At 63.1% G+C, this 111,701-nt stretch carries 111 protein-coding genes, 1 tRNA gene, 1 pseudogene and 1 riboswitch; of the genes and pseudogenes, 57 read left to right on the top strand and 56 right to left on the bottom strand.

Annotation, left to right across the window (positions count from 1 at the left end):
* Positions 1-30: 30 nt before the first annotated feature.
* From argH to lysA, 3 genes are all read left to right on the top strand, one after another.
* A complete protein-coding gene (argH, locus tag NKI46_RS15730) occupies positions 31-1,431 on the top strand; it encodes an argininosuccinate lyase (protein ID WP_352746870.1) in 1,401 nt (466 codons plus the stop codon).
* A 68-nt stretch (positions 1,432-1,499) separates the two neighbouring features.
* Positions 1,500-1,706: a hypothetical protein gene (locus NKI46_RS15725; RefSeq protein ID WP_023673325.1), complete on the top strand. Its 207-nt coding sequence runs from the start codon at positions 1,500-1,502 to the stop codon at positions 1,704-1,706.
* A gap of 80 nt (positions 1,707-1,786) precedes the next feature.
* Positions 1,787-3,055 (top strand): diaminopimelate decarboxylase, encoded by a 1,269-nt coding sequence (gene lysA / locus NKI46_RS15720; protein ID WP_352498148.1) that lies wholly within the window; start codon positions 1,787-1,789, stop codon positions 3,053-3,055.
* Positions 3,056-3,075: 20 nt separating this feature from the next.
* Here lysA and NKI46_RS15715 read toward each other — a convergent pair whose 3' ends face one another.
* Positions 3,076-3,378 carry an ArsR/SmtB family transcription factor gene (locus NKI46_RS15715; protein ID WP_023694025.1) on the bottom strand — a complete coding sequence of 101 codons (303 nt, stop codon included), beginning with the start codon at positions 3,376-3,378 and terminating at the stop codon, positions 3,076-3,078.
* Positions 3,379-3,428: 50 nt separating this feature from the next.
* Here NKI46_RS15715 and NKI46_RS15710 point away from each other — a divergent pair, with 50 nt between their 5' ends.
* The 3 genes from NKI46_RS15710 (at position 3,429) to NKI46_RS15700 (ending at position 7,508) form a co-directional block, all read left to right on the top strand.
* A complete protein-coding gene (locus NKI46_RS15710) occupies positions 3,429-4,370 on the top strand; it encodes a threonine/serine dehydratase (RefSeq protein ID WP_352746866.1) in 942 nt (313 codons plus the stop codon).
* Positions 4,371-4,506: 136 nt separating this feature from the next.
* Positions 4,507-7,095 carry a TIGR02302 family protein gene (locus NKI46_RS15705; RefSeq protein WP_023832508.1) on the top strand — a complete coding sequence of 863 codons (2,589 nt, stop codon included), beginning with the start codon at positions 4,507-4,509 and terminating at the stop codon, positions 7,093-7,095.
* Between the two features lie 41 nt (positions 7,096-7,136).
* Complete coding sequence (locus NKI46_RS15700; protein WP_023685340.1) at positions 7,137-7,508, top strand: glyoxalase superfamily protein; 372 nt, start codon at positions 7,137-7,139, stop codon at positions 7,506-7,508.
* Here NKI46_RS15700 and NKI46_RS15695 read toward each other — a convergent pair.
* Complete coding sequence (locus NKI46_RS15695) at positions 7,505-8,368, bottom strand: LysR family transcriptional regulator (RefSeq protein WP_023701399.1); 864 nt, start codon at positions 8,366-8,368, stop codon at positions 7,505-7,507. The genes NKI46_RS15700 and NKI46_RS15695 overlap by 4 nt on opposite strands.
* A 226-nt stretch (positions 8,369-8,594) precedes the next feature.
* Here NKI46_RS15695 and NKI46_RS15690 point away from each other — a divergent pair, with 226 nt between their 5' ends.
* Positions 8,595-9,545 (top strand): DMT family transporter, encoded by a 951-nt coding sequence (locus NKI46_RS15690; protein ID WP_352746863.1) that lies wholly within the window; start codon positions 8,595-8,597, stop codon positions 9,543-9,545.
* A gap of 6 nt (positions 9,546-9,551) precedes the next feature.
* On the opposite strand, the gene NKI46_RS15685 is transcribed toward NKI46_RS15690, so the two are convergent.
* The 3 genes from NKI46_RS15685 to NKI46_RS15675 all read right to left on the bottom strand — a co-directional run bounded on the left by NKI46_RS15685 (position 9,552) and on the right by NKI46_RS15675 (position 11,189).
* Positions 9,552-9,923, bottom strand: a complete 372-nt coding sequence (locus NKI46_RS15685; RefSeq protein WP_023694030.1) for a response regulator — start codon at positions 9,921-9,923, stop codon at positions 9,552-9,554.
* 63 nt (positions 9,924-9,986) lie between these two features.
* Positions 9,987-10,529, bottom strand: a complete 543-nt coding sequence (gene hpt, locus NKI46_RS15680; protein WP_023673315.1) for a hypoxanthine phosphoribosyltransferase — start codon at positions 10,527-10,529, stop codon at positions 9,987-9,989.
* A 24-nt stretch (positions 10,530-10,553) separates the two neighbouring features.
* Positions 10,554-11,189 (bottom strand): hypothetical protein, encoded by a 636-nt coding sequence (locus tag NKI46_RS15675; RefSeq protein ID WP_352746860.1) that lies wholly within the window; start codon positions 11,187-11,189, stop codon positions 10,554-10,556.
* Between the two features lie 180 nt (positions 11,190-11,369).
* Between NKI46_RS15675 and ftsE the strand changes: the two genes are divergently transcribed.
* The 3 genes from ftsE (at position 11,370) to NKI46_RS15660 (ending at position 13,864) form a co-directional block, all read left to right on the top strand.
* Entirely contained in the window at positions 11,370-12,029 is a 660-nt protein-coding gene (gene ftsE, locus NKI46_RS15670; RefSeq protein ID WP_023685344.1) for a cell division ATP-binding protein FtsE, read from the top strand.
* Positions 12,022-13,011, top strand: a complete 990-nt coding sequence (locus NKI46_RS15665) for a cell division protein FtsX (RefSeq protein WP_023701396.1) — start codon at positions 12,022-12,024, stop codon at positions 13,009-13,011. The genes ftsE and NKI46_RS15665 overlap by 8 nt, the downstream gene beginning before the upstream one ends.
* Before the next feature lie 133 nt (positions 13,012-13,144).
* Positions 13,145-13,864 (top strand): YdcF family protein, encoded by a 720-nt coding sequence (locus NKI46_RS15660; RefSeq protein WP_023737444.1) that lies wholly within the window; start codon positions 13,145-13,147, stop codon positions 13,862-13,864.
* A 98-nt stretch (positions 13,865-13,962) separates the two neighbouring features.
* Here the strand turns inward: NKI46_RS15660 and NKI46_RS15655 are convergent, their stop codons facing one another.
* Positions 13,963-14,595, bottom strand: coding sequence for a pyridoxamine 5'-phosphate oxidase family protein (locus tag NKI46_RS15655; RefSeq protein WP_352597619.1), 633 nt, complete (start codon positions 14,593-14,595; stop codon positions 13,963-13,965).
* 114 nt (positions 14,596-14,709) lie between these two features.
* Here NKI46_RS15655 and NKI46_RS15650 point away from each other — a divergent pair, with 114 nt between their 5' ends.
* Entirely contained in the window at positions 14,710-15,615 is a 906-nt protein-coding gene (locus NKI46_RS15650; RefSeq protein WP_352597620.1) for a LysR family transcriptional regulator, read from the top strand.
* Positions 15,616-15,730: 115 nt separating this feature from the next.
* Entirely contained in the window at positions 15,731-16,540 is an 810-nt protein-coding gene (locus NKI46_RS15645; protein WP_023673308.1) for a lysophospholipid acyltransferase family protein, read from the top strand.
* Between the two features lie 69 nt (positions 16,541-16,609).
* On the opposite strand, the gene NKI46_RS15640 is transcribed toward NKI46_RS15645, so the two are convergent.
* The 3 genes from NKI46_RS15640 to NKI46_RS15630 all read right to left on the bottom strand — a co-directional run bounded on the left by NKI46_RS15640 (position 16,610) and on the right by NKI46_RS15630 (position 18,952).
* Positions 16,610-17,224, bottom strand: coding sequence for a LysE family translocator (locus NKI46_RS15640; RefSeq protein ID WP_023685346.1), 615 nt, complete (start codon positions 17,222-17,224; stop codon positions 16,610-16,612).
* A gap of 83 nt (positions 17,225-17,307) precedes the next feature.
* Positions 17,308-18,255: an aldo/keto reductase gene (locus NKI46_RS15635; protein WP_023685347.1), complete on the bottom strand. Its 948-nt coding sequence runs from the start codon at positions 18,253-18,255 to the stop codon at positions 17,308-17,310.
* A 163-nt stretch (positions 18,256-18,418) separates the two neighbouring features.
* The gene (locus tag NKI46_RS15630; protein ID WP_023673305.1) at positions 18,419-18,952 is read right to left on the bottom strand and encodes a gamma-glutamylcyclotransferase; all 534 of its coding nucleotides are present in this window, start codon (positions 18,950-18,952) and stop codon (positions 18,419-18,421) included.
* 123 nt (positions 18,953-19,075) lie between these two features.
* Between NKI46_RS15630 and NKI46_RS15625 the strand changes: the two genes are divergently transcribed.
* Positions 19,076-20,074 (top strand): DUF2125 domain-containing protein, encoded by a 999-nt coding sequence (locus NKI46_RS15625; protein WP_352746856.1) that lies wholly within the window; start codon positions 19,076-19,078, stop codon positions 20,072-20,074.
* A 124-nt stretch (positions 20,075-20,198) separates the two neighbouring features.
* The gene (locus tag NKI46_RS15620; RefSeq protein ID WP_023685349.1) at positions 20,199-21,122 is read left to right on the top strand and encodes a sugar kinase; all 924 of its coding nucleotides are present in this window, start codon (positions 20,199-20,201) and stop codon (positions 21,120-21,122) included.
* Positions 21,123-21,129: 7 nt separating this feature from the next.
* On the opposite strand, the gene NKI46_RS15615 is transcribed toward NKI46_RS15620, so the two are convergent.
* Positions 21,130-22,065, bottom strand: a complete 936-nt coding sequence (locus NKI46_RS15615) for a prephenate/arogenate dehydrogenase family protein (protein WP_023685350.1) — start codon at positions 22,063-22,065, stop codon at positions 21,130-21,132.
* Between the two features lie 4 nt (positions 22,066-22,069).
* Positions 22,070-23,179 carry a histidinol-phosphate transaminase gene (hisC, locus tag NKI46_RS15610; RefSeq protein ID WP_023726966.1) on the bottom strand — a complete coding sequence of 370 codons (1,110 nt, stop codon included), beginning with the start codon at positions 23,177-23,179 and terminating at the stop codon, positions 22,070-22,072.
* A gap of 126 nt (positions 23,180-23,305) precedes the next feature.
* Positions 23,306-23,383: riboswitch (SAM riboswitch) on the top strand.
* A 60-nt stretch (positions 23,384-23,443) separates the two neighbouring features.
* Between hisC and metX the strand changes: the two genes are divergently transcribed.
* Positions 23,444-24,613 (top strand): homoserine O-acetyltransferase MetX, encoded by a 1,170-nt coding sequence (gene metX / locus NKI46_RS15605; RefSeq protein WP_023685352.1) that lies wholly within the window; start codon positions 23,444-23,446, stop codon positions 24,611-24,613.
* Entirely contained in the window at positions 24,610-25,224 is a 615-nt protein-coding gene (gene metW, locus NKI46_RS15600; RefSeq protein ID WP_023685353.1) for a methionine biosynthesis protein MetW, read from the top strand. Before metX ends, metW begins: the two co-directional genes overlap by 4 nt.
* A 7-nt stretch (positions 25,225-25,231) precedes the next feature.
* Here metW and NKI46_RS15595 read toward each other — a convergent pair whose 3' ends face one another.
* Positions 25,232-25,552, bottom strand: a complete 321-nt coding sequence (locus NKI46_RS15595) for a DUF1330 domain-containing protein (RefSeq protein WP_023826245.1) — start codon at positions 25,550-25,552, stop codon at positions 25,232-25,234.
* Between the two features lie 248 nt (positions 25,553-25,800).
* Between NKI46_RS15595 and NKI46_RS15590 the strand changes: the two genes are divergently transcribed.
* A complete protein-coding gene (locus NKI46_RS15590) occupies positions 25,801-26,736 on the top strand; it encodes a glycosyltransferase family 2 protein (RefSeq protein ID WP_023673297.1) in 936 nt (311 codons plus the stop codon).
* Between the two features lie 51 nt (positions 26,737-26,787).
* On the opposite strand, the gene NKI46_RS15585 is transcribed toward NKI46_RS15590, so the two are convergent.
* The 3 genes from NKI46_RS15585 to NKI46_RS15575 form a co-directional block, all read right to left on the bottom strand.
* A complete protein-coding gene (locus tag NKI46_RS15585; RefSeq protein ID WP_023714977.1) occupies positions 26,788-27,576 on the bottom strand; it encodes a DUF1194 domain-containing protein in 789 nt (262 codons plus the stop codon).
* Positions 27,577-27,640: 64 nt separating this feature from the next.
* Positions 27,641-29,461 carry an ABC transporter ATP-binding protein/permease gene (locus NKI46_RS15580; protein ID WP_352459743.1) on the bottom strand — a complete coding sequence of 607 codons (1,821 nt, stop codon included), beginning with the start codon at positions 29,459-29,461 and terminating at the stop codon, positions 27,641-27,643.
* Between the two features lie 136 nt (positions 29,462-29,597).
* Positions 29,598-30,380, bottom strand: coding sequence for a class I SAM-dependent methyltransferase (locus NKI46_RS15575; protein ID WP_023670688.1), 783 nt, complete (start codon positions 30,378-30,380; stop codon positions 29,598-29,600).
* Between the two features lie 117 nt (positions 30,381-30,497).
* Here NKI46_RS15575 and gloB point away from each other — a divergent pair, with 117 nt between their 5' ends.
* Together gloB and NKI46_RS15565 are read left to right on the top strand one after the other, a co-directional pair.
* Complete coding sequence (gene gloB, locus NKI46_RS15570) at positions 30,498-31,265, top strand: hydroxyacylglutathione hydrolase (RefSeq protein WP_352459742.1); 768 nt, start codon at positions 30,498-30,500, stop codon at positions 31,263-31,265.
* 20 nt (positions 31,266-31,285) lie between these two features.
* Positions 31,286-31,738 carry a cupin domain-containing protein gene (locus NKI46_RS15565; RefSeq protein WP_023745808.1) on the top strand — a complete coding sequence of 151 codons (453 nt, stop codon included), beginning with the start codon at positions 31,286-31,288 and terminating at the stop codon, positions 31,736-31,738.
* Here the strand turns inward: NKI46_RS15565 and NKI46_RS15560 are convergent.
* From NKI46_RS15560 to NKI46_RS15550, 3 genes are read right to left on the bottom strand one after another with little or no spacing between them, the layout of a single operon-like run.
* A complete protein-coding gene (locus NKI46_RS15560) occupies positions 31,713-32,387 on the bottom strand; it encodes a lysoplasmalogenase (protein ID WP_023754176.1) in 675 nt (224 codons plus the stop codon). The two genes, NKI46_RS15565 and NKI46_RS15560, sit on opposite strands and share 26 nt — an antisense overlap.
* Positions 32,384-33,271 carry an aromatic amino acid exporter YddG gene (gene yddG / locus NKI46_RS15555; protein ID WP_352746850.1) on the bottom strand — a complete coding sequence of 296 codons (888 nt, stop codon included), beginning with the start codon at positions 33,269-33,271 and terminating at the stop codon, positions 32,384-32,386. Before yddG ends, NKI46_RS15560 begins: the two co-directional genes overlap by 4 nt.
* Positions 33,272-33,315: 44 nt before the next feature.
* Positions 33,316-34,116 (bottom strand): DUF3108 domain-containing protein, encoded by an 801-nt coding sequence (locus tag NKI46_RS15550; protein WP_352459740.1) that lies wholly within the window; start codon positions 34,114-34,116, stop codon positions 33,316-33,318.
* Positions 34,117-34,375: 259 nt separating this feature from the next.
* Between NKI46_RS15550 and rpmB the strand changes: the two genes are divergently transcribed.
* The 3 genes from rpmB (at position 34,376) to NKI46_RS15535 (ending at position 36,190) form a co-directional block, all read left to right on the top strand.
* Complete coding sequence (gene rpmB / locus NKI46_RS15545) at positions 34,376-34,672, top strand: 50S ribosomal protein L28 (protein WP_352459739.1); 297 nt, start codon at positions 34,376-34,378, stop codon at positions 34,670-34,672.
* 162 nt (positions 34,673-34,834) lie between these two features.
* Positions 34,835-35,515 carry a queuosine precursor transporter gene (locus NKI46_RS15540; RefSeq protein ID WP_352746847.1) on the top strand — a complete coding sequence of 227 codons (681 nt, stop codon included), beginning with the start codon at positions 34,835-34,837 and terminating at the stop codon, positions 35,513-35,515.
* Between the two features lie 3 nt (positions 35,516-35,518).
* Positions 35,519-36,190, top strand: coding sequence for a polyamine aminopropyltransferase (locus tag NKI46_RS15535; protein ID WP_023714983.1), 672 nt, complete (start codon positions 35,519-35,521; stop codon positions 36,188-36,190).
* A 5-nt stretch (positions 36,191-36,195) separates the two neighbouring features.
* Here NKI46_RS15535 and NKI46_RS15530 read toward each other — a convergent pair whose 3' ends face one another.
* The 4 genes from NKI46_RS15530 to NKI46_RS15515 all read right to left on the bottom strand — a co-directional run bounded on the left by NKI46_RS15530 (position 36,196) and on the right by NKI46_RS15515 (position 40,867).
* A complete protein-coding gene (locus NKI46_RS15530) occupies positions 36,196-37,221 on the bottom strand; it encodes an esterase-like activity of phytase family protein (protein WP_023731083.1) in 1,026 nt (341 codons plus the stop codon).
* Positions 37,218-39,116: a cobaltochelatase subunit CobT gene (gene cobT, locus NKI46_RS15525; protein WP_352746844.1), complete on the bottom strand. Its 1,899-nt coding sequence runs from the start codon at positions 39,114-39,116 to the stop codon at positions 37,218-37,220. Before cobT ends, NKI46_RS15530 begins: the two co-directional genes overlap by 4 nt.
* 11 nt (positions 39,117-39,127) lie before the next feature.
* A complete protein-coding gene (gene cobS, locus NKI46_RS15520; RefSeq protein ID WP_352459735.1) occupies positions 39,128-40,114 on the bottom strand; it encodes a cobaltochelatase subunit CobS in 987 nt (328 codons plus the stop codon).
* Positions 40,115-40,237: 123 nt separating this feature from the next.
* Positions 40,238-40,867, bottom strand: a complete 630-nt coding sequence (locus NKI46_RS15515; RefSeq protein WP_032887126.1) for a J domain-containing protein — start codon at positions 40,865-40,867, stop codon at positions 40,238-40,240.
* 168 nt (positions 40,868-41,035) lie between these two features.
* Here NKI46_RS15515 and NKI46_RS15510 point away from each other — a divergent pair, with 168 nt between their 5' ends.
* The gene (locus NKI46_RS15510) at positions 41,036-41,338 is read left to right on the top strand and encodes a BolA family protein (protein ID WP_023742902.1); all 303 of its coding nucleotides are present in this window, start codon (positions 41,036-41,038) and stop codon (positions 41,336-41,338) included.
* Between the two features lie 11 nt (positions 41,339-41,349).
* Here the strand turns inward: NKI46_RS15510 and NKI46_RS15505 are convergent, their stop codons facing one another.
* Positions 41,350-42,903, bottom strand: a complete 1,554-nt coding sequence (locus NKI46_RS15505; RefSeq protein WP_023742903.1) for an acetolactate synthase large subunit — start codon at positions 42,901-42,903, stop codon at positions 41,350-41,352.
* A 536-nt stretch (positions 42,904-43,439) separates the two neighbouring features.
* Here NKI46_RS15505 and NKI46_RS15500 point away from each other — a divergent pair.
* From NKI46_RS15500 to NKI46_RS15490, 3 genes are read left to right on the top strand one after another with little or no spacing between them, the layout of a single operon-like run.
* On the top strand, positions 43,440-45,389 hold the full coding sequence (locus NKI46_RS15500; RefSeq protein ID WP_023686732.1) for a PrkA family serine protein kinase: 1,950 nt from the start codon (positions 43,440-43,442) through the stop codon (positions 45,387-45,389).
* A 17-nt stretch (positions 45,390-45,406) separates the two neighbouring features.
* Complete coding sequence (locus NKI46_RS15495; RefSeq protein WP_023685368.1) at positions 45,407-46,714, top strand: YeaH/YhbH family protein; 1,308 nt, start codon at positions 45,407-45,409, stop codon at positions 46,712-46,714.
* 11 nt (positions 46,715-46,725) lie between these two features.
* The gene (locus tag NKI46_RS15490) at positions 46,726-48,276 is read left to right on the top strand and encodes a SpoVR family protein (RefSeq protein WP_023670670.1); all 1,551 of its coding nucleotides are present in this window, start codon (positions 46,726-46,728) and stop codon (positions 48,274-48,276) included.
* Positions 48,277-48,317: 41 nt separating this feature from the next.
* On the opposite strand, the gene NKI46_RS15485 is transcribed toward NKI46_RS15490, so the two are convergent.
* Genes NKI46_RS15485 through NKI46_RS15475 form a run of 3 tightly spaced genes read right to left on the bottom strand, consistent with a single transcriptional unit; the run spans position 48,318 to position 50,952 of the window.
* Positions 48,318-49,214, bottom strand: coding sequence for an HlyC/CorC family transporter (locus tag NKI46_RS15485; protein WP_352746841.1), 897 nt, complete (start codon positions 49,212-49,214; stop codon positions 48,318-48,320).
* The gene (gene aroB / locus NKI46_RS15480) at positions 49,211-50,344 is read right to left on the bottom strand and encodes a 3-dehydroquinate synthase (protein ID WP_023742904.1); all 1,134 of its coding nucleotides are present in this window, start codon (positions 50,342-50,344) and stop codon (positions 49,211-49,213) included. The genes NKI46_RS15485 and aroB overlap by 4 nt, the downstream gene beginning before the upstream one ends.
* Entirely contained in the window at positions 50,341-50,952 is a 612-nt protein-coding gene (locus NKI46_RS15475) for a shikimate kinase (RefSeq protein ID WP_023670667.1), read from the bottom strand. The genes aroB and NKI46_RS15475 overlap by 4 nt, the downstream gene beginning before the upstream one ends.
* Before the next feature lie 172 nt (positions 50,953-51,124).
* On the opposite strand from NKI46_RS15475, the gene NKI46_RS15470 reads away from it, so the two are divergent.
* The 5 genes from NKI46_RS15470 (at position 51,125) to NKI46_RS15450 (ending at position 55,091) form a co-directional block, all read left to right on the top strand.
* A complete protein-coding gene (locus NKI46_RS15470) occupies positions 51,125-51,277 on the top strand; it encodes a hypothetical protein (protein ID WP_023670666.1) in 153 nt (50 codons plus the stop codon).
* Between the two features lie 21 nt (positions 51,278-51,298).
* Complete coding sequence (locus NKI46_RS15465; RefSeq protein WP_286440131.1) at positions 51,299-52,210, top strand: site-specific tyrosine recombinase XerD; 912 nt, start codon at positions 51,299-51,301, stop codon at positions 52,208-52,210.
* An 88-nt stretch (positions 52,211-52,298) separates the two neighbouring features.
* Positions 52,299-53,249: an acetyl-CoA carboxylase carboxyltransferase subunit alpha gene (locus NKI46_RS15460; protein ID WP_023670665.1), complete on the top strand. Its 951-nt coding sequence runs from the start codon at positions 52,299-52,301 to the stop codon at positions 53,247-53,249.
* Positions 53,250-53,486: 237 nt separating this feature from the next.
* Positions 53,487-54,782 carry a L,D-transpeptidase family protein gene (locus NKI46_RS15455; RefSeq protein ID WP_023694055.1) on the top strand — a complete coding sequence of 432 codons (1,296 nt, stop codon included), beginning with the start codon at positions 53,487-53,489 and terminating at the stop codon, positions 54,780-54,782.
* 60 nt (positions 54,783-54,842) lie between these two features.
* Positions 54,843-55,091, top strand: coding sequence for a sulfurtransferase TusA family protein (locus NKI46_RS15450; protein WP_027050749.1), 249 nt, complete (start codon positions 54,843-54,845; stop codon positions 55,089-55,091).
* A gap of 12 nt (positions 55,092-55,103) precedes the next feature.
* Here NKI46_RS15450 and NKI46_RS15445 read toward each other — a convergent pair whose 3' ends face one another.
* Positions 55,104-56,207 carry a CobW family GTP-binding protein gene (locus NKI46_RS15445; protein ID WP_023670662.1) on the bottom strand — a complete coding sequence of 368 codons (1,104 nt, stop codon included), beginning with the start codon at positions 56,205-56,207 and terminating at the stop codon, positions 55,104-55,106.
* A 3-nt stretch (positions 56,208-56,210) separates the two neighbouring features.
* Complete coding sequence (locus NKI46_RS15440; RefSeq protein ID WP_352459792.1) at positions 56,211-57,389, bottom strand: D-alanyl-D-alanine carboxypeptidase family protein; 1,179 nt, start codon at positions 57,387-57,389, stop codon at positions 56,211-56,213.
* A gap of 233 nt (positions 57,390-57,622) precedes the next feature.
* Here NKI46_RS15440 and NKI46_RS15435 point away from each other — a divergent pair, with 233 nt between their 5' ends.
* Positions 57,623-58,786, top strand: a complete 1,164-nt coding sequence (locus NKI46_RS15435) for a M20 aminoacylase family protein (RefSeq protein WP_023742908.1) — start codon at positions 57,623-57,625, stop codon at positions 58,784-58,786.
* Between the two features lie 107 nt (positions 58,787-58,893).
* Positions 58,894-58,970 (top strand) — tRNA-Arg (locus NKI46_RS15430).
* Positions 58,971-58,980: 10 nt separating this feature from the next.
* Here the strand turns inward: NKI46_RS15430 and NKI46_RS15425 are convergent.
* The 5 genes from NKI46_RS15425 to NKI46_RS15405 all read right to left on the bottom strand — a co-directional run bounded on the left by NKI46_RS15425 (position 58,981) and on the right by NKI46_RS15405 (position 64,208).
* Positions 58,981-59,967 (bottom strand): methyltransferase, encoded by a 987-nt coding sequence (locus NKI46_RS15425; RefSeq protein WP_023742909.1) that lies wholly within the window; start codon positions 59,965-59,967, stop codon positions 58,981-58,983.
* Positions 59,968-60,204: 237 nt separating this feature from the next.
* On the bottom strand, positions 60,205-61,596 hold the full coding sequence (gene chrA, locus NKI46_RS15420; protein WP_023742910.1) for a chromate efflux transporter: 1,392 nt from the start codon (positions 61,594-61,596) through the stop codon (positions 60,205-60,207).
* On the bottom strand, positions 61,593-62,411 hold the full coding sequence (locus tag NKI46_RS15415; protein WP_023683941.1) for a chromate resistance protein ChrB domain-containing protein: 819 nt from the start codon (positions 62,409-62,411) through the stop codon (positions 61,593-61,595). The genes chrA and NKI46_RS15415 overlap by 4 nt, the downstream gene beginning before the upstream one ends.
* Positions 62,412-62,551: 140 nt before the next feature.
* On the bottom strand, positions 62,552-63,340 hold the full coding sequence (locus NKI46_RS15410; RefSeq protein WP_023734628.1) for a 3-hydroxybutyrate dehydrogenase: 789 nt from the start codon (positions 63,338-63,340) through the stop codon (positions 62,552-62,554).
* Between the two features lie 331 nt (positions 63,341-63,671).
* Positions 63,672-64,208 carry a TetR/AcrR family transcriptional regulator gene (locus NKI46_RS15405; RefSeq protein WP_023670057.1) on the bottom strand — a complete coding sequence of 179 codons (537 nt, stop codon included), beginning with the start codon at positions 64,206-64,208 and terminating at the stop codon, positions 63,672-63,674.
* Positions 64,209-64,357: 149 nt separating this feature from the next.
* Here NKI46_RS15405 and NKI46_RS15400 point away from each other — a divergent pair, with 149 nt between their 5' ends.
* On the top strand, positions 64,358-65,662 hold the full coding sequence (locus NKI46_RS15400; protein ID WP_352746837.1) for an efflux RND transporter periplasmic adaptor subunit: 1,305 nt from the start codon (positions 64,358-64,360) through the stop codon (positions 65,660-65,662).
* A complete protein-coding gene (locus tag NKI46_RS15395) occupies positions 65,659-68,742 on the top strand; it encodes an efflux RND transporter permease subunit (protein ID WP_023696405.1) in 3,084 nt (1,027 codons plus the stop codon). Before NKI46_RS15400 ends, NKI46_RS15395 begins: the two co-directional genes overlap by 4 nt.
* A gap of 164 nt (positions 68,743-68,906) precedes the next feature.
* Here NKI46_RS15395 and NKI46_RS15390 read toward each other — a convergent pair whose 3' ends face one another.
* On the bottom strand, positions 68,907-69,368 hold the full coding sequence (locus NKI46_RS15390; protein ID WP_023683946.1) for a L,D-transpeptidase: 462 nt from the start codon (positions 69,366-69,368) through the stop codon (positions 68,907-68,909).
* A 331-nt stretch (positions 69,369-69,699) separates the two neighbouring features.
* Between NKI46_RS15390 and NKI46_RS15385 the strand changes: the two genes are divergently transcribed.
* Both NKI46_RS15385 and NKI46_RS15380 read left to right on the top strand, forming a co-directional pair.
* Positions 69,700-70,032 (top strand): hypothetical protein, encoded by a 333-nt coding sequence (locus NKI46_RS15385; protein ID WP_023670061.1) that lies wholly within the window; start codon positions 69,700-69,702, stop codon positions 70,030-70,032.
* A gap of 33 nt (positions 70,033-70,065) precedes the next feature.
* Positions 70,066-70,236: a hypothetical protein gene (locus tag NKI46_RS15380; protein ID WP_023670062.1), complete on the top strand. Its 171-nt coding sequence runs from the start codon at positions 70,066-70,068 to the stop codon at positions 70,234-70,236.
* A gap of 71 nt (positions 70,237-70,307) precedes the next feature.
* Here NKI46_RS15380 and NKI46_RS15375 read toward each other — a convergent pair whose 3' ends face one another.
* Positions 70,308-71,012 (bottom strand): response regulator transcription factor, encoded by a 705-nt coding sequence (locus tag NKI46_RS15375; RefSeq protein ID WP_023670063.1) that lies wholly within the window; start codon positions 71,010-71,012, stop codon positions 70,308-70,310.
* Positions 71,013-71,106: 94 nt separating this feature from the next.
* Here NKI46_RS15375 and NKI46_RS15370 point away from each other — a divergent pair, with 94 nt between their 5' ends.
* A complete protein-coding gene (locus tag NKI46_RS15370; protein WP_023670064.1) occupies positions 71,107-71,835 on the top strand; it encodes a response regulator in 729 nt (242 codons plus the stop codon).
* 222 nt (positions 71,836-72,057) lie between these two features.
* On the top strand, positions 72,058-74,148 hold the full coding sequence (locus tag NKI46_RS15365) for a hybrid sensor histidine kinase/response regulator (RefSeq protein WP_023670065.1): 2,091 nt from the start codon (positions 72,058-72,060) through the stop codon (positions 74,146-74,148).
* 235 nt (positions 74,149-74,383) lie between these two features.
* Here NKI46_RS15365 and NKI46_RS15360 read toward each other — a convergent pair whose 3' ends face one another.
* Entirely contained in the window at positions 74,384-74,764 is a 381-nt protein-coding gene (locus NKI46_RS15360; RefSeq protein ID WP_023670066.1) for a hypothetical protein, read from the bottom strand.
* A 503-nt stretch (positions 74,765-75,267) separates the two neighbouring features.
* Here NKI46_RS15360 and NKI46_RS15355 point away from each other — a divergent pair.
* On the top strand, positions 75,268-76,470 hold the full coding sequence (locus tag NKI46_RS15355) for an aromatic ring-hydroxylating oxygenase subunit alpha (RefSeq protein ID WP_023696407.1): 1,203 nt from the start codon (positions 75,268-75,270) through the stop codon (positions 76,468-76,470).
* A gap of 15 nt (positions 76,471-76,485) precedes the next feature.
* Here NKI46_RS15355 and NKI46_RS15350 read toward each other — a convergent pair whose 3' ends face one another.
* Positions 76,486-77,898, bottom strand: a complete 1,413-nt coding sequence (locus NKI46_RS15350; protein WP_352498128.1) for an aminotransferase — start codon at positions 77,896-77,898, stop codon at positions 76,486-76,488.
* A gap of 291 nt (positions 77,899-78,189) precedes the next feature.
* Here NKI46_RS15350 and NKI46_RS15345 point away from each other — a divergent pair, with 291 nt between their 5' ends.
* The 3 genes and pseudogenes from NKI46_RS15345 to NKI46_RS15335 all read left to right on the top strand — a co-directional run bounded on the left by NKI46_RS15345 (position 78,190) and on the right by NKI46_RS15335 (position 81,083).
* Entirely contained in the window at positions 78,190-79,107 is a 918-nt protein-coding gene (locus NKI46_RS15345) for an ABC transporter permease (RefSeq protein ID WP_352746834.1), read from the top strand.
* Complete coding sequence (locus NKI46_RS15340) at positions 79,104-79,928, top strand: ABC transporter permease (RefSeq protein WP_023693704.1); 825 nt, start codon at positions 79,104-79,106, stop codon at positions 79,926-79,928. Before NKI46_RS15345 ends, NKI46_RS15340 begins: the two co-directional genes overlap by 4 nt.
* 91 nt (positions 79,929-80,019) lie before the next feature.
* Positions 80,020-81,083: pseudogene (locus NKI46_RS15335) on the top strand (ABC transporter ATP-binding protein).
* Positions 81,084-81,123: 40 nt separating this feature from the next.
* Here the strand turns inward: NKI46_RS15335 and NKI46_RS15330 are convergent.
* The 5 genes from NKI46_RS15330 to NKI46_RS15310 all read right to left on the bottom strand — a co-directional run bounded on the left by NKI46_RS15330 (position 81,124) and on the right by NKI46_RS15310 (position 86,254).
* Positions 81,124-82,419, bottom strand: a complete 1,296-nt coding sequence (locus NKI46_RS15330; protein WP_352746831.1) for a flavin monoamine oxidase family protein — start codon at positions 82,417-82,419, stop codon at positions 81,124-81,126.
* Complete coding sequence (locus NKI46_RS15325; protein WP_023670074.1) at positions 82,416-83,492, bottom strand: extracellular solute-binding protein; 1,077 nt, start codon at positions 83,490-83,492, stop codon at positions 82,416-82,418. Before NKI46_RS15325 ends, NKI46_RS15330 begins: the two co-directional genes overlap by 4 nt.
* A 116-nt stretch (positions 83,493-83,608) precedes the next feature.
* The gene (locus tag NKI46_RS15320; RefSeq protein ID WP_352746828.1) at positions 83,609-84,691 is read right to left on the bottom strand and encodes an ABC transporter substrate-binding protein; all 1,083 of its coding nucleotides are present in this window, start codon (positions 84,689-84,691) and stop codon (positions 83,609-83,611) included.
* 58 nt (positions 84,692-84,749) lie between these two features.
* Positions 84,750-85,427, bottom strand: a complete 678-nt coding sequence (betI, locus tag NKI46_RS15315; protein WP_352746825.1) for a transcriptional regulator BetI — start codon at positions 85,425-85,427, stop codon at positions 84,750-84,752.
* 26 nt (positions 85,428-85,453) lie between these two features.
* Positions 85,454-86,254 carry a class I SAM-dependent methyltransferase gene (locus NKI46_RS15310; protein ID WP_352746823.1) on the bottom strand — a complete coding sequence of 267 codons (801 nt, stop codon included), beginning with the start codon at positions 86,252-86,254 and terminating at the stop codon, positions 85,454-85,456.
* A 201-nt stretch (positions 86,255-86,455) separates the two neighbouring features.
* Between NKI46_RS15310 and NKI46_RS15305 the strand changes: the two genes are divergently transcribed.
* Genes NKI46_RS15305 through NKI46_RS15290 form a run of 4 tightly spaced genes read left to right on the top strand, consistent with a single transcriptional unit; the run spans position 86,456 to position 91,153 of the window.
* Positions 86,456-88,075 carry a phytoene desaturase family protein gene (locus tag NKI46_RS15305; RefSeq protein ID WP_352746820.1) on the top strand — a complete coding sequence of 540 codons (1,620 nt, stop codon included), beginning with the start codon at positions 86,456-86,458 and terminating at the stop codon, positions 88,073-88,075.
* Positions 88,062-89,627 carry a phytoene desaturase family protein gene (locus tag NKI46_RS15300; protein ID WP_352746818.1) on the top strand — a complete coding sequence of 522 codons (1,566 nt, stop codon included), beginning with the start codon at positions 88,062-88,064 and terminating at the stop codon, positions 89,625-89,627. Before NKI46_RS15305 ends, NKI46_RS15300 begins: the two co-directional genes overlap by 14 nt.
* A 51-nt stretch (positions 89,628-89,678) precedes the next feature.
* Positions 89,679-90,905, top strand: coding sequence for an aminomethyl transferase family protein (locus NKI46_RS15295; RefSeq protein WP_352746817.1), 1,227 nt, complete (start codon positions 89,679-89,681; stop codon positions 90,903-90,905).
* Between the two features lie 2 nt (positions 90,906-90,907).
* Positions 90,908-91,153, top strand: a complete 246-nt coding sequence (locus NKI46_RS15290) for a hypothetical protein (protein WP_023670081.1) — start codon at positions 90,908-90,910, stop codon at positions 91,151-91,153.
* 3 nt (positions 91,154-91,156) lie between these two features.
* Here NKI46_RS15290 and NKI46_RS15285 read toward each other — a convergent pair whose 3' ends face one another.
* From NKI46_RS15285 to NKI46_RS15270, 4 genes are all read right to left on the bottom strand, one after another.
* Positions 91,157-92,215, bottom strand: coding sequence for a dipeptidase (locus tag NKI46_RS15285; protein WP_352746814.1), 1,059 nt, complete (start codon positions 92,213-92,215; stop codon positions 91,157-91,159).
* A 249-nt stretch (positions 92,216-92,464) separates the two neighbouring features.
* Complete coding sequence (locus tag NKI46_RS15280; RefSeq protein ID WP_023683956.1) at positions 92,465-92,764, bottom strand: GNAT family N-acetyltransferase; 300 nt, start codon at positions 92,762-92,764, stop codon at positions 92,465-92,467.
* Positions 92,757-93,389, bottom strand: a complete 633-nt coding sequence (locus NKI46_RS15275; RefSeq protein WP_023696419.1) for an alpha/beta hydrolase — start codon at positions 93,387-93,389, stop codon at positions 92,757-92,759. Before NKI46_RS15275 ends, NKI46_RS15280 begins: the two co-directional genes overlap by 8 nt.
* A gap of 4 nt (positions 93,390-93,393) precedes the next feature.
* Positions 93,394-94,326 carry a VOC family protein gene (locus NKI46_RS15270; protein WP_352746812.1) on the bottom strand — a complete coding sequence of 311 codons (933 nt, stop codon included), beginning with the start codon at positions 94,324-94,326 and terminating at the stop codon, positions 93,394-93,396.
* A gap of 217 nt (positions 94,327-94,543) precedes the next feature.
* Between NKI46_RS15270 and NKI46_RS15265 the strand changes: the two genes are divergently transcribed.
* A complete protein-coding gene (locus NKI46_RS15265) occupies positions 94,544-96,091 on the top strand; it encodes an alkaline phosphatase family protein (protein ID WP_352746809.1) in 1,548 nt (515 codons plus the stop codon).
* 88 nt (positions 96,092-96,179) lie between these two features.
* Here NKI46_RS15265 and NKI46_RS15260 read toward each other — a convergent pair whose 3' ends face one another.
* The gene (locus NKI46_RS15260) at positions 96,180-97,484 is read right to left on the bottom strand and encodes a PRC-barrel domain-containing protein (RefSeq protein ID WP_352746807.1); all 1,305 of its coding nucleotides are present in this window, start codon (positions 97,482-97,484) and stop codon (positions 96,180-96,182) included.
* A gap of 258 nt (positions 97,485-97,742) precedes the next feature.
* On the opposite strand from NKI46_RS15260, the gene NKI46_RS15255 reads away from it, so the two are divergent.
* On the top strand, positions 97,743-98,663 hold the full coding sequence (locus tag NKI46_RS15255; protein WP_023670088.1) for a diacylglycerol/lipid kinase family protein: 921 nt from the start codon (positions 97,743-97,745) through the stop codon (positions 98,661-98,663).
* 26 nt (positions 98,664-98,689) lie between these two features.
* Here NKI46_RS15255 and NKI46_RS15250 read toward each other — a convergent pair whose 3' ends face one another.
* Complete coding sequence (locus NKI46_RS15250) at positions 98,690-98,917, bottom strand: hypothetical protein (RefSeq protein WP_023693688.1); 228 nt, start codon at positions 98,915-98,917, stop codon at positions 98,690-98,692.
* Between the two features lie 112 nt (positions 98,918-99,029).
* Here NKI46_RS15250 and NKI46_RS15245 point away from each other — a divergent pair, with 112 nt between their 5' ends.
* Positions 99,030-100,604, top strand: a complete 1,575-nt coding sequence (locus NKI46_RS15245) for a sensor histidine kinase (RefSeq protein ID WP_502896818.1) — start codon at positions 99,030-99,032, stop codon at positions 100,602-100,604.
* Positions 100,605-100,661: 57 nt separating this feature from the next.
* On the opposite strand, the gene NKI46_RS15240 is transcribed toward NKI46_RS15245, so the two are convergent.
* From NKI46_RS15240 to NKI46_RS15230, 3 genes are all read right to left on the bottom strand, one after another.
* On the bottom strand, positions 100,662-101,123 hold the full coding sequence (locus tag NKI46_RS15240; RefSeq protein ID WP_023737406.1) for a hypothetical protein: 462 nt from the start codon (positions 101,121-101,123) through the stop codon (positions 100,662-100,664).
* 11 nt (positions 101,124-101,134) lie between these two features.
* Positions 101,135-101,461 carry an ElaB/YgaM/YqjD family protein gene (locus tag NKI46_RS15235; RefSeq protein ID WP_023670092.1) on the bottom strand — a complete coding sequence of 109 codons (327 nt, stop codon included), beginning with the start codon at positions 101,459-101,461 and terminating at the stop codon, positions 101,135-101,137.
* Between the two features lie 124 nt (positions 101,462-101,585).
* A complete protein-coding gene (locus NKI46_RS15230; RefSeq protein WP_023737405.1) occupies positions 101,586-102,347 on the bottom strand; it encodes a Crp/Fnr family transcriptional regulator in 762 nt (253 codons plus the stop codon).
* Between the two features lie 279 nt (positions 102,348-102,626).
* Between NKI46_RS15230 and NKI46_RS15225 the strand changes: the two genes are divergently transcribed.
* Positions 102,627-103,004 (top strand): response regulator, encoded by a 378-nt coding sequence (locus NKI46_RS15225; RefSeq protein WP_023670094.1) that lies wholly within the window; start codon positions 102,627-102,629, stop codon positions 103,002-103,004.
* Positions 103,005-103,060: 56 nt separating this feature from the next.
* On the opposite strand, the gene NKI46_RS15220 is transcribed toward NKI46_RS15225, so the two are convergent.
* Both NKI46_RS15220 and NKI46_RS15215 read right to left on the bottom strand, forming a co-directional pair.
* Positions 103,061-103,612 (bottom strand): sigma-70 family RNA polymerase sigma factor, encoded by a 552-nt coding sequence (locus NKI46_RS15220; RefSeq protein ID WP_023670095.1) that lies wholly within the window; start codon positions 103,610-103,612, stop codon positions 103,061-103,063.
* Between the two features lie 3 nt (positions 103,613-103,615).
* On the bottom strand, positions 103,616-103,819 hold the full coding sequence (locus tag NKI46_RS15215; protein WP_023670096.1) for a NepR family anti-sigma factor: 204 nt from the start codon (positions 103,817-103,819) through the stop codon (positions 103,616-103,618).
* A 212-nt stretch (positions 103,820-104,031) separates the two neighbouring features.
* Between NKI46_RS15215 and NKI46_RS15210 the strand changes: the two genes are divergently transcribed.
* The 6 genes from NKI46_RS15210 to NKI46_RS15185 all read left to right on the top strand — a co-directional run bounded on the left by NKI46_RS15210 (position 104,032) and on the right by NKI46_RS15185 (position 107,509).
* Entirely contained in the window at positions 104,032-104,826 is a 795-nt protein-coding gene (locus NKI46_RS15210) for a response regulator (RefSeq protein ID WP_023670097.1), read from the top strand.
* A 219-nt stretch (positions 104,827-105,045) separates the two neighbouring features.
* Positions 105,046-105,213, top strand: coding sequence for a DUF1328 domain-containing protein (locus tag NKI46_RS15205; RefSeq protein ID WP_023670098.1), 168 nt, complete (start codon positions 105,046-105,048; stop codon positions 105,211-105,213).
* 160 nt (positions 105,214-105,373) lie between these two features.
* Positions 105,374-106,408, top strand: coding sequence for a sensor histidine kinase (locus NKI46_RS15200; protein ID WP_023670099.1), 1,035 nt, complete (start codon positions 105,374-105,376; stop codon positions 106,406-106,408).
* Positions 106,409-106,537: 129 nt separating this feature from the next.
* Complete coding sequence (locus NKI46_RS15195) at positions 106,538-106,714, top strand: hypothetical protein (RefSeq protein WP_352746802.1); 177 nt, start codon at positions 106,538-106,540, stop codon at positions 106,712-106,714.
* A 142-nt stretch (positions 106,715-106,856) separates the two neighbouring features.
* Complete coding sequence (locus NKI46_RS15190) at positions 106,857-107,183, top strand: hypothetical protein (protein WP_023670101.1); 327 nt, start codon at positions 106,857-106,859, stop codon at positions 107,181-107,183.
* An 83-nt stretch (positions 107,184-107,266) separates the two neighbouring features.
* Entirely contained in the window at positions 107,267-107,509 is a 243-nt protein-coding gene (locus tag NKI46_RS15185; protein ID WP_023670102.1) for a YMGG-like glycine zipper-containing protein, read from the top strand.
* A gap of 39 nt (positions 107,510-107,548) precedes the next feature.
* Here NKI46_RS15185 and NKI46_RS15180 read toward each other — a convergent pair whose 3' ends face one another.
* The 3 genes from NKI46_RS15180 to NKI46_RS15170 form a co-directional block, all read right to left on the bottom strand.
* Positions 107,549-109,195 (bottom strand): CHASE domain-containing protein, encoded by a 1,647-nt coding sequence (locus NKI46_RS15180; RefSeq protein ID WP_352746799.1) that lies wholly within the window; start codon positions 109,193-109,195, stop codon positions 107,549-107,551.
* 156 nt (positions 109,196-109,351) lie between these two features.
* Entirely contained in the window at positions 109,352-110,149 is a 798-nt protein-coding gene (locus NKI46_RS15175; RefSeq protein ID WP_023683966.1) for an ATP-binding cassette domain-containing protein, read from the bottom strand.
* Positions 110,150-110,161: 12 nt separating this feature from the next.
* Positions 110,162-111,478 (bottom strand): sugar ABC transporter permease, encoded by a 1,317-nt coding sequence (locus tag NKI46_RS15170; protein WP_023683967.1) that lies wholly within the window; start codon positions 111,476-111,478, stop codon positions 110,162-110,164.
* Positions 111,479-111,701: the final 223 nt, after the last annotated feature.

The following is a 111,701-nucleotide window of genomic DNA, read 5'->3' as shown; positions in this document are numbered from 1 at the left end:
TAAGACTGCTCCGGAGCACGGGTTATAGCGATGAGCGACAAGAAGGCCAGCAACCAGATGTGGGGCGGACGTTTTGCCTCGGGTCCGGCCGCGATCATGGAAGCGATCAACGCGTCGATTTCGTTCGACCGCAAACTCTATGCGCAAGACATAAGAGGTTCGATCGCCCACAGCGAGATGCTGGCTGAAACGGGCATTATTTCGGCGGCCGATCAAGAAAAGATCGCTCACGGGCTGAACACGATCCTGAAAGAGATCGAGGCCGGCACGTTCGAGTTCTCGACCCGGCTGGAAGACATTCACATGAACGTCGAGGCCCGCCTTGCCGACCTGATCGGCCCGGCCGCCGGCCGCCTGCACACGGCGCGGTCACGCAACGACCAGGTGGCGGTGGATCTCCGGCTTTGGGTCAAGGACGAGTGCTTTCGCGTCGCCGAGGCGCTGAAGGGGCTGATCTCAGCCTTGCTCGACCGCGCCGAGGAGCATGCGGCGACCGTGATGCCCGGCTTCACCCACATGCAGGCGGCGCAGCCGGTGACCTTCGGCCATCATTGCATGGCCTATGTCGAGATGTTTTCGCGCGACCTGTCGCGGACCCGCGATGCCATCGAGCGGATGGATGAAAGCCCGCTCGGCGCGGCAGCGCTTGCCGGCACCAGTTTTCCGATCGACCGCCACAAGACCGCGAAGGCGCTCGGCTTTCGCGAGCCGATGCGCAATTCGCTCGACAGCGTCTCCGACCGCGATTTCGCGCTGGAGTTCTTGAGCCTGGCCGCGATCTGCGCCACGCATCTGTCACGGCTCGCCGAAGAAATCATCATCTGGTCGACGCCGCAATTCGGCTTTGTCAGGCTGTCGGATTCCTTCTCCACCGGCTCCTCGATCATGCCGCAGAAGAAGAACCCGGACGCCGCCGAACTGGTGCGCGGCAAGACCGGCCGCGTCACCGGCCATCTGGTCGGGCTGCTGACGGTGATGAAGGGCATGCCGCTGACCTACGGCAAGGACATGCAGGAAGACAAGGAATCGGTCTTCGACGCCGCCGAGACGCTCGATCTGATGCTGGCGGCGATGACCGGCATGGTGCGCGACATGACGGTCAATGCCGCCGCCATGAAGAAGGCCGCCGGCTCGGGCCACGCGACCGCGACCGACCTCGCCGACTGGCTGGTGCGCACGCTGGGCCTGCCCTTCCGTGAGGCACACCATGTCACCGGCGGCGCGGTGGCGGTGGCCGAAGAGAAGAAGGTGAGCCTTGAAAAGCTGTCGCTGGAAGATCTGCAGTCGATCAACCCCGGCATCACGGCAGACATCTTCTCGGTTCTGGCGGTGCAGAATTCGGTGAAGAGCCGCACCAGTTTCGGCGGCACGGCGCCGTCGGAGGTCAGGAAGCAGATCCGCAGCTGGAAAAAGCGCATCGCCAAGGCATGATGCCGGGGTGCAATGCGCCTAAAACTCGGTTAAAAGCGCAGCACATAAAGTTTCGGACGGATGGATCGATGACCGCAAGCAGGATTTTGGTGACGCTGACGCTGCTGACGGCGATGGCTGCCGTGACCGCTTGCGGCCGTAAGGCTGGTCTCGATACGCCCTATGAAGCGGCCGTCCAGGCCCGCAAGGACGCCGAGCGCGCCAAACAGCCGGTGCCGCCGGAGCCGGAAAAACCGGTCGTGGACAAGAAGTTCATCCTCGACCCGCTGATCTAGAGCCGATGAGACCGGCTTGGTCTTTCTGACCAGGTCTCGTGCTAACTAGGTCTCGTGCTCCAACTTCCGGAAACACTCTCGTGAACCATTTCGATTACCGCGACGGCGTGCTCCATGCCGAGGACGTGGCGATACCAGACATCGCCGCAAGCGTCGGCACGCCGTTCTATTGTTATTCGACGGCAACCTTGACGAGGCACTACCGGGTGTTCGCCGGGGCCTTTGCCGGGCTCGACACGCTGGTCTGTTACGCCTTGAAGGCGAATTCCAACCAGGCGGTGCTGCGAACGCTGGCAAAGCTCGGCGCCGGCGCCGACACCGTCTCGGAAGGCGAAATGCGCCGCGCGCTCGCCGCCGGAATCCCGGCCAACAAGATCGTGTTTTCCGGTGTCGGCAAGACCGCGCGCGAGATGGATTTCGCGCTCGAGGCCGGCATTCTCTGCTTCAATGTCGAATCCGAGCCGGAGCTTGAATTGCTGTCGGCCCGCGCCACCGCGCTCGGCAAGGTGGCGCCGGTGTCGCTGCGCATCAACCCGGATGTCGACGCCAGGACGCACAGGAAGATCTCCACCGGCAAGGCCGAGAACAAGTTCGGCATTCCATGGCAAAGGGCGCGCCAGGTCTATGCCCGCGCGGCCGGTTTGCCGGGCACCAAGCCCATCGGCATCGATACCCATATCGGCAGCCAGATCACCGAGTTGCAGCCCTTTGACGATGCTTTCGCGCTTCTGGCGGAACTGGTCGGCGCGCTGCGCGCCGATGGCCACGCCGTCGAGCATGTCGATCTCGGTGGCGGCCTCGGCATCCCCTACCGCACCGACAACAGCCCGCCGCCTCTGCCCGATGCCTATGCCGATATCGTCAGGAAGCATCTGACAAAGCTTGGGGTGAAGGTGATGTTCGAGCCGGGCCGGCTGATCGTCGGCAATGCCGGCATCCTGGTCTCGGAAGTGATATTCGTGAAGGAAGGCGACGCCAAGAACTTCCTCGTCGTCGACGCCGCCATGAACGATCTGATCCGGCCGACGCTCTACGATGCCTTCCACGACATCAAGCCGGTGGTGCAGCCGCCGGCCGACACGCCGCGCATGGCGGTCGACGTCGTCGGCCCGGTCTGCGAGACCGGCGACTATCTCGGCCTCGACCGTGACCTGCCCCGGCTCAAGTCTGGCGACCTCATTGCCGTCACCACCGCCGGCGCCTATGGCGCGGTGCAATCCGGCACCTACAACACCCGCCTACTTGTGCCTGAGGTTCTGGTCGACGGCGACCGTTTCCATGTCGTACGCCGGCGCCAGACCTATGACGAGCTTATCGGCCTGGATTCGGTGCCCGACTGGCTTGCATAGGAGCCGCCACGGCGGCTGCGCTACAGCCGGTTTTGGATGAGCATCCTTGTGTCGGCGATCCTGTCCTCGTCGCGGCGGTAGAACGTCCATTGCTTGATGCGCTTGGGCCGCAGCAGGCCGGCCTGGGTAAGCACGCGCATATGTTCGGAGAGCGTCGCCTGCGTAATGCCGAGCTTCTCCGCGATCAGCAGCGCGCAAACGCCATCCTCGACCAGATCGCCGTCTGCCTGGGCCGGGAAATGCGCCTGCGGATCCTTCAGCCAGTCGAGGATCTGCAGCCTGCGTTCATTGGCGATCGCCTTGAAGACATCAACCTCTTGCATTTAGCCATTTTGCCAAGTTACTAATTGCTGTCAATCCCAAGGAGATGGTCATGACGAACGGCAACACCGTCACGCGCGAACGCATTGCCGCGATGGAACCGCGCATCCGCCGCTATATCAGGCACACGCCGGTGCTGCGCGTCGACATGGCCGATTTCGACCGGCCGCCGCTGGCGGTCGACCTCAAGCTCGAATGCCTGCAGCATTCCGGTTCGTTCAAGGCGCGCGGCGCCTTCACCAATCTGCTCGAACGGCCGGTGCCTGCGGCCGGCGTGGTTGCGGCTTCGGGCGGCAATCATGGCGCCGCGGTCGCCTATGCCGCCATGCGGCTTGGCCACAAGGCGACGATCTTCGTTCCCGAAGTCAGCCCACCGGCCAAGCTGCAGCGCATCCGCGGCTACGGCGCCGAACTGATGGTCGGCGGCGCCCGCTATGCCGAGGCGCTGGCCGCCAGCGAGGCTTTTGCCGAAAAGACCGGCGCGCTGCAGATCCATGCCTTCAACCAGGAGGAAACATTGGTCGGCCAGGGCACGCTCGGCCTCGAAATCGAAACCGATCTGCCAGACATCGACACGCTGCTGGTCGCTGTCGGCGGCGGCGGCCTGATCGGCGGCATCGCCGCCTGGTTTGCCGGCCGCATCAGGATCATCGCCATCGAGCCCGAAGGCGCGCCGACGCTGCATCACGCCTTCGAAGCCGGCCACCCCGTCGATGCGCCGGCCGAAGGCGTCGCCGCCGATTCGCTGGCGCCCAAGCGCGTCGGCGAGATGATGTTCCCGATCGCCGAGGCCTTCGTCGAGCGCTCCATCCTGGTCACCGACGACGCCATCATTGCCGCGCAGAAGGCGCTGTGGGAGCGGGTGCGTATCATCGCCGAGCCGGGTGGGGCCGCTGCCTTTGCGGCTCTCTTGTCCGGCCGCTACACCCCGGCGCCGGGCGAACGGATCGCGGTCCTGGTATGCGGCTCGAACACCGATCCCACGAAATTCTAAACCTTGCTGCGACTGAAGTGGGACGCAAACCCGCCAAAGCTTTTCAAGTTTTCCGGAACCGCCTCGCCTTTGCCGTGTTTGCTGGTAAACTTCTGCTTGTTGAGTCCGGGCTATCCCGCCCGGGCAGGAAGGGCCAATGACGGAACGCCCCATTTCCAGTGGCGATCGCAGCCTGGCCGGGCGGCTTGCCCTGAGCCGGCTGGCGACACGGGTCTCGATGACGGTCGAGCGCGGCTGGCCGCTGCTTCTGCCGCTGCTCATCGTCGCCAGCCTGTTTCTCAGCCTCTCCTGGCTCGGCCTTTTCCCCCGGCTGCCTGACATTGCGCGCATTATCCTGGTCACGGCGTTCGGTATTGCCACGCTGGCGGCGCTCTACCCGCTGCGTTTCTTCAAGCTTCCATCCGCCGCTGAAATCGACCGCCGTATCGAGGCCGCCAACCAGCTGCAGCACAGCCCGGTGCTGGTGCAGACCGACCGTCCCAGCGGCAAGGAAAGCATCTTTTCCCAGGCGTTGTGGCGCGAACACCAAAAGCGCATGGCCGACAAGCTCGGCAGCCTTGGCGCCGACCTGCCGCGTACCCGCGTGCCGGAGCGCGATCCGTGGGCATTGCGTGCCGTGGCGGCGCTGCTGTTGGTCACCGCTTTTGCCTTCTCCTTCGGACCGTCCGGCGGCAGGCTGTCCGATGGTTTCAGTGCCCATGCGGCGCGCGACATCGTACCGCCGCGCATCGATGCCTGGGCGACCCCGCCGGCCTATACCGGCAAGCCGCCCATCTTCTTGACCGCGCCAGTCATCGATGGCAACGCCAAGCAGGCGGTTGCCACCTTCACCGTGCCACAAGGCAGCGACGTCTCGCTGCGCGTGACCGGCGGCTCCGGCGAGGAAACGCTAAGCTTTGCCGACAAGGGCGGCAATGCTCGCGCCATCGACCCGTCGGGACCACAGGTGGCGGCCGTCAAAGCAGCGGCGGTCAACCCCGCGACCCCCAAGCTGCGCCAGTTCACCGGCAAGCTGACCGCCGACGGCACGCTGACGCTGAAGTCGGGCGAAGCCGATCTCGGTCGCTGGGCCTTCGCGGTGATCCCCGACAAGCCGCCGACGATCCGCTTCGTCGGCGAGCCCAAGCGCGCCGTCAACGGCGCCTTCGAGCTCAACTACCAGATCGACGACGACTATGGCGCGGCCACCGCCAAGGCGGTTTTCGCGCTGGCCGATCCGGCGGCGCCCGATGCGCATCCGCTCTACGGTCCGCCTGACCTGCCGCTGGCGCTGCCGCGCCGCGGCGGCAAGGCGAACGCCGCCAAGACCACCAAGGACCTCACCGAGCACGTCTGGGCCGGCGCCAGCATCAAGCTGTCGCTTGTCGCCACCGACGATGCCGGACACACCGCAACCAGCGAAACCAAGACTATTGTGATGCCGGAGCGGCCCTTCGCCAACCCGCTGGCGCGGGCGGTGGTCGAGCAGCGCCGCCTGCTGGCGCTCGACGCCAATGCCAAGCCGCGCGTGCTCGACCTGATGGACGCCATCACCCTGCGGCCCGAGGACACGTTCGACAACATGTCGCATTACCTCGCCATCATGAGCGCCCGCAGCCGGCTGAAGATGTCGGACAGCGACGATCAGTTGCGCAACGAGGTTGCCTATCTCTGGGAAATCGCGCTCGGCATCGAGGAAGGCAATCTCTCGTCCGCCGAAAAGCGGCTCCGCCAGGCCCAGCAGGCGCTGCAGGACGCCATCAAGCGCGGCGCCAGCGACGAAGAGATCGAAAAGGCGATGAAGGAACTGCGCGAGGCGATGAACGAATTTCTGCAGGAATTCGCCGAGCGCGCCAAGCAGAACCCGAACGCGCCGCAGATGCAGCAGAATGGCCGCGAGCTGCGTCAGAGTGATATCGACCGCATGATGGACCAGATCGAGAACCTGGCGAAGTCGGGCGACCGCGACAAGGCGCAGGAGCTGCTGTCGCAACTGGAAAACATGATGAACAACCTGCAGGCCGGCCGTCAGCAGCAAGGCGGCGAGCAGGACAGCGAGATGCGCCAGCAGATGGACAAGCTGGGCGAGATCATGCGCCGCCAGCAGGAGATGATGAACGACACCTACCGCATGGACCAGATGCAGCGCGGAGATAATCAGCAGCCCGGCGAAGGCAATGGCGACGATCCGGACCAGCCGGGCGTCGGCAAGGATCGCGATCCCCTCGCCCGGCCGAAGTCGATGACACCGCAGGAATTCGCCGATGCGATGAAGCAGCTGCAGGAAGGCCAGGGCCAGTTGCAGAGCGAACTCGACAAGCTGAAGAAGGGCCTGGAAGGCATGGGCATGCAGCCCAATGAGGGGTTTGGCGACGCTGGCAAATCCATGGGCAATGCCGAAAAGTCGCTTGGCGAAGGCGAAGGCGACCAGGCAGTCGGCCACCAGGGTCGCGCGCTGGAAGCGCTGCGCAAGGGCGCCAAGGAGATGATGAAGCAGCTGCAGGCGATGCAGGGCGACCAGGGCGGCAGCCAGGAAGGCGGCCGCCAACAGGACGCCGGCCGCGATCCGCTGGGCCGACCGCGCGCCAGCCGCGGACCCGATTTCGGCGATTCGGTGAAGGTGCCCGACGAGATCGACGTGCAGCGCGCCCGCCAGATTCTCGAGGCGATTCGCAAGCGGCTCGGCAACGCGCTCAGCCCCGACATCGAGCGCAGCTACCTCGAGCGGCTGCTGGAGCTGAAGTAGCCTCCAAGGCAACATCCGTCGAACTGAATGGTATCAGCGCCATGCCGAAACTCGGTGCCGTCACGCCCATCCTGCGCATCTTCGACATCGCCAAGGCACGCGAATTCTATGTCGACTTTCTCGGCTTCAAGGTCGAGTTCGAGCACCGCTTCGACGACAATGCGCCGCTCTACATGGGTGTAATCCGCGACGGCTGTGTCCTGCATCTGAGCGAACATCATGGCGACGGCGCGCCGGGTATAGCCATGCGCATCAAGGTCGAGGACATCGCGGCATTGCACCGCGAACTGATCGGCAAGAGATACCGCTACGCCCGGCCGGGCCTCGAAACCACGTCGTGGCAGACCCGTGAAGTGTCGGTCGGCGACCCCTTCGGCAATCGCCTGCATTTCTACGAGGATGCAACAGACTAAGCCGGCCGGTTGACGAACGCCTCGCGGATCGCCTCCTGCATGCCGTCGATAGCTTCGCCTGAGGCATTTGGGCTGCGGTGCATCACCACATTCGAGGAATCGATATGGCCGAACCCGTCAGCGGCGGTGAGTTCACGACAGCCGTCCGGAATATTGCTGTGCGAGATCGGCGCGATCGCCAGGCCAGAGGTGACGGCGAGCTTCAGGCCGCCGGTGGTGTCGCTGGTATAGGCGACACGGTAGGCCAGCCCACGCTGCTCAAGCGATTTGATGGCAAAGTCCTTGCACCAGCCGGCCCGGTTGTAGAGCGCGATCGGCACCGGCCGCTCCTCATGCATGTGATGCAGGCTCGATGTCACCCACACGGTCGGATCGTGCATCAGCACCTCGCCGCCGGAAGGATCCTGCCATTCGAACACCACGGCGAGGTCGAGTTCACCGGCCGCCAACGCTGCCAGCTGGGCGCCCGAATGTGCATAGCGCACGGTGACCTCGACCTTGGTGTGACGCTTCGAGAAGGCGCCGAGCGCGCGCGACAGGATGGCGTGACCATATTCCTCGGGAATGCCGATGCGCACCGGCCCGCCAAGCGGTGCCGCCGCCATCGATGCCGCCGTCTCGTCGAGCAGCGAGACGATGCGGCGGGCATTGACGATCAGCTCGCCGCCACGGCGCGTCAGCGCCACGCCGCGCGAGCCGCGTTCGAACAGGCTGTCGCCGACCAGCTCCTCGAGCTTCTTCATCTGCATCGACACCGCCGACTGGGTGCGCCCGGCCTGCTCCGCCGCCCGGGTGAAATTGCCCGCTTCGGCAATGGCGACGAAGGTGCGCAGGAGATCGCTGTCGAGGGTCGGCCGCATCGAATCCGTCATAAGCAAATTTGATCGCTGGTATCATTCCAATTCGTTTGCAACATGTCAAACGCCGCAGCATAGTCCGCTCACCCATTGGATATGCCGCCGCGAAATCGGCTGCGGACCAACCAAAGAGTCCTCACTCATACCCGCTGCCCGAAACGGTGGCGGGTTCTTTTTACCCCATGGCCGGGCGGCTGCGGGCAGTCAAGGCAAGGGCCGGCAGAACAACATGCGCAACCGGATCGTTCTCGGCATCATCAGCCTGTGCCTTGGCGTGCTGGTGTTCTCGCTCCAGGACCCGCTGGTCAAGGCGGTGTCAGCCGGCTATCCCGTGACCGAGGTGATGTGGATCCGCTCGATCGTCGCTTTGCCGATCCTGGTCGTTCTCGTTCGCGCCGATGTCGGCCTGCGGGCCATCGCCTCGAAGCGGTTCGGCCTGCTGACGATACGCGCCTTCATCCAGTTCTCCTCCTATACGGTCTACTATCTGGCGATCGCTGCCTTGCCGCTCGCCGACGCGGTGGCGCTCTATTTCATGGCGCCGCTGTTCATCATGGCGATGGCCGGGCCCTATCTCGGCGAGCGCGTCTCCTGGCAGGCTCTCGCCACCGTGCTGATCGGCATGCTGGGCGTGGTCGTGATGCTGCGCCCGGGCGCCGGCCTGTTCGACTGGGCGGCGCTGCTTTCGTTGGGCTCGGCTTTGCTCTACGGCTTTTCACAGCTGATGGCGCGCAAGATCGGCGACACCGAATCGTCCACCGTCATGGCCTTCTACCAGAACGGCGCCTATCTGGTCGGCGCCGCTGCGGTTGCCGGCACATTCTGGCTTGCCGGCATAACCCATGCTGTCCACCCCAGCCTCGAATTCCTGGTGCGGCCGTGGGTCTGGCCGACGACCCCGGATTTCCTCAAGATGGCGGCCTGCGGCTTCGTCGCTTCGGCCGGCATGATTCTGCTGTCGCAGGCCTACAGGCTGGCGCCCGCCAACCGCGTCGCCACCTTCGAATACACCGGCATCATCTGGTCGCCGCTGTGGGGCTTCCTGTTCTTCGACGAGGTGCCGCGCTCGACCACTGCCATCGGTGCGGCGCTGATCATCGGCGCCGGTCTGCTGGCGCTCAACACCGAACGGCGCCGGAGCGCTGCGCCTGTCCTCGCCGCGTCTCAGGATGTCGCCTGAAGCGTGTCAGGCGAAGCAGGCGAGCGCCTGGTCGACCCGCGAGCGGATTTCGGCCAGCGTGAAAGGCTTTTGCACGACGTCGATAATGACGCCGTTCAATTCCTCGGCGCGCTCGCGCTGGTCGGCATAGCCGGTCATCAGCAGGATCTTCATGTCAGGGAAAAGCCTGGCTGCGGCGATCGCCATCTCGATGCCATCCATTTCCGGCATGCGAATATCGGAGACGACGAGGTCGTAACCGCCGCCTGCAGCACTGACCATCGCCAGCCCCTGCGCGCCGTCGGCGGCGATATCGATCGAGTGCCCGGCGCGTTCGAGCGCGCGGGCGGCGAGGGTGCGGACGGACTCATCGTCCTCGACGATCAGAAGCTTTGCCATGGGCCGGAATTTGGCGGGCAAAAGTTGACTTTTTCTGAAAATTTGAAGCGTCGAGCCCTTTTCTCAGGCATCGCCTTTGACGACACCGACAAACGGCAGTTCGCGAAAAGCGTGGGCGACGTCCATGCCGTAGCCGACGACGAAGTAATCGGGACAGTCGAAGCCGACATAGTCGGCGTTCAGCTCCGTCTGGCGGCGCATGCGCTTGTCCAACAGCACCGCGATGGCGCAGCTTTTGGCGCCGCGCGACAGCATCAGGTTGCGGGTGAAGGACAGCGTCTTGCCCGATTCCAGGATATCGTCGATCAGCAGCACGTCGCGGCCGGCGACCTCATTGTCGATGTCGCGCAGCACCCTCACCTCGCCGCTGGTGGTGCCGGCGCCATAGCTGGAAATGAAGATGAACTCGACCTCGGGCGACAGCCCGACATCGTGCATGGCGCGGATCAGATCGGCGGCGAAGATGAACGAGCCCTTCAGCACCGAAATCACCAGCAGGTCGTGATAGTCGTGCTCGGCGATCTCCTTGGCGAGTTCGAGATTGCGCCGCGCGATCGCGGACGCCGAAAAGAGGACCTCGATGTCCTTGCCGCGCACAACTGGCATCAACAACCTTTCCAGAGAAACCGACTAGCCGGCGAAGGTGACCGCCACGGCCTTGACGCCGTTTCTAGGCACATCGAGGCGGCTGGAAAAGCCGAATCTTTCGCCGGGCGCCAGAGAACGGTTGGATGTCCCCAGAGTATAGCGGGTGATGCGGCTGTCATTGCCGGTGACACGTATCTGCAGCGAAGGCAATTGTCCCGCCTTTAAACCGTCATTGACGGCCTCGCCATCGACGAACAGCACCGGGGTGGATCCCGAGGCGTCGACACGCGACGTGACGCCGGCAATGCTGAGTACGGCGCCCTCCGGCTGTTCGACTGACCAGAACGGCGTCTGGCGCACCAGCGCGTGGCCACCCGAGACCCAGAAGGCGGCAAGCGCCGCACCGATGCCGGCAATCCAGAAGATCGGCCCGCCACGCGATGCCGGCCGCCCGGCTGACGCATCTGATTTGCGCAGCATCTCCATGCCTTCCATCGACGGCGTCGCGATGTCGCGCGCCGGCGTCGGCATGGCTTCTACCCTTGGGATCGGCTGCGGCAGCACCTCATAATCCGCATCGACGATGTCGGTCGCCACAGGACGCGATTCCGGTGCGACACTTGTCCCGGTCATGATTTCGCCGGAAACCGGGCGCGCGGTTCGTTGCTCAGCCATCATGGCCCCGCTGTTGCCTGTTCGTTTCTTTTGCGTAAATGGAAATGGTTAACGCTTCCCCACCGGAACCCTTGTGACGCACTCAAAAACAGCGAAAATTAACCGAGGGTTAACCATGGCGGCCGATGGTCGTCGGACAGAAAGGGCCGGCACGCCGCCGCCACACACCTCAGGTCGTCGCACGTGATCCGCTTCGAAAATGTCGGCCTCCGCTATGGCATGGGTCCGGAAATCCTCCGCGACATCTCCCTGCACATTCCGGAGAGCTCCTTCCAGTTCCTGAGCGGGCCCTCCGGCGCCGGCAAGACGACGCTGCTGCGCCTTCTGTTCATGTCGCTGAAGCCGACACGCGGGCTGATCACCATCTTCGGCAAGGACCGCTCGCGCATCTCGCGCGCTGAACTGCCGCATCTCAGGCGCCGCATCGGCGTGGTGTTCCAGGATTTCCGCCTGCTCGACCACATGACCACCTATGAGAATGTCGCTCTGCCGCTGCGCGTGCGCGGCCGCGAGGAAGCGAGCTACCGCACCGACGTCACCGAACTTTTGAAATGGGTTGGCCTGGGCGAGCGCATGCATGTGCTGCCGCCGGTCCTTTCGGGTGGCGAAAAGCAGCGCGCGGCAATCGCCCGGGCCTTGATCGAACAGCCCGAAATCCTGCTTGCCGACGAGCCGACCGGCAATGTCGACCCGCCGCTGGCACGCCGGCTGCTCAGGCTGTTCATCGAGCTCAACCGGCTCGGCACCGCGGTGGTGATCGCCACTCACGATCTCGGCCTGATGGAACAGGTCGACGCGCGCCGCATGATCCTGGCCGGCGGAAGGCTGGATATTTATGACTGAAGTATCGGCCGAACAGCTGCATGAAGACGCCGCCGAGCCCGCGACGACGACGCAGCGCGTCCAGCGCCGCATGGCGCCGATCGTGCCGGCGCAGAATATTGCCGGCCGCGCCTTGGTGCTGGTCATCGCCATCATGACCTTCCTGTCCTGCCTGACTTTCGGCGCCGTCACGCTGGTGCGCGACACTGCCTCGGTCTGGGAAAACCAGATCTCGCGCGAGGCGACGATTCAGATCAAACCGGTCGACGGCCTCGACATGGAGGCAGCCCTTGCCCAGGCCTCGCAGATCGTCGGCGAATTCCCCGGCGTGAAGGAAACCCGGATCATCGATCGCGACGCCACCGCGCGTCTGTTGGAGCCATGGCTGGGCTCGGGCCTGAATATCGACGAATTGCCGGTGCCGCGCCTGATCATCGTCACCATCGACGAGACCAGTCCGCCCGACTTTAGCGCCATCCGTGCGGCGCTCACGCCCAAGCTGCCGAGTGCTTCGCTCGACGATCACCGTACATGGGTCGACCGGCTGGTCGCCATGGCCCGCACCACGGTCACCATCGGCATCGCCGTGCTGGTCCTGATGCTGTCGGCGACGGTGCTGACCGTAGTGTTTGCGACGCGCGGCGCTATGGCGGGTAACGGCCATATCATCGAAGTGCTGCATTTCGTCGGCGCCGAGGCGCGCTTCATCGCGCGCGAATTCCGCTGGCATTTCCTGGTCACCGGGATGAAGGGCGCGGCCGCCGGCGGCGCAGCCGCGATCCTGGTTTTCATCGTCTTTTCCTGGTGGTCGTCGCGCAACATGGCAACGCCGCAGGCCGACCAGGCCACCGCTTTGTTCGGCAATTTCGCCATCGGATCGGCCGGCTATCTCGGCGTCGGGCTGATGGTGCTGGTGATCGGCGGACTGACGGCGGCGACCTCGCACGCAACCGTCGTCGCCTACCTCAGCGACATCGATGTCCGCCAGCCGGATGCGGGGTGAACCGTGAGGGCAGAAGCGAAAACAGTTCGGGGGCAAGGACAGGAATGGAAGGGACGATCACGGATCGAAAACCGACGTAACGCAATGTGCGCTTTTTTCCTTACCAAAAAGGCATTTCAGGATTAACCATAGGATGATGAACGCGCGGGAGTCGACCGGAACGGCTGGACAGATGCCAGTGGTGCGTTCGCGTGTGCGCACCGGGCTGGGCCGTTTGCGCACCGCCCTGCGTCTCGCCTCCCTCTGTCTACTGCTGCTTGTGGCCCTGTTTGCCGGTGGCTTCGGCTGGTTCGCCAGCAAGGTCAGCCACATGACGACCCCGACCAACCCGGCCAAGGCCGATGCGATCATCGTCTTGACCGGCGGTCAGGCCCGCCTCGACGCAGCACTCGATCTGCTTGCCTCCGGCAAGGGCGAGCGGCTGCTGATCTCAGGCGTGCATCCCTCTGCCAGCCGCCGCCAATTGCAGGCTGCTACCGGCGGCGACAAGGCGCTGTTTTCCTGCTGTGTCGACATCGACCGCGCCGCGCTCGACACGATCGGCAATGCCGAGGAAAGCGCTAAATGGGTGGAGAGCCACGCCTATGGCAGCGTCATCCTCGTCACCAACAATTACCACATGCCGCGCAGCCTGCTCGAGATGGGCCGCCTGCTGCATGGCGCCAGGCTTGAACCCTATCCGGTGGTCAACACCAATCTGGACAATGGCGACTGGCTGACCAAGCCGGAAGCACTACGCGTGCTTCTGACCGAATACAGCAAATACCTGCTGGCGCTTGCGCGCGGCGTCGTCCCGGTCCGCCAGACTGCCGACAGCGTCGCACTGGCCGAGGTTTCGACCGCCAAGGACTAAAGCAATTCCAGGAAAAGTGTGTAGCGGTTTTCCCGGGAAAAGCACGTACGCTTTCCCTTGGGAATTGCGTCCAGACAGACGACTCTGACGGCGCTCGATTACCCCTTGGCCGTGCCGTCTTCCGCGCCACGCAGCCGCGCAATCTCCTGTTCGAGGCTTTCAATCCGCTTGTCGCGTTCGGCGAGTGCGGCCGCGACATCGGCGGCCTCGAATCGCTGCGGAATGTGTTGCGGGCAATTGGCATCCCAGGCCGAGACGGTGAACAAGATGACCTGCTCGGGGCGCGCCTTGTAGTCCTGCGGCATCAGCCTTGCCAGAAGCTCGGCATCGTCCTCGACGACGCGCGCCGTGCCCCAGATCTTGACGCGCTGGCGATGCGCATAGTCGATCAGGAACAGGAATGCCTGGTTGTTGTCGGCGAGATTCCCCTGCGTGATGAACTGCCTGTTCCCGGAGAAATCGGCAAAGCCGATGGTCTTCTCGTCCAGCACCTTGAGGAAGCCGGCTGGCCCGCCGCGATGCTGGATATAGGGCTGACCCTCGCCATTTGCCGTCGACAGGAAGACGCTGGTCTGCGCCGCGATGAGGTCGGCGAGGTCGGGCGTCATATGGGCGCGCCATCCGCCGCGCTCCTCGGCGCTGGCATAGCCCTTGCGTGAACCTTTGCGGGTCTGGATCGCCTTGACCGTCGGCGTGAAGGCGACATCGCTGGTGAAAGTATGAGCATTCATGGAAGCCTCCGCGAGGCCGAAACACGGCCATTGTACGCGGAGATGTAAGTCCTTTCATGTTTTGGATGTAGATGGCATAATTGTAAGCTATCCTTCCAATTTCCGGAAGAAGCTATGGATCGGCTCGAAGCCATGTCGCTGTTCGTCGTCGCGGTAGAAGCGGGCAGCCTTTCCGCTGCCGGCCGCCATTTCGGCATTCCACTAGCAACAGTCAGCCGCAAGGTTTCCGACCTCGAGAAGCACCTTCAGGCGCGCCTGCTGAACCGTTCGACCCGGCAGCTCACGTTGACCGATGCCGGCCAGGCTTATCTCGCCGCCTGCCGCCGCATCCTCGGCGAGGTCGGCGAAGCCGAACGCACCGCCGCCGGCGAATACAGCACGCCGACCGGCGATCTGTTCATCACCGCGCCAGTCGTCTTTGGTCGCCTGCACGTGCTGCCTGTCGTCACCGAATTCCTGGCGGCTTATCCTCAAGTCAACATTCGCCTGACGCTGGCTGACCGGATAACCCAACTGGCGGAGGAACATCTCGACCTTGCCATCCGCATCGGCGAGCTTGCGCCTTCGAGCCTCATTGCCATCCGCGTCGGCGCGATCCGTCGCGTCGTGTGCGCCAGCCCCGCCTATATCGCCGCGCATGGCATGCCGCGGACGCCGGACGATCTGGCCGCGCATGAATGCATCAGTTTCGAAGGGCCTGCAGCGCTCGCCAGCTGGAGCTTTGCCGGCGACAAGGGCGAACTGATCGTGCCGATCCACTCACGGCTGCGCGTCAACACGGCGGAAGCTGCAATCGATGCCGCGATTGCAGGCGCCGGGATGACGCGGGTGCTCTCCTACCAGATCGCGGACGCAGTACGTTCCGGCGTGCTCGTCCCGGTCTTGCGACCCTTCGAGCCGCAGCCGTGGCCGGTGAGCCTCGTCCATGCCGGCCAAGGCCTGCTGGCGGTGAAACTAAGGGCGTTCCTCGATTTCGCCGCTCCGCGGCTGAAGCAGCGGCTGTTGCAGGCGACGTGGTGAGTTGAGACTGGCTTGAGTCAGTGGCGAGCCGGCCTATGTCAGGCCATTGCGGCGTTTCCTTTTTGCCCGCGCTTGGTGTAACCAACGCACACCTCCTCAACGGGCCCTTCCCCGCATGCTCTATATCCGCTCGCTGGCGTTCAACTTCGTCTTCTATGTCAATCTGATCGTCCAGATGGTCCTCTGGACCCCTTACTACTTCCTCTCGCCACGCCATCGCGCCTGGTTCGTGCCGAAATTCTGGTCGCGCACCAGCCTGTGGCTCTACGACAAGATCGCCGGCACCAGGAGCGACATCACCGGCGTCGAGAACCTGCCGGAGGGCTCTTTCATCCTGGCGCCGAAACACCAGTCGTTTTGGGACGCGATCGCTTTCTTTCCCTTCCTCCACGATCCGCTTTATATCCTGAAGCGCGAGCTGACCTGGATCCCCTTCTTCGGCTGGTACATCCTGAAGATGCGGATGATCCCGGTTCACCGCGGCAGCCGCTCCAAGGCGTTGAAGCAGGTCGTTGCATCGACAAAGCAGGAGATGGGGCGCAATCCGCGCCAGCTGATTATCTACCCCGAAGGCACGCGCCGAGCGCCAGGCGACGAGCCGGCTTACAAATACGGCATTGTCGAGCTCTATACGCAGCTTGGCGTCCCGGTGGTACCGGTCGCCCATGTCGCCGGCCTCTATTGGCCTCGCCGCAAATTTTTGCGCTTTCCCGGCACCATCAAGGCCCGCTTCCTGCCGCCGATCCCGCCCGGGCTCGGCAAGGACGAATTCATGGACCGGCTGATCGGCGATACGGAAGCCGCCTGCGACCAGCTGCTGATCGAGGCATCGCAGGCTCCTAACCCGCCGCAAATGCCGCCGACGGCGGTCAAGCGGCTGGCCGAACTCGCCGCGGCCGCCAAAGCAATTCCAGGAAAAGTGTGAGCGGTTTTTTCCGTCCTGAATCGCGCCAAAACAAAAAAGACCAAAGCTTGATCTCTTCTGCGGGCCGGCTCAAGGCCACGCCGCCAGCGCCGTGGTCAGCACCAGCGTCGCCGCGAAGGCCAGATTGATGATCCGCGACGTCAGCGGCTGGCGCAGGGTGCGGGCGAAGGCCGCGCCGGCCAGCAGCCACAGCACATGGATGGCTACGATCATCAGGGTGAGAACCGCCAGCCTGGCCGGGATGCCGAGAGCTGCGGTCGCGGAGCCAGCAAGGACCGCAGCAATCGCCAGATAGGCTTTCGGGTTGGCAACGGCGAGCAGGAAGCCGCCGAGGAAGGTCGGCAGAACCGCGCTGCTGTCACGCGCGGCCAGCGGCGGCGCTGTCGCTATTCTGTAGGCGAGGTAGAGAATATAGGCGGCTGAAGCGACCGCCAGCACTGGCGCTACGCCCGGCATCGAGGTGAGGATAGCCTTGATGCCGGTGGCCACGACCAGCAGCACCGCGACCGTGCCTAAAATGATCCCCGATGTGTAGTGAAGCGAATTGCGCAGGCCGAAGGCGGCCCCTATCGCCGTGACGCTGATCGTCGCCGGGCCAGGACTGCCCATGACGACGGTTGCCGCCAGCACCAGCGCCAGCAATTGCTGCCAGGGCTGCGCCTGCGAAAGAATGTCTGCGGCCATGCTGCCTCTTCTCCACAATAATGGAGAACAGTGTGGCAAGGCGGACAGCCGTCGTCTTGAACGATCGTGCCGAACCTGCGCGGCTAGGCGCTGGCCTTGTCCAGCGCCACGAGATCCTCCGCGCTGAGCTTCAGCGATGCGGCGCGCACCAGGCTGTCGACCTGGTCCAGCGTCGTGGCGCTGGCGATCGGCGCAGTGATGCCGGGCTGCGCCATCACCCATGCGAGTGCTACTTCCGCCTGCTTGGCCGAATGGCGCGCCGCCACAGTGTCGAGTGCGGCCAGAATGCGCATGCCGCGCGCATTGAGATAAGCCTTCACGCCGCCGCCGCGTTCACTTTTGCCGAGATCGGCCTCGCTACGGTATTTGCCGCTCAAAAACCCCTTGGCGAGACTGAAATAGGTGATGACGCCGATATCCTCGGCCACGCACACATCATGCAGCGGCCCGTCGAAGGATGAGCGATCGTAGAGATTGTATTCCGGCTGCAGCACGCTGTAGCGCGGCAGCCCGCGCAGGCTGGCAACATCGAGCGCGGCGCGCAGCTGGCCGGCGTCGAGATTCGAGGCGCCGATATGGCGGACCTTGCCGGCAGCGAGCAGCTTCTGGTAGGCGCCGAGCGTCTCTTCATAAGGCGTGGTCGGGTCCGGCCAGTGCGACAAATAGAGGTCGATGACATCGGTCTGCAGTCGCTTGAGCGACGCCTCGACTGCCCTTTCGATATGGGCAGCGGACAGATCCTTCTTGCCTTGTCCCATATCCGAGCCGACTTTGGTGATGACGATGATCTTGTCACGGTTGCCGCGGCTTTTCATCCATTTGCCGATGATGGTCTCGGACTCGCCGCCCGCGTGGCCGGGCACCCAGCGCGAATAGGCATCGGCCGTATCGATAGCGTTGAGGCCGGCGCCGCCGAACCGGTCGAGCAGGTCGAAGGAGGTCTTCTCGTCCGCGGTCCAGCCGAAGACATTGCCGCCCAGGACCAGCGGCGCGATGGAAAGGTCGGTTTGACCGAGACGGCGTTTTTGCAAGACGGGGCTCCGTGGGCTGGCGGCGGGCGACCCGAATGCTTCGGGCCGCAGCTAAGCTAGGTCTCGCCGCGCCGAGGTCAAAGGCCTCAGCCAATTTTCCAGCGGGCCAGCGCTTCACAAAGGCGCGAGCGCTTCGCCTGCAGGCTCGCCGTGGTCCACTGGCTCACGAGGCGATCCGCTTCGCCACCTCTTCCAGCCAGTGGTCGCTGATACCCAGCGCCGCGAGATGCTGCAGCGTGTTGAGCACATAGTCCTCGTTGTTTCCGGACTGGCCGACGGCGCCACGGATAACACCTGCCGCATGCGCGGGGTCGAGCCCGCCGGCATACTGCTCATGCTGGCGGTCGACGATATAGGCAACCGCTTTCACTCTCTCTCCCGCGGCCGCCCCATTCCCGTCGAGGCTGATATCGAGCACACGCTCGAGGTAGACGCTGGTCACCAATTCGCGCTCGCGCAGATAGGTCAGCACCTCATCGCGCAGCTCGCCGGGCACGCGAAAGGCCAGCCCGATGCAGGAGCCGCCACGGTCGAGGCCTAGCACCAGGCCCGGCCGCTGGCGCGTGCCGCGATGCACGAAGGAATAGACGCAGAGCGACCGGCGGTAGCCGTAAAGCCGCGCGCGCCGTGTCTCGACATGGGCGAATCCCGGTCGCCAGATCAGCGAGCCGTAGCCAAAAACCCAAAAATCGCCCATATCGCCAAGCCTGATTGTACGAGAGTGACGCCGCCGCATCGGAATCGGTGCTCTTCTGTTCTTTTTGCTTTTGCGTAAGCCACAGTCCACCCGCAACACGCCCGCGTTAATGAAAGCCGCAGCATGACGTCAAGTGACGAGCGTCCGTCGAAGTTTCGCCGCCGGCTGATGTGGCTCGCTGCCTTGCTCGTTATGCTGTTCGGCGTCTACAGCGCAGTCTGGTTCTATGTCGCCGGTCGCGTCAGCAGCGAAGCCGACAAGGCGGTGGCCTCGCTCAAGGACAAAGGCATCGAGGCCGGCTGTGCCAACCTCACCGTCAGCGGCTACCCCCTGAGTTTTGCCATCTCCTGTGACAATCTGGCTTACGAGGACGACGCCAGGAACGTTGCCGCCTCGGCAGGCAGCTTCAACTTCGTTGCAGAGCTCATCCGGCCTTTGTCGCCTGCCGCCGAGTTGCGTGGGCCGCTGCGCACCTCGGTGCCGGGGATGGCGCCGCTATGGATCGACTGGGACAATCTGCAGGCCAATGCCAAGCTCTTCTGGCCCCTGCCCCGGAGCATTTCGCTGCAGGCGGAGGGCTTGTCCGGCCAGACGGATCCGGCCGACGACACTGATCCGGTTTCACTGTTCAGCGCCGGAACCGCGGCGGGCGAGTTGCGGCCCGACGGCCAGGACATCGGCTACGTCGGCAGCTTCACCGATCTTGAGATCGACGCCGACGCGATCGGCGGGCGCGTGCTGCCGCCGCTCGACGGCAGCGGCGACGCGACGCTGAAGAACGGCGTCGCGCTGATGAAGACGCAGGCCAGGAGCCTGCGCGGCCAGGCGGCCGACATCCACAAGCTCGATCTGTCGTCGGGAACCGCGCGCATCACCGTCTCCGGCCCGGTGTCGGTCGACGCCAACGGCCTGGTCAATGCCGACCTGACGATCAAGCTGCAGGATCCCAAAGCCGTGGCGGCAATCCTCGCCACCGCAATCCCCGAGCAGAAGAGCCAGATCGAGCAAGGCTTTGCCGGTCTGGCGCTGCTCGGCAACGAACCGTCGATGCCGCTCAAGGTGGTGAAGGGCAAGGTCTCGCTCGGCTTCATTCCGCTGGGCAAGATCAAGCCGCTCGATTAGAGCAATTCCAAGAAAAGTGTGAGCGGTTTTCCGTCCGGAATTCCGTTAAAACAAAGAGATAGAGCATGATCGCAAAGAGCGGGAACGGCTTTTGGGGAGAGATCATGCTCGAGCAAGCCGACGCATGAACCGACCGGTGAAACTGCTGAGCGTTGGCGCGCTGACGCTGGATACCATCCTGCGCGTCGAAACCCTGCCCACGCATCAGGGCAAGTTCATCGCCTCGGACGGCATCCAGATCGCCTCGGGCATGGCGACAAGTGCTGCCTGCGCCGCCCGCCGTCTCGGCGCCGAGGTGTTCCTGTGGGCAAGTGCAGGTGACGATGCCGTCGGCGACCAATTGCTGGCCGGCATCGAGGCCGAGGGCGTCGATTGCGGCTTTGTCCGCCGCGTCGAAGGCGCCCGCTCGGCGCTGGCCGCGATCCTGGTCGACGCTCATGGCGAGCGCATCATCGTGCCCTTCTACGACCCAAAGGCGCAGGCCGACCCCGAGGCGGTGCCTGTCGCCGATCTTTCCGGCTTCGATGCCGTGCTGGTCGATGTGCGCTGGCCGGGCGCCGCCGCTCTTGCCTTGACCGCCGCGCGCGACGCCGGTTGCCCGGCAATCCTCGACGCCGACACGGCGCCGCTGGAGGTGCTGGAGCATCTGTTGCCGCTGGCGTCGCACATCGTCGCTTCGGAGACGGCTGCACGCATTGTCTGCGGCCACGCGCTGGATCCCGAAACCGCCTGCGCCGACCTCGCCAGCCGCACAGACGCCTTCGTGGCGGTGACCGGCGGCGCCTCGGGAAGCTGGTGGCATGACCGGTCCGCCGGATGCGTGCGCCACATCGCGGCGCCGAAGGTCAAGGCGGTCGACACGCTGGCCGCCGGCGACGTTTTCCACGGCGCCTTTGCCGTTGGACTTGCTGAGGCCATGTCGGTCGAGCACGCGTTGCGCTTTGCCAGCGCGGCGGCCGCGCTCAAATGCCAGCGCTTCGGCGGCCGGCTGGGCGCGCCGGACCGGGCCGAGACAATGGCCATGGTCGCGGCGACCTGGCCCGTCTGAAACAGATTTAACTTTTCACCGGGTGCTCGACCGCCTGCCGGCCGAAATCCGGCACGTCGATATCCTGGCCGGCCTCGATGATCGAACGGCGAACGGCCCGGGTGCGGGTGAACAGGTCGAACAGCTTGTCGCCGTCGCCCCAGCGGATCGCCCGCTGCAGCGAGGCGAGGTCCTCCGAAAAGCGCGCCAGCATTTCCAGGATGGCATCCTTGTTGTGCAGGCACACGTCGCGCCACATGGTCGGGTCGGAGGCGGCCAGACGGGTGAAGTCGCGGAAACCGGAAGCCGAATATTTGATCACTTCCGACTTGGTCACCGATTCCAGATCGTCGGCCGTGCCGACGATGTTGTAGGCAATGATGTGCGGAAGATGCGAAACGATGGCCAGCGTCATGTCATGATGCTGCGGGTCCATCGAGTCGATGTTGGAGCCGCAGCGCCGCCAGAATTCCGACAGCTTTTCCAGCGCGGCCGGATCGGTTCCCGGCAGCGGCGTGAAGATGCACCAGCGGTTTTCGAACAGGTCGGCGAAACCCGCATCCGGGCCCGATTTCTCCGTACCTGCCAGCGGGTGCCCCGGAATAAAGTGCACGCCGTCCGGTACATAGGGCTGCATTTGCGCAATGACGGAGGCCTTGGTCGAACCGACATCGGTGAGGATGGCGCCCTTTTTCAGCCCCGGCGCGATCTCTTGCGCCACCTCGCCCGACGATCCCACAGGCACCGAGACGATGATCAGGTCGGCGTCGCGGACCGCTTCCCTGGCGCCGGTGGTGTAGCTCTCGCCAAGACCGAGCTCCTTCGCCCGCGCCAGCGTGGCCGGGCTGCGCGTCGCGATGGCGACATGGCGGGCCAGGCCCTCGCGGCGGATAACGCGGGCCAGCGACGAGCCGATCAGGCCGATGCCGACCAGCGCGATCTTTTCAAACATCGGTGATGTCATTGTTTCAGCTTTTCAGGAACGTCGTGAGGGCGTCGATAACGCCGCGATTGGCTTCTTCGGTGCCGACGCTCATGCGCAGCGCATTGGGAAAGCCATAGCCGGTAACGCGCCGCAATATATAGCCGCGCTGGGTGAGGTAGTCGTCCGCCGCCTCAGCCGAATGCTTCTTGTCGTCGGGAAAGTGGATGAGGACGAAATTGCCGACGCTGGGCGTCACCCTGAGCCCAAGCTTCGTCAGCTCTTCATTCAGCCAGGTAAGCCAGGTCTCGTTGTGCAACGAACTGCGCTCGACATGGGCGCGGTCGCGGATGGCGGCAATGCCGGCCTCGATCGCTGTTGCGTTAACGTTGAAAGGGCCGCGGATACGGTTGATGGCATCGACGATGTGGAGTGGGCCATACATCCAGCCGATGCGCGCGCCGCCAAGGCCGAGCTTGGAGAAGGTGCGGGTCATGACCACATTCTGTGCGCTGCCCGCCAGCTCGATGCCGGCCTCGTAGTCATTGCGCCTGACATATTCGGCATAGGCCGCGTCGAGCACCAGAAGCACGTTGCCCGGGAGCGTGGAATGCAGGCGGCGGACCTCCTGGAACGGCAGATAGGTGCCGGTCGGATTGTTGGGATTGGCGAGGAAGATGATTTTGGTCCGCGGCGTCACCGCGGCCAGGATCGCGTCGACGTCGGCGCGCTCCTCGGTTTCCTTCACAGCAACCGGCTTGGCCCCCGCCGACTGAATGTAGATCTTGTAGACCATGAAGGCATGTTCGGTAAAAATCGCCTCATCGCCTGGCGCCAGATAGGTCTGCGCCAGCAGGCCCAAAATCTCGTCGGAACCGTTGGAGCAGATGATGTTTGCCGGGTTGAGGCCATGCACCTCGGCGATCGCCTCGCGCAGCCGGCGGGCGGTGCCGTCGGGATAGACATCGAGCTTGCCAGCCACTTCGCGCGCGGCCTCGATCGCCTTCGGCGACGGGCCGAGCGGGTTCTCGTTCGACGACAATTTATGGACCTTGGCGACGCCGGCCGGTGCCGTGCTCTTGCCCGGCACATAGGCGTCGATGTCCATAATGCCCGCGCGGGGCGTCGGCCGTGCCTTGTCCGCTGTCTTGTCCATGTCGCAAATCCATCGAGAATGCCTCCGTCCGGAGGCCGCAGCGGAAATACAAGCCGTAGCCGCGAATGTCGAGAGGCGGGCAATAGCTGGCCGTTGACGCCGGGCCGCACGAGTTCTAGAAGAACGCAACAGTTCCGTGGTGATTTGGCCGGTCGGCTTGCAGCCACGTTAAACAACTCGCTAAAGGGCCGTTTGCGTGACGTAACCGGCTTTGCGATCGCACTGCCGGTTTTTTATTGCCTGACGGCGGGCAAGGAGAGTCACATGGCCGCGCTCCGCGCTACAAAAACCAACAACGAGGCCGACAACCCGTCGAGCCCTGTGTTGCGTTTTGGCCCTGACAAGCCGCTGAAGCTCGACGCCGGCACGCTTTTGTCGCCGTTCCAGATCGCCTACCAGACATATGGCGCCCTCAACGATGCCCGCACCAACGCCATCCTGGTCTGCCACGCGCTGACCGGCGACCAGCATGTCGCCAGCACCAATCCGGTGACCGGCAAGCCCGGCTGGTGGGAAGTGCTGATCGGTCCCGGCAAGATCATCGACACCAACCGCTTCTTCGTCATTTGCTCCAACGTCATCGGCGGCTGCCTCGGCTCCACGGGTCCGGCCTCGACCAATCCCGCCACCGGCAAGCCCTACGGCCTCGACCTGCCAATCATCACCATCCGCGACATGGTGCGGGCGCAACTGATGCTGGTCGACCATTTCGGCATCGAAAAGCTGTTTTGCGTGCTCGGCGGCTCGATGGGCGGCATGCAGGTGCTGGAATGGGCATCGTGCTATTCCGAGCGCGTCTTCTCGGCCCTGCCGATCGCCACAGGCGCACGCCATTCCTCGCAGAACATCGCCTTCCACGAGGTCGGCCGGCAGGCCGTCATGGCCGATCCGGACTGGCATGGCGGCAAATATTTCGAGCACGGCAAGCGCCCGGAAAAGGGGCTCGCCGTGGCGCGCATGGCCGCCCACATCACCTATCTGTCGGAAGCCGCCCTGCATCGGAAATTCGGCCGCAATCTGCAGGACCGCGAAGCGCTGACCTTCGGTTTCGACGCAGATTTCCAGATCGAAAGCTATCTGCGCCACCAGGGCATGACATTCGTCGACCGCTTCGACGCCAACTCCTACCTCTACATGACCCGTTCGATGGATTATTTCGACCTCGCCGCCGACCATGGCGGCCGGTTGGCAGATGCCTTTGCCGGGACCAAGACCCGCTTCTGCCTGGTGTCCTTCACCTCGGACTGGCTGTTCCCGACCGAGGAGAGCCGCTCGATCGTGCATGCGCTCAACGCCGCCGGCGCCTCCGTCTCCTTCGTCGAGATCGACACCGACCGCGGCCATGATGCCTTCCTGCTCGATGAACCCGAACTGTTTGCCGCCATCAAGGGCTTCATCGGCTCGGCGGCCCGCGCAAGGGGGCTCGCCTCATGAGCGTCAATGGCAGCCAGCGCGTCGACCTCGAAGTCGTGGCCAACCTGATACCGCCGCAGTCGCGGGTGCTCGATGTCGGCTCCGGCGACGGCCTGCTGCTCGAACTCCTGCAGGAGACCAAGCAGGTCGACGGCCGCGGGCTGGAGCTGTCACAGCGCGGCGTCAATGAATGCGTGGCGCGCGGTCTCTCGGTCATCCAGGGCGATGCCGATACCGACCTCGAATTCTATCCAGACAAGGGTTTTGACTTCGTCGTCCTGTCTCAGACGCTGCAGGCGACCCGCAACCCGAAGCTGGTGCTCGACGAGCTGCTACGAATCGGCAACCGCGCCATCGTCTCCTTCCCCAATTTCGGCCACTGGCGGGTGCGGCTGTCGCTGTTCGTCAAGGGCCGGATGCCGGTGACCGCGGACCTGCCCTATTCCTGGTACGACACGCCCAACATCCATTTCTGCACCATCCGCGACTTCGTCAATCTGGTCGAGGAACTCGGCGCTTCGGTCGAGAAAGCCACCGCGCTCGACGGCAACGGCCAGAAGATCGGCCTGTCGATGCCATGGTGGTTCTGGAATTTCTTCGGCCAGCAAGCGGTGTTCTTGCTGAAGCGGTAGTTTGCCCCTATTCCAGCACGTCCGTCGCCTTGTGCGGGTGCTGAACGCCATCGGCGATGATCACATCGGCGTGGGAGTTGTCGGTGCGCAAGACCAGAATCTCCCGATAGGCTGATGAATCGTACCAGCCCCACGCATGCGCCCTGTCCGGAAACTCGATGACGATCAGATGCCCGGGCCATTCGTTTTCGACCACGTCCATGTCGCCGCCGTGGACAAGGAAGCGGCCGCCGAACGGCTCCAATGTGGCGTCGATCCTCTGCAGATACTCGACAATCTGCGGGCCCATTGTGACTTGACGCATATGGGCGACGGCGTAGGCGGCCATGGCTGAACTCCCTGTGAGATCGAAGCCCGACGACCGGCTTCGTTGGCGCAATCTGCAGACATGATGGCCATCGGTCGATTACGTCTGGGGTAATCGGCCGGCTTACCGGCGTCCTGGCTCAACAGTTTGTGATGACATTGCCGCTGGTTTTTTGTAGCGTCGAATCGAATGCCATCCCGGGGTAAGGCTTGGACGGCGACCATCAAAACCTCCGGCCTCCAGGCATTTCGGGGCACAATCGAAGCAACATGTCCAAGGCAACCGACCTCGCTCCGCTGATCTCGGTGATCACACCGACGCACAATCGCCGCAGCAAGGTGGTGCGCGCCGTGGAGAGCGTGCTGGCGCAGAATTTTCCCCGGTTCGAACACATTGTCGTCGATGACGGCTCGACCGACGGTACGGCAGCCGCACTTGCCGAAATCCGCGATCCACGGCTGATCTATGTTGGCTCGAAATGGCGCGGCGCCAATGCCGCCCGCAATGCCGGCATCGAGCGGGCGCAGGCGCCGGTGGTGACATTCCTCGATTCCGACGACGTCTATTTGCCGGATCGCCTGGCGCGGACGCTGGAGCAGTTCGACAACAATCCCTCGCTCGAAGTGCTGATCAGTTCCTTCGTGTCGCTGAAGGGCAATCGCCGCACCAACTGCGTCAACCGCGAAGCGCTGCTGAGCCGCGACTCGCTGGAGCGGGCCCTTGTCGCGCAGACCATCTTCATTGCCGGGTCGGCAATCACCGCCCGGCGCGAGTCGCTGCTGGCCATCGGCGGCTACGACAGTGACGTCACGCGCATGCAGGATCGCGAATTGTTGCTGCGCTTTGCCCGTCGCAGCGGCGCGCAGCTGTCCGAAGTGATCGACTGGAAAAAGTACAACTCGGAGAATTCGATCTCCGGTCGCCGGGACGGCTATGTCGAAGCCTATGCGAGCTTGATCGACAAGCACCCCTATATCGCCGACCGCTACCCCTACATTCCGCCTTACATGATCGCCCGGCAGCTCATCGCCGATGCACTCAAGGGCAGGGTTTCGCAGGCGTTCTCCGGCTATATGGCCAACCGGTCGTCGAAGGCGCTTGGCTATTCGCTGCCGCAGCTGTTGCGTGGCTATGTCGGCGGCCGGCGCTGGCGCCGCGATCTCTATGCCGAATTTCGCGACAAATACGGTGCACGGCCGGCCTGAAGTTTGCCGACAAGCCGCGCAGCGGCTTTCCCCTCCGAACTGCCTCAAACCTCATTTGTCGAGTTCCGGCAGATATGGGTCGGAATATAGCCGCCGGTCGCGTTCGCCCTGCAGGCAGTCCATGGGTGCGGCGGCATCGATCGGGACCACGGTCGCATCGGCGATGCCGCTCACCTCCAGGATCAGCTTGCGGCGTATGGCGGTGGCGAATTCCGAGGCCGCATAGATCGGCAACACGAAGGAGCCGGGCCCACCGGTGACGCAGTCGTCATAATACTGGTCGAGATGGCTGAAGGTCGGCGACGGGCTGATCAGGATCGGCAGGCCGTTGATGACGATGCCCTTGGCCACCGCCGCATCGCGTGTCGTGGCGACGGGCAGCCCGGTGTTGTTGGGACCGTCGCCGGAAATGTCGATGACGCTGCGTGGCGCATCGAACCCCGTGCCCTCGAACAGCCCGGCGCCGAAGGCAAGCGCACCGGAAATCGAGGTGCCGCGAAAGCTGCGGAACGGCCGCGCTTCTATTCTGTCGGCGAAGGCGTTGGCGCTCTCTGCGCTGTCGATCACCTGCCAGGCGATGACGCCATCCTCGCGCACGACGCCCGCCCATTCGAAATAGGCAAGCGCGATGCGCCCGGTGGTTCCCGAGCGCACGGCCTTGATGAAATCGGGATGCCTGAGCGCCTCGACATAGCCAGCGCGCTGCAGCGCGAACTCCCTCTCGTCCATCGACTGTGAGATGTCGACGGCCAGCACCAGTTCGACATCCACGGCAACGGCCGGGGCAGCCACGGGCGTGGTGCAGGCAAGGCAGGCAAGCAGGCTGAGCGCATCGAGCATGGCCGCACCACGGATGTTTCGACCCGTGAATCTTCGCCGCGATCGCGGCGAAATAAAGCCCCTTCTACTTCTTTCGCCGCACGGCCGCTTTCGGCGGCGGGTCGATGGCGCCGGTCCTGACTCGGGCGGGTTTCAGTGGCGCAGCACCCGTATCCTTCACGATGTTCAATGCGCGTGGAAAGAAATGACCATTGTGCAGTCCGCGCCCGATGTTGAGGATCGCGGTTTCCGGCAGGCGTTTCTCCAGCATGGACAGCACCCTTCGTAGCGAAGGACCATCGAACGCGTCCATCGCTTCGTCGATGATCACCCATTTCGGCTGCCGCAAGGCCAGCCTGGCGAAGGCCAGCGACCGCTGTTCGTCATCGTTGAGTTCACGCTCCCAGCGTGCGGAACGGTCGAGCGAGGATGACAGCCGCTCGAGGCCGACCTCGGCCAGCACCGCCCCAAAATCAGCATCGCCAGCCGGCGCCGAGCCATTCGGATGCAGCACTTCGCGTAACGTGCCGGCAGGAAAATACGGAACACGCGGCACGAAAATCGGCGTTTCTCCGGCCGGCAAGCCGATCCGCCCGCTGCCCCAGGGCCAAAGGCCGGCAATGGCGCGGAAGAACAATGTCTTGCCGGCGCCCGGGTCGCCGGTGATCATGACGCGCTCACCGGGATGGATCTCGACATGGCTGTCTGAAAGTTTGGTGCAGCCCTCCGGCGAGGCCACTTGGAGCTTCTCGAAGGTCAGGCTGCCATTGGCGTTATCGCCGAATTCGATGCGCTTTTCCTTGTCGTGCAACACATCGGTTTCATCGAGCGCAATGCGGAAGTCGGCAACGCGCATCAGCGTGGCGCGCCAGTCGGCGATGCCGCCGATATTGTTGATGAACCAGCGCAGCGACGAGTGCACCTGGTTGAAGGCGCCGACCGCCATCATCAACCCGCCAAAGCTGATATCGCCTGAAAAATAGACCGGCGATGCCACAAGGATCGGCGCCACCACGGTGATCCAGCCATAGGTATCGGTCACCCAGGAAAGGTTGATCTGCGCTTTGTAGATGTTTCGCATCGCGCCCAGCACCGTGCCAAGGTCGATTTCGAGCCGTCTCTTGGCATCGGCTTCGCCGTGATAGAGCGCGATGGCGTCGACATTCTCGTTGACGCGCACCATCCCGGAACGCAGCTCGGCCTCGCGGGTGTAGCGGTCGCTGTTGAGGCGGATCAGCGGCCGCCCGACCAGCCAGCTCAGCCAGGAGGCGATGCCGGCATAGAGGAACGCGGCCCAGACCATGTAGCCCGGTATCGCCAGCGACCAGCCGTTGATGTGGAAGACGAAGCCCGACGAGAGTTGCCAAAGCACGCCGACGAACGACACCAGCAGGATGAAGGATTGCAGCAGGCCGACGCCGAGGTCCGTCGACAGATCGGACAGATGCGCGGCATCCTGCTGCATGCGCTGGTCGGGATTGACGCCGATGGCGCCGGCATTGGCGAGCCGGAAGGCCCGCGCCGGCCGCATCCATTGGTCGATCAGGTCGAGCGTCAGCGCCTCGCGCAGCTTCAGCCGGATCATCTGGTTGAGCCAGGTCTGAGCGATGTTGAGCAGGAGCAGCGTGCCGGCAATCACGGCAAAGATCATCAGCTGATGCAGGAAGGCCGCCATGTCGCGACGCGCCAGCGCATCGTAGAAAGGCTGGTTCCAGCGGTTGAGCAGAATCTGGCCGATCGACGTCGCGACGATGACCGCCATAATGCCGACCGACGTCCAGACCAGCCACTTGCGCACCGGTGAGCCTACCAGCGCCCGTTTGATCGTCGCCACCTGATCGCGCAGGCTGCTGGCTTCGACGGTTACCGGCTGAGCGGTGGCGGACTTGTCCGGTTGATCAGCCATGCACGAGGTCCTTGCGTTCAGAAGCGTTGCTGAACCAGATGGAGAGACTTGAAGGCATCCGCCGCTCAAACGGACCGCGAATGCATCTGCGACAGATAGGTGGGAAAAACCCACGCAACACCAGTTTTCATGATGATCACGAAGGTGTCACCTGACGTGTCGTCGATGTCACCCCTTCCGCCCGGCGGCCAAGCCGCGTCGCACCGTGCGGTGACAGTACCGGCACGAAGACACGGCGCGAGGCGCGCTGCGCGACCGGCACGCCCTGATAGAGCCGCTTCTGCGCCTCGACCACGATGACGCCGGAAAAGATCGGCCAGAACCGCCGGCCGGCGCGCTCCAGCACATTGTGGAACCGCATCATGAAGCGCCGCGGCGATGGCGGGAAGAACAGCGCGTCGGACCAGGAAGCCGGTGTGAAATTCGCCTCGCGCAGCAATTCTGTCAGCTGGCCGCGCGAGAACGGCCGGCCATTGCCGAACGGCGTGTGCTCGAACCGCGCCCAGACACCGCGCCGGTTGGGCACGACGATGACGACGCGCCCTGCCGGCGACAGCACCCGCCAGATCTCGTTCAGCGTCTCGCGCGGGTTTTCGACATGTTCGAGCGAATGCACGAGCAGCATGCGGTCGATGCAGGAATCGACCAGCGGCAATTCCTCGTCGAAGACCAGCGCCGTAGCCGTCGGCCCGTTCGCCGGCCAGACGACGGCGCCTTGCGTAGCAGGCATGAAGGCAAACACCCGCTCGGCATCGGTGCCGAACCGCTCCAGCCACGGCAAGGTATAGCCGAGCCCGACCAGCCGCTCATTGGGCACTGTTGCCCATATTGAGGACAGCGCCATGGTGATCGAGCGTTCAGCCAGGCGGCCGAGCGTGGTCGAATAGAAGGAGCGGAGATCGACGATATCGGAATGCATGCGCGGGACGGTAGCTGCGATGCCGCCCAAGTTCAACAAAGCCGGCACGTTCTGCAAAGCTAGATGACATCAGCGGCCAAGCGCCCTATGTCTGCGCCAACAGATGGAGAGATGCCAATGCCCGTCGAAATCGAACAGTTCATGTGCCGCAGCGACAATTTCGGCGTGCTGGTGCATGACCCGAAAAGCGGCGAGACCGCCATTATCGACGCACCCGAAGAAGCGCCGATCATTGCCGCTATCGAGCGTACCGGCTGGAAGCCGACGATGATCCTGACCACCCACCACCATGTCGACCATGTCGAGGCCAATCTGGCGCTGAAGGAGCGCTTCAAGCTGCGCATCGTCGGACCGGAGGCGGAAAAGGAAAAGATCCCCGGCATCGACGAGACCGTCGGGCAAGGCTCGGTCGTCCATCTCGGCGGTGAGCGGATCGATGTCATCGCCACGCCCGGCCACACAGCGGGCCATGTCTCCTATCATTTTCCGGCCTCGAAAGTGGCGTTCACCGCCGACACTTTGTTCGCGCTCGGCTGCGGCCGGCTGTTCGAATGCAAGCCGCCGGTGATGTATGAGTCGCTGAAGAAGCTCGCCGCACTCCCGGCGGACACGGTCATCTATTGCGGCCATGAGTATACGCTTTCGAACGCCCGCTTTGCGTTGACCGTCGACCCGACCAATTCGGCGCTCAGGGAACGCGCCGCCAAAATCGAGACCCTGCGCGCCGACAACAAGGCGACGCTGCCGACCACGATCGGCGAGGAATTGTCGACCAATCCGTTCCTGCGCTGGCACGACCCGGCGATCCGCAAGCATCTCGGCATGGAGGAGGCCTCCGACGCCGAAGTGTTCGCGGAAATCCGCAAGCGCAAGGACAATTTCTGAGCATCGTTCCGGGATCAGCCATGACCAGCGCCGCTGAAATCATCGCCATGCTTGGCCTCAAGCCGCATCCGGAAGGCGGCTGGTATGCCGAGACCTTTCGCGACGGCGCCGGTGGCGCGCGCGGCCATTCGACGGCGATCTATTTCCTCCTTGAACAGGACCAGATTTCGGCCTGGCACCGGGTCAAGGACGCGGCCGAGGTCTGGCACTTCCATGCCGGAGCGCCGCTGGCGCTGTCGATGTGCGAGGAAGGTAGTCCAATGCTTAACCAGGTGATCGAGCAGGTGCTCGGCATTGAGCTTGCGGCGGGCGAGCGGCCGCAGATCGTCGTGCCGGCCGGCTGGTGGCAATCGGCGCGCAGCCTCGGCGAATGGACGTTGGTCGGCTGCACCGTGGCGCCGGGCTTCGACTTCGCCGCGTTCGAAATGGCCGAGCCGGGCTGGGAACCTAGCGTAGCAAAAAGCCGAGCGTAATTGCCAACTGGGCGGCATAGTAGAGCACCCAGACCGCATAACGGATGCCGGCGCGATAGGGTGCTATTGCCGGAACCAGAAATTTCTCCGCGGCAAGCAGCCCGTCCGATGCCATGAACATAACAGCGCCGCCGATGACCCACGGATTGTCGAGCGTCAACGCCGAGATGCCCATCGCCAGAATGGCTGCGATATAGACGCCGATTGGCACCCGCAGGCGGGGGCCGACACGGCGCCAGAGTGCCGCCAGCATGACGACTGCGAAGGCCGCCATGGCCAGCGCGATGACGCCGCGCCATGTCTCGGCGCTGAGCACATCCAGCCCGCCGCCGCTGCGCAGGAAGAGCGGCACATAGAGGACATGCGCCGCAAGGAAGCTGGCCAGCCCGCCGAGGAAGGCCTTTTCGCCGTCACGCGACAGGAAGGCGTCGCCGACGGCGCTGAGCGCCAGCGCAGCGACGAGCAACAGCGGCCCACCTTGCATGAAGGCGAGCGCCGCAAGCATGGCCACGGCCAGCGTCTTTGCCGCCGAGCGGGCCAGCGTCGGCCGCATATCCAGGGTGAAGGCGTAGATCACTGCCGCCACCAGCGAAAAAATCAATGTTGCATTTGCGTTGGCGTCGATGCCGCCGGCAAACGGCATCGTCATGCGCTTGCCCCGCCAGTTGCCGCCTTGCGCAGGAACAACGATTTCGCCGCCAGCGCCGCGCCGCCGGTGATCAGCACGCAGGCCGCCAGGATACGCAGCGACGGCTCGGCAACGCCCGCCGCGATCAGCACCAATGTCGACTGCAGTGGCGCCGCATAGCTTGCCGCGCCGAGCACCTGGATGTTGCCGCGCTTTACGCCGATATCCCAGGCGTAGAAAGCCGCGCCCACCGGCATCAACCCCAAACCAAGCACCGCCAGCCACTGGCCGGGACCATCGGGCAGCACCGTCTTTTCCAGCAGAAGATGCCAGACGAGAGACAGGGCTGCCGTGGCGGCGCAGAACCAGGTGACGATCGAGGTCGGCACCGCCGGAAAGCGCCGCGACAGCAGCGAATAGGACGACCACAGCAGCGCACAGACGGCCGCCATCGCATAGCCGAAGGTGTAGCGAGCATCGAAGGCGAGGCCGCCACCCTTGGTGACGATCAGCACGGTCCCGGCGAGCCCGAGCAGCGCGCCGACGACATGGTTCCAGGCCAGCTTCTCGCCCGGCATCAGCGCTGATCCCAGCACGATCAGCAGCGGCCACAGATAGGCGATCAGGCTTGCCTCGACCGCCGGCGCGTTGCGCAGCGCGGTGAAATAGAAGAAATGGTAGCCGAACAGTCCGGCAATGCCGATCACCCAGACCTGGCGTGGGATCTTCAGGCTTTTATCGGTCGCCGGCATGAACAACCGGGCAACCAACCCGACTGCGGTGCCGATGGTGAAGGTGATGGCCGAGAGCAAGAATGGCGGCACGGCGCCCGACGCATCGGTGAGCAACGCCAGCAGCGCCCACATGGCGACCGCCGAGAAACCGATCAGTGTTGCGCGCCCCATGCCCGTCTCCGGCGACTCGCCCCATTCTATTCGGGTGGGCGCGTCTATTCAGTAGCTTCGAACCGCCCCGCGCTGACAGTCAAGGTGCCGATCTGCGTCCCGACCGTGGCGTGGATCGGCGCATATATGCCGGTTTGGCCGAGCGGTGCAAACGTCACCATCATCTGGCTCTTCTTCTTCAGGTAATTCAGCGCCTTGCGGCCCTTGCGGTAGCCTGCCACCGGCTCGAAGCTCATCTTGCAGGTAACGGTGTCGCCCTTGTAGCCCTTGACCGAGATCGATCCTTTCGAGGCGTAGGTCAGCGTCAGGTCGGCGCGCATCTCGCCGTCATAGAATTTCACCTTGCGCCCACAGACCTGGTCGAGGCTGTCGGCATGGATGACGGTAGCCGCCATCGGATCGAGCACCGATGCCAGATCGTTGCTGCCCAGCGGTATCCAGTTTTTGGGATTGCGCTTTTTCGGCTCGGGAATGACCTGGGTGGCGGTCACCGCGCCATTGGCAAAGCGGATATCGACCATGGAAGCCTTCTTGCCGGACTTATAATCGGCGCGAAATACCTGCGGCTCCATCTGCTTGCCCAGAATCTTGCCCTTTGACGAGATCGTGCCGCTCGTGTCGTCGAACAAGGTGGCGAGACCGGCGCTGGAGACGGTGCCCTCTATGGAATAGCTATCGCCTTCGTAGTGGCTGGAAAATGTCGCCTTGGCCACGGAAAGGCCGAGGAACGACACCGTGTATTCGCCCTTGAAGGACTGTGCGGTGGCTGCGGGCGCGGCGGCAAGGATTGATGTCGGCAAGGCGGCGACAAGTATGGCGACAACGGCATGTGACGGGCGAAGCATGGCGGGCTCGGTCCTTGATTTTTTAACCGGAGGCGGGCGACTCCGGCTTGAAATGTCCCTGTCCGACCGCTTATAGGCTGAATTTCGGCCTTTATGTGAAACGCCCGTCACAGTCCTGGGCAAGCCGGAGCTTGACGCATTGGCGAAATGCAACTAAGGAACGCCAACTTTTCCATAAGGCCGCCTGACTGAAACCGCGCGCCACCCGGCGCGGGCGAACAAGGTTTGGCAGGCTTAGACAGAACTGAAGGTTAGAACCATGTCCCGCACTTGCGAACTCACTGCCAAGGCAGTCCAGACCGGCAACAATGTGAGCCACGCCAACAACAAGACCAAGCGCCGCTTCCTGCCGAACCTCGTCAATGTGACGCTGATTTCGGAAGCGCTGAACCAGAATGTGCGCCTGCGCATTTCGGCCAACGCGCTGCGTTCGGTCGAGCATCGCGGCGGCCTCGACGCCTTCCTGGCCAAGGCCGACGCCAAGGAACTGTCGCAGCGCGCGCGCCTGTTGAAGAAGCAGATCGCCAAGAAGCTGGCCGGCCAGCCCGCCGCTTAACGATATCAAGGCGGGGGACGACCGCCCTGAGCATCGGAGCAATCCGATGCTCAAAACTTCTAAGGCAGCAGCATCGGAGCAATCCGATGCTCAAAACTTGCAAGGCAGCGCGATCCGGATTTCGGCTAGCGCCTGGCTGGTTCCATTACCCAGGATAAAAAAATGACTTCCTTCTCGCGATATCTGCCCTTTGTGGCCGCCATGGCGCTTGTCGTCGTGGCATCGAACATCCTCGTGCAGTTCCCGATGCAGGGCCAGGCCGGCGGTCTGTCGCTGGGCGACATCCTGACCTGGGGCGCCTTCACCTATCCCTTCTCCTTCCTGGTCACCGACCTTGCCAACCGCCGCTACGGGCCGACCGTTGCGCGCCGCATCGTCCTTGTCGGCTTCATGACCGCTGTGGTCTGCTCGATCCTCGTCCCGCCCTTCCTGTTTCGCCACGGCCGGATCGAGTTCGAGACATCAGCCGACCGGCTGGTGCGCATCGCCGCAGCTTCCGGCGCGGCCTTCCTTTGCGCGCAATTGCTCGACGTCACCGTGTTCAACCGGTTGCGCCGGCAGAGCTGGTGGCGCGCGCCGATCGTCGGCACGCTGGTCGGCTCGGTGTTCGACACCCTGGTGTTCTTCAGCATCGCCTTTTCGGCCGCCTTCGCTTTTGCCGGCCCGAACGACGGTTTTGCGCTGGAGACGGCGCCGCTGATGGGCGTGCTGCCGGTCGAGACCATGCGGTGGGTCTCCTGGGCGCTGGGCGACCTTTCGGTGAAGCTGATCATCGCTGTTGTGGCCCTGATCCCCTACCGGCTGCTCGCCGCCCACTGGAGCCAGCCGGCCGTGGCTGTCTAGGCCGTGATCCCTTGGGTCCAGCTCGGCTCGGCCAAAACGCCTGACGGCGGACAGGAACTGCGCCTCAAGCAGCGCGGCAGCGAATTCTCGATCATGCTCGGCACCAATGAGCTGATGAACAGCCGCCTCAGCGGCTCCGAAGAAGCGCTGGCCAAGCTCTCCTGTGAAAAGATCGGCGGCCGCGCCCAACCGAAAATCCTGATCGGCGGCCTCGGCATGGGTTTTACGCTGCGCGCTGCGCTTGCCCAATTGGGCGCCGACGCAGGCATCACGGTTGCCGAGCTTGTCCCCGCCGTCATCGCCTGGGCGCGCGGCCCCATGGAGGCGGTCTTCGCCGGCTGTCTCGACGATCCCCGTGTGACGGTTCGCGAAGCCGACGTCGGGCACATCATAAGATCCGACAAGGCAGCCTGGGACGCCATCCTGCTCGATGTCGACAATGGCCCCGAAGGCATCGTCTACAGGGGCAACGACGCCCTCTATGGCGCTGCCGGCCTCGGCGCGGCGCGTGCAGCGCTCAGGCCCGGGGGCGTGCTGGCTGTTTGGTCGCAAGGCCCCGATGCCGGCTTCACACTTAGGCTCAAGCAGGCGGGCTTTGTCGTGGACGAGGTGAAGACGCGCGCCAATGGCAAGCGCGGCGCGCGCCACGTCATCTGGATCGCCACCAAGCCTTAGGGCTCTCAATCCTGGTGCAGGATGAATTCCAGATAGAGGTTGCGCTGCAGGATCGAATGGTTGTCGTCCGAGATCAGCGACACCATCAGCGCTCCGTCATCGCGGGTCCAGACGTCGAGTCCTTCCATATTGTCGATCTGGTAGCCCATGTCGGCTTCCATCAGCACCGGCCCGTCGGCAACCGCGCCCTTCTCGACGCTTTCGCCATAGATGCGCCTTAGCCGCATCCTGACACCGCCGGCCATCGAGAAACTGCGCTCCAAAAGCAGCAGGTCGCCATCCGGCAGGAAGGCGCCGTCAGTGATGTCGAAATCACCGTTGCGCTTGACCGTGAAGACGCCCTTGTGCGGCCCTTCGATGATGGCGGCATAGATGTTGCCAGCCTTGTCCAAGCTCTTTTCCGAGACCACGACGAGGCCGCCCTCGTGCTGGCCGTTGGGATTGGCGTGGGTGACGGTCTCGAAACCGCGGTTCTGTCGCAGTTCGCGGGCTGGAACCAGAAAGTTCAGTTGCTTGAACGGCGCCGTCATGTTGCTGGGGTCAATCTTGAACTGGGCGACGCGGTGATCGCGCTCGAAGCCGACGGTGGCGATGCCGTCCTTGACTGCAAGGCCCTCGGCATCGACTTCCCATTTCCTGTCGATCGGCCGGCCCTTTTCATCGACCATCTGCTGCATGCGGAAATTCTGGATGCCGGACGGCCGCTTGTCGGCATCATGGGTGATCGAGCCGAAGAACCAGAAGCCCGTATCGGCGACGCCGATAAAATCGCTGCCGGGTTTGACGAACCGAAATGCCGACAGCGCGCCGAAATCGCGCGTCGTCGAGTTCATCTCAAGACCGCCGACGAATTCCAGCAGCCCAAACTGCTTGTCGGCGCTGCCGATATTGAAGGTGGTGATCGGCCGCGCCGAGACTTCGACCGGCTCGACCGCGCTTGGGCCGGCGGCGATGGCCGGCGCAAACGCCATGCCGAACAAGGCAGTGACCGCGAAGAGCATCTGCCGAAACCCGCCGCGCAAAAAAATCATCCAGCGCGCCGGTAGCCGCCGCGGCGTGTATCGCGCACGTTTTCCTCGGCAAACAGCGAGGCCAGCTGCTCGGTCATGGCGCCGGCCAGTTCCTCGGCATCGACGATGGTGACGGCGCGCCTGTAATAGCGGGTAACGTCGTGGCCGATGCCGATGGCCAGCAGCTCGACCGGCGAGCGCGTCTCGATCAGCTCGATGACGGCGCGCAGATGCCGCTCGAGATAGTTGCCAGGATTGACCGACAGCGTCGAATCGTCCACCGGCGCGCCGTCCGAGATCATCATCAGGATCTTGCGCTGTTCGGGCCGGGCGATCAGCCGGTTGTGCGCCCATAACAACGCCTCGCCGTCGATGTTTTCCTTGAGCAGGCCCTCGCGCATCATCAGGCCGAGATTGCGCCGGGCGCGACGCCACGGATGATCGGCGGATTTGTAGATGATGTGGCGCAGATCGTTGAGCCGGCCGGGGTTCGGCGGCTTGCCGTCCTTCAGCCACTTCTCGCGAGCCTGTCCGCCCTTCCACGCCCGCGTGGTGAAGCCGAGGATCTCGACCGAGACGCCGCAGCGCTCCAGCGTGCGCGCCAGAATGTCGGCACAGGTGGCGGCAACCGTGATCGGCCGACCGCGCATCGAGCCCGAATTGTCGAGCACCAGCGTAACCACCGTGTCGCGGAATTTGGTGTCGCGCTCCTGCTTGAACGACAACGGCTGCATCGGGTCGATGACGACACGAACCAGGCGTGCCGGATCGAGATAACCCTCTTCGAGGTCGAAATCCCAGGAACGGTTCTGCTGCGCCATCAGGCGGCGCTGCAGCCGGTTGGCGAGCCGTCCGACGACGCCGGAGAGATTGGCCAGTTGCTTGTCGAGGAAGGCGCGCAGCCGGTCGAGTTCTTCTTCCTCGCACAGCTCTTCCGCACCGACGGTCTCGTCGAAGGCGGTGGTGAAAACCTTGTAGTCGATCTCTTTCGGAAGGTTGGCGAACGGGTTGTCGCTACGGCGCGCCTCGCCCGGCGTTTCGGCGTCCGCATCGTCATCGTCGGAAAGATCGTCGGCAGTGGCGTCGGAGGCCTCAGTCTCGGACGACTGTTCGTCGTCGGCCGAGGCCTCGGCATCCTCGGATTGCGACTGCTCGGAGCCGGAATCCTCTTCGCCGCCCTCCTCGCTCTGCTCCTCGCCTTGCGGCTGGTTATCGTCATTGTCCTCGGAGTCTTCGGTCTCCTGATCGTCGCCGAGTTCCTCGGCCATCTCCATGGACGCCAGCATCTCACGCACGACGCGGGCGAAGGCCTGCTGGTCGCCGAGCTTGGCCGACAGTCCGTCGAGATCGGCCTTGGCCTTCTCCTCGACCCAGGGCCGCCAGAGTTCGACCAGCCGCTCGCCGCTCTTCGGGATCGGCCGCCCGGTCAGCTTCTCGCGCACCATCAGTGCCAGCGCTTCCTCGATCGGCGCGTCGGCCTTGTCCTTGACGTCGACAAGGTTGGCCTTGGCGTATTTGTCCTCCAGCATGGAGCCGATATTGTCGGCGACGCCCTGCATGGCGCGGCTGCCGATCGCCTCGACGCGGGCCTGTTCCACGGCGTCATAGATCGAGCGCGCCAGCTTGCCTTCCGGCGCCAGTTTGGTGTGGATACGCTGATCGTGGCAGGCGCGCTTCAGCGCCATGGAATCGCCCAGGCCACGAGTAATCGCGATGTCTGTCTTGGACGCTTTCTTCGGCAGTTCGGGCAATCGGGCGCGGCTGCCGGCGAGCGCCGGGCGGTCCTTGGCGAAACCGACTTCGAGCTCCTTGTCGCCGGCGATGGCGCGCATGCAGACGGTGACGGCACGCTTGAAGCTGTCGGCTTCAGACCCCGTCTTCGACTTATTGCGCGTGTTGTCGCCCGGACCCGCCATCGAGGCTCTGCTCAGCCCAGCACCACGTTGGCGGCGCTCTCGGGCAGGTCCTCGCCGAAGGCGCGCTGATAGAACTCGGCCACCACCGAACGCTCCAGCTCGTCGCACTTGTTGAGGAAGGTCAGCCGGAACGCCATGCCGACATTGCCGAAGATTTCGGCATTCTCGGCCCAGGTGATCACGGTACGCGGGCTCATCACGGTCGACAGATCGCCATTGATGAAGGCCGAGCGCGTCATGTCGGCGACCCGCACCATCTTGTTGACGATGTCCTTGCCCTTGGCGTCGCGATAGTGCTTGGCCTTGGCCAGAACGATATTCACCTCATTGTCGTGCGGCAGGTAGTTCAGCGTGGTGACGATCGACCAGCGATCCATCTGCGCCTGGTTGATCTGCTGCGTGCCGTGATAGAGGCCGGTGGTGTCGCCGAGGCCGACCGTGTTGGCGGTCGAAAACAGCCGGAACGCCGGATGCGGGCGGATGACCCGGCTCTGGTCGAGCAGCGTCAGGCGGCCCGACGATTCCAGCACGCGCTGGATGACGAACATCACGTCCGGACGGCCGGCATCGTACTCGTCAAAGCAGAGCGCGACATTGTGCTGGTAGGCCCAAGGCAGGATGCCGTCGCGGAATTCCGTGATCTGCAGGCCGTCCTTGACGACGATGGCGTCCTTGCCCACGAGATCGATACGGCTGACATGGCTGTCGAGGTTGACGCGCACGCAGGGCCAATTCAGACGGGCTGCGACCTGTTCGATATGCGTCGATTTGCCGGTGCCGTGATAGCCCGAGACCATGACGCGGCGATTGTAGGCAAAGCCGGCAAGGATCGCCAGCGTCGTCGCCTTGTCGAACAGATAATCCGGATCGATGTCCGGCACATGTTCCGAGGTCACCGAATAAGCCGGCACCACCATCTTGGACTCGAAGCCGAATTTGTCTTTCACCGACACCGTCGTGTCGGGCAAATTGGCGATGTCGCGATCGACCTTGTTCATCTCTATCCGAGTCTCCACGGGCGAAATGCCTGATTTCGCCGGCAATCGTTTTTGTCCGGGGGCGGTCTTAGAGCCTTTTCCACCCTTATGAAAGTTGGAAAACGACACGAACCGTTAGGTTGCTCAGCACAAACCCGCCTGCTTGAGCACGCGATAGGCCTGCAGCACATCGCGGAACCGGTCTTCCGAACCTCTATCGCCGCCATTCGCATCCGGATGGTGGCGCTTCACAAGTTCCTTATAGCGCGCCTTGATGTCCTTGCCAGTCGCCTTTGTATCAAGGCCAAGCGTTTCCAGCGCCTTGGCCTCAAGCGGCTTGGCCTTGCGTTCGCGCGCCTCGCGCGGGTCCTTCGGCCCTTTGAACAGGTCGAAAGGATCGCGCATGCGGTTGTAATAGCCGGCGCGACCGGAACGCTGCTGGGCGAAATCGGGCGAGGAGCGCGTCGAGGCGCCGGCGACGCCCATCTTCCATGTCGGCCGGTGGCCGGTCATCGCTTCCTTCTGGAAGCGGGCTATCTCGGTGTCCGGCACGCCGGAGAAGTAGTTGAAACCCTTGTTGTATTCGCGCACATGATCGAAGCAGAACTGAAAATACTCGCCTTCCTTCATGCGTCCGACCGGCGCCCGGTGGGTACCGGCCTCCTTGCAGCCGTCCCACTGGCAGATCGGCGAGTGCGACTTCAGCTCCGCATCCTTGTCGGGACGGACCCGAATTTTCTCGAAATATTTGGGGTACGGTTTCATCTCACCCATTTATGGGCTGTTCGCACGTGCGAAACAAGAATTGACATTTTCGCGATCATCGCCCTAACCGCTGAATCGCGGCATAAAGCAGGGCGAATGGCGATTTTTGAGGCGGCCCGGCGGGATCGATCCCGATTTCCCGATCACGCCTTGCAGATATGGTGAAGGGAGATGGCGATGTCCATACAGGCGACGATGGAAGACAAGCTGAACAAGGCGTTTTCGCCGGAGCGCCTGGCGATCGTCAATGAAAGCCATCTCCATGCCGGTCATCACCACCACGGCTCCGACCATCACGCTGCCTATGAAGGCACTGGCGAGACGCATTTTCGCGTCCGCATCGTCTCATCCGTCTTTGCCGGCATGAGCCGCATCGACCGCCACCGCGCCGTCAACGAATTGCTGGCAGCGGAGCTGCAAGCCGGCGTCCATGCGCTGGCAATCGAACCGGCTGCACCCGGCGAAAAGACCCGTTGGTAAGTCTCTCCGCCTCAGATCACCGCTTCAATGAGAAACGGTCCCGGACGCGACAGGGCACTGTCGAGCAGCGCGTCGAACCGCTCGCACGTGTCGGCGCGGGCCGCCTCGACGCCCATGCCTTTGGCCAGCGCAACCCAGTCCAGCGCCGGATGGTCGAGATCGAGCATGCGCCTGGCGTTCTCGCCGATCTCATTGACCCCGACATTCTTCATTTCGCCATGCAGGATGGCGTAGGTCCGGTTGGAAAAGATGATGGTCACGACGTCAAGCTTTTCCCTGGCCTGGGTCCACAGTCCCTGCACCGTGTACATGCCACTGCCGTCGGCTTCGAGATTGATCACCTTGCGGTCCGGGCAGGCGATCGCCGCGCCGGTAGCCATGGGAATGCCGCCGCCGATCGATCCGCCCGTACCCATCATGTAGTCGTGCGGCGCCGCAAAGGCGGATAGCGTGAAGAACCGTCTCGCCGAGGTGACCGCTTCGTCGCAGACGATGGCATTGGCCGGAAGTTTGCGCGCCACCGACAGCGCGATGGCATCGTCCGTCAGTCTGCCGCTCAGCGTCGGTTCGTCTGGAAAGGCGGTTGCGGCGGCGAATTGCTGCGTCGGCTTGATGCCGAGCTCGTCGGCCAGCGCCTCCAGCGCCGCTTTCAGATCCTGGCCATGCGCCGCCAGCGAAAGCACCTTGCAATCGTCCCGAACCAGCCGCCCGGGCTTGCCGGGATAAGCGAAGAAGGCAACCGGCTCCTTGGCGCCGACCAGCACCAGCAAATCGATATCCCGGAGCGTGGCCGTCGCCGCATCGACCGGATAGGGAATGCGGGTCGGGGCGAACCGCCCGCGGCCGCGCTGCATGCGGGCGATCAGAACCTCACTGAACAGCCTGACATCGCTTCCCGATGACATTCTCCCTGCGATTTCAAGTCCATCGGCGCGCGCCGCCTGCCCACGCACCACCATGCCGACACGGCCCGGCGCGGCGCGGATTGCTTCGGCGATCGTGCGCACAACAGCCATGTCGACGGCGGGCGGCGGCTCCAGCTTCACCTTGCCAGGCGAAATCGCAGCAACTTCGCCCCAGGCGGCATCCGCAGGCAGGATCAAGGTCGTGACGCCAGGCGGCGTGAGTGAGGCGCGGAAAGCCGCCTCTGCGGCCGGCACAATATCGGCCGGCCCCTTGACGCGGCCAACCCAGTTCGACATCGGCGACGCCAGGCCTTCTATGTCGCTGGTCAGCGGGGCATCGAGCGGCAGATGGTAGGAAGCATGGTCGCCGACAATGTTGATCATCGGGCTGCGCGCACGCCTTGCGTTGTGCATGTTGGCCAAACCGTTGGCGAGACCCGGTCCGGTATGCAGCAACGTTGCTGCCGGGCGGTCGGTCATGCGCGCATAGCCGTCGGCGGCGCCGGTCACCACGCCCTCGAACAGGCCGAGCACGCAGCGCATCTGAGGTTTGCGGTCCAGTGCGGCAACGAAATGCATTTCGGATGTGCCAGGATTGGCGAAGCAGACCGTGACGTCATTGGCCAGGAGCACGTCGCACAGCAGATCGGCGCCATTCATGATTTTCTTTCCCAATCGACAACTCAGGAACAATTGCACCTGTAGCCGCCGGGTCGGCAATGTCCCGCCGGGGCTTTTGGTCTGATCCAGGACGCCTCGCGGGGATCGGGGATCAACCGACGGTCCATTCAGGAAGGCCAGCATCGCGGCGGTCAACGCGTCGCCGTCCTCGCCGAAGTCGTGATTGATCGACATATGCGTGTAGGCGTTGCCGTCGAACAGCGTCACTTCAGTGCCGATGGCGCGCAGGCGTTTGGCAAAGCCTTCGATTGGTCGTCGCGGCCTTCGGCGCGCGAATAGGCGATGAAGGTCGGCGGATGCTTGTGTCCATCGAGATAGCTGGCCGGCGACAACGCCGCCCATCAGCGCCGCAGCACCGGGCAACCCGCCATTCCAGCCACTCCGAATGTTTCCTCCCAAGCCTTCTACCCGGATTGCAGCCACTCTCCTTCATGTGAAGGGAACCAACAATGCTTTCCGACAGTTGAAGGTGATGAGGCGATTGGAATCCAGATCGGCTCCGAGGGCAGAACATCATGCGTGCAACCCAATCCGACGTCTTCGATCTTTTTTCGGAAATTTATGCCAATGCGGCGGACGAAGAGGTCAGCATCCAACAGTATCTTCTTGCCTGTCGGGAAGACAAATCGATGTACGCTTCGGCGCCCGAAAGGATGGTCGACGCAATCGGCGAACCAAAACTGGTTGACACCAGCAAAGACGAGCGCCTCGGCCGCATTTTCGCGAATCGGACCCTCAAGATCTACCCTCATTTTTCTGACTTCTATGGAATGGAGGATACGATCGAGCGCATAGCTGGATATTTCCGCTATGCCTCGCAGGGGCTCGAAGAACGCAAGCAGATCCTCTATCTCCTCGGCCCGGTCGGCGGCGGCAAATCCTCTCTGGCCGAGCGCCTGAAGAAACTGATGGAGCAGCGCCCGATCTACACGCTGAAGGTCGGCAACCAGATCAGCCCGGTTTTCGAGTCGCCGCTTGGGCTGTTCCATCCCGATCACATGGGTGATCTGCTAGAGGATAAATACGGCATAGCCCGGCGCCGGCTGAACGGATTGATTTCGCCATGGGCGGCCAAGCGCCTCGACGAATTGTCTGGCGACATTTCCAAATTCAGCGTCGTCAAGCTGATGCCGTCGCGGCTGCGCCAGATCGGCATTGCCAAGACCGAACCTGGCGATGAGAACAATCAGGATGTCTCGGCCCTGGTCGGCAAGGTCGACATCAGGCAATTGGAAAATTTTAGCCAGTCCGACCCCGATGCCTATTCCTATAGCGGTGGCCTGAACCGGACCACGCAAGGTCTGCTTGAATTCGTCGAGATGTTCAAGGCACCCATCAAGGTTCTGCATCCGCTGCTGACCGCGACACAGGAAGGCAGCTACAACGGCACTGAAAATTTCGGCGCCTTTCCCTACCAGGGGATCATCGTCGCCCATTCCAACGAGTCGGAATGGCAACAGTTCAAGAGCAACAAGAACAACGAGGCGTTTCTCGATCGCATCCTGGTGGTCAAGGTACCCTATTGCCTGCGGATCACCGAAGAGAGGCAGATCTATGAGAAATTGCTGCGTGAGAGCGAGTTGGCCGCCAGCCCCTGTGCCCCTGAAGTTTTGGACATCCTCAGCCGCTTTGCAGTTTCGACGCGCTTGGCCGAGCACGACAACTCGCCGCTCTACACCAAGATGCGCGCCTATGACGGCGAAAATCTGAAGGAAGTCGATCCCAGGGCAAAGTCGGTCCAAGAATATCGCGACGCCGCCGGCGTCGATGAAGGCATGACGGGCGTCAGCACGCGCTTTGCCTTTAAGATCCTTTCGCAGACATTCAACTTCGATAATGAGGAGGTGGCCGCCGATCCTGTGCATCTGATGTACATTCTGGAGGAGGCGATCAAGCGGGAGCAGTTCCCGAAGGAAACGGAAGCGGCCTATCTTGAATTCATCAAGTCGGAGCTTGCGGCGCGCTACGCCGAGTTCATCGGCCACGAAATCCAGAAGGCCTATCTGGAGTCCTATAGCGAATACGGCCAGAACCTCTTCGACCGCTACATCGCCTATGCGGATGCCTGGATTGAGGACCAGGACTACAAGGACCCCGACACCGGCCAGATCCTCAACCGGGAGATCCTGGACAACGAACTTTCGCAGGTCGAGAAACCGGCAGGCATCGCCAATCCCAAGGACTTCCGTAACGAGGTGGTGAAGTTCACTCTGCGCGCTCGCGCAAGAAACCACGGCCGCAACCCGTCATGGACCAGCTATGAAAAACTGCGCGAGGTCATCGAGAAGCGGATGTTCGGACAGGTCGAGGACCTCTTGCCGGTGATCAGCTTCGGCTCCAAGCAAGACAGCGTTACGGAAAAGCGCCATAACGAATTCGTACAGCGCATGATCGAGCGTGGCTACACAGAACGGCAGGTACGCCGGCTGGTGGACTGGTACATGCGGGTGAACAAGGCGGGTTGACAGAGCCGGATGGTTCCATGCCGATCTTCATCGACCGTCGCCTGAACCCCAAGGACAAGAGCCTTGGCAATCGACAGCGCTTCCTCAGGCGTGCTCGCGAGGAGTTGAAGCGGAGCATTCGCGATCAAATCCGCACTGGCAGGATCGCCGACGTGGATACCGAGCACGCCGTGCCCATGCCGGAAAGGAAAACGGCCGAGCCGAGCTTCAACGATGACAGGGCCAGCGGACGGCGCCGACACATCCTTCCGGGCAACAGGCATTTTTCCCCTGGAGACCTGCTCCCGAAGCCGCATGGGGGCGGCGCGGCGTCGTCGCCAGGAAACACGGCGTCGGAAGACGATTTTCGTTTCGTGCTGTCACGCGAGGAGGTGCTCGAACTCTTTTTTGAGGATCTCGAACTGCCCGACCTGGTTAAGCTCAATCTCAAGGAAATCCTTGCCTTCAAGCCGCGCCGGGCCGGCTTCGCGGCAACCGGTTCCCCGACCAACATCAATGCCGGCCGCACGATGCGCAACAGCCTAGGCCGGCGCATTGCGCTGAGGCGCCCCACGCAGCAGGAACTGGAGGCGATCCTCCGGGAAATCGTCACGCTTGAGTCGGCCCCGGCCGGCGCGGCGGTGCGCCAGCGCATCGCGGAATTACGCGACGAGCTTGACCGGCTGGAGCGACGGCGCAGGCGAATTGCCTTTGTCGATCCGGTCGATATCCGATTCAACCGCTTCGACGCCCGGCCGGTGCCGAATGCCAATGCCGTCATGTTCTGCCTTATGGACGTGTCCGGATCGATGGGCCAACGCGAAAAGGACTTGGCCAAACGCTTCTTCGTGCTGCTGCACCTGTTCTTGAAACGGCGCTACGAACGCACGGAGATCGTCTTCATCCGCCATACCCATGAGGCGCACGAAGTGGATGAGGACACGTTCTTCTACAACACGCAGAGCGGCGGTACGATCGTCTCCACCGCGCTCGACGAAATGCACCGCATTATCGGCCAGCGCTATCCTGCCAGCGAGTGGAACATTTACGCCGCGCAGGCCTCTGACGGGGACAATTTCACCACCGATTCCGAGCGATGCATAGAGCTCATGAACGGCAAGCTCATGCGCCTGTGCCAGTATTTCGCCTATGTCGAGATCATCGACGAACGCGAGAGCCACATATTCGGTGCTACCGAAAACGGGACGTCGCTTTGGCGCGCCTACAGTACGATCGAGCTGAAATGGCCCAACTTCCAGATGAGCCGCATCGCTGCTCCCGCGGATATTTACCCGGTCTTCCACCGGCTCTTCGCCAGGCAGCCGGTGGCCATCAAGAGCGCTTGAGAGAGAGAGAGATGGTCAGGCGAGCCAACGAAACGAATTTGTTGTTTTCCGGTTCCGACTGGAATTTCGAGAAATTATCGCGGGCTTTTGAAGAGATCGAGGCGATCGCGGTCGACGAGTTGCATCTCGATACTTACCCGGTCCAGATGGAGATAATCTCCTCCCAGCAGATGCTCGACGCCTACTCATCTATCGGCATGCCACTGATGTATCGGCATTGGTCGTTCGGCAAACATTTCCTTCACCAGGAGCTTCTTTACCGTAAGGGTGGTCGGGGGCTGGCCTATGAACTGGTCATCAACTCCAATCCCTGCATCGTCTACCTCATGGAGGAAAACACCATGGCGTTGCAGGCCCTTGTGACGGCCCACGCGGCGCTTGGCCACAATCATTTCTTCAAGAACAATCATCTGTTTCAGCAATGGACCGACGCCGGGGCAATCCTGGGTTATCTGGACTTCGCCAAGGGCTACATCGCCCGGTGCGAGGAGCGGCACGGCCTTGCAGCAGTGGAGGCCATTCTCGATTCCGCCCATGCGCTGATGGAACAAGGGGTGTTCCGCTATCACCGGCCGCCAAAGCTCTCGTCGGAGCGACAGCGCGAAGGGCTTCGCGAGCGCCTCGAATACGAAGAGCGCTCCTACAACGATCTGTGGCGCACGCTGCCGCCGTCGCAGAACAAAAACAAGTCCGGCAATGAGGATCAAGGGATGGCGGAGCGCAAGAGATCGCTCAACCTGCCCGAGGAAAACCTCCTGTATTTCCTCGAGAAGAACAGCCTGATCCTGGAACCCTGGCAGCGCGAGATCATCAGGATCGTCCGCGTCATCGCGCAATATTTCTACCCGCAGCGACAGACTCAAGTGATGAATGAAGGCTGCGCCACCTTCGTGCATTATACGCTCATGAACATGCTATTCGATCGTGGCCGGATCGGCGAAGGTGCCATGCTCGAAATCCTGCGCAACCATTCGAACGTGATCTTCCAGCCGGCCTTTGACGATCCCCGGTTTTCAGGCATCAATCCCTATGCCCTCGGCCTCGACATGATGCAGGACATACAGCGCATTTCGACCGAGCCGACGGCGGAGGACCGCGACTGGTTCCCGGACATTGCAGGACATGGCAACTGGCGCGAGGTCCTGCTTGAGGCCTGGGCCAACCACCGCGACGAATCCTTTATCCGCCAGTATCTCAGCCCGAGCTTGATCCGAAAATGGCGGTTCTTCGTGCTTGGCGATGGAGCCGACAAACCGCATTTCGAAGTCGCGTCGATCCACAACGAACGTGGCTATCACAAGATACGCGCCCAGCTAGCCCACAGTTACGACCTTGGAGCGAATCGGCCGGACATCCAGGTGATTGATGTCGACCTGCTCGGCGACCGGCAGTTGCGGCTGCAACACAGGGTAAAGGATGGTGTTGTGCTCGAAGGGGCCAGCCGTGACGCGACGCTGCGCCATGTCCGCAGCCTCTGGGGCTACGAGGTCAGCCTGGTCGCAGTTGACGCTCAAACCGGTGCGACCATCCACGAACGGTCTACGAGCCAGATCGCTGCATAAGCTCGGCAAAGAGCGTCATGTGGCGGGCCTGCTCGGTACCTTTAGGATTCGCCCGCCGGCCTGATCCTGATTCTGGCGATCCGGTTTTTGTCGCGCTTCATCACCACGAAGCGCTTGCCGTGGAAGGTGAAAGCCTGCTTTTCCTCGGGGATCGACTGCGTCTCGTGGATGACCAGGCCGGCAATGGTGGTCGCTTCCTCGTCAGGCAGGTTCCAGTCGAGCGCCCGGTTGAGATCGCGGATCGGCACGGTGCCGTCGACGACCACGGAACCGTCCGCCTCCTGCTTCACGCCCTGAATGTCTACATCGTGCTCGTCGGCGATCTCGCCAACGATCTCCTCGATGATGTCCTCCAGCGTCACCAGCCCTTCGACCTCGCCATATTCGTCGACGACGATAGCGAAATGCGCCTTGGCGCGCAGGAAGGCGTTGAGCTGTTCCTGCAGCGTCGTGGTGTCGGGCACGAACCAAGGCTTCGAAGCGATCTTCATCACGTCGATCCGGGAAAAGTCGTTGCCGACCTCGTTCAGCGCTCGCAGCAGGTCCTTGGCGTGCAGCACGCCGACGATGTTGTCGAGAGAGCCTTTCCACAACGGCATGCGGGTGTGCGGGCTTTTCAGGATCTCGCGCACCACCGCTTCCGGCCCATTGTCGGCATTGACCGAGCGCATATTGGTGCGGTGGACCATGATGTCGGAGACTTCGAGCTCGGCGAGATCGAACAGCCCGCCGACGCGGTCGCGGTCCTCACGCACCATCTGGCCGTCGCGGCGGAAATCGTCGACCGCGCCGCGCAACTCGTCCTGTGTCGAGCGCTGCGGCTCGATGCGCGACAGCTCATAGCCGAACATGGCAAGCAGGCGCGTGCGCACGGCCAGGACCAGCAGGATGAGGATGGCAAGGACGGCGACGACGGTCCAGCCGGGCTCGTTGATCATCGCTGCCGGCTTTCCTGGCCCGGGTGGTTCTCCCTGAGGAACGAAAGCACTTCCGACGCCGGTACATCCTTGGCAATAAAAGCTTGGCCAACGCCGCGCGTCAGGATGAATGTCAGCGCGCCGCGCGACACTTTCTTGTCCTGGGTGATGAAGCCAAGCAGCGCCTCGGCATCGGGCAACTCACCAGGGATGTCGGCCATCCGCCAGGGTAGACCGACGGCGCGAAGATGCGCCTCGACCCGCGCCGCGTCGTCGGGGCTGGCCAGATTGAGCCTTGCGGAAAAGCGGTGCGCCAGCGCCATGCCGATGGCGACGCCTTCGCCATGGACGAGGCGGGCGCCGTCATACTGTGTGGCGCCTTCCAGCGCATGGCCGAACGTGTGGCCAAGATTGAGCAGTGCGCGGTCGCCGGTTTCGAACTCGTCGCGGGCGACGACATCGGCCTTGGCGCGGCACGCCTCGGCGATGGCCTCGGCCCGCTCCGGTCCGCCAGCGAACACCTTTTCCCAGTTCGCTTCCAGCCAGGCGAAAAACGCCGGTCGGTCGATCAACCCGTATTTGGCAAGCTCGGCATAGCCGGCGCGAAATTCGCGGATCGGCAGCGTGTCGAGCACTTCGGTATCGGCCAGCACCAGTTTCGGCTGGTGGAAGACACCGACCAGATTCTTGCCGCGCGGACTGTTGATGCCGGTTTTGCCACCGACCGAGGAATCGACCTGCGCCAGCAGCGAGGTTGGAATCTGGACGAAATTCATGCCGCGGCGCACGATGCCGGCGGCAAAGCCGGTGAGGTCGCCGATGACGCCACCGCCGAGCGCAATGACGACATCGCCGCGCTCCAGCTTGGCGGCGAGCACGCCGTCGACCACCTCTTCGAGATGGGCAAAGCTCTTGGTCTTTTCGCCGGCCGGCAAAGTGATGACGGCAGGCTGGATGCCGCGTGTTTCCAGACCGGCCTTCAGCGCGTCGAGATGTGCCGCCGCGACATTATCGTCCGTGACCACCGCCGCTCTCGTGCCGGGCAGGCGGCGCGAAATCTCGGCGCCGGCGCGCGCCAAAAGGCCGGGGCCGATCAGGATGTCGTAGGCACGCTCGCCAAGGCCGACCTCGACAGTGACCGGTTCGCTCACAGCCGCACCTCGCCCGGCGCAGTCGGAGCCGGAATGCCGAAATGCCCGCACAGCGCGTCGACAACCTCGGTCGCAATGACCTCCTTGCGGTCGTCGCGTGTCGGCACGGTGATGTTGGACGTGGCATAGACCGGGTAGCGCTCGCCCATCAGCCGCTCGAGCACGGCGCGCGGATCGGCGCTTTTGAGCAACGGCCGGTTCTGCTTCTTGGACACGCGCTCCATCAACAGGTCGATCTCGGCCTTCAGCCACACCGACACGCCATGCCCGGCGATCGCTTCCCGCGTCTGCGCATTCATGAACGCGCCGCCGCCGGTCGACAGCACCTGCGGCCCACTCTCCAGCACGCGCAGGATGACGCGCTGCTCCAATGCCCGGAATTCGGTCTCGCCATAGCGTTCGAACAGTTCCGGCACCGTCATGCGCGACACGGTTTCTATCTCCTGGTCGCTGTCTACGAAGGGCAGCGACAGCATCGTCGCCACCTTGCGGCCGATCGCCGTCTTGCCGGCGCCCATCAGGCCGACAAAGACGATCGAGCGGCTGCCCAGCCTGTCGAGCAGCGCGGCATGGCTATCGCCGGGAGGATTTGCTGGTAACGCGTTCATGAGACCATGCTGTTTCTAAGCCGTCTTTGCCGGCGTATCGACATCAAAAGCCCGTTTGCGTCAAGCATAGCGCCTTTCGCACGCAGAGCCCTTCGTCCTTGAATTGACGGAATTAGCGTCCCATAAGGACACAGGGCTTGGAATCGCAGAGCAAGAAGACGGGCGAAGATTGATGCCGACACTGTTCCGCTTTGTCGTGACGATGATGATTCTTGCCGGCATTGCCTATGGTACGATGGTGGCGTTGGCGATGTTCGTCGAGCCGAAAAAAGCCGAAATCACCGTGCGCATTCCACCGGAAAAGCTGAACCCCAAGAAAAACTGACCCAAAACTGACCCCTGGAACATGAACAGCGCGGCTCGCATCGAAGCCTTTCTCGAAATGATGAGCGCCGAACGCGGTGCCGCTGCAAACACGCTGTCTTCCTACCGCCGTGATCTCGAAGACGCTTCGCAGCAGATTGCCGGCGGGCTTGCCGCTGCCGCCGCAGTCGACATCCGCGCCTATCTCGACGACATCGCAGCGCGCGGCTTTGCGTCGACGTCGCAGGCGCGCAAACTGTCGGCGATCCGCCAGTTCTTCAAGTTCCTCTACGCCGAGGGCTTGCGCGGCGACGACCCGACCGGCACGCTGGACAGTCCGAAAAAGGGCCGGCCGCTGCCCAAGACGATGAGCGAGGCCGATACCGGTCGGCTGCTCGACCGTGCGGCGCTTGAGACAGGCGATGGCGTCAATGGCGACCGGGTGGCGGCACTGCGCCTGCACGCTTTGGTCGAGGTGCTCTATGCCACCGGCCTGCGCGTCTCCGAACTTGTCGGCCTGCCGGTGACCGTCGCCCAGCGCGACGACCGCTTCTTCATGGTGCGCGGCAAGGGCGACAAGGAGCGCATGGTGCCGCTGTCGGCCAAGGCCCGCATGGCGATGCGGGCATGGCTCACGGCCCGGGCGTCGGTGCCGGCTTTCGCCGACAGCCCGTTTCTGTTCCCGGCCGCCAGCGACAGCGGCTTTCTCTCCCGGCAGGTCTTTGCCCGCGACCTCAAAGGCCTTGCCGCGCGGGCCGGCATATCGGCGGCCAAAATTTCGCCGCATGTGCTGCGCCATGCTTTTGCCAGCCATCTCCTGCAGAACGGCGCTGATCTCAGGGCGGTGCAGCAGCTGCTCGGCCACGCCGATATCTCGACCACGCAGATTTACACGCATGTGCTGGAAGAGCGGTTGGTGCGGCTGGTCAACGATCATCATCCGCTTGCCGACTAGGCCTCATATCGCTATGTGAGGGCAACGTGCCCGCGCGGAGCCTACATCTGCGCGATGTTTGCCTTCCGACGCATCGGTCCGCTCAAGAATGTACAATTACCTCGATTTCGAAAAGCCGGTGCAGGACCTTGAACTCAAGATCCTCGAGCTGAAGAAGCTTGCCGAGAATGGCGAGGCGGTCGATGTCGGCGACGAAATCAGCCGGCTCGAGAAGCGCGTGCGCGACGCGCTGCGCGACATCTACAAGGCGCTGACGCCGTGGCAGAAGGTGCAGGTCGCGCGCCACACCGACAGGCCGCATTGCCTCGACTACATCAAGGGTCTGTTCAGCGATTTCACGCCGCTCGCCGGCGACCGCAATTTCGGCGAGGACCAGGCGATCATCGGCGGCTTCGCCCGATTCCGCGGCGAACCGGTGGCCGTCATCGGCCAGGAAAAGGGCTCCGACACGGCGAGCCGGCTCAAGCACAATTTCGGCTCGGTGCGCCCTGAAGGCTACCGTAAGGCCGTGCGGCTGATGGAACTTGCCGACCGCTTCCAGATTCCACTTCTGACGCTGGTCGACACCGCCGGCGCCTACCCCGGCGTTGGCGCCGAGGAACGCGGCCAGGCGGAAGCCATCGCCCGTTCAACCTCGGCCTGCCTCGGCCTCAAAGTGCCATCGATTTCGGTCGTCATCGGCGAAGGCGGTTCGGGCGGCGCCATTGCGATCGCCACCGCCAACCGCGTCTACATGCTGGAACACGCCATCTATTCGGTGATCTCGCCGGAAGGCGCTGCCTCGATCCTGTGGCGCGACACCACGCGCTCGAAGGATGCGGCGACCAACATGAAGATCACCGCCCAGGACCTTCTGGAAATGAAGATCATCGACGCCATCATTGCCGAGCCGCTCGGCGGCGCCCAGCGCGCGCCCGAAACGGTGATCGCCGCCACCGGCGACCTCATTGCCAAGACGATGAAGGAATTTGCCGGCGCCAATACCGATTTTCGCGAGCAGCGCCGCGAAAAATACCTGGCGATGGGCCGCAGCCTCTGATTTCGGCGGGCAACGCACCGCAATGTGGCGTCAAGGAGCAATTTCGCCATAAAAATGCCGCCGCATTCGGCTCAATAAAAAATCCGTGACACCGGGCGAATTGCCGTGGGGGACGCCGTCCGACGCTTGCGGTAAGGAATTTTCAAGGTTAACGGGCTTAGGGTGTCCGTCAGTGTTCAGCATACCGGACCGGGCGCTATCCGGCCCGTGACGCGAGAAAAAGACATAGCCGTATCCATGTTTACCAAGCTTGCCCGCACCGCACTTCTGATCGCCGCGCTTGGCGTTGCCGGCTGCAACGATTCCTCTATGAAGAATTTTGCGCCGGAAGCCAGCAAGCCGCTGCCGGACAAGATCCTGGCCGACATGAAGGCCAAGGGCATGATCCGCACCTCGTCGGTGATGGCTCGCATCTTCAAGGAAGAAGGCAAGCTCGAAATTTGGAAGGCCAAGACCACCGGCCGCTACGAGATGGTCGCCAGCTACGACATCTGCAAATGGTCGGGCAAGCTCGGCCCGAAATACACCGAGGGCGACCGCCAGGCGCCGGAAGGTTTCTATACGGTCCGCCCGTCGCAGATGAATCCGCGCTCGAACTATCACCTGTCCTTCAACATCGGCTATCCCAACGCCTATGACCGTGCCAATGGCCGCACCGGCGCCAATCTCATGGTGCACGGCGCCTGCTCGTCGTCGGGCTGTTATTCGATGACCGATCCGCAGATCGAGCAGATCTACGCTTTTGGTCGCGATGCCTTCCAGGGCGGCCAGACCGAGTTCCAGATCCAGGCCTTCCCATTCCGCATGACCGCCGCCAACATGGCGCGTTACCGCAACGACCCGAACTATGAGTTCTGGAAGATGCTGAAGGTCGGTTACGACAATTTCGAGATCACCAAGGTGCCGCCGAAAGTCGATGTCTGCGACAAGCGCTATGTCTTCAACCAGGTGGCGCCCGAGGGCACGACATTCGATCCGACCGGCGCCTGCCCGGCGACCACGCAGCCGGATTCGCTGAAGAGCGCACTCAACGCCTATCAAAGCAGCTATGACGCGGCCTTCACCGGCGCGGTCAAAGCCAGCGTGCCGGCGCCCAAGCCGACCATTGCCGGCATCAAGGAAGCCGCCATCGTTTCCGAATGGTCGAAGCGCCGCGCCCGGGGCGAGCGCGTGCCGATCGAACCGCCGTCGCTGAATTCCGACGGCACGCTGACCGAGACGGCGCGCATGGGCCGCATCGATTCGCCCGCCGGCCGCAAGATGGCGGCGCTGGACGCAGAGAAGGAAGCCAAGCGCAAGGCCGAGGAACAGCGGGTTGCTGCCATCGAGGCTGCGAAAGCCGCCAAGGCCCAGGCACTGGCTGAAAAGCAAGCCGCAAAGGCCCAAGCGCTGGCCGAAAAGGAAGCAGCCAAGCAGGCCCCCCAGCAGCCGGTCGCCACTGCGAGCGTCGAGGCGGTGCCTGCAGAACCGCCGGCGGACGAAAGCCGGATGTCGAAGATCAAGAACAAGCTGCTAGGCATGTTCGGCGGCTGAGGTTTTTCGCCTTGCCGATGCATGTCGCCCAAAAGTGCGCAGCGGTTTTGGGACAAAGACATGCATGAAGACAAACAAACAAATCACACCGCGATCTATGACCTCAAGGGCCTGAACTGCCCCCTGCCCGTTCTCAAGGCGAAAAAACGCTTGGCGGCAATGCAGCCGGGCAGCCGGCTTTGGCTGGAGACCACCGACCCGCTGGCGGTCATCGACATCCCCGCCTTTTGCGCCGACGCTGGCCACCAGCTTGTTGAAACATCAGCCGTCAGCGGCGGCCACCGCTTCCTGGTCGAACGCGGCGCATAGCGAGCCTGACAATCAGCCCCCGGCTATCGCCAGCGGATTGCTCTCCAACGCCGCGCGATCCGGCGTGTCGATCGACGGCCGGTTGGTGAAGGCGGAAAACAGCCGGCGCACATAATCTTCCGGCATGTCGAGCGTGATCAGCACCAGCCTGGTGCCGCGTTGGCCGTCCGGCCAGGCCAGCAGCCGCGCCGGCGGATGCAGGATCTTCTGCACCCCGTGGACGACAAGCGGCCGCGACGGGTCCTCCGCAAGCTCGATGACGCCCTTCATCCGCAAAAGCTTGTCGCCATGCGCAGAACGCAGCAGGTCGAGGAACATCTCGATCGCCGAAAACGGCACCGGGCCGTCATGGACCAGCGAGTAGGAGCGCACGCGGGAATCGTGGCGGTGGTGGTGCTCATGCTCGCCGTGGTCATGATCATGATGATGGTGGTGCTCATGGGCGGCTTCTTCGCCGAGCCAGCGCCGGACATCGGCGGATTTGGTCGCCGGATTGTAGAGGCCGCAATCGAACAGCGCCGTGACGCCGGTTCGGCCGTCGCCGGCGTCCAGCACCACGGCGCCTGGATTGAGCTGATGGAGTCGCGTTCGCAAAGCATCGACGTCGCCGGGATCGCTGGCCAGATCGACCTTGGTCAGCACGATGCGATCGGCGACCGCCACCTGCTTGACCGCCTCGACATGGCCGTCGAGCGTCGCATTGCCGTTGACCGCGTCGACCAGCGTGATGACGCCATCAAGTCGGAAGGCCTGCACAAGGGCGGGATGCGCCATGATCGACTGCAGCACCGGCGCCGGATCGGCGAGCCCGGTGGTTTCGACAACGACGCGGGCAAGGCGGGCGATACGGCCGGTCTGCAGCCGGTCGACGAGGTCAGCCAGCGTATCGACCAGTTCGCCGCGCACCGTGCAGCACAGACAGCCGTCGGACAACTGGATGATGCCGTCCGAGGCCTGCTCGACCAGCAGGTGGTCGATCGCCACCTCACCGAATTCGTTGATGATGACGGCCGTGTCGACCAGTGCCGGATCTTTGAGCAGCCGGTTGAGCAATGTCGTCTTGCCGGCGCCGAGGAAGCCGGTGACCACCGTGACGGGTATCGGAAAGCCAGCCATCTCCTAGTTCGCGGCTTTGACCAGCTGGTCGCCCTGCACCGCGGTTGCCTGGCCCACCACGGCCGGTTCGGCGCCCTTTGGCGCCGGAATGTCTGGCCGCCAGCTCGGCAGCGGCACATCGGCGTATTCCTGGCCGCCCTGGTCGCGCATCGCCTTCGGCGCCGGCCCGGTGGCGCCGCCGAGGCCGACTGCAACCAGCGTCGGCACGTGGTCGAGCTTTTCCTGATAGGGCGATTTCGGCACGTCGGCGCCCTTCGCGGCCACCGGCGGAGCCGCCTCGGACTGCTCGTGCGGCGCCTTCTTCCTGCAGATCTCATCATGCATGTCGTTGGGTGACATTGTATCGCCATAGGAAGGCATGGCCGCGACCGTGAGCCAGTTCGGGTCGGGCATGGCAAAGCCCTGGTCAAGCAGCCTGGCGGCGGTCTCGGCACGGCTGATCGCCGATTTTTCGCCGAGCACGACCGCGACCAGCGTGCGGCCATTGCGTGTCGCCGAGCCGATCATGTTGAAGCCCGAGGGACAGACGAACCCGGTTTTCATGCCGTCGGCGCCTGGATAGCGCCCGATCAAGAGATTGTAGTTGGAGATCGCCTTCTTGCCGACGGCAAGGCCTTCGATCGAGAACCAGGGGGCGTATTGCGGGAATTCCTTGCGGATCGCCATCACCAGCAGGGCAAGATCGCGCGCCGTCGTGTACTGCTCCGGCGAAAACAGGCCGTTCGGATTGACGAAATGCGTTCCGGTCATGCCAAGCCGCGCCGCCTCCGCATTCATGCGAACGGCGAATCCGGCCTGCGAGCCGCCTATGTTTTCGCCGATGGCCATGGCGATATCGTTGGCCGATTTGACCAGCATCATCTTCAACGCATTGTCGAGCCGCATCACCGAGCCCGGCTTGAAGCCCATCTTGCTCGGCGGTTCGCCCGCCGAATGCTTGGTCACCTTGATCGGTGAATCGAGCTGGACCTCGCCGGCGGCAATCGCCCGGAAGGTGACATAGGCGGTCATCAGCTTGCTCAGCGAAGCGGGATACCAGCGCTTGAATGCGTCCTGGTGCTGCAGAACCTTGCCGCTGTTGAGGTCGAACAGGATCACCGGATTGGCCAAAGCTGGCCCAGCCAGCATGGGTAGCGCCAAGCCGCCCGTTAGCAGTAATTTGAGGATATGGCTGTGCCGCATCATGGAATCCGAAATCGCCTCTTGCCGTAGTCGCCCCTGGCTCCGTAAGATTTCGTTACGCGATGGCCAGCATGACCTGATCCGGCCCTCAATTTCCGGATCACATTGTCTGGGGTGCTATTTACCCTATGTGACGCCAAGATGGCAAAGTGCCAAGATGGCAACAAGCATGGCAATCACAATTGCAATCAAGCAGGCCAGATCGTCTGCTCCAACAGCGAGATGGAACCATTATGCCGATTCTCAACCGCGCCGCCGAGATGCAGGATGAAGTTGCCGGCTGGCGACGCCATCTGCACCAAACGCCAGAACTGAATTTCGATGTCTTCAAGACCGCCGCCTTCGTCACCGAGAAGCTGAAGGAATTCGGCTGCGACGACGTGGTGACGGGCCTCGGCAAGACCGGCGTCGTCGGCATCATCCATGGCCGCAAGGGGCAAGGCGCGACCATCGGCTTGCGCGCCGACATGGACGCGCTGCCGATCAACGAGATCACCGGGAAGCCCTATGCCTCGACCGTGCCTGGCAAAATGCACGCCTGCGGCCATGACGGCCATACGGCGATGCTTTTGGGCGCCGCCAAATATCTGACCGAAACGCGCAATTTCGCCGGTTCGGTCGCGGTTATCTTCCAGCCGGCCGAAGAGGGCGGCGGCGGCGGCAACGAGATGGTCAAGGACGGAATGATGGAGCGTTTCGACATTTCGCGCGTCTTTGGCATGCACAACATGCCGGGCCTGCCGGTCGGCCAGTTCGCCATCCGGCCGGGTCCGATCATGGCGGCGACCGCCGAGTTCACCATCACCGTGAAGGGCCGCGGCGGCCATGCGGCGATGCCGCACGGCACGATCGACCCGATCGTCATCACCAGCCAGCTGGTCGGCGCCCTGCAGACGGTCGCTTCGCGCAGCACCGATCCGGTCGAGGCGGTGGTGGTTTCGGTGACGAAATTCCACGCCGGCGACGCCTACAACGTCATTCCCGAGACCGCCGAGATCGCCGGCACGGTGCGAACGCTGAAGAAAGAGATCGCCAAGAAATCGGAAGAGCGCATCCGCACCATCTGCGAAGGAATAGCCACCGCCTTCGGCGCGACGATCACCGTCGACTATGACGCCAACTATCCCGTGACCTTCAACAATCCGGAAGAAACGGTCTTTGCCGGCGATGTCGCGGCAAATGTCGCCGGCGACACCCAGGTCCACCGCGCCATCCAGCCGGTGATGGGCGGCGAAGACTTCTCCTACATGCTGGAAGCCCGCCCTGGCGCCTTCATCTTCATCGGCAATGGCGAGACCGCCGGCCTCCACCATCCGGCCTACGACTTCAACGACGAAGTCATCCCGCACGGCATGAGCTACTGGGTAAAACTGGCCGAAACGGCGCTCGCAGCCTGACATATGCCGCCGAAAGGCCGGCCGAATTGCCTTCGGCCGGCCTCTTCATTGCCTTCGGCGAGCCCTCTTGGCGAAACGATCGGAAGCGGCTATGTGTCGGGCCGCGTGGTCCCGTAGCTCAGTAGGATAGAGCGGCAGATTCCTAATCTGTAGGTCACAGGTTCGATTCCTGTCGGGATCACCAGCAGCCACGATCAGTCCGTGAGGCGCCCACGAAACAACGTGGTGCCGTCGGTCAGCTGCGACCTGGAGATATCCCGGAACCCAGCTTCGGCCATCCACCCGCGATACTGACCTTCCGTGTACGATTCGCCTGCGCGGTAAAGGTTCAGGAAGGTGAGATTGAGAAAGACACCCTCAGGCGGGCCGAGACGGTCGTCATCGACGACACCCCACCCCGCAATTGCGATCTCGCCTCCTTGGGTGAGGCAACGCGCCGCGTTCAGGATCGAACTGCGCGCCTGGTCCGGCGGCAGGACCTGGACGACAGCCTTCAGGATTGCCAAGTCATGCCGGCCGGTCGATGGCGCGACCGTTATGTCGCCTTCTTCGACAACCACATCGCCGGCACCGTATTCCGACAGGATCGCTGGTGCGACCGCCGCGACCGTCGGGAGTTCCATCAAAGTCGCCGCAATATGCGGCCATCGCTCGCGAAGACCGACCAGAATGGTCCCGGCGCCGCCGCCGATGTCGATCACCGAACTGACCGCCGAGAAGTCCAGTTCACGGGCGAGATTTCGGCCGAAAATCACCCCTCCCGGTGCGAGCATGCGGCTGAAGGCCGCTGCGGATTCTGGCCCCGCTTCGGAAAAGTCGTGCAGCGCGGCCGGCCGGTTCTGCCGCAGCGACTCTGCGGTCAAAAGGTCGGCTCCCCAGAGTTCGCGCAGCAGCACATGATCGCCGCCGCGATAGGTCGGCTTGGACGCGTCAAGAAACTCCGACGCTTCGGCTCCGTTGCGAAACTGACCATCCTCGACGTCGAGGAGACCTATGCTGGCGAGCGCGTAGAGGAGCCGCGACAGACGAGCGGGCTCGACTTTGAGCGCTGCCCCAAGGCTGTCGGCAGTCGCAGCATCGCCGCCGAGCCAGGTGAAGATGCCAAGGTCCAGCCCGGCACGAAGCGCCAAGGCGGGGGGCACCCCTGCGATCAGCTTGTCGATCCGATCGGAATCCACCATGTCATATCCCGTTGTGCGATCCAGGATCGACTTTGAACAGCTCGGCCAACCTCGTCAAATCAGTTCGCCAGCGCGCCGCTCTCCGCGTCGAGCAGGTTCAGCTTGGCGGTATCGGGTTCGACGTAAAGGGTATCTCCGGGGCCAGCGCTGATCCTACCAGCGCCCGCGACCGTTGTGCGCCGGCCCGGCATACCTCAAAAATCCGGCTGTGATAATGGGTGGTCGCGCCTTCGGACGCTACGCAGGCAAGGCCAGCAGCGCCAGTCCGGCCAGCGCCGAGCCGGCCAATGTCGGCAGCATGCCGATCCTCAGTTTCAGCATGGCGACCATAGCGGCTGCCGCCAGCAGCGCGGCACGCCAATCCAGCGACGACAGCACCGGCACCTCCATGCCCAGGCCAACGCGGTGCACCGCGCCGAAGACGACATGCAGTGCGAACCACAGCGCAAGGTTCATCACCACGCCGACGACAGCCGCCGTGATCGCACTCAGCGCCGCCGACAGTGCCTTGTTGCCGCGCAGCGCTTCGATGTAGGGGGCACCGAGAAAGATCCAGAAGAAGCACGGCACGAACGTCACCCAGAGCGTCAGCAATGCGCCGAGCGATCCGGCGACAAGCGGTCCCATCGCACCGGCGTGACGATAGGCGGCGACGAAGCCGACGAATTGCAGCACCAGGATCAATGGTCCCGGCGTCGTCTCGGCCAGGCCAAGCCCATCGACCATTTCACCCGGCGCCAGCCAGCCGAACGAGGTCACGGCTGCCTGCGCGACATAGGAGAGCGCGGCGTAGGCGCCGCCGAATGTGACCACCGCCATCAGGCTGAAGAAGCCGCCAAGCTGTGCCCAAACACTGGCAGGGCCGGTCAGCGCCAGGATCAGTACGACCGGCCCGAGCCAGATCGGCAGCCAGATCGCGATGGTGCGCGGCGCGTGCCATTTCGTCGGCTTGGTGTGAGCGAGTTCGCCGCGTTCGAACATGACGTCGACGGCGCCCCTGACATCGGGCAAATTGTCCTTGCCGCGTGCGGCTCCGGAAAAACGCGCCGGTGCCAAGCGGTTGCCGATCCAGCCGGTCAGCCCTGCAACCAGGATGATCAGCGGAAACGGCAGCCTGATGACATAGATGGCAAGGAACGCGGCCACCGCGATCGCCATCATCACCCGGTTCTTGAGCGCCCGTTTGCCGATGCGGAGGACCGCCTCGACGACGACGGCCAGCACCGCCGCCTTGATGCCGAAAAACAGCGCCTCGATGACGGGCGCATCATTGTAAAGCACGTAGAAGATGCTGAGGCCCAGCATGACAAACGCACCGGGCAGCACGAACAGGATGCCGGCAACGAGGCCGCCGGCGGTCCGGTGCAGCAGCCAGCCGATATAGATGGCGAGCTGCTGTGCCTCGGGGCCTGGCAGAAGCATGCAGTAGTTGAGCGCATGCAGGAACCGCTGCTCGCCGATCCAGCGGCGATCCTCGACCAATTCCTTGTGCATCAGCGCGATCTGTCCGGCCGGCCCGCCGAAGGAGAGCAGGCCGATCCTTGCCCACAGTTTCGCGGCTTGGCGGAAGGTCGGGACGATCGGAGCCTCGGTAGCCTGTGCATCGTCGTCCGCGGCGAGGGCGCTCATGGCGCTTTGCCCGCGCTGGGCCAATTGTGGGTTTCGTCAGTGGCATCGCGGCACCATCTGAAGAACGCATCGTAGAGCAGCATGCCGGCATCAAGCTGTTCGAGATCGTCGCGGAACATGCGCGACAGCCCGAGCGATGCAGCGAGGAACCCGGCCGCCTGCGGTACGAGATCGAGGCGCGCCGTATCGGCTGCACGCACGATCAGCGCAAGGCGATCGAGCGCTTCGGACCGCAACCCGAACTCTTCGATCATCGTGTCGAAGGTGCAGCGCTCGCCGCGATGGCTCCAGAACACGTCGTCGATGTCGAAGGCAACCGCCCCAAACCGATCGGCGGCCGCCAGCACTTCAGACGGCTCGACAAACAGGAACACCGCCGAGGGATCGACGAAGCGGCGGATCAGCCAAGGACAGGCGATGCGGTCGACCTTGGGGCGGGCACGCGTCACCCAGACCGTGCGGCCCTTGTCGTCGCGGGGCGGTATCTTGTCGGCCTTGACCAGAAGTCCCTTGGCCGCCTGCCACGCCTCGAAGCCGCCTTCAAGGGATTCGGCAGCAATGCCCTCATGGCGCAGCCATGCGGCAACGCCTTGCGAGAGCTTCAGCCCCTTCTGGCAGATGACGACAGCATGAGCCCCCGTGAACTCGGCCGCCCAGCTCGAAACAGACTTGAAGTCGCGCCGGCACGAGGCCGGAAGCAGCCGCGGATCGACGTCGTAGTCTTCGTCGATGCGGACATCGACAAGAACAGGCGCGTCGGACAGACCGACAAGGCGGGAAAGCTGCGCTACGGTGATTGCGGTTGTTGACGGCATGGCGTCCACCTCCAGAGTGAGAGTTTGGACGCGATCATTGGGCTGACGCCTCACGGGGTCGTCGCGAAGGAACCCCTTGCCACAATGCTGGATTGATCTTTCGTCTTTGTCAAGGAAAGAGCGGCGCCGGGGGAGCGCGCCTACTGCGCCGTCCAGCCGCCATCCATCGGCAAAGTCGTGCCGGTAATCTGCCTGGCCGAGTCCGAGCACAGAAACAGTGTCAGCGCGGCGAGCTCCTCGACGGTGACGAATTGCTTCGTCGGCTGTGCCGCCAGGAGCACGTCGCGCTTGACCTGTTCCTCGGTCATGCCGCGCGCCTTCATCGTGTCGGGGATCTGCTTTTCGACCAGTGACGTCCAGACATAGCCGGGCGCGATGGCGTTGACGGTGATGCCGTCCTGCGCGACTTCCAGCGCTACCGTCTTGGTCAGACCCGCTATGCCGTGCTTGGCCGAGACGTAAGCCGACTTGAACGGCGAGGCGACCAGTGCATGCGCCGACGCGGTGTTGATGATGCGGCCCCATTTGCGCGCCTTCATGCCGGGCACCACGGCCTTGATCGCGTAAAAGGCGGCAAGCAGATTGATGCGGATGATGGCTTCCCACTTGTCGTCGGGAAACTCCTCGATTGGCGCGACATGCTGTATCCCGGCATTGTTGACCAGAATGTCGAGGCTGCCCAAGGCCTGCTCGGCTTCGCGCAGCATGGCGGTCACCGCTGCGCCGTCCATCATGTTGGCGCCGGAGTAGCGGCACTGGACGCCGAAATCCTTCTCGATGCCGGCGCGCTCCTGTTCGATCGCCGCGGCTTCGCCAAGGCCGTTGATCGTGACGTTGGCGCCCTCGGCGGCAAGGGCGCGGGCAATGGCCAGGCCAATGCCGCTGGTCGATCCGGTGACGAGCGCATTCTTGGAAGAAAGGGAACCCATGGAGATCTCGCGACTGTTAGGACTACTACAAAGGCACATAGTTTGTGCGCCGCAACATGACAATGCCATAACCATATGTCGGCGCCATCACAGCCCTAAAACGCGCTTTGCCGGCCTCGCCGAGCGCCGCCTCAAGGCTGACACGGCAGTGTTATGGTGCGGCGCAACATAGTCGGCCGCGCATTCGCGCAGTCATTCCTGAACCATCATCCAACGAATCAGGGGGGCTGTAGCTTGAAATCGCCGATGTCGTGATGCGTGCCTATGCCATGCCGCTCACCAACCGTCCTTCCGCCCGGCCCGTATCGCTTCTTCGACGCGACGCCCTGAGCTATCCTGCAATCTCCAGCAGGGCCGATACCAGCAAGTGGCGTTCGTCGGCGGACAGCACGTCGGAATCGAAGAGGTTCATGCTGCGCAGCCCTTCGATGGCCAGAAAGCAGACCAGCAGCGTCTTGAGGTCCGGCGTCTCGCTCTTCAGCCGCTGCAGCAGCTGCGACTTGAAGGCTTTTATCGGCGTCAGGAAATCCGGATCCTCGGCGATCGCCGAGAATATCCACGAAGCCGTCGGCTTCGGCTCCTCGCAATCATCCGCCGAGAGCCGGATATAGGTGGCGAGCAGGCTCTCGCCGCTGGCGCCGGCGACACGGCCCGATTCCAGCGCCAGCTCGAACGCGCGCAGGTAATTCTCCACCAGGCCCTGCATCAGTTTGGCCTTGGTCGGAAAGTTATATAACAGGCCGCCTTTCGACACGCCGGCGCGGCTGGCGACGGCGTCAAGCGACAGGCTGCCGGGACCGGTCTCGCGTGCGACATCGGCGGCGGCGGCGAGTATCTTGTCGCGCGAATTTGCCCTTTGGGTCTTCATCGATCCCTTCCCCCGCACCAGCCTAGGCGGAATTGACAAGACCGTCCAGACGGTACAGTAAGTTCGCCGTCATTTGTAATCGGGACCTGGCGTCGATAAGTGTCCCGCTATTCGGCTATTTTGCCGGACATCGGCCGAGGGGACAGTTCGTGAAGCGCTTCATCTCTATCACCGCAATTCTGCTTCTGCTCGCTTTGGTGTGCGTCGGCGTTGTCGGCTTCAACCTGTTCCGCGACAACGCTATCAAACAGTATTTCGCCACCATGAAGCCGCCGGCGACGACCGTATCGACGGTTGTCGTCAAGCCTTCCGACTGGACGCCGGGCGTCGAGGCGATCGGCACGGTACGCGCCGTGCGCGGTGTCGACCTTACCGTCGAGACCAGCGGCATCGTCAAGGACATCCTTTTCCATGCCAACCAGAAGGTGCCTGCCGATTCGGTCCTGCTGCAGCTCGACGATGCCGTCGAACGCGCGGATCTCGTCGCGGCCAAGGCGCAGTCCGTGTCCGACAAGACGGCACTCGAACGCGCGCTGGAACTGCAACGGCGCGGCGTCGGCACGGACGCCACGCTCGACACCGCTCAAGCCGCTGCATCGGCTTCCGCGGCGCAGGTCAACAAGCTGCAGGCCGTGCTTGATCAGAAGCAGCTGACGGCGCCGTTCGCCGGCACCGTGGGCATCCCCAAGATCGACCTCGGCCAATATCTCTCGCCCGGCAACGCAGTGGTGACCTTGCAGGATCTGGACACCATGCGGGTCGATTTCTCGGTACCCGAACAGCAGCTGCCGCTGCTCAAGATAGGCCAGGCGGTGCGGCTCGGCCTCGGCGGCACCGGCGGCGGCGCCGACATGCCGTTTGCCGGCTCCATTCGCGGCATCGATCCCAAGATCGACGCTTCAAGCCGCCTGGTGTCCGTCCGCGGCGAGGTCGCCAACCCTGACGGCAAGCTGACGCCCGGCCAGTTCGTCCAGGTTCGCGTCGAGCTGCCGCAGGAGAAAAACATTCTGTCCTTGCCGCAGACGGCATTGACGTCGAGCCTCTATGGCGACTTCGTCTTCGTCGTCGTTCCGGCGAAGCCGGCGGAAGGCGCCCCAGCCGCGAAACCCGAGGAAAAGCCTGCCGCGGGGGCCGACGCAGCAAAGCCGGCGGCAGATGCAAAGCCGGCAGACGCGAAACCGGCTGCCGAAGACGCCGCGGCGAAGCCCGCGGACAAGCCGGCTGTCGACCCCGCGAAGCCCGCGGCAGAACCGGAAAAGCCGGCGCTCGTGCTGTCGCAGGTGTTCGTGAAGCCCGGCCGCCGCAACGACGGCATGGTCGAGATCATCGAGGGCATCAAGACCGGTGACGAGGTCGTCACCGCCGGTCAGAACCGTCTCTTCAACGGCATGTCCGTCGCTGTCGACAACACCATTGACCCCAGCAAGTCGGCTAACCAGCAGGCTCAGCAATGAACTTTTCCGACATCTTCATTCGCCGGCCGGTCCTCTCCACCGTCCTCGCCTGCATGATCCTGCTCCTGGGTTTCCAGGGCATCTTCAACCTGTCGATCCGGCAGTATCCCAAGGTTGACGAGACGGCGATCACCATCACCACCGCCTATCCCGGCGCCAGCGCCGACCTGATCCAGGGCTTTATCTCCGCCCCGATCGCGCGGGCCGTCGCCTCGACCGAGAACATCGACTACGTCACCTCGTCCAGCCGGCCGTCTTCGAGCACTGTGGTCGTCCAGATGAAGCTCGGCTCCAATCCGGATGTCGCGCTCACCGAGGTCCTGTCGAAGGTGCAGGGCGTACGCGGCACCTTGCCGGATGCATCCAAGGACCCGGTCATCGTCAAGGGCACCGGCCAAGAGTTCGCGATGATGTACATCTCGATGCAGAATCCGAACATGAGCAAGGAGCAGCTCACCGAATATATCGAGCGCGTCGTGCGGCCCCGCATGTCGACGGTCGAAGGTGTCGCCGACGTGCAGATCTTCGGCGCCGAGGAATATTCGATGCGGGTCTGGATCGACCCGGTCAAGCTTGCTGCGCGTGGCGTCACCGCCGCCGAAGTGCTGGCGGCGATCAACAACTCCAACTTCCTGTCGGCGCCCGGCAACACCGAGAACGAATATGTCGTCTCCTCGATCACGGTTCGCTCGACGCTGCAGACGCCTGAGGCCTTTGCCGAGCTTCCGCTGCGCTCGACGGACGGCCAGGTGGTGCGCTTGCGCGACGTGGCGCGAGTCGAGCTTGCCGCCGAGAGCACCGACACGAGGGTGAGCTTCAATGGCAAGCCCGGCACCTTCCTCGCCATCTTCCCGACGCCGGCCGCCAACCCGCTGACAACGGCGGAGGCGATCCACAAGATCGTGCCTTTGATTCAAGAGACGCTGCCGAAAGGCATGACCATCGAAATCGTCTACGATTCCACCGAACAGATCAGCGCCTCGATCGATGAAGTGTTCAAGACCATCGCCGAAGCCGTCGCCATCGTCGTCGTGGTCATCCTGTTGTTCCTCGGCTCATTCCGCTCGGTGATGATGCCGATCGTGACCATCCCGCTGTCGCTGGTCGGCGTCTGCTTTCTTTTGTTTGCGGTCGGCTATTCGATCAACCTTCTGTCGCTGCTGGCCATGGTGCTGGCCATCGGCCTTGTCGTCGACGACGCTATCGTGGTGGTGGAGAACATTCATCGCCACATGGAGGAGGACCACATGTCGCCGATGCAGGCGGCCTTCAACGGCATGCGCGAGATTTTCTCCGCCATCGTGGCCATGACCATCACGCTCGCCGCCGTGTTCGCGCCGCTGGCCTTCACCGGCGGCCTGACCGGCGCGCTGTTCCGCGAGTTCGCGGTGACGCTCGCCGGTTCGGTGGTGCTGTCCGGCCTCATAGCCGTCACCATCACGCCGATGATGGCGGCGCGTCTGCTCAAGGCGGGATCGCACAGTCGCTTCCAGCGCGTCGTCGACGGAACCTTCAGCCGTGTCGAGCATGTCTATGAGCGGGCGGTCACCGCCTCCTTGAGAAATCGACCGGTGACACTGCTGATGGTCGTGGCGCTGGTTGCGCTCACCGGCTTCATGTTCACCAAGACCTCGAGCGAACTGGCGCCGGAAGAGGACCAGGGCTTCCTGTTGTCGATCGTGACGGCACCGCGCTACGCGACCTCGGACTACACCGAGACCTACGTCAACCAGATCCTCGGCCTGGTGAAGGACATTCCCGAAACCAGGGCGCAATTCTCTGCCGTTGCCTTTGGCGGCGCCACCAACGGCGCCTTTGTCGGCTTCGCCTTCAAGGATTGGGCCGAGCGCCAGCGCAACTCAAAGGAGCTTCAAGCCGATATCCAGGGACGCCTCGGCAAGGTGGCCGGCGTCGAGGCCTTCGTCTTCGCGCCGCCGACGCTGCCGGGCTCCGGCGGCGGCCTGCCGATCTCCATGGTGGTGCGCTCGACCGGTGGTTCCGCCGAGGTCTACGAGGCGGCCGAGCAGATTAAGAACAAGGCGCAGGCCTCCGGCCGCTTCATCGTCGTGCAAAACTCGATGTCCTTTGACGCTCCGCAGGTGACGGTGACCATCGACCGCGACCGCGCGGCGGCTCTCAACCTGCCGATCGCCGACATCGGCCAGACGCTGACGCTGCTGGTCGGCGGCGCCGAAGTGGCTCAGTTCGACCGCGACTCCAACAGCTACGACATCATCCCGCAGGTGCCGAAGGAATTCCGCGACAATCCCGAGAAGCTCGGCGAATATTTCGTGCGTAGCGTGACCGGCGAAATGGTGCCGCTTTCAGCGGTAGTGAAGATTTCGACCAACGCCGCGCCGGCCGCGATCGAGCAGTTCAACCAGCTGAACTCGGCGACGATATCAGCGCTGCCGCTTCCCGGCGTCACCACGGGCGACGGGCTGCAGACCCTGGAGAACCTTGCCAAGGAGAGCCTGCCCGATACCTTCTTCATCGATTATTCCGGCCAGTCCCGGCAGGAGAAGGAGCAGGGCAACACGATCCTTATCGCGTTCGCAGCCGCCGTAATCGTCATCTATCTGGTGCTGGCGGCGCAGTTCGAAAGCTTCCGCGACCCGCTGATCATCATGATGGCGGTGCCACTGTCGATCTTTGGCGCCATCGTGCCGCTCAATCTGGGGCTTGGAACGCTCAATATCTACACGCAGGTCGGCCTGATCACACTGATAGGTCTGATCACCAAGCATGGCATTCTTCTGGTCGAGTTCGCCAACCAGCAGCGCGAGCTGCATGGCATGAGGCGGCGCGATGCGATCGTCGCCTCGGCCAAGGTGCGCTTGCGGCCGATCCTGATGACGACAGCGGCGATGGCGCTCGGCGTCGTGCCGCTGATCGTGTCCAGTGGTGCTGGTGCGGCGGCGCGCTATTCGATGGGCCTCGTGATCTTCACCGGCATCCTGGTCGGAACCATGTTCACCCTGTTCGTGGTGCCGATGTTCTACACCTTCATCGCCAGCAAGGACCTGCCGCACCACGCCGAAAAGCCAGACCCGAAGCTGATGCCGGTGCACGCGGACTGAGCTGCGAACGGCGTTAGCGAACAAACGAAAAGAGGCCGGAAATTTCCGGCCTCTTTTTTGACTGGATTGATTTACCGCGAAGCTCTGATGGAGCTTCAGGCGGGAACTTGCGGTGCGGCATGACCTGGCCGGCTGCGCTGCACCATCGCTCCAAACGCAGTCTGCTACTTGACGATGACGATGCTGGTGTTGGTCGGGCCGAAGGTTTCGACCAACTGGTAGAAGTCGGCGGCATTGTCGGGATGCAGCCGCACGCAGCCATGCGACGCCGGCCGTCCCAGCCGCTTGATGGCGTTGGTCGCATGCACGGCGTAGCCGCCGCTGAAGAAGACCGAATGCGGCATCGGCGCGTTGTCGTATTTCTTCGAATGCCACATCTCGTGCATGCGGGTCGGCTTGAACGAGCCGGTCGGCGTGACATGCGCACTGTCGCCGGTCGAGACCTTCCAGGCGAAAGTCGGCCGGCCATCGACCAGCACTTCCATGGTCTGCTGCGACAGCGAAACACGCGCCACGATCTGGTTTGCCGCGGCATGGGCGGTGCTGTTGGCGGTGCCAAGCAGAAGCGCGGCGCCGCCGGCTGCGGCGGTGACGTTGATGAGTTTGGCGGAAATGGCTTTGTACATGATGGCTCCTCTTTGCCGGTCCTGCCGGCGTCAATTCGGTGGCCGCCTTATCCCCGCGCCATGTTTCAGACTGACTTCGCTGAGGCTCGTTTGTGTTTCGAATCTGTTTCCTCTGGTTAACAAGCAAGGTGGACAAGGGAAGCGTGCTCCGCCTTCGCTGCGCACTCCCGATCACGCACCGCGCCCCCAAACGAAAGTGCTGATGTCCTTATATGAAAGAAGATTGGCTTCGCTCGAAACCGACTTGCAACAAAGCGCGGCCTGGGCGGCATGATCTGGTTACAGGCTCGCGGCACAGTCATCCCAACGAGAACAGCCGGCGCCAACGAAAATGAGCATCAAATCGACCACCCTGTCCTGGCTCTTCAGGATAAGCATCGCCGCATTTGTCGTCGGCGGCATCGGCACAGTAGCCGGCACCCCGATGACGAAACTGGCGGTGATGAATTCGGGTGAGATTTCGACGCTGCATGCCGCGCTGTTCATAGCCTTGGTCTGGATTGTCTCCAGTCTGCGCATCAACCGTCTCAGGGCCCTCTGGCGGGTCGGCCTCGGGTTGAAGTGGATGCGCGGCCCCTCCGGCAACTTGCTGCCGAGAGGACCGAAGGCCCGCGTCGCAACGGGGGGCTCCGTGGGCGACGCGGGCACTTCGGGTTTATCCTGAAGCACCCGCGGTTCTGATTTTTGGGGACAACCGATGAAGACGAAATCTGCAGCCTCCGTGCTTTCGGTACTGCTCTATGCACAAGGCCTGCTCGGCTTTGCCGGTCTCGCCACGGTTCTCCTGAAGGACCGCGCGCATGCCGCCAGCGAAATCGTAGTCGCCAGCGAATTGCCGTCGGGACCATCGCTTCTGGTGGTGCGCTGACGCCTATGCATGGCGCCCGAGATTGCGCAGCTTTTTTGGGCGAGCCGAGGAACAATCCAGCCTCCCGACCCTCAGTCGGCGCGCTGCGTCGGCGGGTCGAACCGGTAGCCTGCGCCGCGTATAGTTGTGATGGTTTCGGTGTCGAGCTTGCGGCGCAGCCGCACGATGCGCGAATCGATCGAGCGGTCGAAGGCATCGGCATTTTCGGCGGGCGCCGCCGCAATGATGTCGTCGCGCGTCAGCACCTTGCGCGGGCTGGCCAGAAACAGCCTGAGCAGCGCCACCTGGCCCGGCGACAGCTGTTCTTCCGTACCCGAACGGTGCATGACGATGGCCGACCGCAAATCGACGGTGGCATTTTCCAGCACGATCAGTTCCTGGGCGGACCTGCCGCGCCGCGTCAGCAGGCCGCCGATGCGCGCGGCAAGCTCCCTGACATTGAGCGGACTTTCGACGACATCTGCGGCGCCAAGCTCGAGCGCCAGCACCTTGTCGACCAGATCGGCCGGCCGGCAGATCAGGATGAAATCCGGCCCCGCCTTCCCGTCCGCGCTCTGGCCGCCGCCATAACGCCTGAGCAGGTCCCGCCCTTCCGCCTGGCTGAGGCTGTCGCCGACGATGACGATATCGATGCCTCCGGCCGAAAGCAGGGATTCAGCTTCCCAGGGCTGCCGCGCCTCGCGCACGTCATGGCCGCGCCGGTCGAGATGATCGGCAAGATCGCCGGCCACCACATCGGCGACGGAAACCAGCGCGATGACGGATCGTGCAGCCATGTTTTTCTTCCCGTTCCCCCGCAACCGGATATGAGTGCTGGACATCATGTTTATACCCAATCTACTTTCCGCTGAAAGCGGGAGCGAGGCCATAGTGCGGGCACGGATTGTCATCGTCGAGGACGAGCCCGATCTCCGGGACGCGGTCGCCGAGTATCTCGGCGCCAACGGCTACGATGTGACCCAGGCCGGAAGCGCGGCCGAGGCGCGCGCCTTGCTGGAGACGGAATCGTTTCATTTGGCCATTCTCGACATCGCCATGCCGGGCGAGGACGGACTGTCGCTCGGCCGCTGGCTGCGCTCGAAAATACCGGTCGGCATCATCTATGCCACGGCTGCCGGCACCGCACTCGACCGCATTGTCGGGCTGGAGCTTGGCGCCGACGACTACATCGTCAAGCCCTACGAGTTGCGTGAGGTGCTGGCTCGTGTGCGCAGCGTGCTGCGCCGCGTTCCGCAGCCGAGCCCGCCCCAGGCGGCGAAGACACAAGCCGATGGCGGCCGCCGCCTGACCTTCGGCCCGTTCCAGGCCGACCTCGACGGCAGGCTTGTCACCGGCGCCAACGGCGCCGTCATCGACATGGCCAAGAGCGAGTTCGATGTGCTGGAGGTTTTCCTGACCCGCGCCAACCGGCTGTTGACGCGATCGGCGATCTCCGAGGCGATTGGTTTTGTTGAGGATCCTGAATCGTCGCGCGCCGTCGACATTCGCATCATGCGGCTGCGCAAGAAGATCGAAACCGATCCGGCCAATCCGAAATTTTTGCGCACAGTGCGCGGCGAAGGCTATATCTTCTCGCTGCCGACCGGTGACGGGCACTAGAGCAATTACAGGAAAAGTGTACGCGGTTTTCCGCCCGGAATTGCGTAAAAACAAAGAGATAGAGGCTTCTCCGTTTCCGTGAAACGGTGAAACGCTCTAGCAATTCCAGGAACAGTGCGTAGCGATTTCCGTTCGGGATTGCATTGAAACATGGAGCGTTTCACCTTTTTCGTGAAATGCTCCATAGCTGCCTAATTCGACGGCCCTTTACTGATGGCTGACATGACCGCTGAACCAGCACCACGTATGGACCCGCAAGGCGCTCGCCAGAGCGCCGCGATGGCGGCTGTGCGCGTCGTCCGCCGGTTGCGCGATGCCGGCGACTGGCAGCGCGAGATGGAAACCATCCTCGAAACGCTCTGCAGCGCCATGAATTGCCAGCGCGGCATCCTGTTCAGGCTGCGCGAATTGCCCGGCCAGGGCTTCGCCCAATCGGTCGCCGCCTACTGGATCGATCCTCGCTTCGGCGGCGAACTGGCTTCGCCGACGGTGATCATGCAGTCGATCGTCGATACCGATCCGCTGCTGGAGCGGATTGGAGAGGACGAGCGGCAAGGCAAGATCTTCGCCGGCCATACGCGCGATCTCGACGGGTTCCTCAGGGCCGATTTCGAAAAGCAGCACATCAAGTCGTTCCTGTCGGTATCGGTGTTCGCGCACGGTCATCTGTGGGGCACGTTCGCGGTCAATGACTGCCTAAACGAGCGCGAATGGACCGAAGAGGAAGAGGCGACGATGCACATCATCGCGCTCGCCATCGGCGACGCCATCGAGCACTCGCCGTCCGACGCCCATGCCAGCGAAGTCATCCGCCGCACCATGCTGCAGGCGTCGCTCGACGCCATCATCGTCATCGACGAGACCGGCTCGATCATCGAATTCAATCCGGCCGCCGAAAAGATGTTCGGCTATCAGCGCAGCGACATCCTCGGCAAGGACCTGCTCGATACCGTGGTGCCGGAATATTACCGCAAGGGCTATGTCTCGGGCGCCGAATACATGTCTGGCCGCGGCGCGCCGATGGTTGGCCAACGGCTTGAGACCGTGACACAGAATGCGGCCGGCGAGGTGTTTCCCATCGAATTGACGGCGACCGAGATGCGGGTGGCTGACCGTCAGCTCATCTTCGGTTCGATCCGCGATCTGCGCGATAAGCTGCGCGCCGAAGAAGAGATCAACCGCCAGCGCGAAAAACTGCACCAGAACGAGAAGATGGCGGCGATGGGTTCACTGCTGGCCGGTGTTTCGCACGAGCTCAACAACCCGCTCGCCGTGGTCGTTGCGCAGTCGACGCTGCTGCATGAATTCGCCACCGACCCGCAGACCAAGGTTCGCGCCGAGAAAGTGCGCGCCGCTGCCGAGCGCTGCGGCCGCATCGTCAAAAGCTTCCTGTCGATGGTGCGCCTGCATCCGGCGGCGCAGGCCGAGACCGATCTCAACCAGGTGATCCGCGCCGCACTCGAAGTAACCGCCTATGGCGCACGCTCGAGCGGCATCATCATCGACACCGATTTCGCGCCCGGCCCGCTGCTGGCGATGGCCGATGCCGACCACGTCACGCAGGTGGCCGCCAATTTCCTGATCAACAGCCAACACGCTCTGGCCGGTATCGGCGGCGACCGCCTGATCAAGGTGCGGACATTCCGCAGCGATCGCGGCAACCCCGGGTTTTCGGTCGAGGACAACGGACCGGGCATTCCCGAGGCGATCCGCAGCCGCATCTTCGAATCCTATTTCACCACCAAGCCGGTCGGCGTCGGCACCGGCATCGGCCTGTCGATCTCGAAATCGATCGTCGAGCGCCACAACGGCAATATCTGGTTCGAGGAGGTGCTGCCGCGTGGCGCGCGCTTCGTCGTCCAGCTGCCGGTAATCACCGGCGGCGCGGCAGCAGCCGGCGACAGCCCGGCTCGTTCCAGCGGCTTGCGCCATGCGCTGATCATCGACGACGAACCCGACGTCGCCGGCTCCCTCTCCGACATCCTGGAACTGATGGGTATCAAGTCGCGGGTCGTGCCGGCCTGGACGTCGGCGGCGGCGACCTTGACCGGCCACATGCCGCCAGACATCGTCTTTTCCGACTTGCGCATGCCCGGCACCAGCGGCATTGCCATCTACCGCGAATTGCTCGCCGACAACCTGGCGCTGGCCAAACGCTTCGTGCTGGTCACCGGCGACCTGATCGGCGCCAAGGCCGAGATCGAAGCCTTGCCGGCGCCGCAGCGCCCGCAAATCCTGGAAAAGCCGTTCTCGACGCTGGACGTCCGCGGCGTACTCTCGGCAATAGCCGACCAGGTCGCCGCCGCCGGCTAAGTTTTCGGAAGCACCCATGTAGGGTCTATCGAGATTCGGGTCAGGCCGAGTCGAGAATGGTGGTTCCCGAGAACCGGAGCGGAGCGTACTTGAAGTACGCGAGCACCGGAAGCGCAGGGAACCTCCATGCGCAGGCCGGCCTCACCCGAATATCGATAGGCCCTAAAAAAGAGGCTCCCGACCGAGGGAAGCGGCGGGAGCCAAGAACGAGCGCGGGAGGAAGCGCTCGGGAGGTTCAGAAAACGTTGGGTGTCGTGGTCAGCGGCGCTGCGTTGGCGATCATGCGGACGGAACGCGCCTTGTGCACGCCGGACTGGGCGGCGATGACGCGCAGGCACTCCGCGCTCTCGGCGCCCCAGGCCTGACCCTGGCAGGCAAAATCGATTTCCGGCTCCGGCAGCCGGGCGGTCTTGATGGTGGTCGGCGCGCCCTGGACAACATTGGCCGGCGGGTTGAGCGAAGCAAAAGCCGGACCGGAAGCCGGTGTCAGGAACATGACGGCCAGAGCGCAGGCGCCCAGCATGGAGAACATCGCAACCGGATGGTCGCTGGCGCGCTGACGCAGTGCCAGTTTGGCGCGTCGTTCGTTGCTAGTGATCTCGACTTTCGTATGCATTGCTGCTCCCCTTCGTTTTCTTATGAAACGAACCTAAGCGCGCCTGGTAACGGGCGAATGATGCGCTTGGCTTGCCCGCGTAACAGGTTTGAAACAAGAAATTCGGGCATATCCGGACAGATCCGGTCATGTGCCGACGGCAAGATGCGTTTGCGAAGCTGTTTCATCCGGGCAATCAAATGTTGACGACAGGCGGGCCGCGAACGCACCAAGCCCGCTTCCTGTCGGCCGCACTATGAACAAGCTCACACTGCGGATCGAATTTGCGGACGCCAGGTATTTTCGTCTCGGAGCGGGCCGTGTTTGCAAGCTCGGCACGGCCAAATCCGCATGCCGGACAGCTATTTCACGCCCCCGGTTAACGCCCGGATATTCCGGGATTTTCTGGCTTTCAGCTGGTCCTGTTGTGCCGACTTGAAAAGTTGTGATTTCTACAAGCCATTGCATTTCAATGTAAAATATGGTTTTATTGAATGAGTATTCAATAAAAGAAGAGCTTTTTTATGAACCCGCATCTCCGTGACGTGGCGATCCCCAATGATTGGGACCGGCGGGGTCTGCCGGGCTGGAGTTATCACTCCGACGCGCTTCTCGAACTTGAGAAGGAATACGTCTTCCGCAACCATTGGCAGATCGCCGGCCATGTCTGCGACGTGCCGAATGCCGGCGACTATCTGACTATGGACGTGGTCGGCGAGCGGGCGCTCATCGTGCGCGGCAAGGACGGCGTCGTGCGCGCCTTCAACAACATGTGCCGGCATCGCGGCAGCCGCGTCGTCGCCGACAGCCAGGGCACCTGCAAGAACGCGCTGGTCTGCCCGTTCCATGGCTGGGTCTACAATCTCGACGGCACGCTGCGCGGCGCCGCCCGGCCGCGCTCCTTCCCCGAGCTCGACAAGACCGAATTCGGCCTGATGCCGCTCGACCTTGAGATATGGATGGGCTTCATCTTTGTCCGCTTTCGCAAGGGCGGCCCGCAGCCTTCGGTGGCCGAACTGTTGAAGCCGATCGAGGCCGAGATGGCACACTACAACGTGGCCGAGATGGTGCCGTCCTGGGGCATCTGGACACAGAAAACGCCGGTCAACTGGAAGTCGGTGCGCGACGTCGACAATGAAGGCTACCACGTCGCCATGGCGCATCCGGCGCTGCAGGATCTCTACGGCTCGACCTATTTCGACGAGCCGTTCATCAACGGCGTGTCGCGCTCGTTTGCCACCTACAATCCGCATGCCGGCCGGCGCTGGAGCGTGCGCGAATACATCAAGCTCACGCCCGATGCCTCACACCTGCCGGAGCATCTGCGCAGGGCCTGGATCTATTACGGCATCTTCCCCAACAACGCGCTGTCGATCATGCCGGAATCGGTGCAGTTCTATCAGGAGTTCCCGCTGTCGACCGGCGAGACGCTGCTGCGCGGCGCCATCTACCGCTACCCCGACGAGACCCGGGAACAGGCGGCCGCCCGCTATCTCGCCTACCGCATCGACCGCGATACCATGAACGAGGACGTGCAGCTTTCCGTCTGGTCAAACGAGTCCATGATCTCGGAGGCCTTCGAGGGTTTTTATCTCTCCGACCTCGAATACGGTGTGCGCACCCACCACGACCATCTGCGCAAGCAGATCCCGGTGCTGGGCCTGGAGACGGCGCCGGAGGAGAAGGACATGTGGAACCTCAATGAGGCTATGCGCTCGCAGGTGTAGGGGCGGAACTGCCAGTCACCCCTGCCACACGCCCTCTTTGCGCAGATCGTCCATGGTCCGCGAAATGCCTTCGCGCAGGATCGCCACCATGTCGTCGATCTGCTCTCGCGTGATGATCAGCGGCGGCGACATCACGCACATGTTGATCAGCGGCCGGACCAGGAGGCCGAGTTCGTGGCAATGCGCGTCGATGCGCTTGCCGACATCCTTGTCGAGCTGCAGCGGATCCTTGCTTTCGCGGTCGGCTACGCACTCGACGCAGCCCATCAGGCCCATGCCGCGGACTTCGCCAACCAGCGGCAGTTCCTCCAGCGTCTTCAACTGCGCCTGGAAATAGGGCGCGACATCGCGCGTGTGGGCCAGCACGCTGTCTTCCAGGATATCGAGGTTCTTCAGCGCCACCGCGCAGCCGATGGGATGACTGGTATAGGTCAGGCCATGGCCGAACATCGCATCGGGATGGTTGGAACGGCGCATTTCCTGAAGCAGCCGCTCCGAGATGATGACGCCGCCAAGCGGGAAATAGCCTGATGTAACGCCCTTGGCGAAGGTGATCATGTCGGGGTCGATGCCGAAGCCATCGCCGGAGGCAAAGACATGGCCGAGCCGCCCGAAGCCGGTCACCACCTCATCGGAGATATAGAGGATATCGTTGTCCCTGCAGATTTCGCGAATGCGCTTGAGATAGCCATCCGGCGGCACGACGACGCCGCCGGATGCCTGCACCGGTTCGCCGACGAAAGCACCGATCTTCTCTGCGCCGACGCGGGCGACCGCATCGCGAAACTGATCGACCAGGAAATCGCAGAAGGCGGCGATGTCAATGCCTTTCGGCCGCCGGAACGGGTCTGGCGAGGACAGTTTGACGACCAGATCGTCGGCGCCGTCCATCCAGTCGCGGTCGCGCGGCCGGCCGTTGAGCGAGGCCGACAGATAGGTCGAGCCGTGATAGGCGCCGCCGCGGCTGAGGATCAGCTTCTTTTCCGGCCGCCCGCGCACATTGTTGTAGAACTGCATGAAGCGCAGTGCCGTCTCGACAGCCGACGATCCGCCGGTGGTGAAGAAGGTATGGCTGAGATCGCCCGGCGCATGATCGGCGAGGCGCTTGGCGAGCTCGGCCGACGGCGCATTCATCGTATACCAGGGCGTGTTGTAGGACAGCATCATCGCCTGGTCGTACATCACCCTGGCCAGCTCCTCGCGGCGGTGGCCGACATTGATGCACCACATGCCGGCCGGCCCGTCGATCAGTCGCTTGCCTGTTACATCGGTGAGGTAGATGCCATCGCCCTCGCCGATCAGCGCACGCGCTTCATTGCCGACCGAGCCGGCATAAGGCCAGGGCTGGATGAGATGGCGCTTGGCCAGCTCGACCGCATCGCCACCGTCAGCCATTTCCATCGCTCTTAGGTCTCTTGCAGCCGCCATCATTGCCTCGCATCGTCTGAGCGTAATTTCACCGGACAGAAAGCGAAGCGCCAAGGGCAGGAAAGCCGGCTTTCTTCACTTCATTTTGAATGTCCGTTCAATCAATATTACAGAAATAGCGCTTGATTTCAATGCACGGATGCGCTCATGATGAAAGAAAGCCGGCAAGCTTGAGCGCAACCAGCAAAGCGCGCTCCGCAAAAATTGGGAACAGGCAGCCGGCCCGGTCGATGGGAGCATCATGGCGGAACAGTTCGAGCCAGCAACCGAGATCACGCCCGGGTCGCTGCAATGACGGTAGCTGCCGAAGGGGTGTCCACGCGGCGCATGACGCGAGCAAGGCGAAACGCCCTTCTGCAGTCCGAGTCCGTCCAGGGCCTTGCCCTGATCAGCCCGACCTTGGTCTACGCTTTGATCCTGCTGCTGGTGCCGATCCTGGTGGTCTTCGCCCACTCCTTCTGGACGCAGAACTACCTCACCATCGACCATACATTCACGCTGGAGAATTATCGCATCGCGCTGACCGAGCCGATCTACCGCGATCTGCTCTGGCGCTCGCTCTACATTTCGCTGACGGTGAGCTTTTTCACCGTCATCCTCGCCTATCCGATCGCCTATTTCATCTCGTTCCATGGCGGTCGCCACAAGAGCCTGTGGCTGTTCCTGATCACCATCCCGTTCTGGACCAGCTATCTCCTGCGCGTGATGTCATGGAAAGTCATCCTCGGCTATAATGGCGTGCTGAATTCCGGCGTGATGGGCCTCGGCATCATCGACGAACCATCAACCGCGCTACTCTACAATTCCAGCGCCGTCATCATCACGCTCACACACGCCTGGGCGGCCTTCGCCATCCTGCCGATCTTCGTTTCGCTCGAGAAGGTCGACCGCACCTTGGTCGAGGCTGCCACCGATCTTGGCGACCGCCCGCTGCGCTCCTTCCTGCGCGTGACGCTCCCGCTGTCGGCGCCGGGCGTCATCTCGGCCGCTCTCATCGTCATGATCCCCACCGTCGGCGACTACGTCACCCCAAGGCTGGTCGGCGGCAAGGATGGCGTGATGATCGCCAATGCCATCGAGTCGCAGTTCCATAAGGCCTCCAACTGGCCACTCGGCGCGGCACTGTCCGTGACCACCATGCTGGTCGTGACGCTGATGGCGGGCGCCACCGTGCTCATCATCCGCGCGCTGCAGAGGCTGGCGCGATGACAGCGAGGCGGCGCCTTTTCCCCGGCGGCTGGCTGTCCGCCTACGCCCTCCTCTACGTCGTCTTTCTCTATCTGCCGGTGATCTTCCTGCCGATCTTCTCGATCAACACCGCGCCGACGCCAAAATTTCCTCTCACCGGCTATACGCTGAAATGGTACCAAGACCTGCCGAAGACGCCGGCGCTGCTTGACGCCGCCTGGAACAGCCTGATCGTCGGTATCTCGGCATCGGTGCTGGCGACGCTGCTCGGCATCCTCGCCGCCCGCTCGATCACCCGCTACCGCTATCCCGGCCGCCGCACAATCAATGGCCTGATCATGGCGCCGCTGGTGCTGCCGGAAATCATCCTCGCCATCTCCATGCTGCTGGTCATGCTGCAACTGGGCTTAAGCCTTTCGCTGTTCACCGTCGTACTCGGCCATGTCCTGATCTGCATTCCCTATTCGATGACGGTGCTGACCGCAGGCTTCGAGGGTTTCGACCGCAGCCTCGAAGAGGCCTCCGCCGATCTCGGCGAGAGTGCCTTCGGCACCTTCCGGCGGGTGACGCTGCCGATGGTGGCGCCGGCGATCATTTCCAGCCTCCTGGTCTGCTTCACCATCTCGCTCGACGAGTTCGTCATCGCTTTCTTCCTGACCGGCACCGAGACGACGCTGCCGATCTATATCTGGGGCCAGCTGCGCTTTGCCGCCAAGCTGCCGGGTGTGTTGGCGCTGGGCACGCTGCTGCTGGTTGCCTCTTTCGTTTTGATGACCGTTGCCGAGATCCTGCGCCGCCATGCGGCCAGACGCACCCAGAGCGAGGGAGGCCTCTATGCCTGAGCAGTCCCGGGCCGAACGGCCTCAGGATGAGCCATCCAAGCAAGATAAGTCCGAGCGGGCCCAATCTGATCGACCCCAAACCGACCGAGCAATGATCGAAATCCGCAGCGTTACCCGCAGTTCAAGGCGCTCGACGACGCCTCGCTGACCATCAAGGAGGGCGAGTTCTTTTCGCTGCTCGGCCCTTCCGGCTGCGGCAAGACCACGCTGCTGCGCATGATTGCCGGTTTCGACAACCCGACCAGCGGCTCGATCTCGGTCGGCGGCCAGTCGATGGAAGGCATCCCCGCCAACCGCCGGCCGACCAACATGGTATTCCAGAGCTATGCCATCTTCCCGCATCTCAATGTCGAGCAGAATGTCGCCTATGGGCTGAAACGGCTCAGGCTGGGAGGAACGGAAGAAAAGCGCCGCGTCGAGGAAGCGCTGGCGCAGGTGTCGCTCACCGGCCTCGGCAAACGCCTCGCCACCGAGCTTTCGGGCGGCCAGCGCCAGCGCGTGGCGCTCGCCCGCGCCCTGGTGATGCGGCCCAAGGTGCTGCTGCTCGACGAGCCGCTGTCGGCTCTCGACAAGAAATTGCGCGAGCAGATGCAGGTCGAACTGCGCCGCCTGCAGCAGGCGGTCGGCATCACCTTCGTGCTGGTCACCCATGACCAGTATGAGGCGCTCGCTATGTCCGACCGCATCGCCGTAATGTTCGGCGGCAAGATCGCCCAGGTCGCCTCGCCCAAGGAAATCTACCAGCGGCCGGTCAACCGTCAGGTCGCCGACTTCCTCGGCGGCATGAATTTTGTAAAAGCGCAAATCGTCGAGGAGAATGCCGCCTCGCTGGTCGTCGACACGCTGGGCTTCGGCCGAGTCCGGACCGACAAGCCGAAGGCCTTCGTGCGCAATGGCGGCGGCGCCACTCTGGGCATCAGGCCGGAGCGATTGCGCGTGCTGTGGGACAATGCGACGGCGAAATTCGAAGTGGCCGGCAAGGTGGTCGAACGCCACTATTTTGGCGAGATCACCCACCTCATCGTCGAGATACCCGGATTGGAAAAGCCACTGTCGGTCACCGAGACCAACGATTTCGGCGCCGACGATATCCCCGTCGGCACTTCGATCCGCCTCGGCTACGATCCCGAGGCCCTGGTGGCGATGGCGGACTGAGCATGATCCCGAAAAGTGGGAACCGGTTTTCGGAATAAGATCATGCTCCACTAAGAATTTTAAGTTCCGTCGCGATCTGTTTGGCTGCGATCCGCCCCATCACGATAGCGCCTTCGACATAGCCCGGGAATGACGGCGACAGTTCCGACGATGCTAAATGAACCGGGGCAGCGCCGGCACGGATCGTGCGCTCGGCATCCCGTGCCGTCACATCGACAATAAGGTCGCTGTAGGCGCCGCCGCTCCAGCGGTCATCGATCCAGTCGCGCTGGCTGAAATCGATAATGTCGGCCGCCTCCGGGCCAAGGGCATCAACGAGCCTTGCCGTGACCTCCGCACGCAGCGCCGCGTCCGCGAGCGGACGCCAATGCAAGGCCAGCGGTCCGCCGACGAAGACGACCAGCGCGGCATGTTGCGCATCCTTGCTGGCGTCACAGGCGAACAGGCCCGGCAGGTCGCGCCACATCACCATGCCGCACAGGTCGCGCTCGCGCCAGAACGGCGTGGGATAGCGCACCAGGATCTTGATCACCGCGCCGCTTTCCCAGACGCCGAGCGCCTCTGCGAGAGCCGGCGGCAGAGCGGGCGCGAAATCCAGCTTCGCGGCCGTCGCCGGCGGCAGCGCGACCAGCACTTTTCGCGCTTCGATGGCGCTGCTCGCCGAGACGGCACGAACCCGTTGCGGCCCGTGCTCGATGCGCGTAACCGGTTCGTTCAGCCAAACCCTGTCGCCGAGATCTCCCGCCATGTCCTCGGCCAGCGACTGCATGGTTTCGAGCAGCGAATATTGCAGCTCGGGCACCTCGTTGGTGATGCGGCGGTCATTGTCGATGAGGTACCACAGCGGCACCTTGTCCATCGCCAGGCACCACAGGCCTTCGATCATCGAGCGGAAAGCCGTCTTGGCGTCAGTGGGATCAGGCTGGCGTTCGAGCCAGGCGGCAGCGCTCATGCCGGCGATCGAGGGATCGTCCGGCTCGATCGCATTCATCCGCTCGCGGATTGCCATCGCGCCATGATAGGTCCGTTCGGCCTCTTCGACCGACAGCGATGGATGGGTGATGAAATCGCCATTCACATAGGTTTCGACGAAGGCCTTGCCACGGGACGCGGCAAGCGCCGTGACCTCCGGCATGTCTTCGCAGAAAAACTGTCCGCCGCTGTCGATGCGCTCGCCAAGCCCGTTGCGAATAGCCTCGACCCTGCCGCCGACGCGGTCGCGTGCCTCGAGCAGCACGACATCGATGCCGGCCTTTCTGAGCTCAAGCGCAGCCGACAGGCCGGTGAAACCGGCGCCGACGATGACGACATCGGTTCTTTCAGTCCTGTCGCTCAATAGCCGGCCTTGATCTTCTCGAATTCCGTGACCATGCGCTGCTTGAGCTCAGGCGGCACCGGCTGCTGGAACAGCGTCTTGTCCAAGAACTTGTCGAGATTGTCGAAGCCACGGTCGCTCAGCACCTGATGGTCGATCGCGGCCATCCCGGCGCTGTTGCCGTGGCCGTAGCCGAAGGTCTTGACCAAGTAATCGGACACGGCATGCGCGTTGACCGCACTGAGGAAATCATAGGCCTGATCGAGCTTGCCCGGCGCATCCTTCATCAGCACATAGCCGCACACCCAGGTGGATATGCCTTCCCTGGTGTCGCGGTTCATGGCGATCGGCATGCCTTGGCCCTTGAGCGTCACGAAGGTCTCATTCCAGCCCCAGACGAGGTCGACCTCATTGCCGGTAAAGGCCTGGTTGAGGTCGGTGTCGTCGGTCCAGTAAAAGCGGATGTTCTTGTGGACGTCACGCAGGAAGGCGGACGCCTCCTGGAACTGCGCGTCGGTCATCTTGGTCCAGTCCTTGAGGCCGATGACTAGGCTGGCCAGCGCATAGGCGTCATCGACATTGTCGCCGATGGTGACGCGGCCCTTGAATTTGGGATCGGCGAAAATCTTCAGCGACTGCGCTTCCTCCGCCGTGACCTTGTCGGTGCGGTAGAGCAGCGAAGTGTTGCCCCAGTCGAACGGCATGAACCAGGCCTTGCCGTCGGCGGTGACGGCGAGATCCTTCATCGCCATGATGCCGGGATTGAGATCCTTCCAGCCGGCGATCCGGGAGGTGTCGAGCGGTTGCAGAATGCCGGCCGCGCGCCACTTGGTCACGCTTTGCGAGCAGGGGTGGGCGATGTCGGCCTTGAAGCCGGCGCGCATCTTCTGGAACGCTTCCTCCTCGTCGCCGAAGAAAGCAAAGGTCGGCTCGGCGCCGTATTTGGCGGTGTAGTCGGGGTGCAGCAACGGATCTTCATAGCCTGACCAGTCGAACACGACGAGGTCGCCGCCGCCTTCGGCATAAGCAAGCACGGCGCCGGCGCCGACTGTAAGAGCAGCGGCAAGGGCGAGGCGGCGAAGCATGGAATTCATGGCGCGAAACTCCTCATCGCGAAAAGCGGCCGGGCGACGTTACGGAATTTCAGCGGCCTTGGCGAGACCGTCTGCCCGGCGCACTGACAGGCAGACGGAGGAGGCCGGACAGAGCTTTAGTAGCCTGCCTTGATCTTCTCGAATTCGGCGATCATCTTGAGCTTGAGCGACGACGGCACGGGCGATTGGAACAGGGTCTTGTCGACGAATTTCTGCACGTCGTCATAGCCCTTTTCTTTCAGGATCGCCGGGTCGACGCCGGCCATGCCCTTGGCGTTGGCCTGGCCATAACCCCAGTCCTTGACCAGCACCTTGGCGGTCTCGGGATCGTTGATCGCGTTGAGGTAGTCATAGGCCTTGTCGACATTGCCGGGTGCGTCCTTGAACAGCACGTAGCCGCAGACCCAGGTCGAGATGCCTTCGTCGGTATCCTTCTTGGACTTGATCGGCACACCGGCAGCGACGGACTGTACCGTGGCATCGTTCCATGCCCAGGCGAGATCGACCTCGCCGCCGCTCAGCAACTGGACGACGTCGGTGGTATCGGTCCAGTAGGAGCGGACATTCTTGTGCACCTGACGCAGGAAGTCGGAAGCCTGCTTGAACTGGTTGTCCGTCATCTTGGTCCAGTCCTTGAGCCCGATGGCAAGGTTGGCCAGCGCATAGGCGTCGTCGACATTGTCGCCGATTGAGACCCGCCCTTTGAACTTGGGATCGGCGAAGGCCTTCAGCGACTGCACATCCTTCGCGTCGATCTTGTCGGAGTTGTAGGTGAGCTGGGTGTTGCCCCAGTCCCACGGCATGAACCAGGCCTTGCCGTCCGACGTGGTGGCCAGATCCTTCATTGCCATGATGCCGGGATTGAGATCCTTCCAGCCGGTGATCTTCGAGGTGTCGAGCGGCTGCAGCAGCCCCGCCTCGCGCCACTTTGTCACGCTCTGCGAGCAGGGATGACCAAGATCGGCCTTGAAGCCGGAGCGCACTTTCTCGAAGGCTTCGTCCTCGTCGCCGAAGAAGGCGAAGGTCGGCGAGTCGCCGTTCTTCTCGACATATCTGGGGTGGAAGCTCGGGTCCTCATAGCCGGACCAGTCGAACACGATCAGGTCCTTGTCGGCGGCGACCGCAAGCGCGGCGGCCGAAGCCGCCAGCGTCGCCGTCAGCGCCAATGTCAGTGTCAGGCGTCGGGTTGTTCTTTTCATGCTGTTCCATCCTCTTTGTTTCTGATTGTTCGCTCCGGCTTGGATCCGCCGGTTGTTGTCAACGTCCGCTGTCCGGCGGATAGTGTTTCGGAAAGGCGGCTGACAGGAATTCGTTTGCCGCCTGCAGCGCGCTCTCACGGGTGACGTCCTCGGTGCCCATCATCAGCCGCAGCCACAAGCCCTCCAGCATGGCGCTGAGCGCGAGCGCCATGACCTGCGGCTCATAGGCATAACCACCGCCCTGCTTGAGCGTGGCACAGAGGTCGATGAAGATCTTCTGGTAGGCCGCGTCGCGCGCGCCGCACAGCGCCTGGTAGGTCGGCCGCGACTTGGCCTCGCCCCAGAACGCGCACCACGCCGCGAGCTTGCGCTTGTTGCAGATCGAACGGTCGAAATCGGCGGCGACCAGCGCCCGCAGCTGCCGGGCTGGATCCTCGCCGGCCTTGGTCAGCGCGACGCGCCAATGCGCCGCATATTCGTCGGCCATATAGGCCAGCGTGGCGACGAGCAGCTTCTCCTTGCTCTCGAAATGGAAGTTGACGATGCCGCGCGACAGGCCGGCGCCGTCAGCGACATCGGCCATCGTCGTTTCCGAATAACCGCGCTTGGCCAGCGAATCGATGGTCGCTTCGATCAGCTGCTGTTGCCTGACCTCCTTCGACGCCTTGCGGCCGCGTTTTTCCGGTTCGGTTTTTCCAGACGTGTCGGAGGATCGCTCTTCGCGCGCAGCTTTCATCCTGCCGTCATGCTCCACATTGCCGGCTATCCCACCACAGCCGGCTTCCACCCGCGAAGATGAGTGGGACGGTGCTCGCCACTGTCAAGCACCTTCTGCATGGCCTCCCAGGTTCGTATGTTCTTGTCGATATAGGCCGCTCCGACCGCGGCTGCCGCCGTCTCGTAGAGCGGGCCTTTCAGCCTTTCCAGTTCGCCGCGCGCGACCTTGCGATACCAAGAATTGCGGTCTCTGACGGCGACATCGGCAAAGCCGGCGCTGCGCATCGCTTGCGCATAGCGTGCCGGCGAGGCCATGGCGAAGGACAGGCCTTCGGCCGCGACATAGGCCTTCATCTCAGATGACGGCTCGCCGTCATGGCCGATCAGCCAGTCGGAGGCGGCAAAGACGCCGTCCGGCTTCAGCACACGGAAGATTTCGGCAAACAGCGCGTCCTTGTCGGGCACGTGCACCAGCGCATCCTTGGAGAAGACGACATCGAACGAAGCGTCGGCAAAAGGCAGCGGCCCCGGCGGCGCCTGGACGAAGCTGGCGCGGTCTGAAAGCCCTCGTACAGCGGCACGCTTGCTGGCCGCCTCGAGCACCGGCCGCTCGATGTCGAAGCCGGTGGCATGAGCGGCACCGTGGCGCTCCACCAGATGCAGCGCGATGCCGCCGGAGCCGCAGCCGATGTCGAGGATCGTCTTGCCCCTGAGCGACAGCCCTTCGACCACCCGGTCGACCTCGTCTGGTCCGCCCGGCGACAGATAACCCTCGCCCCACAGCACCTCGAGGAAGCGGATCGCGGCGTCGTCATATTCCGGCTCGCCATCTGCCGTTTCGATCATCAGACCTTAAGTCCCGTCAGCCGAATTGCGCAGGTTCGAATGCCGGCAAAGCGTAGCGTATTAACAGGAAAACGCAATATCATTTGTTGAACATTCATTCAGAATGGCTGGACAGAATAGCCGCTGCCGTGCCAAATTCCGCGCATTCGGCGACAAATCACGCGAAAATGAAGGGTCGAGCACCATGAAGGCTGGGCGCGAATGAAAGCTTGGGATGCGATCGTCATCGGCGGCGGACACAACGGCCTGGTCAACGCCTGCTATTTGCAACGCGCCGGGCTCGACGTGCTGGTGGTGGAAAAGAACGACTGGGTCGGCGGCGCCGCCACATCGAGGGAACTGACACCGGGTTTCCTCTACTCCAACTGCTCCTATGTCTGCTCGCTGTTTCGCCCCGAAATCATGCGCGACCTCGAACTGCCGCGCTTCGGCTTGCAGGTGATTTCCTATGAGGGCGGCGCCGTGTTCACGCGAGATGGCGACTACCTCGCCAACTACCGCGATCACGATGCGCACCGGCGCGAATTTGCCCGTTTCTCCAGGCGCGACGCCGAGGCCTATGACCGCTATTCGCGCGACGTGACGCAGCAGTGCCGCTTCATCCAGCCACTGCTGATGCGCACCGCACCGGACCCGACCAGTCTCAAGCCGCGCGACGTCGGCGAGCTTCTCTATCTCGGCAGGAAATTCGCCGGCCTGTCATCAGAGGAAATGGCGCTGACGCTGCGCTTCTGGACCATGTCGATCTCGGAATTCCTGGACGAGTATTTCGAGACCGATGTCATCAAGGCGAACTTCGCTTTGTCCGGCATCATCGGTACCGCGCTCGGGCCGATGTCGCCCGGCACAGCCTACGTGCTGCTGCACCATTATATGGGTGAGGTCGACGGCTCGGTCGGCGCCTGGGGCTATGCGCGCGGCGGCATGGGCGCCGTAACCAAGGCGCTCGCCGCTTCCTTCAAGGGGTCCGGCGGCACCATCCGTACCGGCGCCGAGGTCGACCATGTGCTGGTAAGCCGAGGCAAGGCCAAGGGCGTGGTGCTGGCCGGCGGCGAGGAGGTCTACGGCAAGCTCGTCGTCTCCAACGCCGACATCAAACGCACATTCCTGAAACTGGTCGAGGAGAAGGAACTGCCCGACATTTTCCTGCGTCGGGTCAGGAATTTCAAGATCCGCGGCTCCTCCGGCAAGGTCAACATCGCGCTGGATTCGCTGCCCGATTTCCCGGCACTGCCGAAGGATTCGCCTGTTTATCGCGGCGACATGCATTTCACCGATTCCATGGAGCGCATGGAGCGCGCCTATGACGACTGGAAGGCCGGTCGCTGGTCGGCCGACCCATTCCTCGACATGGTCATCCCAACGACGCTCGACCCGACCATGGCGCCGCCGGGCAAGCATTTCATGAGCTGCTTCGTGCAGTACGCGCCGCCCAAGGTGAACGGCCGCGACTGGACCGATACCGACCGCGACGGCTTCGCCGAAAGCGTGGTCGCGCAGATCGCGGAATACTCGCCGGGCTTCCGCGACCGCATCGTTCACATGGAGGTTCGCACGCCGCGCGAGATCGAAGCCGAGGTCGGCCTCACCGAAGGCAACATCTTTCAGGGCGAGCTGACCTTCGACCAGTTGCTGTTCAACCGGCCGGTGCCGGGCTACGCACAATACCGCTCGCCGGTCGGCGGGCTCTATATGTGCGGCTCCTCGACCCATCCCGGCGGCGGCGTCATGGGCGCACCCGGCCGCAATGCAGCAGCCGAGATCCTGCGCGACCTCGCCAAATCGACCTCCCATATGAGCGCGGCCCATGACGTCATTTGATGCCATCATCATAGGCGGCGGCCATAACGGCCTTGTCGCTGCCGCCACTCTGGCCAAGGCCGGCCGCAAGGTGCTGGTGTTGGAAGCCGGGACCGAAGTCGGCGGGGCCGCGCGCACCGAAGAGTTCGCCCCTGGCTTTCGCGTCTCCTCGATCGCCCATGTGCTGAACCGTCTGCATCCCGACGTGGTAAAGACATTGGAGCTGGAGAAATACGGGCTGCAGGTCACCCGCGCAGACTTCATGCCGTCGGTCGCCTTGGCGAAGGACGGCCCGCCGCTTGTCCTGCATGGCGCCTATGGCGAAGTGCTGACCGGCTCCACTCCGTCCGAGCAGTCCGCCTGGAAGGAATTGCGCGCGCAACTCATGCGCTACGCCGGCATCCTGAAACCGTTCCTGTCGCGGCGCCCGCCCGATCTCGGTGGCATGTCGCTGCTTGAAACCGCAGCGCTCGGCCAGACGGCCGTGGCGCTGAAAAAGCTCGGCAAGGAAGACATGCGCGATTTCCTGCGGGTGCTCCTGATGAACGTCGCCGACCTGCTCGATGAGCAGCTTGCCGATATCAGGCTGAAGGGCCTGCTTGCCTTCGACGCCACGCTTGGTAGCCACCTCGGCCCGCGTTCGCCGACCTCCCTGCTCGGCCTCTACTATCGGCTGGCCGGCGAGACCGGCGGCAAAACCGGCGCGCAGACGCTGCCGAAAGGTGGCATGGGTGCAGTCGTCGCCGCGATCCGCGCGGCGGCGGAGAAAGCCGGCGTCACCGTCCGCACGGCAGCGCCCGCGGCCAGGATAGTCGTCGAGAAAGGCCGTGCCCTCGGCGTGACCCTCGACGGCGGCGAGGTGCTGCACGCCAGAACGATCGTCTCCGCCATCAACCCGGCGACCACAATGCTCGATCTCGTCGGCCCGCGCGAGATCGACACGGGTTTCATGCGCAAGGTAAAGAACATCCGCATGAGGGGCGACGCGGCGAAGCTCCATCTGGCGCTCGATCGGCCACCGCAATTTTCCGGCGTCGACGCCGATAATCACAAGGGCCGTCTGGTTATCGCGCCCTCGCCCGACCATGTCGAGCGCGCCTTCAACCCGTCGAAATATGGCGAGTTCTCAGCCGAACCGGTGATGGAGATCACACTGCCGTCGCTCTCCGACCCGTCGCTCGCGCCAAGCGGCGCCTGTGTACTGTCGGCTGTCGTGCAATACGCGCCTTATGCGCTGAAAGAGGGTTGGGACGCCGGCAAGCCGAAATTCCTCAGAGCTGTTATGGCGCAGCTCGAAGCCTACGCCCCCGGTATCGGCAAGTCCGTGCTGCATGCCGAGCTTTTGATGCCAGCCGATATCGAAGCCAACTACCGCATGCCGGGGGGCCATTGGCACCACGGCGAATTGCAGGCCGACCAGATGTTGATGTCGCGGCCGGTCTCCGGCTGGTCGGGCTACGACACGCCGATCGAGGGGCTGTTCCTGGCCGGCGCCGGTTCGCATCCGGGCGGCGGCGTTTCGGGTGCTCCCGGTTTGAATGCGGCGCGGCGCATCATCGCGATGAAGGGATGATCGGATGTTTCAGCCAGTCAACGCCGCACTTTACGGCGAAGGAATGCCGTCATGACGAGTCCGATCAACAACGCCGCCCGCACCACAGCGCAGTCGCATTTCCGCACACTGCGTCTCGGCACGCCGTTCCAGCCGCGCATCGATGCGCTGGCCAAAACTCAGGACTGGTACAATTGGGCCGGCTATCGCGCGCCGCATTCGCTGTGGGACGAGGAACTCGAATATTTCGCCATCCGCAGCCAGGCGGCTTTGTTCGACATCTCGCCGATGACCAAATACCGCATCGAGGGGCCGGATGCCGAAGCCTTCCTCGATCGCGTCACGCTGCGCGATGTCACCAAGCTGAAACCGGGCCGCGTCCACTACACCGCATGGTGCGACGACGAAGGTTTTGTCCTCGATGACGGCACGCTGTTCCGGCTGTCGCCGACCCGCTTCCGCCTGTGTTCGCAGGAGCGGCACCTGCCTTGGCTGCTCGACAGCGCCATCGGTTTCGAAGTGACCGTCGAAGAAGAGACTGAAAGCGTCGCTGGTCTCGCTCTGCAAGGCCCAACCTCCTTCGCCGTGCTGCACGAGGCGGGTTTCGCCGGCGTTGAAAAACTCAAAGTGTTCGATCTCGCCGAATTCCCGCACGATGGCGGCACTATCACCATCTCGCGCACCGGCTTCACCGGCGATCTCGGCTACGAACTGTTCGTGCCGGCCGAAAAAGCGCTCAGCCTCTGGGACCGCCTGATGACGGCAGGCGAACTGCGCGGCATCCGCGCCATCGGCTACGCCGCCCTCAACCGCGCCCGGCTGGAAGCCGGCCTGGTCGTCGCCAATGCCGACTTCACCACCGCAGACCATGCCATTCGCGCCGACCGTCTGCGCATGCCGGACGAGATCGGTCTCGGATTTATGGTCGCCCTGGGAAAAGGCCATTTCAATGGCCGCCGCGCCATCCTCGAAGCCCGTGCCAAACGCAGGCTGCGCCATGTGCTGGTCGGGCTGGAGATCGAAGGCAACATCCCGGCCGAACACGCCATCGTCTATCACAAGAAGCATCAGGAGGTCGGGCTGGTCAGCGCCGCCATGTGGTCGCCGATGGCCAAGCGCAATATCGCCATCGCCTCGCTGACGCGTCCCTATGGTGATAGGATGGTCGAAGACCTCTGGGTCGAGATCTACGCAATGCGCGAGTTGCAGTACCAGAAGCTGATGAAGCGGGCCAAGGTGGTGGCCCGTCCCTTCATCAAGCTCGACCGCCGCACCGCCAATCCGCCGGCGGATTTCTGATCATGGCCAACGAACCGGATGATGAGGCGGAAGCCGCCGAACAGTGGCAGCTGGTCAACACGCCGCTCGGCGAAAAATGGTCGGGTCGCGCCCGCTATGCCGCCGCCATGTACTTCTACAAGCGCGGCGAAATGAGCGCCGAGACGCTCGAAGTCTACCGCATCTGCGCGCGGCTGGACTGGGAGAACCCGCTGCCGATGATCAGGGATCGCGGCGGCCAGGATTGGCTGAAGCGCATGGGCGCTTAAGCCTCAGCCTATGGTTCTTTCGAGAACGCTCAGCCAGTTGCGATAGGCGATCTTCTCGATCAACGCGCGTCCGAAACCGCGCGCGGCCAGCGCATCTATCAGCTTCGGCAGACCGGCAACGTCGCCGATGACCGCCGGGATCATGGCGCCGTCGAAATCGGAGCCGAGACCGACGCCGTCCTCGCCCAGCGCCTGCAGCAGCGAGTCGACATGGCGCACCATGATGTCGAGGCTGGTGTCCGAGTTCATCCGTCCGTCTTCGCGCAGGAAGCCGGTGGCGAAGTTGAGCCCGACCATGCCGCCGGTCTCGCGGATAGCGCCGAGCTGCCAGTCCGTCAGGTTGCGCGAATGGGTGCACAGCGCATGCACGTTCGAATGGGTGGCGACCAGCGGCGCATCGCTGAGTGCGGCGACATCGCGAAAGCCCTTTTCGTTGAGATGCGACAGGTCGACCATGATCTTGAGCTGATTGCAGGCCTTGATCAGCGCCTTGCCGGCATCGGTCAGCCCCGGTCCGGTATCGGGCGACGACGGAAAGCGGAACGGGACGCCGTGGCCGAAGGCGTTGGGGCGGCTCCAGACAATGCCGAGCGAGCGCAGGCCGGCTTCGTAGAGCACGTCGAGGAAGGTAAGTTCGGGATCGATCGCCTCGACGCCTTCAATATGAAACACCGCCGCGATCGAACCTTTCGCCATCGCCTCGCGAATGTCACCGGCACTGCGGCAGACGGTCAGCGCCCCCGCTCGCTCCAGCCGAAACAGGATCGAGGCCATGCCGATGGTGGAATTGAGCGCATCAGCGCGTGGCAGTTCCGGCGGCAATGGCTCATTGTCGCTCGGCGCCGGCGGCACCGCAGAGCGTTTGCTCTTCTCGACCGGCGGTGGAAAGATCGCGAACATGCCGCCGGCAAAGCCGCCCTTCTTGGCGCGCGGCAGATCTATATGACCGCCCTGCGTCCCCTCGATGAACAGCTTTTCGACGTCTGTGTCTTTCGACTGGTACAGACGCAGCAGCGTGTCGTTGTGGCCGTCGAAGACGGGGACGAGATCGGGTTCGGTCATTAGGAAGCCATTCGGTCAATTGGCAGGAGCGGACGAACCGCGGCGAACTGTGTACTTAGGCAAGAAGGCCGAACTGCGCAAATGCCAGAGAGGTGTTCGCTCTTGTGGCTGAGCGACTCCGACCACCTGCCGGGTCCCCGCTGCTTCGCAGCGTCCCGGCGTTCGCCGGCCTTTCATCGTGCCATCGGCACGATGAATTCGCCTTCGGCGACCGGCAACTCACCCCACAAGGGAAGAAGGGAAAAAGGTCTATTGCTTCAGCACATCCGCCCATTCCGGATGGCGGCGGAACTGGGCGTTGGCGAAGGGGCAGAGCGGGATGATCTTCTTGCCCACTGCCCGCGCATCCTCGACGGCGCGGGTGACGAGCCGAAGGCCGGCGCCCTGGCCGCGAAACACGTCCGGCACTTCGGTGTGATCGATGATGATCTGGTGCTCGCCGACCTTGGTAAAGGTCATCTCCGCCTCGGCGCCGCCGGGTCCGCGCAGCACATAACGTCCCTTCGAGCCGCGGTCCTCGAGTTCGATCTCAGGCAATTCGTCAGGCATCGCTTGCTCCTTCAACCGGCACGGCAGCGAAAAGCCGCCTTGCCGCTTCAATCTCGTTTGGCCGAATTTCGTGGCCGCCATCGTGCCACTCCACTGTGACATCGGCGCTATCGGCACGCAAATAGGCTTCCAGCCGCGACGTCAGATTGGGCGGGCAAATCGGATCGCGTTTGCCGGCGGTGACCAGGATGCGGCGTCCGGCAAGGCTGCCCTGCACCTGCGGTTCGAACGGGATCAGCGGGTGCAACAGCACCGCCGCATCGAACAGCTCGGGCGCGGCGAACACTACGGACGCCAGGATGTTGGCGCCGTTGGAATAGCCGAGACCCAAGACCGAAGATGGCCTTGCCGCTGCCACCTGCGCCTTGATGAAACCGGCCATCTTGCCGGTCGCCCGCGCGAGGTCGTCCATGTCGTAGACGCCCTCGCCGGTGCGGCGGAAGAAACGCGCCGCACCATGCTCGGAAACATCGCCGCGCGGCGATACGATCGTCGCCTGTGGCGCGAGGTCGCGCCCGAGCGACAGCAGCTGGCTCTCGTCCGCGCCGGTGCCGTGAAAGACGAAGAGCAGCGGGCCGCCGGGCGAACCCGGCAGCGCCTTATGGATGTAAGCTTCCTTGCTCATCGTCTCAGCCTTCCAGCTTCTGCAGATGCTCTTCAAGATAGGGCCGCAGATGGTGGTGCTGCGTCGGCAGTTTCAGGGCTTCGCCGAGATGGGCGGTGTCCTCGTCGCGGTCGAAGCCCGGCTCATTGGTGGCGACTTCGAACAGCACGCCGCCCGGCGTGCGGAAATAGATCGCCCAGAAATAGTCGCGGTCGATCACCGGCGTTACGCCATAACCCGTATCGATCAGCGCCTTGCGCACTTGGAGTTGCTGGGCGCGGTTCTCCACCGCGAAGGCGACATGGTGGACCGAGCCGGCGCCGAGATTGGCAAAGCCCGCGGTAGGCAGCGATTCGATATCGACGACATCAGCGCCGTTGCCGTTCTTGATGGCGAGCCGGCTGACACTGCCGGACTTGTCCACTTGCTCATAGCCCATGAACTTCAACAGCTCTTCCGTGGCGCCGCCATCCTTCAATCTGAGCGAGACCGAGTGGAAGCCGCGTATCGCCTCATCAGCGGGAATGCCGCCTTTCAACCATGGCGCGCGGCTGTCCGCTTTGTCTTCGACCAGCGCGAAACCGTCGCCGTCGGGACCGGCGAAGGCCAGCCGCTTCTCGCCGAACGTCTCTTCGCGGGAGACACCCGCAACGCCTTCATCGGCGAAGCGCTTTTCCCAATAGCCGAGCGTGCCGGCCGGCACCGAATAGGCCGTGGTACCGACCTCGCCGACGCCGTGGCGGCCCCTGGCAATGTCGGGGAACGGAAAATAGGTCATCACCGAGCCGGGCGTACCGTGCTCGTCGCCATAATAGAGGTGATAGACATCTGGCGCGTCGAAGTTGACGGTTTTCTTGACCCGGCGCAGGCCGAGCTTGTGCGTGAAGAAATCATTGTTCTGGCGCGCATCGCCGGCCATCGACGTCACGTGATGCAGGCCCTTGATCTGGTCGAGCATTGTCTTGCTCCTTCCCTTCGGTTTGCGGCCCTTGCCGCTGTCCACGCCTATATGAGGGGCCGCCCGGCAATGGCAAAGGCGGCAATCTCAGAATGGACTGTATCCCAATAGTGAACAGCAGGAAATTTTCGTTCACCATTTAAGCAAGACCGACAGGCTTGCGCCGCAGCCAAATTCCGGTTCATTGAACGTCTTCCCGACGTGACAGGATAGAGCATTGGCCGCGAAAAGCAGACGACCGAACGTCCTATTCATCTCCTGCGACCAATGGCGGGGCGATTGCCTGTCGGCTGCCGGCCATGCCGTGGTGAAGACGCCGAATGCCGATGCGCTCGCCGCCGAAGGCGTCCTTTTCAAGCGGCATTACGGCGGCGCGGCGCCCTGCTCGCCGGCCCGCGCGTGCCTCTATACCGGCCTTTACCAGATGAACAATCGCGTCTGCCGCAACGGCACGCCGCTCGACGCCCGCCACGGCAACATGGCGCTTTCGGCCCGCGCCCTCGGCTATGATCCGACTTTGTTCGGCTACACCGACGTCTCGCCCGATCCGCGCACGATGGCGCCGGGCGATCCCCGGCTGAAAAGCTATGAGGGCGTGCTGCCCGGCTTCAGCGTGCGCCAGCTCCTGCCTGAGCATCAGAAACCATGGCTGTCATGGCTGAAGGCACGTGGCGTCGACACCAGCGCAGGCTCTCCCGGCATTCACCGTCCCGTGGGCGGGGAAGCGAGCGGCGCCGTGACCAATGCGCCGCCTGTTTATTCCAGGGACGAGACGCCGACCGCTTTTCTTGCCGGCAAATTCATTCGCTGGCTGGACGAACAGGATGCGCCATGGTTCGCGCATGTCTCCTTCATCAACCCGCATCCGCCCTTTGTCGTGCCGCAGCCCTACAACACTATGTATGATCCAGCCGATGGTCCCGCCTTCCGCCGCCAGGAAAGTTGGCAGGTGGAAGCTGAGAGCCATCCCTATCTGGCATATGATCTTGGCCGCCAGAAGCGGAAAAGCTTCCGCCCGGGCACCGACGGCCACGTGCGCGACTGGGGCGAGGACAACATCCGGGCCATCCGCGCGATCTATTACGGCATGATCTCGGAGGTCGACGCGCAGCTTGGCCGCATCTGGCAAGCGATCAAGGCGGCGAATGGATGGGATGACACCATCATCGTGCTGACTTCGGACCACGCCGAGATGATGGGAGACCATTTCATGCTGGGCAAAGGCGGCTTCTTCGACGGCAGCTATCACATCCCATTGATCGTGCGCGACCCACGACGCGGCAATGCAGCCGGCTCGATCGTCAACCACTTCACCGAGGCAGTCGACATCTTTCCGACTTTGCTCGATCTGCTTGACGCCGACGCCCAGCTGCATCTCGACGGCCGCTCGCTCAAACCGTTCCTGCAAGATGAACCGCCTAAGGATTGGCGCGACGCGGCGCATTGGGAGTTCGACTTCCGCTCGATTGCCAGCGGTGAGGCCGAACGGCATTTCGGCATCGGCTCGCGCCAGTGCAACCTCGCCGTCATCCGTACGGAAAAATTCAAATACGTGCATTTCGGCGGCGGCCTGCCGCCGCTGCTCTTCGACATGGAGAAGGATCCGGGCGAACTGGCCAACGTTGCCGCCGACCCGGCCTATCTCAGCGTGCGGCTTGAATTTGCCGAGCGGCTGCTTGCCTGGCGCGCCGAGCATCTCGACCAGTCGCTGGCGCTTGCAGAGCTGACGGGCCAGGGGGTGGTGGGGTATGTGGGCAGGCAGTAGGAGGCAGCAGGCAGCAGAATGTTTCCGGCGGCCTGATGCCTAGTCGCTTGGTTTTTCGCCTACTGCCTAATCCCTACTGCCTATTCCCTTACTGTACCATCATCCGCTGCTGGTCGCGCTTCTCAGCATAGCTGCCCTTGTCATAGGCGGCCTGCGCCTGCAGCTGCTCCTTGGTGAAGTTGGTGTAGAGATATTTGTTGCCGTCCTTGTCGGTCATGAATTTGAGCTTGTCCATGCCGACCGCGACCTCCTTGGCGCCGATGCCTAGAAAGCCGCCGACATCGATGATGACGGCATCCGGCTTGCTGTCGGGCGTGAGCACGACGTCGCCGATCTCGCCGACCTTGGCGTCGTTGGCGCCATAGACGGTGGTGCCCTTCAGGTCGTCGCCTCTGATGTTACCGACCGGCATTTCGGTCAATGTGGACTTGTCGATCGCTGCCGTTTGCGTCGGATCGGTGGCTTTTGTACCGGCCGGAGCTTCCGCGGTCTTGTCGGCTGGCTGAGCATTGTCAGCCGGTGCAACGGCCGCCGGGGCAGCGGGAGCAGTCGGCTGCGTCGCGTCGGAGGTTGTCGTCACGGGCGCCGGATCATAGGGCTTCCGGTCGAAATCAGGCTGCGCCTGCAGTTCCTCCTTGGTCGTCTGCGCCACCAGCCAGCGATCGCCGTTCTTTTCGGCCCACCGCGCCTTGGCGAAATCATAGGTGACGTTCTTTTCACCCATGCCGAGGAAGCCGCCGACGCCGATCACCAGCGACTGCGCCTTGCCATCCTTGGTCAGCACGATGTCGTTGACGTCGCCGATATTCTGGGCATCGTCGCCAGTGCCATTGTAGACATTCTCGCCGATGATGTTGGTTGCGAGATTGCCGTCAGCGCGTTTCACCGCCGGTTCTGACGGCGCGGCGTTGAGATCAACCGGCTTCTGCGGGTCGTTCTGCGCCGTGGAAGCAGGCGCCGAGGCCGGATCGTAGGGCTTACGGTCGAAGTCGGGCAGCGCCGTCAACGCTTCTTTCGTCGTCTCGGCGACGAGCCAGCGGTCACCATTCCTCTCGACCCATTGCAACTTGCCGTAGTCGAAGGCGACGTTCTTGCTGCCTATGCCGAGGAAGCCGCCAACGCCGATAATGGCGGATTTCGCCTGGCCGTTTTCATCGAGGACGACGTCGCTGACGTCACCGATCTTCTGCGCATCGTCGCCAGTGCCATTGTAGACGGACTCGCCGATGATATTGGTCATCAGCGCGCCGTCGGCCTGTTGCGGCGCCGGCGCGATGGTAGCAGGGGCTTCAGCCGGCGCTGGGGTCGTCGCCGGGGCCGTCGTTGACTGCGCAAACGCACCGGTAGCGATCAGCGTTGCGAGTGCAGTTGTCGCGAACAGTGTGCGGATCATGATTAAGTCTCCTCTTGCGTGATCTCATGCGCGCCGCAATCGGCAAACCACTTGCCGGGAGACCGAAGGCGGCGCCTCCAATGGGATCACAACGTTGTGACAAGGCGCTTGTTCCGAAAAAACGGGAGCATCGAAATACCCTGGGCAAGTCCGCGGAATCGCCCGACATTCCCGCCCGGCCGATGGAACCTTTGCCAAGCTTGCCCGTTTCAGCCTGCGGCTGGCATTCCGGCCGCTAAAAAGAATACGGAGTGGGGCATGCGATTTGCAGCGGTGCTGAACCGGGACGGCGGCACCTTGCGGACCACCGATCTTTCCGCGCTAACCGACCGGATGCGCCAGACGCTCGAGGCGGCTGGTCACTCCATCGAGATCGACATCGTCGCCGGCAAGGAGATTGTCGCGGCGCTCGACAAGGTCGCCGCGCGGCGCGACATCGACGTCGTGCTGGCCGGTGGCGGCGACGGCACCATTTCGGCCGCCGCGGGGCGGCTGATGAATGGCAAGAAGGCGCTGGCCGTCCTGCCTGCAGGAACCATGAACCTGTTCGCCCGCGGCCTTGGGATTCCGCAGACCATCGATGGCGCGCTGAAGTCCTTTGCTGACGGCGAGATCATGGCGGTCGATATCGCGAGCGCGAATGGCCGGCCGTTCGTGCATCAGTTCTCGATCGGCCTGCACGCCAGGATGGTGAAGCTGCGCGACAATATGGAATTCGCCTCGCGCCTGGGAAAGATTCGCGCCTCGGCCAAGGCCGCCTGGACGACGATCAACAATCCTCCCGCCATGAAGGTGACGTTGACGGTCGGCGAAGCCGAGATCGTGACCCGCATCAGCGGCATCGGCATTTCCAACAATCTGTTTGGCGAAGGCCATCTGCCTTATGCCGACAATCCTGCCGGCGGCGTGCTCGGCATCTATGTCACCGTGGCGCGGCAGCGTGGCGAGTTGGTCAGGGCCCTCTTCGACATGGCTCGCGGCAGGTGGCGCGACAGCGATCATGTCGAAACCCATCAGGCCGACAAGGCAATCGTGAAAATCCATACAGGGAGCAAGAAATTCGGTGCCGTCATCGACGGCGAACTGGTCAAGCTGGAGCGTGAAACGACAATCCAGATCCACCCTGGCGCACTGAACGTCCTGGTTCCGGCGCAAGCCGCCCAGGCGAAGGCCGCCTGATGCGATTACGAATGACGAGGAAAACCCTAGCCGCCCGACTGCCCCTCGCCGGCTGGCGCGCTCTGGTCGGCCGGCGCGGTCTGGCCGGTGGGCTGCCCCTGGCTTTCAGGGGTATCTGGATCGATCTTTTGGCCATAAATCTCGGCCGCTCCCCAAGCAATGAAAGCCAGGAGCAGCGCGGCGACCAATATGCGCAGGCCGTGCCAACCCCAGCGCCCCTGACGGGCTTTGTTTTCAGGGGCGATCTTGGTCATTGGCGGCGTTCCTGTCGCGCAACCGGCATGGTGGATAAAACCATCGCCGGCGAAACATGGTGGGGTAACGATTGCTTGCTACAAAAGTTCCGGCGCGCGACGGCCGCGCGAGATGCGCGCCACCACAGGTGGGGCCTGCAAGCGAGGGGGCTTGGTGGATAGCAAGGTGGCGAAGCAGGCTGGTTTGCCGGTTGAGGTCCGCCGCGCCGTGGCGTCGCCGGAGCGGCTTGCCGTACTGCACGGGCTTGACGCGATCGACACCGACTCCGATCCCGACTTCGATCGCATCACCGGCCTTGCCGCCGCCGTGATGCGGGCGCCGATCGCGCTCGTCACGCTGCTCGACACCGAACGACAGTGGTTCAAATCCTGTGTCGGCTTTAACGAGACCGAAACCGCGACCGACATATCGTTCTGCGCCCATACCATTGCCGCCGGCGACGAGCCGATGGTGGTGCCGGATGCCAGCATCGACCCTCGCTTCTCCCGCAATCCGCTGGTCACCGGCGAACACCATGTCCGCTTTTATGTCGGCGCGCCGATGGTGGTCGCCGGCGCGCGCGTCGGCACGGTGTGCGTACTCGACCGGGAGCCGCATGAATTTCCGTCCGCTGCCGCGCTCGATCATTTGAAATCGCTGGCCAGCCTCGCCGCCAGCCTGTTTACCCTCAAGGACGCCAACCGCAGCGGCGCCATTGCCACGGCTGCTTTGGCGCAGGAGGAAAAGCGCCGAGCCATAGCGCTCGACGCCGCCTCGCTCGCCAGTTGGGCCTGGGATATCCGCACCGACATGATCGAATGCGACGTGCGTTTGTCGGAGCTGTTCAACCTGCCGCGTTCGAACCGGCTGCGGGCGCGCGACATTCTGGCCGCCATCGACCCGCGCGACGTCTACCAGACCGAGACGCGCTTTCGCGATGCCCTGACCGGCAGCGACGACTATTTCGGCGAATACCGGGTCAAAGGCTTCGATCCGCCGCGCTGGATAGTCACCCGCGGCCGCGTCATCGAGCGCGACGGCGAAGGCAAGCCGACGCTTATCTTTGGCGTCAACTACGACATCTCGGAACGCAAGCTCGGCGAGGACCGGCAAAGGCTGCTGCTGCGCGAGCTCAACCATCGGGTCAAGAACACGCTGGCGACGGTGCAGGCGCTGGCGACGCAGACCGTTCGCCACGCTCGCCGCCCAAGCGAATTCCTGGAAGCCTTCGGCGCCAGGCTGCAGGCGCTGGGCGCTGCCCATAACCTGCTGTCGGATCGCGAGTGGCGCGGCATCGGTATTCGCGAACTGATGCAGATCGAGGTCAAGCCGTTCGATTCGGCAGAACGGCCGCGCATCGTGATCGCCGGTCCGGATCTGCTGCTTTCGCCCGACCAGGCGGTGGGGCTCGGTTTGATCATGCACGAACTGGCCAGCAACGCGCTGCAATACGGATCGCTGTCGGTTGGCTCGGGGAAGGTCGATGTCGACTGGAAGGCGGCGGGCAAGAAAGGCGCGCGCCGCCTTGTGCTGACCTGGAGCGAAAGCGGTGGGCCGAAAGTCGACCCGCCGGAACGCCAGGGCTTCGGCTCTATCCTGATCCGCCGCAGCCTCGCCAAGGTTTTGTCGAGCGAAGTGACCCACGAATTCCGCAGCGAAGGCGTGTTCGCCGAAATATCGATGCCGCTTGAAGATCTGCCGGCTTAAAGCGATTCCAGAAGTGCGAAGCGGTTTTCCCGGGAACAGCGTATCAGCGCGCGCGCTTTAGTCGGCTTCGCTGTCCGGATCGCCCCGGTCCGGCTTGATGTTCTCACGGTAGATGGCATAGGCCGCGAGCGCGATCATCGGGCCGAGAATGACGCCCTTCCCGCCTTTCCCCTTGAGCAAGGCCGGCAGCACGGCAAGCGCCGCGGTGATACCGAGCGCCTTCAGGTCGGCATTGCGCCTTCGCGCACGTCGGCGCGCACGCGTTCCAGCCGCAAGTTGATGAATGAGCACGATAAGCCCGGCCAGTACCAGGAAACCAGCCGCGAAGCCGAGACAGGCGGCCATCGAGCCATAACGGTCAGCCGCCCAGATGTAGGCCGCCCCCAGGAGAAACCCGAGGCCGCACAGGGCAGCGACGGCGGCGAACCCGTAGACGATTGCCGCCGTGCGCGCGCGGCGCATGGCGGCAATGGCTTCACCCGAGGCCAAGGCCGAGATAAGCGGTGCCAGCATGCCCATCTCTGTCGAAACTAGCGCCGGGCAAGAAGCGCAAACAGGAAGCCGACGCCGGCCGCGATCGCCAGTGAAGTAACCGGCTTCTCGCGCACATTGGCCGTGATCTGGGCCTCAAGATCCTTGGCGTTGCCACGCAGGCTGTCGAAGACGGCTTCACCCTGGGCGCGCAACTGGTCGACGCCTTCGGCAGCAGCGCGCCGCGCCGTGCCGTAACCATGTTCGCCGGTCTTGGCCAATTGCTTGGTCAACTTTTCGATATCCGCCTTCAACTGCCGAATGTCGGCTTCGAGGTCGGCGTTCGTCTGACTTTCGTTGGCGGTTTTTCCTGCGGCAGTTGCCATTCTAAACTCCTTGCGTTTGCTTGGCTTCAAACGCCCGACACACGTCATGGTTCCGAAACCGGAGACCGTATCCATGAAAGGGTGTTTGCAAGTGCGAGTCCAGCCCCAGTTGGAGGCCTGCCTGTCAGATCAGCGGCCGACGGCCTTCACTTAGGCCCTCCCAACGCGCGAGATTCTTCAGCCCCTCCCTGTCTATCACTTCGCAACCGCCGTCGCGCCAGGCGATCAGCTTGCGATCGATGAGCTTGCGGATCGTCTTGTTGGTGTGGACCAGCGACAGGCCGAGCGTATCGGCGACATGCTGCTGGGTAATCGGGATTTGCACCGGCGCTTTGCCGTTGAGCCCGACTATCGCCGCGCGGCTGGCGATGAAGGCAATGAGATAGGCGGTGCGCTCGACCGCCGTGCGCCGACCGACGCTGAGCAGGTTCTCGTCCAGCATGCGCTCCTCGCGCGACGCCAGCCAGGTAATGTCGTAAGCAAGGCCCGGATGGTTGCGGTAGAGCTCGTGCAGGTTTTCACGCTCGAAGACGCACAACAGCATGGGCGACAGCGCCTCGACCGAGTGCTGCATTTCGCCCATCAGGCTGCCCTGCAGCCCGATAAGATCGCCGGGCATGGAGTAGTTCAGGATCTGGCGCCTGCCGTCCGACAATAGTTTGTAGCGGAAGGCCCAGCCCGAAAGCACGGTGTAGAGATGAGCACTTTGGCTGCCTTCGACCAGCACTGTGGCGCCCTTGTCGACGGCCAGTTCGCCCTTCTTGAACATGCTGACATAGGCAAGCTCCTGCTTCTCGAATTCCCGGAACACCGGCAATGGCCGAAGCGGGCAGATCTCGCATGGGTACTGACGGCTGGAAAACGAACGACCATTCTGGCCAGACATTTCGATCCCTCTTTCGAAAGTCTCTTGCCAGAGACTGAGTGCTACGCCTTTGCAAGGCCGCGGTTCCGCTGCCGATGGCATGTCTTTTTTAAATGACAGGATGGCAAATAGCGATCATGACTCGCTACACTCCACTGAGGCGAATTCGAAGCTCGCTTGTGGAGTAGAGCCGGTGGGCGAACTTTTCGGATTAAGGCCTGACCGATCCCCCAAGGTCCGCGATGCGGTTGACTGGAGTCACTGTACCCGATGCTGCAAGAATTGAGGAGAGATTGCCAAGTGCCGCCATTGCTTGAGGGATTGCGAATTCTTGTCTTGGAGGATGAATTCCTGATCGCCATGGATGTCGAGCAGCTTTGCCGCGACCATGGCGCGAACGACGTAGTGATTGCCCGCGCTCTGGCCGAGATCGATGAGCAGAAGGTCGTTGGCGAGTTCGACGCCGCTATCGTGGACCTCATGCTGGGCGGAACGTCCACACTCGATTTCGCCGCGCGGCTGCGCCAATCGGGCCTGCCGTTTGTCTTTGCCTCCGGCTATTCGGACCCCGATGAGATCAAAGGGTCTTTTCCCGGCATCCGCCTGGTCACCAAGCCCTATTCGGGGACCGATCTCGTCGAGGCTCTGGCGGCGGCCTGCGGCCGCGCGCCAGTCTGAGATATCTTCGATGCGTATGTGTAGAGAGCCCAGGCCCGCAAACGGGGCCTCCGCCGTCAGGCAGCGTTTGAACCCGTCACCTGGGACGAGATCGCGTCCGGCCCGTATTCGTCTTCGCCGGAGATTTTGAGGATCTCCTGCAACCGCGTGCGGGCCCGGCTGACCCGGCTCTTGATCGTTCCGACCGCACAGCCGCAGATTTCGGCGGCCTCTTCATAGGAAAAGCCTGAAGCGCCGATGAGGATGATGGCTTCGCGCTGGTCCTCGGGGAGTTGCTCGAGCGCGCCGCGGAAATCCTTGAGGTCAAGCTGGCCGTGCTGAGCCGGATGAACGGCAAGCCTGGCCGTCATGATGCCGTCGCTGTCCTGCACCTCGCGGCCGCGCTTGCGCATCTGGGAATAGAACTCGTTGCGCAGGATGGTGAACAGCCATGCCTTGAGATTGGTGCCGGGCTGAAAGCTCTCATGCTTGTCCCAAGCCTTGACCAGCGTCTCCTGCACCAGATCGTCGGCCTTGTCGGCATTCTGCGTCAGCGACACGGCAAAAGCCCGCAGGCTCGGGATCGAGCCGAGCAGGTCGGTCTTGAACCCTTGTGAGACAGCTGCCATGCCTCAGTCCTTCTTCTGTGCGGGTTCGGCCTTTTCCAGTTGGCTGAGCAACTGGGCAAAGCGATCCGGCACATTGTCCGAGACCAGCTCGTCATAATACTGTTTGAGTTTACGGCCAATTTCCGAATTCGCCCCGAGCGGGTCGCCGGAATTGGCCCGGCGCCTGTCAGCGGCGCCAGCCAGCGTTTCTTTATTCATGTCCTTCATTTCGCCCTTAAATCCAGCGCCCCGAGCCGCCCCATTACACAACGTAAAGCGGCCCCCTCGTCTGGTTGCCCATCGCACCACAAACGTCGCCCGTGCAGTTTCGTTCCACAAGTGTCGGAACTTTTTCGCAAAACCCGCGTTTGGGTGTTGGGGCTTGCAATCAGCTTGACCTGCAATCTATGCAATCACGTCATCTGAGGGAGACGTCTACCATGAGCCTTTCCGCAACCATCGCTCCGCACCTGCCGTTCCTGCGCCGCTTTTCACGCGCCGTATCCGGATCGCAGGAGAGTGGCGATGCGCTGGTAGCCGCGATGCTCGAAGCCATCATCGCCGACGTCGACATCTTCCCGCAAGCGTCAAGCGACCGCATCGCGCTCTACAAGGTATTCGCCAAACTGTTCACCTCCATTGCCATCCGCGTTCCGCAGGAGCAGGCGCAATCGGCATGGGAGCAGCGCGCCGCCGCCAATCTGAACGCCATTGCGCCACGGCCACGCCAGGCTTTCCTGCTGGTCGCGGTCGAAGGCTTCGGTGAAGACGAGGCAGCTGAAATTCTCGATGTCGACGCCAAGGAATTCTCCGAACTGCTTGCCCAGGCGAGCAACGAGATCTCTCGCCAGGTGGCGACCGATGTGCTGATCATCGAGGACGAGCCGCTGATCGCCATGGACATCGAGGAAATGGTCGAGAGCCTCGGCCACCACGTGGTCGGAACCGCGCGCACCCATACCGAGGCGGTGGCGATGTTCGGCAAGACAAGGCCGAAGATGGTGCTGGCCGACATTCAGCTTGCCGATGGCAGCTCGGGTATCGATGCGGTCAACGAAATCCTGTCGTCGACTTCGGTGCCGGTAATCTTCATCACCGCCTTCCCCGAACGTCTGCTGACCGGCGAGCGGCCTGAACCGGCCTTCCTCGTCACCAAGCCGTTCAATCCCGACATGGTCAAGGCGCTGATCAGCCAAGCGCTGTTCTTCGACCGGCAGGCCAAGGCCGCCGCGTGAAGTAGGGCCTTCAATCTCCAACTTTTCGCCGCCTCGCAGCGTTGGCGGCACTGGCGATGCCTAACCGGGCGATCGGCGGCTGCCCGTCGCGCCGTATGGCGCTCACGCGCGCGAATCAATTCGCGTGCGGGCCTCTTCCAAAGACCTTCTTTTTCGGCAAATGGTGGAACAAACAGCAATCACTCACGTTCTTGATCCAGGATCGGAAGGAGACAGATCATGCTCTACTGGGCGCTCGTATTTCTCGTCGTGGCGATCATCGCCGGCGCGCTTGGTTTCGGCGGCATCGCCGGTACCTCGGCCGGTATCGCGCAAATATTGTTCTTCATCTTTCTCGCCTTCCTCGTCATTTCGCTTCTGGCCGGCCTGTTCAGACGGGCATCGTAGGAGCGGACGAACACTGGAAGCCGCACCCCTCAAACGGTTTCCAGCCACCGCCGGGCGATGTCCTCCAACGGGACATCGTCCGGCGGACCTTTTCTGGGGACCTACTCAGGAACTGAGTCCAAGTGAATCGTTCGGTCCTGATCAGGTGGACAGGTGATTGATGCGTTCCATTGGCGGAGGCGAGAGCGGACAGGGCGACGAGGTGATCGCACTGCACCCGGCTGAAAGCGGAATGCAGCTTGGCCGCGCCTTGCTTCACGCTCTGCACAATGCCGGCATTTCCGTCCTCTATCAGGATCGTGAATTGAAGACTGTATGGGCCCGCAACATGCGTGCGCCGTGGGTTTCCGACACAGCCGACAGCAACGGCGCGTTGCCACCGGCGCAAGCTGAGCAAATCGCCGCCGCCAAAAGCAATGTGATCGCTTCCGGCAATCCGGAACGCCTTGAACTGAGTGTTCCCACCGGTGATGGCATGCGCTGGTTCCAGGTATGGGTCGATGCCGATCGGGGCCATCGCGGCGACGTGCAGGGCGTCGTCACCACGATGGTGGAAACCACCGAGCAGAAACGCCGCGAACAGACGCTGAAGACGCTGTTGCGCGAAGTCAGCCACCGCTCCAAGAACCTGTTGGCCATCATCCAGAGTATTGCCACCCAGACCGGCCGCTATTCCGAGACACCCGACGATTTCCTGAAGCGCTTTCGCGGCCGCCTGCAGTCACTGGCTTCCTCCCAGGATCTGGTAACGTCGTCGAACTGGCGGGGTGCAGCACTTCGCGAGCTTATCCGCGGCCAGGTCGTTCGCTACGGCGCCGATCCCGCGCAGAGCCTGCGCTTCAATGGCGTCAACCCCTACCTCAATCCCAACGCGGCCATTCATATTGGACTGGCAATGCACGAACTCGCCGTCAATTCATTCAGCTACGGCGCCCTGGCGCGGCCGGACGGCTTTGTCGAGGTAACCGCCGATCTGTCGAACGTCGCAGAGGCCGCAGACAAGCCGGCTTTGTCGCTGACCTGGGTCGAGGCCATTGTCGCCAATGATAACAGGCGCACCGAGAAACGCTTCGGCAGCGTTGCCCTCGAACGTGTCGTACCGGCATCGCTGAACGGCACGGCGACGCTGGAGATCACCAGTGACCGCCTCGAATATCGCCTCGTCGTTCCGCACGGCAATTTCGAAACCGAATGAGCGGCGGGATTCCTTAACCGGCTGTTCACCATAAAATCCGATGGTGTGGTTCCCAGAGATTGCTGGATCTTGACCGATTCAACCGATGTTTCGGCCGCAGCCTGCAACGCGAGTATGGGAGGAATGATCATGACGGTTGCCGATATGAACAGGCTGGAGCAGGCCGCCCGGGTGTCGATGAGCGGCTTTCAGGATCCTGACGCTTCAGCCTCGCCTTTGCAGCACGCCTGGCATCCCTTGCTTCGCGTCGCCGCTGTCGCGCTCGTCGCCGCTGCTGTGCTGATCGTCGCGTCGCAATTGGTCTGAGCCAGATGCTCAGGTTCACGCTGCTCCCAAGCAGCCTGGCTCAGAAGCTGTCCAGCTCGTAGCCGACCAATTATTAACGCCCCTTTCGGCACAGGAACTTTGACGGCTGTGGACCGTTCCTATGGCGAGAGGACGTGTCGCCGTGGAACACATCGCCGCTTTGCTTTTGGTAATTGGCTGTTCGAACAACATGACCGAATGCCGTGAACTGCCGGTGCCGGTCAGTGTTTTCGAAACCGCCGAAGCATGCACGGCAGAACGTCCATTCGCTGCCGGCGACGTGCAGGGTCAGGCCGAGCACGTCGTTGCCAAATGTCTTACGGTCGACCCCGCGCTGGAAGATGATTACGACCAGATCGTCTGGAACGTGCGCCCGGACGGCACCCTCGACGCGTCTTTGCAGATTTCCAGTGTCGTGGTCGCGTCGAACGCCACGCGCCGCGAAAAAGACTCTCTTAGCCAACAATAAGATCGAGCGGGCAAAGGCTGCTGTTTCGTGCTAAATAGCGGCTGGAGCTTACTAAAGTGAGGACAAAAGTGAGGAGAGATTCTATGCGGAAATTGATTATTGCCATGGTTGCGGTGGTCGCCGTCAGCGGCTGCAGCACGACCGAGCAGGATGTCGGTGTCGGCGCCGGTGTCGGTGCTTTGGCCGGCGGACTGATCGGCGGCGGCAAGGGTGCGCTGATCGGCGCAGCCGTTGGCGCCGGTTCCGGCCTGCTGGTGCGCAACCTGCGCAACGGCTATTGCCAGTATCGCGACAATCGCGGCCGGCTCTACACCGCTCGCTGCTGATCCGCTTCAAAAGCGTCAGACAATCGCGACGGAGACCGGTCAGCCGGTCTCCGTTTGTTTGCCTGCATGAGGCGGCGGGATCCTGATTTCCACCGTAAGCCCATCGACGCGAAAATCTCGGGCAATCGTGCCGCGCAATTCCTGCGTGACATTGAGGTCGATCAGCTTGGTGCCGAAGCCGGTCTTCGCCGGCGCTTCGAGTTCCTTCTGCCCGGCCTCGCGCCAGTTCAGAACCAGCATCCGCTCGGACCCGCGCCCCTCGAACGACCAGTCGACCTTCAGCGCACCCACGGAATTGCCGGCCTCGCCATATTTCAGCGCATTCGTCGCCAGCTCGTGAAAGGTCAGGCCAAGCGCCTGCGTCGTCCTCTCGTCGAGAAGCACCTGAGGCCCTGACAATATCCCTTCCGGAAGCTCCTTGCCGAACACCTGGCCGAGCTCGATGCGCAGCAGGTCGCCAAGATCGGCCTTCTGCCAGCGCGAACGCGTCAGCATATCCTGGGAAGCCGCCATTGCCTGGAGGCGGGCCGAGAAGGAAGTTGAGAACTCCTTCACGTCGGTTGCTTGCGCTGCCGTCTGGCGCGCAATCGCCAGCACCCGCGTGATTGAATTCTTGATCCGATGCTTCATCTCCTGCAGCATCAAATCCTTTTCGAGCAGGCTTTTTTCCGTCGTTTCATGCAGCAGCGACTTGGCGTCGTAGGCGCGCTCCTGGTAGCGGGCCACCAACGCGATGGCGCCGGCCAGAAGCAGGCCGAACAGCCCGAGCATGACCGGAATGGCGCGCGAGGACGGTTGCGAAAATGCACTTGTCGGCCGAAACAGCACCGTCCACGGCCGACCGGCGACGATGATCTTGCGCGTCACCAACAGCATGTCGCCAAAGCTCGCGGCCGGCGGCGTTTCGGACTGGAACAGAAGATTGTCGGCGTCCGCCGTGCCGTCATAGACCGCGGTGTTGACCGGCAGCAAAGGCGTGCGGCTGAGCGCGGTCTGGAACAGGTCGCGGGCGCGGAAGGCCGCGTAGAGAAGGCCTGATGTCGATGATCTGGACGCATTGATACCATCCGGCGCGGTTTCGACATTGAGCCTGACGAAGACCAGGAAACCGGTAAAGGTCTGCGCCGCGCCAGTGTCCTGGCCGAGCTGGACCAGACCGCTTGCGTGCTGTGCGTCATCGGCCATCGCTTTTTCGATCGCCTCGCGCCGCACCGGCTCGGTGAACATGTCGTAGCCGATGGTGGATTCGTTGGCAGGGTCGAGCGGCTCGAACAGCACGACGGGCGTGCGCCATGGCTGTGTCGTGTCCGGATAGACCGTGTGGGCGGCGCCGCGGTCGCGCAACATGTCGCGCTCGACCGCCGCTTCGTCACCGGTCTTGGCCAGCCTGAGATAGCCGATGCCGCGCAGGCCGGCGAAATTGTTATCGACATCGAGGGCGCTGAAGAAGGCCTTGAATTCGCTACCTGAAATCTCGCCATTGCGGGCGTCGAACAGCGCCTGCGTCGAGCGCAGCAGTGACAGATGCAGATCGATACGGCTTTCGATGCGGTTGAGCGCGTCGTCGGCCGTCGCCTCGAACTTGATGCGCGCCGCTTCCTGGGTCGCGAAATAGGCGAAGCCCGCCATCGTCAGGCTGATCAGTGCAACGGCAATGAAGGCAAGGATCGGGAAAAACTTCTTCAACGCAGGCCCATGGACGGTTCGGGACCTTTATGGGCAAGTCGCCGCGGCAAGACAATGGCGCGGCCAAGCCATAATGACAGCTGGCATGTCATGCATATTTAGCCGGCTTATCGATCTCGAGCATCAGTGAACATGACAGCTGACGATAGCGTGGTCTCAGGCCGCGATCTTCAGCGCACCCGGACCGGGAATGGCGCCGGGCGGGCACTTTCCCAGGATGATCATGCCGAGCACTTCGTCCTGCGTCACATCGGTGGTGAGCGCGGTGCCGACGACCTGGCCGTTCTTCATTACGCAGACCCGGTCGGCAAGCTCGAACACGTCGTGAATGTCGTGGCTGATCAGGAAAATGCCGATGCCGTCGGCCTTGAGCTGCTTTACCAGTTCGCCGACCTGCGCCGTCTCCTGCGGCCCAAGCGCGGCCGTCGGTTCGTCCATGATCAGGATGCGGGCGTTGAACAGGATGGCGCGTGCGATCGCCACCGACTGGCGCTGGCCGCCCGATAGCTTGATCACGGGCTCCTTGAAGCGCTGGAAGCGCGGATTGAGCCGGCCCATCACCTTGCGCGCCTCGGCCTCCATGGCGACATCGTCGAGTGTCCCCCACGCGGTCATCAGTTCGCGGCCGAGGAAGAGGTTGGCGGCAGCGTCGACATTGTCGGCCAGCGCAAGCGTCTGGTAGATCGTTTCGATGCCGTATTTCTTGGCGTCGCGCGGATTGGAGATCGAGGCCTCCTGGCCGTTGACCAAGATCTGGCCGGCATCGCGCTTGTAGGCGCCCGACAGGATCTTGATCAGCGTCGACTTACCGGCGCCGTTGTGGCCAAGCAGCGCCACCACTTCGCCCGGGAAAAGATCGATGGACGCATCGTCGACGGCGCGAATGCCACCGAACGCGATCGAGATGTTGCGCATGTCGATCAGTGGCGTACCGGTGGGAGCAGTTTTTTCCATAATCGTTCCTCCCTAGACGCGCTTGCGGTAGACGGTGTCGAGCCAGACGGCGATGACCAGGACAGCGCCAACGACAATGCTCTGCAGCGGCGAGTCGATGCCGAGCAGCACCATGCCGGATTGCAGCGACTGCATCAGTAGCGCGCCGAGCATGGCGCCCATCACCGTTCCGGCGCCGCCCGCGAGCGACGTGCCGCCGATGACAGCGGCCGCGATCACCAAAAGCTCGTCCAGTGTGCCCAGCGCATTGGTTGACGCATTGAGACGGGCCGACGAGATCGCCGCGCTGATTGCAGCCAGCACACCCATGATCATGAACACCTTCATGGTCACCCAGCGCGTGTTGATGCCGGCGAGTTCCGCTGCCTCCGGATTGCCCCCGATGGCGAAGACATAGCGGCCGAAACGCGTGCGCTTGGTGATGAACGTCATGATGATGCCGACAATCACCGCCATCAGCACCGGTATGGCGATGCCATGCGCGATGAACAGCCCGCCTTCGGGAACGGTGATGCCGTTCTGCTGTGCGTACTGGCGCACGATGCCGATCGGCCATGGATAGGAATTGGCGATCCACACGGCGCCGAGGATGGCCGCGCAAGTGACCACGCCAAGCAAGGTCTCGGCCCAGACGGGGCGCAGTGGAAAGCTGAAGCGCTTGCGCTGTGAGCGACCGTTGAGCAGCGCGAAGGCGACCGCCGCGCAGGCGACGATGCCGACGATCCAGCTGGCAGCGGCGCCAATCGAGCCGCGTGGTCCGCCGCCCATCAGCTGGAAGGTGGCGTCGAGTGGCGCGACCGTGCGCCCGCTGGTGATGAGCCATGCCATGCCACGCCAGACCAGCAGGCCACCAAGCGTCACGATGAAGGCCGGAACCTGCATATAGGCGATGATGAAGCCCTGGAACGCGCCGATCAGCAGACCAAGCACCACGCCGGCGGCAAGCGCGACGACCCAGAGCCAGGGGTTTCCAAGCTGGAAGCCGATGACGCGAATCAGGAATTCGGCCTGTGCCACGCCCATGATCATGCCGATCACGCCTTCGACGGAGCCCACCGAAAGGTCGATGTTGCGCATGACGATGACCAGTACCATGCCGGTCGCCATGATCGCGACCGAGGACGTCTGCACCGACAGGTTCCAAAGATTGCGCGGCGTCAGGAAAAGCCCACCCGACAGGATATGTATGCCGACCCAGATGACCAGCAGCGCGCCGACCATGCCGAGCATGCGCGTGTCGAGCTCGGTCGCTTTCAGGAACCGGGCGACCGCGCCGAGTTCAGACGCTCGTGCCGTATCGGCCTGCGGATTTGAGGTCGTGTCGGTCATGATGTCCTCCAGCGGCTTGCCGTCTGGCGCGGATGCCGGACCACAGCCTAGAAGTTTGCCGCCGATGGCGGAAACACACAATTCTCGTAGAGAAAACGCCCCCGGGTTTAACCCCCCGCGGCCCCATTTTTTAATCTGGGGGGAAGAAGTTTACACCCCGGCACGGGACGCGGCGGCCCCAGTGGCACCGGTGGACATGGGTGTTTAAAACAAAAACCCCGCC

Source organism: Mesorhizobium sp. M0615, from assembly GCF_040320805.1.
Lineage (GTDB): Bacteria > Pseudomonadota > Alphaproteobacteria > Rhizobiales > Rhizobiaceae > Mesorhizobium.
This window is presented reverse-complemented; position numbering and strand designations above follow the sequence as displayed.

Coding starts and splice junctions, on each gene's coding strand:
- argH (WP_352746870.1), top strand. CDS start 31: ATGAGCGACAAGAAGGCCAGCAACCAGATGTGGGGCGGACGTTTTGCC.
- NKI46_RS15725 (WP_023673325.1), top strand. CDS start 1,500: ATGACCGCAAGCAGGATTTTGGTGACGCTGACGCTGCTGACGGCGATG.
- NKI46_RS15715 (WP_023694025.1), bottom strand. CDS start 3,378: ATGCAAGAGGTTGATGTCTTCAAGGCGATCGCCAATGAACGCAGGCTG.
- NKI46_RS15710 (WP_352746866.1), top strand. CDS start 3,429: ATGACGAACGGCAACACCGTCACGCGCGAACGCATTGCCGCGATGGAA.
- NKI46_RS15705 (WP_023832508.1), top strand. CDS start 4,507: ATGACGGAACGCCCCATTTCCAGTGGCGATCGCAGCCTGGCCGGGCGG.
- NKI46_RS15700 (WP_023685340.1), top strand. CDS start 7,137: ATGCCGAAACTCGGTGCCGTCACGCCCATCCTGCGCATCTTCGACATC.
- NKI46_RS15695 (WP_023701399.1), bottom strand. CDS start 8,368: ATGCGGCCGACCCTCGACAGCGATCTCCTGCGCACCTTCGTCGCCATT.
- NKI46_RS15690 (WP_352746863.1), top strand. CDS start 8,595: ATGCGCAACCGGATCGTTCTCGGCATCATCAGCCTGTGCCTTGGCGTG.
- NKI46_RS15685 (WP_023694030.1), bottom strand. CDS start 9,923: ATGGCAAAGCTTCTGATCGTCGAGGACGATGAGTCCGTCCGCACCCTC.
- hpt (WP_023673315.1), bottom strand. CDS start 10,529: ATGCCAGTTGTGCGCGGCAAGGACATCGAGGTCCTCTTTTCGGCGTCC.
- NKI46_RS15675 (WP_352746860.1), bottom strand. CDS start 11,189: ATGATGGCTGAGCAACGAACCGCGCGCCCGGTTTCCGGCGAAATCATG.
- NKI46_RS15665 (WP_023701396.1), top strand. CDS start 12,022: ATGACTGAAGTATCGGCCGAACAGCTGCATGAAGACGCCGCCGAGCCC.
- NKI46_RS15660 (WP_023737444.1), top strand. CDS start 13,145: ATGATGAACGCGCGGGAGTCGACCGGAACGGCTGGACAGATGCCAGTG.
- NKI46_RS15655 (WP_352597619.1), bottom strand. CDS start 14,595: ATGAATGCTCATACTTTCACCAGCGATGTCGCCTTCACGCCGACGGTC.
- NKI46_RS15650 (WP_352597620.1), top strand. CDS start 14,710: ATGGATCGGCTCGAAGCCATGTCGCTGTTCGTCGTCGCGGTAGAAGCG.
- NKI46_RS15645 (WP_023673308.1), top strand. CDS start 15,731: ATGCTCTATATCCGCTCGCTGGCGTTCAACTTCGTCTTCTATGTCAAT.
- NKI46_RS15640 (WP_023685346.1), bottom strand. CDS start 17,224: ATGGCCGCAGACATTCTTTCGCAGGCGCAGCCCTGGCAGCAATTGCTG.
- NKI46_RS15630 (WP_023673305.1), bottom strand. CDS start 18,952: ATGGGCGATTTTTGGGTTTTTGGCTACGGCTCGCTGATCTGGCGACCG.
- NKI46_RS15625 (WP_352746856.1), top strand. CDS start 19,076: ATGACGTCAAGTGACGAGCGTCCGTCGAAGTTTCGCCGCCGGCTGATG.
- NKI46_RS15620 (WP_023685349.1), top strand. CDS start 20,199: ATGAACCGACCGGTGAAACTGCTGAGCGTTGGCGCGCTGACGCTGGAT.
- NKI46_RS15615 (WP_023685350.1), bottom strand. CDS start 22,065: ATGACATCACCGATGTTTGAAAAGATCGCGCTGGTCGGCATCGGCCTG.
- hisC (WP_023726966.1), bottom strand. CDS start 23,179: ATGGACAAGACAGCGGACAAGGCACGGCCGACGCCCCGCGCGGGCATT.
- metX (WP_023685352.1), top strand. CDS start 23,444: ATGGCCGCGCTCCGCGCTACAAAAACCAACAACGAGGCCGACAACCCG.
- metW (WP_023685353.1), top strand. CDS start 24,610: ATGAGCGTCAATGGCAGCCAGCGCGTCGACCTCGAAGTCGTGGCCAAC.
- NKI46_RS15595 (WP_023826245.1), bottom strand. CDS start 25,552: ATGGCCGCCTACGCCGTCGCCCATATGCGTCAAGTCACAATGGGCCCG.
- NKI46_RS15590 (WP_023673297.1), top strand. CDS start 25,801: ATGTCCAAGGCAACCGACCTCGCTCCGCTGATCTCGGTGATCACACCG.
- NKI46_RS15585 (WP_023714977.1), bottom strand. CDS start 27,576: ATGCTCGATGCGCTCAGCCTGCTTGCCTGCCTTGCCTGCACCACGCCC.
- NKI46_RS15580 (WP_352459743.1), bottom strand. CDS start 29,461: ATGGCTGATCAACCGGACAAGTCCGCCACCGCTCAGCCGGTAACCGTC.
- NKI46_RS15575 (WP_023670688.1), bottom strand. CDS start 30,380: ATGCATTCCGATATCGTCGATCTCCGCTCCTTCTATTCGACCACGCTC.
- gloB (WP_352459742.1), top strand. CDS start 30,498: ATGCCCGTCGAAATCGAACAGTTCATGTGCCGCAGCGACAATTTCGGC.
- NKI46_RS15565 (WP_023745808.1), top strand. CDS start 31,286: ATGACCAGCGCCGCTGAAATCATCGCCATGCTTGGCCTCAAGCCGCAT.
- NKI46_RS15560 (WP_023754176.1), bottom strand. CDS start 32,387: ATGACGATGCCGTTTGCCGGCGGCATCGACGCCAACGCAAATGCAACA.
- yddG (WP_352746850.1), bottom strand. CDS start 33,271: ATGGGGCGCGCAACACTGATCGGTTTCTCGGCGGTCGCCATGTGGGCG.
- NKI46_RS15550 (WP_352459740.1), bottom strand. CDS start 34,116: ATGCTTCGCCCGTCACATGCCGTTGTCGCCATACTTGTCGCCGCCTTG.
- rpmB (WP_352459739.1), top strand. CDS start 34,376: ATGTCCCGCACTTGCGAACTCACTGCCAAGGCAGTCCAGACCGGCAAC.
- NKI46_RS15540 (WP_352746847.1), top strand. CDS start 34,835: ATGACTTCCTTCTCGCGATATCTGCCCTTTGTGGCCGCCATGGCGCTT.
- NKI46_RS15530 (WP_023731083.1), bottom strand. CDS start 37,221: ATGATTTTTTTGCGCGGCGGGTTTCGGCAGATGCTCTTCGCGGTCACT.
- cobT (WP_352746844.1), bottom strand. CDS start 39,116: ATGGCGGGTCCGGGCGACAACACGCGCAATAAGTCGAAGACGGGGTCT.
- cobS (WP_352459735.1), bottom strand. CDS start 40,114: ATGAACAAGGTCGATCGCGACATCGCCAATTTGCCCGACACGACGGTG.
- NKI46_RS15515 (WP_032887126.1), bottom strand. CDS start 40,867: ATGGGTGAGATGAAACCGTACCCCAAATATTTCGAGAAAATTCGGGTC.
- NKI46_RS15510 (WP_023742902.1), top strand. CDS start 41,036: ATGTCCATACAGGCGACGATGGAAGACAAGCTGAACAAGGCGTTTTCG.
- NKI46_RS15505 (WP_023742903.1), bottom strand. CDS start 42,903: ATGAATGGCGCCGATCTGCTGTGCGACGTGCTCCTGGCCAATGACGTC.
- NKI46_RS15500 (WP_023686732.1), top strand. CDS start 43,440: ATGCGTGCAACCCAATCCGACGTCTTCGATCTTTTTTCGGAAATTTAT.
- NKI46_RS15495 (WP_023685368.1), top strand. CDS start 45,407: ATGCCGATCTTCATCGACCGTCGCCTGAACCCCAAGGACAAGAGCCTT.
- NKI46_RS15490 (WP_023670670.1), top strand. CDS start 46,726: ATGGTCAGGCGAGCCAACGAAACGAATTTGTTGTTTTCCGGTTCCGAC.
- NKI46_RS15485 (WP_352746841.1), bottom strand. CDS start 49,214: ATGATCAACGAGCCCGGCTGGACCGTCGTCGCCGTCCTTGCCATCCTC.
- NKI46_RS15475 (WP_023670667.1), bottom strand. CDS start 50,952: ATGAACGCGTTACCAGCAAATCCTCCCGGCGATAGCCATGCCGCGCTG.
- NKI46_RS15470 (WP_023670666.1), top strand. CDS start 51,125: ATGCCGACACTGTTCCGCTTTGTCGTGACGATGATGATTCTTGCCGGC.
- NKI46_RS15465 (WP_286440131.1), top strand. CDS start 51,299: ATGAACAGCGCGGCTCGCATCGAAGCCTTTCTCGAAATGATGAGCGCC.
- NKI46_RS15460 (WP_023670665.1), top strand. CDS start 52,299: ATGTACAATTACCTCGATTTCGAAAAGCCGGTGCAGGACCTTGAACTC.
- NKI46_RS15455 (WP_023694055.1), top strand. CDS start 53,487: ATGTTTACCAAGCTTGCCCGCACCGCACTTCTGATCGCCGCGCTTGGC.
- NKI46_RS15450 (WP_027050749.1), top strand. CDS start 54,843: ATGCATGAAGACAAACAAACAAATCACACCGCGATCTATGACCTCAAG.
- NKI46_RS15445 (WP_023670662.1), bottom strand. CDS start 56,207: ATGGCTGGCTTTCCGATACCCGTCACGGTGGTCACCGGCTTCCTCGGC.
- NKI46_RS15440 (WP_352459792.1), bottom strand. CDS start 57,389: ATGCGGCACAGCCATATCCTCAAATTACTGCTAACGGGCGGCTTGGCG.
- NKI46_RS15435 (WP_023742908.1), top strand. CDS start 57,623: ATGCCGATTCTCAACCGCGCCGCCGAGATGCAGGATGAAGTTGCCGGC.
- NKI46_RS15425 (WP_023742909.1), bottom strand. CDS start 59,967: ATGGTGGATTCCGATCGGATCGACAAGCTGATCGCAGGGGTGCCCCCC.
- chrA (WP_023742910.1), bottom strand. CDS start 61,596: ATGAGCGCCCTCGCCGCGGACGACGATGCACAGGCTACCGAGGCTCCG.
- NKI46_RS15415 (WP_023683941.1), bottom strand. CDS start 62,411: ATGCCGTCAACAACCGCAATCACCGTAGCGCAGCTTTCCCGCCTTGTC.
- NKI46_RS15410 (WP_023734628.1), bottom strand. CDS start 63,340: ATGGGTTCCCTTTCTTCCAAGAATGCGCTCGTCACCGGATCGACCAGC.
- NKI46_RS15405 (WP_023670057.1), bottom strand. CDS start 64,208: ATGAAGACCCAAAGGGCAAATTCGCGCGACAAGATACTCGCCGCCGCC.
- NKI46_RS15395 (WP_023696405.1), top strand. CDS start 65,659: ATGAACTTTTCCGACATCTTCATTCGCCGGCCGGTCCTCTCCACCGTC.
- NKI46_RS15390 (WP_023683946.1), bottom strand. CDS start 69,368: ATGTACAAAGCCATTTCCGCCAAACTCATCAACGTCACCGCCGCAGCC.
- NKI46_RS15385 (WP_023670061.1), top strand. CDS start 69,700: ATGAGCATCAAATCGACCACCCTGTCCTGGCTCTTCAGGATAAGCATC.
- NKI46_RS15380 (WP_023670062.1), top strand. CDS start 70,066: ATGAAGACGAAATCTGCAGCCTCCGTGCTTTCGGTACTGCTCTATGCA.
- NKI46_RS15375 (WP_023670063.1), bottom strand. CDS start 71,012: ATGGCTGCACGATCCGTCATCGCGCTGGTTTCCGTCGCCGATGTGGTG.
- NKI46_RS15365 (WP_023670065.1), top strand. CDS start 72,058: ATGACCGCTGAACCAGCACCACGTATGGACCCGCAAGGCGCTCGCCAG.
- NKI46_RS15360 (WP_023670066.1), bottom strand. CDS start 74,764: ATGCATACGAAAGTCGAGATCACTAGCAACGAACGACGCGCCAAACTG.
- NKI46_RS15355 (WP_023696407.1), top strand. CDS start 75,268: ATGAACCCGCATCTCCGTGACGTGGCGATCCCCAATGATTGGGACCGG.
- NKI46_RS15350 (WP_352498128.1), bottom strand. CDS start 77,898: ATGGCGGCTGCAAGAGACCTAAGAGCGATGGAAATGGCTGACGGTGGC.
- NKI46_RS15345 (WP_352746834.1), top strand. CDS start 78,190: ATGACGGTAGCTGCCGAAGGGGTGTCCACGCGGCGCATGACGCGAGCA.
- NKI46_RS15340 (WP_023693704.1), top strand. CDS start 79,104: ATGACAGCGAGGCGGCGCCTTTTCCCCGGCGGCTGGCTGTCCGCCTAC.
- NKI46_RS15325 (WP_023670074.1), bottom strand. CDS start 83,492: ATGAATTCCATGCTTCGCCGCCTCGCCCTTGCCGCTGCTCTTACAGTC.
- NKI46_RS15320 (WP_352746828.1), bottom strand. CDS start 84,691: ATGAAAAGAACAACCCGACGCCTGACACTGACATTGGCGCTGACGGCG.
- betI (WP_352746825.1), bottom strand. CDS start 85,427: ATGAAAGCTGCGCGCGAAGAGCGATCCTCCGACACGTCTGGAAAAACC.
- NKI46_RS15310 (WP_352746823.1), bottom strand. CDS start 86,254: ATGATCGAAACGGCAGATGGCGAGCCGGAATATGACGACGCCGCGATC.
- NKI46_RS15305 (WP_352746820.1), top strand. CDS start 86,456: ATGAAAGCTTGGGATGCGATCGTCATCGGCGGCGGACACAACGGCCTG.
- NKI46_RS15300 (WP_352746818.1), top strand. CDS start 88,062: ATGACGTCATTTGATGCCATCATCATAGGCGGCGGCCATAACGGCCTT.
- NKI46_RS15295 (WP_352746817.1), top strand. CDS start 89,679: ATGACGAGTCCGATCAACAACGCCGCCCGCACCACAGCGCAGTCGCAT.
- NKI46_RS15290 (WP_023670081.1), top strand. CDS start 90,908: ATGGCCAACGAACCGGATGATGAGGCGGAAGCCGCCGAACAGTGGCAG.
- NKI46_RS15285 (WP_352746814.1), bottom strand. CDS start 92,215: ATGACCGAACCCGATCTCGTCCCCGTCTTCGACGGCCACAACGACACG.
- NKI46_RS15280 (WP_023683956.1), bottom strand. CDS start 92,764: ATGCCTGACGAATTGCCTGAGATCGAACTCGAGGACCGCGGCTCGAAG.
- NKI46_RS15275 (WP_023696419.1), bottom strand. CDS start 93,389: ATGAGCAAGGAAGCTTACATCCATAAGGCGCTGCCGGGTTCGCCCGGC.
- NKI46_RS15270 (WP_352746812.1), bottom strand. CDS start 94,326: ATGCTCGACCAGATCAAGGGCCTGCATCACGTGACGTCGATGGCCGGC.
- NKI46_RS15260 (WP_352746807.1), bottom strand. CDS start 97,484: ATGATCCGCACACTGTTCGCGACAACTGCACTCGCAACGCTGATCGCT.
- NKI46_RS15255 (WP_023670088.1), top strand. CDS start 97,743: ATGCGATTTGCAGCGGTGCTGAACCGGGACGGCGGCACCTTGCGGACC.
- NKI46_RS15250 (WP_023693688.1), bottom strand. CDS start 98,917: ATGACCAAGATCGCCCCTGAAAACAAAGCCCGTCAGGGGCGCTGGGGT.
- NKI46_RS15245 (WP_502896818.1), top strand. CDS start 99,030: ATGCGCGCCACCACAGGTGGGGCCTGCAAGCGAGGGGGCTTGGTGGAT.
- NKI46_RS15240 (WP_023737406.1), bottom strand. CDS start 101,123: ATGGGCATGCTGGCACCGCTTATCTCGGCCTTGGCCTCGGGTGAAGCC.
- NKI46_RS15235 (WP_023670092.1), bottom strand. CDS start 101,461: ATGGCAACTGCCGCAGGAAAAACCGCCAACGAAAGTCAGACGAACGCC.
- NKI46_RS15230 (WP_023737405.1), bottom strand. CDS start 102,347: ATGTCTGGCCAGAATGGTCGTTCGTTTTCCAGCCGTCAGTACCCATGC.
- NKI46_RS15220 (WP_023670095.1), bottom strand. CDS start 103,612: ATGGCAGCTGTCTCACAAGGGTTCAAGACCGACCTGCTCGGCTCGATC.
- NKI46_RS15215 (WP_023670096.1), bottom strand. CDS start 103,819: ATGAAGGACATGAATAAAGAAACGCTGGCTGGCGCCGCTGACAGGCGC.
- NKI46_RS15210 (WP_023670097.1), top strand. CDS start 104,032: ATGAGCCTTTCCGCAACCATCGCTCCGCACCTGCCGTTCCTGCGCCGC.
- NKI46_RS15205 (WP_023670098.1), top strand. CDS start 105,046: ATGCTCTACTGGGCGCTCGTATTTCTCGTCGTGGCGATCATCGCCGGC.
- NKI46_RS15200 (WP_023670099.1), top strand. CDS start 105,374: ATGCGTTCCATTGGCGGAGGCGAGAGCGGACAGGGCGACGAGGTGATC.
- NKI46_RS15195 (WP_352746802.1), top strand. CDS start 106,538: ATGACGGTTGCCGATATGAACAGGCTGGAGCAGGCCGCCCGGGTGTCG.
- NKI46_RS15185 (WP_023670102.1), top strand. CDS start 107,267: ATGCGGAAATTGATTATTGCCATGGTTGCGGTGGTCGCCGTCAGCGGC.
- NKI46_RS15175 (WP_023683966.1), bottom strand. CDS start 110,149: ATGGAAAAAACTGCTCCCACCGGTACGCCACTGATCGACATGCGCAAC.
- NKI46_RS15170 (WP_023683967.1), bottom strand. CDS start 111,478: ATGACCGACACGACCTCAAATCCGCAGGCCGATACGGCACGAGCGTCT.